A 115,343-nucleotide genomic window follows, 5' to 3' on the forward strand; every position below is an offset into this window, starting at 1 on the left:
TTCAAGAATAGAGATGGCATCCATACCACTCATTCCTTTTACGTTAGGTACTTTCTTGTATTTTTTTTGGGCTTCGGCATAGTACTTCTGATATGATTGCTCCAATTGTTCATCCTCTCCCTTCATCATTTCCACCTCATCGATCAAAGGATTGGTGGCATATACTTTTTGTGCCACGGATTTAAAAACCGGACCGGAAACATCGGCCCCGTAATACCCCACACTTTTATCGGGCTCATGAATGACTACGATACAGGAGTACTTAGGCTCCTCTGCCGGGAAATACCCCGCAAAGGTTGAGATATACTTTAGTTTGTCTGGATCCTTCGAAACATAATCCTTCTGTGCAGTACCTGTTTTTCCTGCCATTGAAAAATTCGGGGAGTACAACCTATGTCCCGTACCGTGTTTTTTCTCAACCACATCCTTCAACAACTGTTGCACTTTGGCCACTGTTTCCTTGGAACATATGGAAGGATTGATGACTTCCTTCTCAAATTTCACAACAGTCCTATTCCATTCCTTTACTTCTTTGATCAACCGTGGCTTCACCATTTCCCCATCATTGGCAATGGCATTATAAAACGTTAAGACCTGTAAGGGTGTCATTGAAATCTCATAACCATAGGCCATTTGCGCCAATGAAAGTCCAGACCACCCCTTATCACCTGGAGATCGCAACACCGGCTTACCCTCTCCTTTTATAGGCAGCCCCAACTCGGTCCCAATTCCCATATTAAGAAGATGATTTACATATTTTGAAGGGTTCTCCTTATATCCATTGTGAATGGTTTTCGCAAAGGCCGTATTCGAAGAAACCTCAAAAGCCTTGGCAATTGAAATTTTACCATAACCCCCATGTTTGGAATCCTTAACCCTATGATTATAGATTTTCCAATATCCCTTTTCGGTATCGACCACCGAACTGGTATCGATGACCTTATCGTCCAAAGCCGCGACCAAATTCATTAGTTTGAATGTAGACCCCGGTTCATGGGATTCCCCAATAGCATAATTCAATCTTTCGTAATACCTACCCTCTTGGGTTCTACCTAAATTGGAAATAGCCTTTACCTCACCTGTTTTGGTCTCCATGACTATCACGGTGCCGTGATCGGCCTTATAATGTTCCAGTTGCTTTAACAAGGCATGGTGGGCAATATCCTGTATATTGATATCAATGGTTGAAATAACGTCGTAGCCATCTTTTGGCTCAACGATATTATCCATACCTATGGGCTTCCATTGACCTTTGGCAATTTTTTGCTTTAAACGCTTACCCTCTACCCCTCTTAGGTATTGACCAAAAGCCCCCTCAAGACCCACTCGGGTATAATAGCCGTTTTCATCCTTGCGCTCATAGCCTACGCTACGTTCAGCAATTTTCCCTAAAGGGTGTTCCCTCACAGTTTTTTGTTCAACGATCAAGCCTCCCTTATAAGGTCCTTTGCGCAACAACGGAAAACCCTTCACATCCATATATTCTGAATAATCCAGATTACGCACCAGTAGGGTGTACCTGTTTTTATTGGCCTTGGCCTTACGCAAGAGTTGTTGGTAATGGGACGATGATTTTCCCGTTAGTTTTGCCAGTGCTTCGGAAAGAGGTTTCACATTTGCCTTAAAATCAGCATCACTAACCGTTACCGCATCAAAGCGAATGGTATATTTTGAAACTGAAGTAGCCAACAAACTACCATCGTCGGAATACAGATTACCACGGTTCGGGGCAATCGTAAACATTCGCTCTGTTCGTTTATGCGCCAGGTCCCTGTACTTATCGCCATGAACCAACTGAATACTCACCAACTTAAAGAGCACAGCACAAGCGAACAGGAAAAGAAATCCCGCCACAATGTATAATCTGTTCAATATGCTCTTTTCGGTAACTGCCATTACTCCTTAACTGATTTTACCTTTATTTTTTTTGGTGGTGTCTCTGAGGGAAACAACCCTTTACTTTCAACAATTTTGGTGATTGTGGATTCCAACTTTAAACGCTGCACATCCGAACGCAGATCTACAAATTCACTCCTGAGCTCCTTTACTTCCTCGTTCAAAGCCGCTATCTGATGTACTTTTCTATCGGCACTATGGGAACTTCCTATCATAACCGTAGCCAAAAACGAAATAAAAATTATAAACAACCAATGTTTAGGAGCGTCACCACTCACCAAAAACTTACCTCTGAGTACGTCTAAAATCCCTTTTTTCATTTATGTGTTCAAATACGTTCCGCTATTCTTAATTTTGCACTCCGTGCCCTGTTGTTCTTTACTATCTCTTCTTTCGATGGCACGATCAATCCTCCAACTTTTTTCAAGGGAACATCGATATTCCCATATAAATCCTTTTCAGGCTCACCCTCGAAAAGTCCAGCCCTTATAAATCGTTTCACCAAGCGATCCTCCAGGGAATGATAACTGATGACACTCAACCTTCCTCCCGGGACCAATAATTCGGGTACCTGCCCCAAAAACTCCTTGATCACCTCAATCTCCTGATTCACTTCTATACGAATCGCCTGATAGATCTGGGCCAGTATCTTATGTTCCTTATGTTTTGGCAAAAACCTTCCCAAAACCCCTTTTAATTGTGCCGAAGTCTTTATGGGTGCCTCCGCCCTACTTTCTATGATCCTATTGGCCATGGCATTTGCATTTCGCAAATCACCATATTGAAACAAGACCCTTCTTAAATCATCGTACTGATAACCATTGACCACATCATAGGCCGAAACAAGCCCCTTTTGGCTCATTCGCATATCCAGATCAGCATCGAACCGGGTAGAAAACCCTCGATCCGCCTTGTCGAACTGATGCGACGAAACCCCAAAATCAGCCAGGATACCATCTACTTTCCGAATGCCATAGAACTTTAAAAACTGTCTTATATACCTAAAATTCTCATTGATCAACACCAGCCTTTCGTCATCAATCTTATTCACCAAAGCCTCTTCATCCTGATCAAATGCAAGCAATTTCCCTTCAGGGCCAAGCCTTTCCAAAATCTCTCTGGAATGCCCACCTCCACCGTAGGTCACATCCACATAAACCCCGTTTTCCTTGATGGCCAAGCCATCAACAGATTCTTTTAGAAGTACAGGATTATGATACATCGGGAATATTTTCACCTAAACCACCCATTACATCCTCAGCCAAGACCTCAAATTCCTCATCGGTAATCTCAATGGCCTGCTCATAACTATCCTTATCCCATATTTCTATAATATCAACAGAAGGACTCAAGGCTATTTCCTTAACAATACCTGCAATTGACATTAAGTTTTTGGGAATCAACAACCTACCCGCATTATCAATCTCCACCTCTTTGACACCCGCCATAAAAATCCGGATGAAATCATTGTTCTTTTTTACAAAGCGATTCAGTTTTTTGATCTTAAGCATCATCTCATCCCATTGGGACATGGGCCAAAGTTCCAAACATGCACCGCTCACCGAACGCTTTAGGACGAAGCCATCCTTCAAAACAGGCAAAAGCCTATTTTTTAGGGCAGAAGGCAGCATTACCCTACCTTTGGCATCTGCTTTACAATAATATGCTTCGTTAAAATTTATCACGCTAAAGTGCTGGTTTCTCTATTTAAAACTCAAATATATAGAATTTATTACCACAATTTACCACTATTTACCACTTTGTTGATAAGTTCATGCCTTTTGAACCCACATATAATCGCACCTTACCCGATCAATAGTTGGCTCCAATAGAAAAAACAATCACGACTTTGTATGCAGATATGCACTAAATACTAAGGGAGCAATGAAGGCGTATTTTAAGGAATTGCCTATCTTTGTTCATTAAGACCAGAAGAATTCTTAATGGAAGAACAAATTATTACAGAGGGCAAATATCGATATATAGAGAAGGGAGAGGGAGTCCCCATTATTATTTTGCATGGTCTTATGGGAGGGTTGAGCAATTTCAGGGGCGTCTCTGAACATTTTCCCCCAAAAGGATACAAAGTATTGATTCCAGAACTCCCGATATACACCATGCCGTTGTTGAAGACCAACGTCAAAAGTTTTGCCAAATACCTAGAAAGATTCATTGAGTTCAAGGGATTAAAGGATGTCATTCTTTTAGGGAACTCCCTTGGTGGACATATTGGCTTACTGCACACCAAACTATATCCTGATATGGTAAAGGCCCTGGTCATTACCGGTAGTTCAGGCCTATATGAAAGCGCTATGGGCGATGGTTATCCAAAACGCGGGGATTACGAATTTATAAAGAAAAAAGCGCAGGACGTATTTTACGATCCGGCAGTAGCCACCAAAGAGATTGTTGACGAGGTTTTCGCAACGGTCAATGATAGGGTTAAACTGGTAAAGACATTGGCGATTGCCAAAAGTGCCATTAGACACAACATGTCCAAGGATTTACCCAAGATGAATACCCCGACATGCATAATTTGGGGAGAGAACGATTCCGTAACCCCTCCCAATGTCGCTAAGGAATTTCATGAACTGCTGCCCGACTCCGATCTTTTCTGGATCAAGAAATGCGGCCATGCCCCTATGATGGAACATCCCGACCAATTTAACGACATTCTCGATGCTTGGTTAGAGAAACGGAATTTCTAAACCCCATACCCCATGAAAATCAAGTCGGCCGACTTCGTTATGAGCAATTCAGATGTTGCGAAATGTCCGAATGAACCCCTACCCGAATATGCGTTCATTGGGAGGTCCAACGTTGGCAAGTCATCCTTGATCAATATGTTGACCGAACGCAAAAGTTTGGCCAAAACTTCCGGTAGGCCAGGAAAAACACAACTCATCAACCATTTTAAAATCAATGGGAATTGGTTTTTAGTTGATTTACCCGGATATGGCTATGCCCGTGTATCCAAAAGGGACAAAAAAACTTTTCAAAAATACATTACCGATTATTTTTTAAAGCGGGAACAATTGGTGAGTGCCTTTGTATTGGTTGATATTCGTCATTCACCCCAGAACATCGACATGGAGTTTATGGAATACTTGGGCGGGAATATGGTTCCTTTCAGTATTGTATTCACCAAAGCCGATAAATTGAAACCTGCGATTATTGAAAAAAACGTAGCCAACTATTTAAAAGAATTGACGGCTGGGGCTTGGGAAGAAGCCCCGAACCATTTTGTAACCTCATCCTCTAAAAACATCGGTCGTGATGAGCTCCTTATATACATCGACGAAATTAACGAACAGTACTTCAAGGAAACCAAATAACGGCCTTATATTCTAGCCGTAATCAAGTGCATTAATCCTTCGGGACTTTCTAGTTTATCCAATTCATCCTTCGAAACAAGAACCTCGAAGCCACCTTTTGAGCCAATCAATATCACAGGGAAATCGAACTTATACCCAAACTTCGATGCATATAATGCCTTAAATTCGTCTTTGTGCAGAAACTCCATTTGCAATGGGGAATTCTCCCTGAATTCCTTCCACGCCTTCTTTTCCGAGAATACCCCATAGGTAATATCGCAAAGATTACATGCATACGTATCCGGGCTGAAAATTTTATGGGCACTATCGAATATCTTATTGCGAATACCTGAATCCGCATTATAGATAAAAATCAATCTTTCTTGATCTGACACTCCCTTGTTTTTTGACTCCATAGGCTTATTGCTGTACCTTTTAGGTCTCTAAAAACCAAAAAAACTTACAGCCTAAAAAAATAGGAAGCCGACCGACCCAACAACAACATCCCCCTACGAAAAGACAACTTAGGTATTATCGCATTTCAAAGGGTTGCCCGGTACTTTCAAGGGCCGCAAACCAGAAACCACCTTCCATGTTGATTTTCTTCCTTGTGGTGGTAACCGCAGAAATAGGAAGGTAAACATATTGATTGTTCACCCTACCCACTACGAATTTTGTTTTACCAGCCATGGCACCATGCAAAGCATGATAGGCCAAACCACTACAAAATACACTATCCCCAGGGTTGGCAGGAGCACTTCTGATAATATAGCTAGGATCGATATATTTAATGGTCACCTCATAATCCAATTTCTTGAAGAAGGCTGAAATTTCACTTTTCAGTAAGAGCCCAATATCATCATGTTGCACATTTCCGGAAGCATCGGTAACTTTATCCTTCCCGTCCTTATTGAATAAATTCTGACCCGCACCTTCTGCCACAACGATAACCGCATGTTGTTTGGTGTCCAATCTTCTTTTGAGGGTTTCCAAAAAGCCATTCTCCCCTTCCAATTCAAAATGCATTTCGGGCACAAGAACAAAATTGACGACAGGCATTGAAATTGTCGCCGATGCAGCGATAAACCCACTGTCGCGCCCCATAAGTTTTACAATGGCGATACCATTGTAAGCACCTGTTGCCTCATTATGCGCATCCCTGATAATCGGGTTTGCCACATGATATGCGGTTTCAAAACCAAATGTCTTGTCTATGATACTGACATCATTGTCAATAGTCTTGGGAATACCGATGATTGAAATATTCAATCCCCGCTTGGCAATTTCCTCGCCAATGGCATTGGCACCTTTCAACGTACCGTCACCCCCAATGGCGAACAACATGTCTATTCCATTATCATATAGGGTGTCTACCATGGCACTTACGTCCTGACCCCCTCTTGAAGAACCCAAGATGGTTCCCCCGAACTGATGTATATCTTTTACGTATTCCGGAGTTAAATCAACAAAACCATGACCATAAGAAGGAATCAAACCTTCATAACCATAACGTACCCCTAGTATTTCCTTAACCTCATAAAAATAATGCAATCCCATAACCAAACTACGTATCACATTATTGATCCCAGGACACAAACCACCACAGGTAACGATGGCTGCTTTGGTTTTTTTAGTATTGAAGTATATTTTTTCCCTAGGACCTGCTTTCTCAAGAGCAACAGGCTCCTGTTCACCCTTGATACAATTATTGTGGTCATTTAAAGAGATGTATCGTAAAACCCTATCCTTATCGGTAACAAAGTTAAAGATATCATCACCCTTCCTTTTACTTAATCCCAAAGGCGATTCATATTGTGCTTCGCCTAAAACATCGATATCAAATTTCTCTACGTCTTCCATATTTCGATAGTTTATTGTTGTAACTAAAACAAGCTTCAAAAGTACTACAATTGCTTAAAATTCTCGCACTGAATCAAATCAATCTTATACTAAATTTTGCTTTTTTTTGAGGTTTTTGGGTATATAGGATATATATAACTAAAACGCATTAGCACAATACGACTACCCTTCCTAAATCCCCATTAGCCAAACGCTTTATTTGTTCAATTCCAGTTTTTCGGCAAAATATTCGCAAAAATCCTTCATGGTAGCCGTCATTTTTTCGTCCTGGGTGGCTTTCATAAAGCTATCGGACATGGACACCAGCGTTTGATGAAAAAAGACCTTCATCTCATCTACCGGCATATCTTTGGTCCAAAGATCGATTTTCAGGGATTCCTGATTCTTGCTATCCCAAACAGAAAGCATCATCGCCTTGGCCTCTTCATTGTCTATTCCGCCGTCCTCTGCGGACCACGTAAGCGTTTCGGGGACCCGATTCTCATCCAATCCCACTTTTAAACGTATCTCTGATGTATGTAATTTTGCCATTTATTTATTTGGTTTGTAATTGGATTTTTTAAATATATCCTCTGCAGGAAGGTTCATGAGTTGTTGCAAAGACACCTCGTTTTTATTCATAAAGGACCGCACAATCCGCCAACCTACATAACGACCCAATCGCCCTGGGGATTCATTATCCAACTCCAATCCGAATTTTGAAAAAGGCGCTGGATCCAAGAATCGCAAGGTTAATTTATTATCGGTACTATAGAGTAATTCCCGTTCAATGAAATGCCTCCACATAGGTTCTTCATTGGCCATTGCCCAAGCCAATTCATCTTCGGAATAATTGATCTTCTGCCCATCGGTTTGAAAAGGCATTATTTTATCCTTAAGGTACAAGATCTTACCGTAGTAGATCATACGATCTAAAAAAGTACGCCCTTGCAATCGAGGAACGATCTTCTGGGCATAAGCATTGGCTATATCACTAACGATATACTTCCGATCCATGCCAGCAGCGATATATTTCTGTATTCCGGTATAGTATCTATGATCCGCCCCCAAATAATTATCCAATCCTACCAACAAAAGAGTATCTGTCAAAATTATCCGGTTCTCATGATCAACGTCATTGGTCACCGTTATTATCTTAGGTGCGGAATACTTTGGAAAGTAATATTTTATATACTTAAAAAGCAATTCAATATCTGCAACCTCGTTTTCGAAATCACTGAATTCATCCATGACCTCGCCCCGCAATTCAATTTGAAGGGAATCCTGCAATTTTGCCACCCACACACTATCCGGTGCAGGAAAGAAATAAGGATATTCCTTTCTTAGTTTGGGAATATCGGATGGTGTCGCTTTTGCAAATTCGTTATCGAATCGTGAAACCTGGACAACCAAGGGTATTTTTTTTACTTCTGCCTCAATTTTATCCTCATTTTTACAACCCATGACGACAAACGTTAACAATACCAGTAAATAAAACGACTTTTTCATTTAATTGAAATTTTGATTTTTTCTTTTAACGAACAAAAAATGGTTTGTACCATTTCAAAGAAAGATCTTTTAAATTTTAATCTTAACCTGTAAGGCTTTATTTTTATCGGGCAAAGTTAGTTGTTTTAACCAAATAAAATATTTCATGAAAACCGAAAAAGTAATCGACCATATTGTTGACTGGCTTAAGGATTATGCAGACAAAGCCGGAATCAAAGGATTCATCATCGGTATATCAGGAGGAATAGACTCCGCGGTCACTTCTACACTTTGTGCCAAAACGGGGCTGGACCTGCTTTGTCTGGAGATGCCCATACACCAAGCCGAAAGTCAAGAAACCAGAGCTTCACACCACATAGATTGGCTAATTGGCAATTTTGAAAACGTAAAACGTCAGGCGGTTGACCTCACCCCTGTTTTCGATAGCCTTATTGCTGCACTACCAGCCGTGGAAAATGAAGAAGACCGTTTTATGTCACTCGCCAATACAAGGGCCAGGTTACGCATGGCCACTTTATACTATTTTGCCGCTTTAAACGGTTATTTGGTCGCCGGTACAGGAAATAAGGTCGAGGATTTTGGGGTTGGTTTCTATACCAAATATGGTGATGGCGGGGTAGACCTATCCCCTATTGCGGACCTTATGAAAACCGAAGTATATGATATCGCCCGTTTTTTGGGTGTCAACCAAGATATTGTAGTTGCACCGCCAACCGACGGACTTTGGGGGGATGACCGTACCGACGAAGATCAAATCGGGGCCTCTTACCCTGAATTGGAATGGGCCATGAAAATGAATGACGAAGGAAGGACTGTCTCTGAATTTTCTGACAGAAAAAAACAAGTCTTCAGTATTTTCAAAAGATTGAACGCAGCCAATCAACATAAAATGCAACCCATACCAGTTTGCACTATACCGAATGACCTGAAATAACCGATTAACTAAAAATCAAGCACATAAGACGAGTATAATGCATTGTTTCATTAAATAAATTGAAATTTGCCTATTAAATTAGAGAAATTACCACTACATTACGTGTCAGTATTTAAACACAACCAACTTGGTAAAATTTCTAGAAAAAATTTAACAAAATGATTAAAGTGCTAATTGCGGATAACCATCCTATTATTAGAATGGGTGTTAAACAAGTATTGAACAATGCAAGTGGATTTGAGGTTATAGATGATGTTTCAACTACTTCGGAGCTTTTTAACAAGCTTGAAACAACCTCCCCTGATGTGGTAATGTTAGAAATGGACATTCCTGAAATCAATGGTATCGCCACTTTAAGAAGGATGAAAAAAGAATATCCTGATGTAAAAGTATTAATGTACAGTGGACAATCTGAGGATGTTTATGCCCTCAGTACCATTAGGGCTGGTGCATTCGGCTACCTTTCCAAGGCTTCTGACGTAGACTACATCATTTCAGCCGTTAAGAAGGTCAGTGAAGGAAACATGTTCATCACCAATGAACTTGCACAACGTCTGGCTTTTGATGAAGGAACCCAAAAACCCCGTAGATTCTTTAGAAAATTATCTACAAGAGAGGTTGAGGTCCTTAAATTATTAGCGAGTGGAAAACGTAACAAGGATGTTGCCCTAGGACTTAATCTTAATGAAAAAACGGTAAGTACCTATAAAGCCCGACTAATGAAAAAATTGAATGTAGATAACATGGTCGACTTATTACAACAAGCCAAAGCATTGGAATTGTACTAGGTACTAACGGTTAAAATATGTAAGAAATCCCTGACTGACCGGTCGGGGCTTTTTTGTTTATTGGGACTACATTCAACCCATAGTCCGAAATCAGGAAAGGACCCTATTCAATTTTTTATTCAATAACTTGTTCAGTTGCAAATAGTTCATGATTTCCTCTAGGGTTTCCCTATTGTCTATCGTGCTATCCTCAGTACTATTTTGCAAAGCCTCCATTCTTTTTTTGATCAGATAACAACGCAGTGTCAAAATCGTCTCGCTAACCAATTGGGCTACCCCGATTTTCTTATCCTTGGGATAAATATCCTTACTTTCCCAATTATGTAGGGTGTACTTTTCCTCTTCCATTAAAATGGATGAGATCTCGGCGACCATTTCTTGATCCAAATCAGCAATAAACGTATTGATTGCGAAATCCTCCGTCCGGTTCAAAGCTTCAATCAACTGGTAATAAATATTTTTGAATTGTGGATTGGTCAACTCAATTTCGTCATCCTGAAGGTCTAAATATATTTTTTCAAAGACTTTGGATTCAAGTGATTCCGGTTCCAAAACCAAATCACCTTCCTCATTCTCCTTCAAGATCAAATCCTCAAATTTCTCTTGCCGATTGCCATAAAGCAACAACAACTCAATAATCTTACGTTCCAGTTCGTACTGTACATCGACCTTTTGGGGCAAAGGCTCGTTTTTGACGACATCGAATGCCTTATGTTCCTGCTTTACTTTTTTTGAGGCATCGGCAATATCCTTTTTACTGATCTGCGCCAGCGTATTGAACAAGACGGCCTCCGAAATGTTCATGATCTGTGCACATTCCTGTATATAGATCTCTTTTTGTATTCGATCTGGAATCTTGGATATACTATGTACAATATCCCTTACGGTATCTGCCCTTTTTATAGGGTCATTGGCCGTTTCCTTGACCAATAAGGAAGCCTTGAATTGGATAAAGTCCTTTGAATTCCCCTCAAGGTATTGGGTAATTTCCTCCAATTCGTTGTTCTTCGCAAAACTATCGGGGTCTTCCCCTTCCGGAAACGTACAAACCTTTACGTTCATGCCCTGCTCCAGAATCAAATCAATACCTCGGAGCGATGCCCGTAAGCCCGCCGCATCTCCATCGAACAGTACCGTTATATTCTTGGTCAACCGGTTAATAAGGCGAATCTGCTCAGGGGTTAGTGCTGTTCCACTGGAAGCCACAACATTGTGTATTCCCCTTTGATGGAACTGGACCACATCGGTATACCCCTCAACCAAATAACAGTTGTCCTCTTTAGCTATGGACTGTTTGGCATAATAGATCCCGTAGAGGACTTTACTCTTGTGGTAAATATCACTTTCTGGGGAATTTAGATATTTGGCAGCCCTTTTATCATTGGTCAAAATTCGACCCCCGAAACCCAACACCCTTCCACTCATGGAATGGATTGGGAACATGACCCTGCCTTTAAAACGATCGAATTTCTTAGGGCTATTCGGATTATTGGCATCCTCTTTTACAATGGTAAGTCCGGTTTTTTCAAGATATTTGAGCTTATACCCCTTGTCCAGGGCAGCATTGGTAAACCCATCCCATTGATCCAAACAATACCCTAAACCAAATTTCCTTATGGTCTCATCAGTAAAACCCCTTTCCTTAAAATAGGTAAGTCCAATAGCCTTTCCCAATTCCGACTCCCACAACATTTGGGCAAAATGGGCCTGGGCAAATTCAGAAACCAGATACATACTCTCACGTTCATTGGCCTCCTGCTTTTGTTCATCGGTACGCTCGGTCTCCTCTATCTCAATATTGTATTTTTTTGCCAAAAACTTAATTGCCTCCGGGTAGGTAAAATGCTCATGCTCCATAAGGAAGGCCACGACATTACCCCCTTTACCACTACTGAAATCCTTCCAGATTTGCTTTACCGGTGACACCATGAAACTCGGTGTCCGCTCATCGGAAAACGGACTTAGGCCCTTAAAATTGGAGCCTGACTTTTTCAATTGCACAAAATCACCGATAACCTCTTCCAAACGGGCGGTTTCATATACTTTATCTATGGTCGATTTTGAAATCATTGGTTTTATAAAATAGCCAATAAAAATAGTCAATTTTAGCTTATCTTAGCCCATCTATTCTAAGCAGATGATACTATTCTTTGGTACACGCCCCGGAAAGGAGAAAATACGAAAACTACACAACTTAAAATGTAGTTTTTGTGGACAGGTCAATACACTTACCGCATACATCCGATCGAATTACTTTCACCTATTTTGGATCAAGCTTTTTAAAATATCGACTAGTGAGGTGATTGAATGTTCCCATTGTAAACGAGTATATTACAAGGATGAGTTTACAGAAGCAATGAAAGAGGTTTTAAAACAGAAAGACCCCATAGCATAAAACACCCCCTAAAACGGAAACGAAAAACAGAAGAACCCTTGAAGCTTATGCCACAAGGGTTCTTTTTCATTAAAGATCGAACCGAAGGCCAAGGGAGATGTTATGCTGATCCACCAAGGCATCCTTAAAGATGGGATTAAGATCATATTTGGCATATAATAATACCCCTTCTACCCCAACATAAGCACTTAAACCGTATACAAGTTCATTGGTATTGTACCCTCTTTTAAGTTTATCCTTCACATGATCTCCATTGCGATTATATTTCAATTTTTGACGGGTTCCCAAATTAAACCCTCCATAAGCACCAATACCCAAACGGAATTGATTCCTTAAAGAATATCGAATGGTTTTATCTGTTTTATGAAGTTTAGAAGGACCAAATTCCAAATGGACCGGAAATACCAGATTATCCATTCTCAACTTGGATTTCTTTAATTCGTACTCAAATTCCTGTAATTCAACCTGACCATTTTCAGCAACAAAATATTGATTGTCTTTAGGCTTTAGCCCGTTGAACTGAAAAGAAAATCCATAATTCAATCGTACAAAATTGGTATTCTCAAAAATCCTGGTTCTCCAAGACCAGCCCATTTCAAAAAACCGGCTACCTCCAATCCTATAAGGTGAATCGTTTATCGACTGCCCATCGATCAGGGCATTGTTGAGACCAATTGCCAACACAAAATCAGAATAGGTTCGCCTATCATATTTCAATTCTTTTTTCTTTCGTCTTAGCTTCTCCCAATTAAAGGAAGACCCATCTCCCCTTGTCAGGTCCAATCTTATTGCCAAACCTGTATTCCCTGTACTATCAATGGTTTCAGCCTCTAGAACATCCCCATCATTTCGCTCCAATAGGAGAATTTCGTTATCCACGATCGCCATCCGGTTTTCTATATTCAAGGCTCTCTTTTTGGCTGCGGATTCCTTAAGTATCCTGGCTTCTTCATCGCTTATTTGATTTTTCTCGTATCGTTTGTTGATTTCCTCAACCTCAATTTTCAATGCTTCCTTTTCCTGTTTGCCAATCAGCTCTTTTTTGGCTTTTAGCATTTCAATCTTGTGTTGATAATCCCCATTTTCCTGAGCAGCGACTTTCTGAACTGCAAAAGCGGCAAACCACACTACTAAATAGATAATAATAACTCTCATACTGATTTTGATTTTTGGACCTTCCTCTCCTGCCCCCATGGATAGAGGGCAGGCTAAAGAAGATCGTTGATTGATTGATGAATATTAATTGTTACGATCGGCGACCGCTGTTCTTACTTTAAGGAATCCTGTTTTCAAGGATTCGAAAATCTGCTCCCTGAATGTTTGGTCGAGTTCATTTTCAACCTCATCCAACAATGCCATGGCATCGACCTTACCCCCTTTTTGAAAGATTTTATCGGCTAAGATTTCCCTTTGGGCCATCCGTAGCAAGGAATCTACCTCCGCATCCGTCACTTGAAGATCAGAACCTTCCAAAAGTCCAACCTGCGTTGCCAATTCCGCGATTTTCGCATCTATAAGTTCTTCGGTTTTTGTTTTTAATACATTCGAGTCTTCACCGACAACTTCTTCCTTTTCAACTAAGGCGAATTGGGTTTCATCGTTAATCCTTGTTTTTGGCGGGATTGCGACAAGGGTTTTTTCTTTTTGGATTACTTCCTTTTTTACCCCAACCAACTTATCATCTTCTTTTATCGGCACCATCAGATTCTCTTCCTTTTTAGGGACATTGATTTCCTGGGGCGTTTCAACAACTTGAATTTGTGTTTCCGAAGGTGTTTGGCTTCTTTTGAAATAAAGTGTTGACATGATCAATACCCCAATAAAAACGGCCGCTACACTATACCAGATAAATGTATTCTTTTTCTTGGGAGCAACTACTGGTAGTTGTTCCGACAAGGTATTCCACGCACTTTCTGAAGGGGTAATTTCCCTTTCTTTCAGATGCCTTTTTATGTGTTTTTCAAACTTATCGACTTCCATAACCTATAATATTTTGGTGTTGCAACTGCTCCTGCAACATTTTCCGCGCCTTGAACAACTGCGATTTTGAGGTGCTTTCCGTAATCTGTAAAAGCTCAGCGATTTCCTGATGTTTGTATCCTTCCACCACATAGAGCACAAAAACCATTTTATACCCTTCCGGCAAGGCATCGATAAGCATTTGGATATGCTCAACATCCATATCCGTGGAAATGGTATTGTTCCCAAGCTCGTTCCGCTCGTATAATTCGTCATCATACACCACAAACTGTTGCTTTCTTATATACGAAATACTTTCCCGTATCATGATCTTGCGAATCCACCCCTCAAAACTCCCTTTGAACCCGAAGGACCCCAAGTTTTTAAAAACCTTAAGAAAACCACCGATCATCACGTCTTCGGCAAAGTGCAGGTCCTTTACATATTGCCTACAGACCCCCAACATTTTCGGGGCGAACTTTTCATAAAGTCGCTTCTGCGCTTCCTGATGACCAGCAGCCGCTTTTTTTATGAGTTGTTTCTCGTTGTTATATATTGTAATGATCTTCAAAATGGTTTAATTGGCTTCTATAAAGATAGACGCAATACAAGGGAAGATAGTTGCCTGGAGAATGAAAAATAAAATTATTAAAACATAATTAACTATGTATAAGCTAATTGCAGTTTATTTTTTTCTGTCAACAACGTAGTTGACCATAAGTTCCAAGGAGTCCCGATAATTCGTTTGAGGATAGGTTAACAGTATATCCAATGCGAGTCGTTTAAATTCGTGCATTTTGTTTTCGGCATAATCCAATCCACCCTGGTCTTTTACGAATTGGATCACTTCCCTTACCCGCTTCTTATCACGATTGTGGTTTTTGACCGAATTGATCAGCCATTTTTTTTCAGACTTGGAACAGGTATTGAGTACATGGATCAAAGGCAGGGTCATTTTCTGTTCTTTGATATCAATGCCCGTGGGTTTCCCAATTTGCTGATTGCCATAATCAAAAAGGTCATCCTTGATCTGAAAGGCCATTCCACAATATTCCCCAAATTTTCTGAAAGTTTCCACTTCCTCGGAATCCGGCTTTACCGAACAGGCCCCCATACTGCAACAGGCGGCGATCAAGGTTGCCGTTTTTTGGCGTATGATATCGTAATACACATCCTCAACGATATCCAGTCTCCGTGCTTTCTCTATCTGCAACAATTCGCCCTCGCTCATTTCACGTACCGCTACCGAAATAATACGGAGTAGGTCAAAATCGCCATGGTCCAGGGACAACAACAACCCTTTTGAGAAAAGGTAATCCCCTACCAAGACCGCTATTTTGTTCTTCCATAAAGCATTTATAGAGAAAAATCCACGCCGTTTGTTACTTTCATCAACAACATCATCGTGTACCAGACTAGCGGTATGTATGAGCTCAATAATCGAGGCCCCGCGATACGTACGTTCATTGACCTCCCCATTATTCAACAATTTGGCCGTCAAGAAAACGAACATGGGACGCATTTGCTTCCCCTTGCGGTTTACGATGTAATAGGTGATTCGATTTAACAAGGCAACCTTTGAGGACATGGATTCACGGAACTTGTTTTCAAAAAGTTCCATTTCCAGGATAACAGGGTCTTTTATTTGAGATACTACTTTCAAGTAAATTTGCTTTATTGTCCCACTTGGTTAGGTGGTTAAATTTAGGGAAAATTAAAAGGATATGGCGCACGTTTTTGTGACAGGGACACTTTTAACAATAAGTACATCACAATCAATCTGTTACTGACCACAAAATTTTCGATCTTCTTTTGGCCTACGGGGTTACCCCCCTGTTGAATCCTTCCTCTAAATCTTATTTGCCAGTTGGCCACAGGCCGCATCAATATCCTTGCCACGGGAACGACGTACGGTAACGGTAATCCCTTTACGCTCGAGGGTTGCTACATACATCTCAATGGCCTTGTCGTTTGCTTGTTGAAATTGACCATCATCAATAGGGTTGTACTCTATCAAATTTACCTTTGAAGGGGCAAAACGACAGAATTGGACCAAGGCGTCCGCATCTTTTTGACTATCATTTATCCCTTTCCAGACTACATATTCATAGGTGATCCTGTTTTTGGTCTTGCTGTACCAATATTGTAAGGCTTCCCTAAGATCGGCCAAATTCATGGTCGCATTGAATGGCATTATCGAGGTGCGGATTTCATCTATGGCAGAATGTAAAGAAACGGCAAGATTGAATTTTACCTCCTCGTCAGCCATCTTCTTGATCATCTTGGGCACACCGGAAGTAGAAACAGTGATTCTTTTGGGTGACATCCCCAAACCTTCCGGGGAAGTTATCTTATCAATGGCCTTAAGCACGTTGTTGTAATTCATTAATGGCTCACCCATTCCCATAAACACAATATTGCTTAACGGTCGGTCAAAATATAAACGACTTTCATTATCTATGGCTACAACCTGGTCATAAATCTCATCAGGGTTTAAATTCCGCATACGCTTTAATCTGGATGTGGCGCAAAACTTACAATCCAAACTACACCCGACTTGACTCGATACACAGGCCGTAGTCCTGGATTTTGTGGGAATAAGTACTGACTCTACCACCAGATCATCATGTAAACGAACCGCATTTTTTATGGTACCGTCCGAGCTACGTTGTATTTGGTCTACCTTAATGTGGTTGATCACGAAATTGGAAGTCAAAAGATCACGGGTTTCTTTCGAAATATTGGTCATGACATCAAAGGTATGTGCCGATTTTTGCCATAACCATTCATAGACTTGATTACCCCGAAACGCCTTATCGCCATTATTGACGAAAAATTCGCGCAACTGGTCCAAGGTCAATGCCCTTATATCCTTCTTTTTTACTTTCTCTTCCATTTGATTAAGGTAGAAAATAGAAAATCCCACATTCAATATACATCGCAAAGTGGGATTTTACTATTCGGTATCTTTTTAATTTCCGCTACTGCGGAAGTGCTCTCCTGATTATAAAATCAACATGGCATCACCATAAGAATAAAACTTATAGCCTTCCATAATCGCTTCCTTATATGCCTTCTTCATTAAATCGTGACCAGCAAAAGCAGAAACCATCATCATCAATGTGGATTTTGGCAAGTGGAAATTGGTGATCATACAAGTCGCAATACTGAACTCATAGGGAGGAAAAATAAATTTGTTCGTCCAACCATTAAAGGTGTTGAGGGTATGTTCCGAAGAAACGGCACTTTCCAAACCACGCATGGCCGTAGTACCAACAGCACACACTTTTCTTTTATTGGTTTTTGCGGTATTCACTATTTCAGTTGCTTTTTCGTCGATGATCAGCTCTTCGCTATCCATTTTATGTTTGGAAAGATCTTCAACCTCTACCGGATTGAAAGTACCCAGACCAACATGCAAGGTAACCTCGGCAAAATCGATTCCCTTGATTTCCAATCGTTTCAAAAGGTGTTTGGAAAAATGGAGACCTGCTGTAGGTGCCGCAACGGCTCCTTCATGTTTTGCATAAATGGTTTGGTAACGGTCTTCATCCTCTGGCTCAACATCCCTTTTAATGTACTTTGGCAATGGGGTTTCACCCAATTCCCTAAGCTTTCTTCTAAAATCGGTGTAGGAACCATCATATAAAAAACGTAAAGTCCTTCCCCTAGAGGTAGTATTATCGATAACTTCCGCAACCAAACTCTCATCTTCCCCGAAATACAGTTTATTACCGATACGGATTTTACGTGCCGGATCGACCAAAACATCCCAAAGACGTTGTTCTTCGTTCAATTCCCTTAAAAGGAATACTTCAATACGCGCACCTGTTTTCTCCTTATTACCATATAATCTTGCAGGAAAAACCTTGGTATTGTTCAATACCATTACATCCCCTTCATCAAAATAATTAATAAGGTCCTTGAACATTTTATGCTCAATTTTCCCCGTTTCCCGGTGTATGACCATTAGTTTGGATTCGTCCCTGTTTTCAGAAGGATACTCGGCCAACAATTCTTTTGGAAGTTCAAAATTAAAATGTGATAATTTCATATAGTGTACGTATTGTTTTTTTTGGCAATTTTAGCGGCTGCAAATATACGACCTCGAAATAGGGGTTGTCAAGTAAAACGATGATTAAATGACAATTATAGTTCCCTAGCCTGAAAACCCAGTTTTTTAAGGTCTTTCCAAAAATCGGGATAGGATTTTGAAACCACTTCGGCATCATTGACCACAAAGGAGGTTTTTAGTGCCAATGGCGCAAAGGCCATTGCCATTCTATGGTCATTATAGGTATCTACAGCTACCTCCGATATTAAATCAAAGGAAGGCTGCAACAGGAGTGCCCTATCGGTAACCTCAACTTTAGCTCCAAATTTTGACAATTCGGCCTTCATGGCCTCTAACCTGTCGGTTTCCTTGATTTTCAGGGTATGCAACCCCGTCAACTCACAGCCCATACCCAATCCCAAACAGGTAACTGCGATCGTTTGGGCTATATCGGGTGCATTTGCCAAATCGCAGGTAAAGGATTTAAGCCTATGATTCCGTACTTTTTTCAAGACAATTGAATCCACCGTAAACGTTGTTTCAACCCCGAAGTCGGTATAAATCCCGGCGAGAACACGATCACCCTGCAAACTATCGTTCTTATAAGACCCCAACTGTATTTCGGAACCCACCTTACTTAAGGCGACAATACTGTAAAAATACGAGGCTGAACTCCAATCCGACTCCACAACCAATTCTATGGGATCTACTTGCTTCATTGGGGAGACTTTTATGGTATTCCCCTCAAATGAAGTTTGCACACCTATTTGGTTTAACAACCCTAAGGTCATTTTTATATAAGGAACGGAGGTTATCTTACCGATCAACTCCATTTCCAAACCATTTTCCAGGCTGGGGGCAATCAACAAAAGGGAAGAAATATATTGGCTGCTGATATCCGCAGGAAGACTCACCTTGCCCGCCGTCAATTTTTTACCCTGAATCCCAATCGGGGGATATCCTTCTTTTTCGAGGTATTCAATATCGGCACCAAGACTTCCCAAAGCATCGACCAAGATTTTCACCGGTCTTTCCTTCATTCGCTTGGAACCGGTCAAAACAATATTTTTGCCCTCTTGGGAAGCAAAATAACCGGTTAAAAAACGCATTGCGGTTCCTGCATGGTGTATATCGACCTCCCCCTTCTCTATAGCAAGTCCCTTTTGCATAACCTCAGCGTCGTCGGAATTGGAACGATTACGGATTGAAATATTCGGATATAAGGCCTGTAACAGCAAAGACCTGTTCGACTCACTCTTTGAACCTGTAATCTGGATACTGGATTTTACTATATTCCCTGACGGACCAATTAGGTGTAACTTCAAGTTGTATGGTTTTTTTATAGAAGCCTCAAATATACTATTATTTGAGTTTTTCGTTGTTTTGGTGCCTATCGTGGTCCCGCTTTGTCTTAATATCCATTTTTTTGTCAAAAGCAGCTTCCAAATCTATCCCCGTTTGGTTGGCCAAACACAGGACCACAAAAAGTACATCGGCCAACTCTTCCCCAAGATCCTTGTCCTTGTCCGATTCCTTTTCGCTCTGCTCGCCATACCGGCGGGCAATGATACGGGCCACCTCCCCTACTTCCTCTGTAAGTTGGGCCATATTGGTCAGTTCATTAAAATAACGAACACCATGCTCTTTGATCCAATTATCTACCTCCTGTTGTGCTTTCTGTATTCCCATTGCCTTCTTCTTTGGACAAAACTACTTTTTCTAACTGTTTTTCTATAATAGATTTATAATAATTCTTGAGAATGGTATAGTTTTTAGCTTGGACAATAGGTACATTCATTTGTTCTTCAACATATAATTGCACGGAATTCGCGTTGGCCCCCAACTTATAGATGAAACTTGCCTGTTTTTCAGGCATTACCAATCTAATGCCCTCGGGTATATAATCGACCTGATAACCTTCAGGGATATCTATTTTAATCATATACTTTTTTTTGACAGGATACGTGAAATCTATAGGATATACCCGTTTCTCCAACTTAAACGGATTTTCTTTCCTGGCAAACCATAATAGTGGGGAGAAATAGATCTTATCCCCTATAAACTCAACCAGGTCATCTCCATAAAAATGAAAATTCTCCATTACGGGTTTACCTATATTGAGTTTATCCTTAATCGAATATTCAGAAATCTCTATGCCATTATAATTTTCCTCCAACTTCCCTAGATAACTTTCTTCATCCAAGGCCTCGTAAGAATTCCTGAATATGTACGCCGCATAATCATCTTCCAAAACCCTTCTTAACGCTCCATTCAATTCACCCGTGTCCGATAATTCGGCATCGAGCATTATCATCTCATTGGCTCCAATTTTAGGCGATAGGGAGAATTCCTTTGAAGAACCATTTTCATCTACAGCACGACCTAACCAATTTAATGCCCTAGTGGGTAACAGGTTGGGTTTTGCAAATTTATTCGTAGCATCGAGAAGAACAATATTACCATTACTATCCAAGGAGGCCGCCACATAATTAAAACCTTCTAATGTAGGAAATAGGGGTATGCCATGGCTTCTAGTGCTGATCAAAATAGGATTGACCTTCAATCCAGCTGCGCGAAGCATTCCTACCAAAATCAAGTTGATATCCGCTATATTACCTGTCTTTGAATCATAAGCCTTTTTTACCCCTTCATCAGAAGTATAACCATAATTTCCATTCCAGTTCATTCTGTTTTTCACATATTGGTAAATGGCTATCATTTTATCTTCATCCGTTGTCTTGCCCTGAAGCACCGTATTCAGATCATCTTTGAAGTATCTAGACGTATTCAACTGTCCGCCAAAGGTTTCAAAATCATAAATCTTCTTGACAACTTTTTCCCAATCACTGGTGTAATTCTGAATGGTTGAATTTGGGAATTTGGTATACTGTAGTTCAAATTTGATTGAGCTTCTATAATTGTTGATATTGTTGACATAGGGTTCTTCCTTCAACGCCGGAACATTATTCATTCTAATCAAAGAAACATTTTCAAAGAAGTCAACCGAAGAACTTGAAATAGAGGTCCCCATGGCATTAAACCCTCCGCGTGAAGTCCTATTCGTCGATGTAAAACTTACACTTCCCGACCCTCTGGACTTTTGAATATCGAAAAACAAATACCCCTTGGTACGCTCATTAAATACAAAGTACTCAGGTATGGCCACTTCTATCACTTGTTGAACAATAGGAATATCATATTGCAATAGTATTTCATCGATATTGTAGCTAAATGGTGAAGAAATCCTATATTGATATTCGATAACACTTCCTTCCTTTAAATTGGGCATGGTAAACTTTTTGCGAAGCCTATATTTATTCACTTCCTCACTAAAGACATCCCTTTTATCCAATTTGGATTTAACAATCTTACCTTTCTCTAAATTATAGGTAACCGCCTTTATTGCCCCAAGTGACTCACGATCGGAACCTGACTGATAGAGGCTCTCCGAGATTGTGCCATATTCAAAGCCTTCCGCAGAGAATATTTTTATACGTTCGTAAACACTTTTATCCACACGAAAACCAACACCCTTGACGTAATTATATGTTATATCCACTTTCCGATAAGTGACCGCCGCCGATGCCGCCGGATCCCTTGCATATTCTTTTTGCTCCAGTTCCTCTTTGGTGATATCACCAAATTTTGGTTCCTGTGCAAAAATGTTCATTAAAAAAAGACCTGTAACTAATAAAATAAAATTGGTACGCATAATGTAATGTGCTTAATATTCAATCTTGCCTAATGTTCTTCACCAAAGCGACTCTTGACTTTTCCAACTTGGCTATATTTTTTCTAAACTCCCTATAATCATTATATTTATTAGGTGCATATAACCCAGACTTCAATGAAAATGTTCTTCTGTATTGCAAGGTTTCCCCATCGATCACTTTTACGGACATACTATAAGAGCCAAACTCTGAGGCTATTGTTGTAGCCTCAGGCATTGCTTCAACCTTGTAACCTTTCGGTATTTTCACATCATACACATCCGTATCTTCATATCCCCGGGAAATTTCAAAAGGTCTCTTACGTACACGGTACCTCTTAGGTATGTAGTCCGATCTATTAAAAGCATTCAACACGAAAATCATGCGTTCTTGACTTAGGGTACCATAACTTTTAGCGTTTAAAACCACATTTTCTTGGAAGGAAATCCCTTCTTTGTCATTCGTGAATTCGAATGAATCAATATTCAGGTTATTTATGGTACTCCAATAATTTTTATAGTGTTTTACGACATCCTCATTGGTTTCATCTTCCAAATAAAACCTTCTATCGTATTGCACGCCTTTTGTTTCTATTTTCACTTTGGCATTGATTGCCCCTTGGGAAGACAATGAATAGGATGCCGTTGTACTTTGTTTATTCTCTTCATTTAAATATGCGATAGTTTTCACAATTTCGCCACCCCCGGGTTTGACAACCAAAACATTCCTGTCGTCGGTAAAATCACCTATGAACCCAAAAGGTTGTACCTGCGACGTACAATCGATCCAATAATAATCATCTTGGTATGGTATGGCCAAAATCACATGGTTACCTTGTAGCACAGGAAAATCCTTATCAAAATCAAATTTCCCATTACCTGCATGAACGACTGTATAATAAGCCTCAACCCCTACTTCGTTCAGTAGGGCCTTAGTGTAATTTGACAAACCCTTGCAATCACCGTACTTCACTTTATCGACCTCGATGGCACTAATGGGTTGCCACCCCCCTATTCCAATTTGAACACTGATATAACGCGTATTCTCCTGAACATAGTTGTATATGATTTTCGCCCTTTCCAAAGTATCATCGACCCCCTTCACCAAATCCTGCACGATCCTTTTGGTCTCCATTGACAGTTCATCCCTGCCTTTTAACAAATGACCATCAATCCAGGCCCCTAAATCGTTCCAATCGGTCACATTTGCCTCAATTCCTTTTAAACTGAAGTTTTTCAACCTCACTTTCAATCTCGGTGCTATATCGGCAAAATTCGGACTTAGCTCTTCATGTTTAAAGGCTGGTATGTTTTCCGCCTCGTAAACAATCTTACCGGGTGCATTGGTTTTTTTGAAATCAAATCCAGCAAGGTTATACTCCTTGATATCAGGCGCTAAACTTGCATTGGAATAGTTAACCCCATAATAGCTTTTCTCAACACTAACCCCATATCCATAAATGAAATACCACGGGGGAAAAAAGCCCGTATCACTCGTTTCCACTTCGTAGTTGAACACCAATGTATATGGATATTGGATAGGGATATAGTTATAATACAATAATCTATCATCCCTATATAATGAAAAGCCATCCGCTGCACTTAAATCCTGAAAATCCTTCCTTTTAATCCGCTTTATTTCTTTTCCATTTTTATCATAAATGAAAGCTTCAATACTTTTTATTTTCTTCTCTTTATCATAATTCAATTGGGTATTGGAATAGCTATTCCCCATTTTATTCAAAACGGTCACAACCTGTTTTACATCGTAAACCATGGAATGGTTGGACAATACCTCGATTTTCATCTCATCCAAACGAACAACCGCATTCGCATCTTTGGTCAGAAGGGGATTGAGATTTACTGCTTGGTATGTTTTTTCTTGGGAAAAAATAGAAGTAAACGCCAAAAGGGCGCATAGTAGATAAGATAAGCGCATTAGTCAAGTATGGTTGAATTCCTATACCTCTAATTTAAATATTTTTCTTACATTTTTTAAGAAAAATTTAAGAAATTTACTACTCCCGTGATTTTGTATCGATTATGATGGTGACCGGTCCATCGTTCAATAAGTCCACTTTCATATCGGCCCCAAAGATACCTGTACCTACATCCTTTGCTATATCTATTTGAAACCTTTGTACGAACTTCTCGTATAAGGGAATGGCGATATCCGGCTTGGCCGCTTTTATGTAAGAAGGCCGATTCCCTTTTTTGGTTGAAGCTTGTAGGGTAAACTGGCTCACCACAATGGCATCCCCGCCTTGTTCGACCAATGATTTGTTCATGACTCCATCTTCATCATTGAAAATTCGAAGATTTGCGATTTTACGGGAAAGCCATGCTATGTCATTTTCGTCATCCCCATAGCCAACACCCAATAAAACAAGTAGTCCATTACCTATTTCGGAAATCGTTTCCCCTTCCACCGAAACACTTGCGCGCGAAACCCTTTGTATAACAGCCTTCATGACAACATCATTACCTTTTAGATTGAAATAAATTTACGGTTTCTCAAAAATATCGATTCTGTAGGTATCATCATCACCTGTTACCATTTGAACATAACTTTTATACCTGCTCCAGGCTACCTCATTATTTTCAAGGGCTTCCTTCACGGCACATTTAGGCTCATCCAAATGAAGGCAGTTATTGAATTTGCATCCACTTTTAAGTTTAAAAAACTCAGGGAAATAGTCACCGATTTCATCCCTTCCCATGTCGAAGATACCGAACCCCCTAATCCCAGGGGTATCGATGATCCTGGCATTAAAACTTAAATCGAACATTTCAGCGAAGGTTGTGGTATGCTGCCCCTGTAGGTGTTGTTCCGATATTTCGGCAGTCTTTATCTGTAACGTCGGCTCCAAAGCATTGATCAAAGTTGATTTGCCCACGCCGGAATTACCGGAGAACATACTGATCTTGCCGACCATTAAATCCCTTACCTTATCGACATTCTTACCTGTGGTAGCCGATATACCGATACAGGTATACCCGATTTCCCGATAGAGGGCAGCTAGATACTTAACCTCCAACAACTCATCCTCATCGTAGGAATCGATTTTATTAAAGAGTAGAACCGCAGGAATATGATAAGCTTCTGCCGTGACCAAGAAACGATCTATAAAGATGGTATAGGTCTTTGGATTTTTAAGGGTCACCAACAAAAACACCTGATCTAGGTTTGCCGCGATTATATGGGTCTGCTTGGAAAGTTTTACCGATTTTCTGACGATGTAATTTTTCCTATCCTCAATTTCGGTGATGATCCCGATGGTTTCCTCATCCGCATTTTCCACCTCAAAAACAACATGATCCCCTACCGCAACGGGATTGGTACTTTTTATTCCCTTAATACGGAATTTACCTTTTATACGACATTCATAAAAATCCCCGTCCACCGATTTTACGGTATACCAACTGCCTGTAGATTTATAAACAATGCCTCTCATTAATTAACAAATTCCCTTAATTTACAAAGTAACTGTTTTTATTAACATAAAATACTATAAATTTGGCGCAGTTCCATTAACACAAAATCAAAAAAACAAAGCAAAAATGAATTTAGTAAAGAAAACTTTTTACCTTTTATTATTTACCTTTTCGGGGGTATTGGTCGCTCAAGAAACAATTACCAACGAATCTGTTGTACAAATGATGGAACTCGGTTTCGATGATTATATGATCATTGACAAGATCAATACATCAGATGTAAAATTCGATGCCTCCATCGCCGCATTGGGCAATTTGAAAAAAGCCGGGGTTTCTTCTGAAGTCATTTCGCTGATTATGGATAAATCCAAACAAAACACCAAATCCAAAACAGGCATTTACTATTTGGCTGAAAATGGTGAGGATAAGTTGATCCACCCTAGTGTTTTCTCCGGTTCAAATTCAAATGCCGTAGCCCAAAAATTGGTATCTGGATTGATCAATTCAAAAAAGAAAGCACAATTACCCGGTATACATTCAAACAATGTTCTTAATACCAATTCACCTGAATTCACTTTTATATTTGACCCTAGTGTTACGGAAGTAGACAACATGCAAAACAACCAAGGCGGTGATACCGGTATTTTCAACTGGTGGTTTAGAATGGCCAGCAACCCCAATGAATTTGTCTTGGTGAAACTGACGGTTAAAGACAGAAAAAATCTAAGGGAAGTTATTACGGGTAAGGATAGTTGGATCACTAGTAGCAGTGGTATCGACCCTAAATACGCCCTTAACTTTTCAATGGAAGAGATAGAAGGAAATAAATTCAAAGTGACTCCAGATGCCCTAGAGCCCGGAGAGTATTGCTTTATTTACCAAGGACAAGTACCACAGGGAAGGGAAAACCAATCGGTTTTTGACTTTTCCGTTCAATAAAACTGCATTTAGAATGCGAACTGTTAAAAAACCTGGCCTTTTCGCCGGGTTTTTTTATTCCTTTTTATGATCTTTGGGTACCGCTATATACATGAAACACACATAACTTTAAACTATTATATCATGAAAAAAAACGTTTTACTTTTTTGCCTTCTAGTCTTAATGTCCTTTGGGTTAAGTGCCCAGGAATATACGGTAATCACTAGTGTAGAGTCTATAGTACCAAGTGGCTTGGGACGTTCGAGACTGATCAGCACCCTTGAAAAAAAGGATTATCAAGATTTCACCAGTGTGCAATCCGAGGAGGATAAGAGCCGTAATAAATCGAAAAGGGATGAGATTAGGGTAAAGAATTTCGAGGAGACGAAATTATTGAACTTTTTCAATATTGGGGGAATCCGTTTTCAGAATATTGCTGCAAATGATGCTGTAATCACCTCTAAAATCAATGCAATGGTTGCTGACGGATGGGAATTGGCATTTGTGACCAGTGCGGTTGAGAGTGATGGCGGAAAAGGGGATGGTCAGGGTATTTTCATTACCCGATACATTTTTAAACGATAAAAAAAAGCCGGTTTATAACCGGCTTTTTTTTGATTCAATCTTTTATATGAACCCTGCCACCGGCCAGGGTTTTTTTATTGATGTCCTTGGGGTTTCCATACACATAGACATCCCCACCTGCCCTTACGTTGATATCGACTTTTTCCGATGCATATACCTCAGCCTCACCTGCTGCGGTTATTTTCACCTCCGTATTGGATGTTTTAAGCTCACGCCCTTCAAAGACTCCTCCCGTATTCAATACAATCGATTGGTTTTCCGCTAAACCGGACAACTCAACGATACCTCCTGTTACGGCCCTGACCTCCAGATCGACAACATCCAATCCTGCCTTGATTTGGGCCCCTTCCTGTGAACGGATTTCAAGATGGTCTTGCTGAACCAATTCATTACAGACTATTTTGGCCCCTTCATTACCATCAATCACATCCAAATGTTTGTAAAAGACCTCGATAAAGGTATCCTCACCCGTAAATTTCTTGTCCAATTGCATTTTCAACTTCAGGGTACCATCCATATTCACCACCTTAATATCATAAACATTCTCGCCTTTGATGGTAATCCTATTTTCATCGGATTTTATGAGATTCACCTCTATTAGATCAAAAACCTTGATCTTATTGAAGTCTCCCACTTCTTTATCGATCATTCTTTGGGCCGATGCGGTTATGGAACTAATTACCGCCAAAAGGAATAGTATTTTTTTCATCGTTATTCTTTTAGATTTATCTAAAGATGTGATACCGCTGCCAGTGTTACAGTTTTCAAAAAAAAATCCCGATTTAAAATCGGGATTTTTTTTAACCTTGCATTATCTTCTCTTGATGATTGATGGATTCTTGGTGAATGGCTTTAAACATTCTCAGTATAAACTCCTCACTCAATCCTTTTGACTCCCCTTCCAAAATCATACTTCCCAAAATCGAGTTCCACCGATTACTTTGAAGGATGGCAACATTCTTTTGCTTCTTAAGGCTCCCTATTCCATCTGAAATCTTCATTCGTTTCCCAAGCATATCGATCAATTGGTTATCGATGATATCAATTTGCGTTCTAAGGTTACTCAGCTTGCTATTGAATTCCGCTTCCTCATCGGTTTCTTTACGTATACGTAAATCCTTCATGATCTGTACCAAGGCCTTTGGAGTCACTTGCTGCGCAGCATCACTCCATGCATTATCGGGATCGAAATGGGTCTCGACGATAAGTCCGTCAAAATTAAGATCCAATGCGGTTTGTGAAACATCAAAGATCATATCCCTATTACCTGTAATATGCGAAGGATCATTGATCAATGGCAAATCCGGGAATTTCGTCTGTAGTTCAATGGCCAACTGCCATTCAGGAATATTTCTATATTTGGATTTTTCATAGGTAGAAAAGCCCCTATGGATCACACCCAACTTTTTGATATTCTTACTATATAATCGTTCCACAGCCCCTAACCATAAAGACAAGTCTGGGTTGACTGGGTTTTTGACCAATACAATCTTATCAGTACCCTCAAGGGCATCTGCAATTTCCTGTACTATAAATGGACTTACCGTTGAACGTGCTCCAATCCATAATAAATCAATATCATGTTCCAAGGCCAATTCCACATGGGCTTTATTGGCAACCTCGGTAGCTGTCTTCAATCCTGTTTCTGCCTTTACCCGCTGTAACCACTTAAGACCCAATGCCCCAACACCCTCAAAGTTGCCAGGTCGTGTTCTTGGTTTCCAAATACCGGCCCTAAAGTAGTTTACGTCGGTATCCTTAAGTTCGTGGGCTATTTTCAAGACTTGCTCTTCGGTCTCTGCGCTACATGGTCCTGCAATTACCAAAGGATGATCTAGTCCCAAATCATCCAACCATGTTCTCATTTCTTTTGAATTCTCCATTTTTACTTTCCTCTTATTTGTTCAAAGGTATTCCTTTTAATATTTCCTTTATTTTATTCGTATTGTTCATTTCATCGTAAATGCCTTCATAATTATCATTGAGCAGCAATTGTTTAAAGGCTTCAAGATTCTCAATGTACTCTTCCAAACTCTCAACCACATTCTCCTTATTCTGCTCAAAAATGGGTGCCCACATCGCTGGTGAACTTTTCGCCAATCGCACGGTACTTTCAAATCCACTTCCCGCCATGTCAAAGATATCGCGTTCATTTCTTTCCTTATCGATTACAGTCTTACCTAACATAAAAGAACTGATGTGTGATAAATGTGATACATAGGCAATATGCTTATCATGTGCCTCAGGATTCATATATCTTATTCTCATGCCAAGCTCCTGAAAAAGTCCCAAGGCCTTTTCCTGTAATTTAAAAGCTGTTTTTTCAATCTCACAGATAATATTGGTCTTCCCTTGAAACAAATGATCGATAGCTGCGGAAGGACCTGAAAACTCAGTACCAGCAATAGGGTGGCAAGCTAAGAAATTTCTTCGTTTTGGATGATCCTCCAAAATTTTGCACAACGTCGCTTTTGTTGAACCCGCATCGAAAACCACGCAATCATCATCCACGTGATCCAATATCCTTGGCAGCTCGGTCAGCATTGCATTTACCGGGATACCCACTATCACAACGTCTGCCAAATGCAAATCATCAAAGTCCGCTATAACATCAATCAATTCAAGGGCCATTGCTTCCTCTAAATGGGAGGCATTGGCATCTATACCATGAATCTTGACTTCGGGGACCAGCCGTTTAATATCCTTGGCCATACTACCCCCGATCAAACCTACACCAATTACAAATACATTCATCTTAAAACCTTTCTAGTGCTTCTTTTATTTTTTCCTCTTTCACACAAAGTGAAAATCGAATATAACCCTCACCATTGCTTCCGAAAATCGTACCTGGAGCGATGAATATATTTTTTTCATACAGTACATTATCAATAAAATCCTCAGAATCGGAAGCACCATGTGGCAATTTTGCCCAAATGAACATCCCGACCGCATTTTTGTCATAGGTACAATTCAATTTATCAGCCAATTGCAACATCAACGCCTTCCTTTTTTGATATACCTTATCCAAAGCCCTATACCAATCCTCACTACTTTTTAAAGCTGCGATGGCTCCTTTTTGAATACCGTAGAACATGCCTGAGTCCATATTACTCTTTACCTTTAGAATGGCATTGATATGTTCGGCATTACCCAATACCATACCTACGCGCCAACCGGCCATATTAAAGGTCTTGCTTAAAGAATTCAATTCCAAGGCTACTTCCTTTGCCCCGTCGATAGCCAAAATACTTGAAGGCTCTTCATTAAGCACAAAACTATATGGATTGTCATTCACAAGAAGGATTCCATTGTCCTTTGCAAACTTGATCAATCGTTTCAATTGGTCTTGATTGCCCGAGGCCCCAGTGGGCATATGAGGATAACTGACCCACATTAATTTCACTTTGGACAGATCTTGTTGCTGTAAGGTCTCCAAATCGGGGAACCAACCATTTTCCGCATTAAGATCATACTGCTTGGGTACACCTCCGACCAATTTGGTAACCGAGGTATAGGTAGGATACCCTGGATTAGGTATTAAAACCTCATCACCAGCATTCAAAAAGGCCATACTAATATGCATGATTCCTTCCTTGGAACCCATAAGGGGCAATATCTCGGTGTTTGGATCTGCAATTACCTTGAATTTCGATGCATAAAAATCCGCAATCGCCTGGCGTAATGCCGGCAACCCCTGATAACTCTGATACTGATGCGCCCCTGCCTCTGTCACTGAATCCTTTATGGCCGTTAGAACATCCTCGGAGGGGGCTAGATCCGGACTGCCTATTCCCATGTTTATTATAGGTTTGCCCTCAGCGATCAACCCACGGACCTCCCTAAGTTTTTTAGAGAAGTAGTACTCCTCCACCGTTTGTAATCTATCCGCAGTACGAATCATATTCTAGCATTTTTATATTCCCCCAAAACCCTAAAGTCATCTGACATGATGTCTAAAAGCGCTTTGGCCTTTGCAAAATTATTATATTCATCGAAGGTCACATCAACAAAAAAAGCATATTTCCATGGGGTTTCAATAATGGGCAATGACTGTATCTTGGTTAAATTCATATTACAATCGCTCATCACATTCAACACTGTCGCGAGACTTCCTCTTTTATGATCGGTCACAAAACGGACCGAAGCCTTGTTTATTTCAGTTATAGGCCATTCCTTATTGGTGGTTTTTACAATAATAAATCGGGTCGAATTATTCTTTATCGTTTGAATATCCGAAGCTATGATTTCCAAATCATATAAATCGGCTGCCACTTTAGGGGCAATGGCCGCAACACCCTTTAAGTGATTATCATGAATTTGCTTGGCGGTCTCCGCGGTATCAACATCCTCGACCACTTTTATATGGGGATGTGTCTTTAAAAACTCACGACATTGCAGGAGGGCCATTGGATGGGACCTAACTTCATGGATATCCTCAATCGATTGTCCCTTCAGGGCCATAAGATTATGGTGGATGTTTAAATAATGCTCCCCTATTATATGTAATTTCTTATCATTAACAAGTGCGTAATTGGGGATGATTGACCCCGCAATCGAATTTTCAATTGCCATTATCCCTTTATCCGCTGTTGCATCAAGCAGGCAGTCCACCAAGCCATGAAAGGACATACACTCTACCAAATCAACCTCTTCCTTAAAACAATCCAGGGCCACCTGATGATGGTTAGACCCCTTGATTCCCTGTATGGCTATCTTTAAACCCATTTTTATCCGTTATAATAAAACTGATATTTTTCAACAAAAAAAGTCCCGTTTTTCACGGGACTTAATGTTATATTTAATGTTTGCAATACACTACAACAGTCCCATCTCCCTCTTATAAAAGAAGAAAAAATAAAAACCGTTAAAGAAATACTGCTTTGTCATTGTCTTGTAAATCTTCGACTAAGGTAATTATTAAATTTAAAAAACAAATTCAAAGTCATTCTTTTTTTGATTTTTTCTATAAAAACATATTTAATTGCATATTTTTCTTTAAAACAGCCTTTTTTATTGGGAATCAGCAAGGAAAATATCGACCGATGCATCCAAGACATCCTGAATTCGAGGGTTTGTACAATTCGTCAGAATGGAAAAAACCATTTGTTCATTAGGGTAAATAAAGAGATTGGAGTAACCACCCACGCCATTCCCTATATGACCAAAATAGGGTCTTCCCTTTTTATCCTCACTAACCTGCCAACCCAAACCATAATAGGTAGCCTTTCCATTTATCTTTTCAGTGGTAATAAATTGGGAAAATACAGCATCGTGCATAATCTCCTTCTTCAGATACGCCTGTCCGAACTTGGCTATATCATCGGAAGTTGACAAATAACCACCGCCAGCCAGTTTATAGGTGTTGTTTACAGGCATCGCTTTATAAAACCCTGATTTCCTTCTTGAATAGAAGGTAGCCAAATGGTCGTTATTGCCATCTGTCATTTCAATTGCCCCAGATTCGGAACCCTCGCCAAAAGTATGGGCTAACCCAAAAGGCTTCAGTACCTTTTCTTGAACATAGTCCCCAAAGGGTACCCCACTGGCTTCTTGCATGGCCAAAGAAACCAACACCCAATCATAACTATTGTAATGATAATCAGTACCTGGTTTGAAAAGCAGGTCGTCATTCTTGAATATCCGTAGGCTATCCTTTATGGAGAACGGTTCGTTCAAACCGTATTCCTTTCCTTTATACCCACGAATACCCGCTGTATGGCTTGCCAATTGTCGTATGGTAAAATCATATTCCTTCCTTGGAAAATAAGGAACATAGTCATATATCGAAGCATCCAAGTCAATAACCCCATCCTTAACCATTTGGACCAAGGCGGTCGCTGCAATATTCTTGGAAACACTGGCAATCCTGAAGATAGTTCGTTTCGGATCTACCTTTATCCGTTTTTCGACATCCGCATAACCATATCCTTTTTGAAATATAACCCCTCCTTTTTTTAGTACCGTGATGGCAAGCCCTGGGATCTTTTTTTCAATTATGAGGCCGTTGAGTAGGCCATCCACCCCTGATAATCCTTCCAAGGTACGATGTGGTTGCTTTTCACTTTTGGAAGTGAATAGGTCTTTCAGATATGTCATAAAGGATTTCAATACCGTACAATTTTTTATGCCCACTGATAAAGAATAGAGGGGCCCGATTACCCCTGTCCTAAAAAGACCGGGATTCTTTGTCGTTCATACACGTAGGTAGAAAAACAAATTCCTTTTAATTCAATCCTTAAAAATAAGCTTTCCGGTATACAATTCCTCAATATCGATGGTATCCGGTTGATTGTAACTAATGACATCACCAGTTCCCCTAATTATCCCGGAAATCGATTCTTGTGGATTTATTTGGATATCATTGGTTCCACGATGATTTAACCGTACCGCATTGGCCAATAGGTTTTCGGCTTCAATCCTTGAATCCCCAGCTGCGATATCGATGTACAAACTATTTGTAGTTCCTTTTAACTTGAAATAGGCAATACCATTGACCGTAATAGACAGACTATTGGTATTCAAATCCAAGTCAAATTCCCCATCCGTGGTTTCCGCTTCTGGATCGGTAAAACTCTCTGAATACAATTTAAGACTTTCATAACCAAGTACACCGTCACTTGTAATGGGCAACCCCGTACTACTTCTAATTTCGGTAAGGTTCGGTGCCGTTACATACACTTTGGTAACTCCGTAATCCCTAAAAAGATTACAGCCATTATCATTGCGCAGCAACAATCGGCCTTCCTGGACTTCTGCCGTAATATTCTTTTGCAAAAATTCACCGGTTTCAATCTCTACCTTTTGAACATCCCCCTGTTTTAAAACTAGTCCAACCTTTTCAAATACCGTTATTTTAGAGAAACTTGACACCTCTATTTCGGTTCTTACAATCTCCCCGGCATCCTTAAAACAATCCGGGGCATCCTCACTGTTGCATGAAAAAAGGAAAAATATGAAAACGACCATGAATCCCTTGAATGCCCCAAAGTATATCTTGTTATCTATGAACTTTGTTTTTTCCATTTCCAACATTACATCTTTTATAATCTAACCCCAATTCCAAATTCAACGGCTTCAGCCTTTGCCCCATGGGACTTTAGGGTTACCGCCCCGAATACCTTATTGCCAAAATAACGTTTCAAACCGACCCTATTGTACATTCGACCTTCAAAATCAAAAGGATAATATACATAGTAGCCCAATTGGGTTATGACCGACATTCTATTAATGAATAGTTCATGGCCTAAAAAGACCCCTACACGCTTATAGTCATCATCTGCCGATACCCCATTCTCTGGAAAGGCAATGGACTGAAAACGAATCAATTCCTTTAAAAAACGGGAAAAATAGATATCACCCCCTAATTGGATCGCACTTTTTCTTCCCAATCGTTTATCGGCATAGGCTGAGACAATATAAAAAGGGTATTGCCCCATATCTATAACATCGCTTTCATTCAATCCGGCCCGGAAAACCAAATTATATTTAATAGGTTCTATTATTTTTTCCTTTTCCCGTGTGGGTAAAAAGGCAATTTCCTCCCCTCCGTCCAAATCATAGGTCAAACCCGCATTCAGGGCAAAGGTATTGGTCGATGTGTTGGGAGCCCTAAAGTTCGCATTGGAATAATGGATCAACGTAACACCCGCTTTAAAGCCCAACCCTTTGAATATATTTTCCTTATGGTAATTCAACATTAAATACGTCGAACTCAACAAACGGGAACCATAGGCATTGTTCCGGAAGTTATCATACTTATCATATGGATTGGTATTGTACGCAATACCCTGCCCAATTCGGAACTGCATCAAACGTTTGAAAAAATAGAAATTGTAATGGGCATAAATTCCATAATTATCGCCCAAAGTACTATTGTTCATGTTCTGATAAATGAACGAGCCCCCGATATCAGGATAATTAAACGTTTCTTGCCAAGCCTCATCCCCGTAAGTTTTACGATTATAACTAACGATCAACCCGCCCGGATGATTCGATATCAAATGGGATATATCTGTATTATGAAGCAGTACCGAGCCATAGAACTGGTTTATGTCAATGGTATATTTCTTGATTTTTCCATTGCTTTGGGAAAAACCAATAGTACATACGAATATAAAAATGGGGAGTAACCTTAGGTTCATGAAGTGCAAAAGAAATTTTATGGTGCTTTAGGCACGGCGCGAAGTTAACACATTTGTTTTACACCTCGTAATCCCAACGGCCGTTGAATATATTTCAAAAAATCAAAACACCTCTTTTGCGATGGCATGGATATTATCCGATTTACCCATTGAATAGTAATGCAAAACCGGAACCCCATATTCCTTCAATTCTTTCGACTGTTGGATGGCCCATTCCACGCCCACTTGGCGAACCGACTTATTATCTGCACAGGCATCAACGGCATCGATTAAATTCTGGGGTAGGTCTATTCTAAAAACCTGGGGCAACAATTGCAGATGTCTTTTTACCGCAATCGGTTTTATCCCTGGAATAATCGGAACGGTAATCCCCATCTTCCTGGCGGCTTCGACAAATTGAAAGAACTTTTGATTATCGAAGAACATCTGCGTTACCACATAATCGGCACCTGCATCAACCTTCTCCTTTAATCGCTTTAGATCGGATTGTAAGGAGGGAGCTTCCAAATGCTTTTCAGGATACCCAGCCACGCCAATACAGAAATCCGCATGCTCATCCTTCTCGATAACTTCATGGAGGTATTTCCCGTGATTCAAATCATTGATCTGCCCCACCAAATCGACGGCAAAGGAATGTCCTCCTTTTGTGGGTTCAAAATATTTCTGTTCCCTTCGGGCATCACCTCTCAATGCCATCACATTCTCTATACCAAGATAATGGCAATCAATCAGCACATATTCGGTTTCTTCCTTGGTAAACCCTCCACATAGGATATGTGGAACCGTCTCCACCTGATATTTATGCTGTATCGAAGCGCAAATACCTACCGTACCTGGACGCATACGTGTCAATTTCTTATCCAAAAGTCCGTCACGATCAATATAGACATATTCTTCACGAGAGGTCGTAACATCTATAAATGGCGGTTTGAACTCCATCAAGGGGTCTATATTATCATATAATTCCTGTATGTTTCTTCCTTTTACAGGCGGAATCAATTCAAAGGAGAACAAAGTCTCTCCTTTGGCATTTTTTATGTGGTCCGTTATTTTCATATATGCTGAACTTGTTTCAGTATGTAATATTCATTTTGGGCGTTACCCTATTTATTTGAATTAATTGCCAGATTCCTGCTTTTTTTCTTTATACCTACAAGGTTTTTAAAACCTTGTAGGTATCTAACCTTGCAGGACCCAAACCTTACAGGGGCAAAAAATGCCGCTACCGACTGCCGTCCCAATCGCAGTCAACGGCCTTGAGGCATAACGATGCTCAATCCTCACTAATATTTGGGGACAACCATTTTTGGGCCTCCTCGATTGGCATTCCCTTTCGTTCGGCAAAATCCCTTACCTGATCCTCCTTTATTTTCCCTAATCCAAAATAGCGGGCCTCGGGATTTGCAAAATAGTACCCACTCACACTTGCAGCAGGCCACATGGCCAAGCTCTCGGTAAGTTCAACACCAATTTTTTCCTTAACCCCCAAAACCTGCCATAGGGTCAATTTTTCCAAATGGTCGGGACAGGCAGGATACCCCGGTGCCGGCCGTATACCTTTATAGCTTTCGTTTATCAATTCCTCATTACTCAATTCCTCATCCTTTGCATAGCCCCAATACTTCATACGAACCTCTTTATGCAAATACTCTGCAAAGGCCTCTGCCAACCGATCGGCCAAAGCCTTGATCATTATGGCGTTGTAATCATCATGGTCCTTTACAAATTCATCGGCCAATTCAGCCGTACCAAATCCTGTACTTACACAAAAACATCCGATATAATCCTCTATTCCTTCATCCTTGGGCGCAATAAAATCGGACAAGGCAAAATTAGGCACTCCTTCCCGCTTTTTCAATTGTTGCCGTAGTGTACGGAAAACAAATTTCTTATCCTCCCCCTCTATTTCAATATCATCCTCTTGGACAGTATTGGCCTTGAACAAACCAAAAACCGCTTTTGCTTTCAACAGTTTATTATGCAACACATCCTTCAACATATCCTGGGCATCAGAAAATAGTTCCTTGGCCTGCACACCGACTACCTCATCGGTTAAGATGGCCGGATACCTTCCGTGGAGCTCCCAACTTCTAAAAAAGGGTGTCCAATCTATAAAGGGCAATAGTTTACCAAGATCTAAGTCTTCGATAACCTGAATACCCATGGTTGTTGGCTTTACGATATTGGTGTTCTTCCAATCAATCTGGAATTTGTTCGCCCTTGCATCCGCTAATGACCGATACTCTTTATGTTTCGCTCGGTTCTTGAATTTGTCACGAAACGTTTCATAATCCAACTTTATCGATTGTTTATACGTATCGGAAGTTTCTTTTTGCAACAAATCGCCAACGACGGTCACTGCCCTGGAGGCATCGTTTACATGAACCACCGCATTCTGGTATTCGATATCTATTTTCACCGCGGTATGGGCCTTACTCGTGGTCGCCCCTCCTATCAGCAAGGGTACATTGAAATTCTGACGCTGCATTTCCTTGGCCAAAAATACCATCTCATCCAACGACGGGGTAATCAGACCACTTAAACCAATGATATCTACATTTTCCTTTTTAGCGGCCTCTATGATCTTTTCCGGGGGAACCATTACCCCAAGGTCAATGATCTCATAATTATTACAGGCCAAAACAACACTCACAATATTTTTTCCAATGTCGTGTACATCGCCCTTAACAGTTGCCATAAGGATTTTTCCTGCCGCACCCCCAGCAACCGCATCTGGATTGTTTTTTTTCTCCTCTTCAATATATGGCAAAAGATAGGCCACTGCTTTTTTCATCACCCGGGCCGATTTCACAACTTGTGGCAAGAACATTTTCCCGCTTCCAAACAGGTCACCTACTACATTCATACCTGTCATTAAATGTCCCTCAATAACCTCTATGGGTTTGTCGACACTTTTTCTGGCTGTTTCAACATCCTCAACGATATATTGGTCAATACCTTTTACCAAAGCACGGGTAATCCTATTCTGCAACGGTTCTTCCCGCCAGGATAGATCCACTTTGTTTTCTTTGGCTTTCCCGACTACCGATTCGGCAAAATCGAGCAATCGTTCTGTGGCATCATCCCTACGATCCAGGATTACATCCTCGACATGTTCCAATAAATCCTTTGGGATATCATCATAAACCTCCAACATCGTTGGGTTTACGATTCCCATATTCATCCCTGCTTTTATCGCATGGTACAGAAAAACCGAATGCATGGCCTCCCTAACAGGATTGTTTCCCCGAAAACTAAAGGAAACATTACTTATACCCCCACTGACACTACTGTAAGGCAAATTTTCCCGCACCCATTTCGTAGCCTCGATAAAGTCGATTGCATTCCGTCTATGTTCATCCATACCCGTCGCCACAGGAAATACATTCAAATCGAAAATAATATCCTCGGGAGCGAATTTCACTTCATTGACCAAAATGTCGTAGGACCGTTTGGTAATCTCGACCCTGCGTTCAAAAGTATCGGCCTGGCCTACCTCATCAAAAGCCATCACCACGACGGCAGCACCATAACGCCTGATCAGTTTGGCGTGCTGAACAAATTGTTCCTTACCTTCTTTAAGACTTATGGAGTTTACAACGGATTTTCCCTGAACGACCTGCAACCCTGCCTCGATAATCTCCCATTTGGAACTATCGATCATAATGGGTACCCGTGCAATATCGGGTTCTGCCATTAAAAGATTCAGGTACTTTACCATTGCCTCTTTGCCTTCAATCAGGCCATCATCCATATTGATATCGATGACCTGGGCACCTCCCTCAACCTGATGACGGGCAACGTCAAGGGCTTCCTCAAATTTCTCTTCTTTGATAAGTCGAAGGAATTTCCTTGATCCAGCCACATTGGTCCGTTCCCCTACATTAATAAAATTGCTTTCAGGAGTAACTATCAGGGGTTCAAGACCACTAAGTTTAAGGCATCTGTTCCCTTGATGATTGCCGACCCTTGATTGTATGTTGGCCTCTTCATTTATCATCGAATATTGTTTTTATACTAATTGATAAATCCATTTTGCGATTTATTACTCTTTACCACTTTTCCCATGAGGGATTTATACCTTCCTTTTTCAAAGGATATTGGTCTATTTGGAAATATAGGGACTCCCTTTTAGCGTCCCTATCCAAACACCCCCCAAACCTCAACTATATACTGCCGACCTTTCTCGGTTTATAATCCTTCACCAATGCTGCCATGGCTGAAATATGTTCAGGGGTTGTTCCACAACAACCACCCACAATATTCACCAAACCCTTTTCCATATATTCCCTAATTTGGGCTGCCATCTGCCCTGCAGTCTCATCGTATTCCCCAAAGGCATTTGGCAAACCTGCATTGGGGTGGGCAGACACGGCAAAATCGGTTTTTGCCGCCAAGACTTCTAAATGTGGCACCAATTGACTTGCACCCAAGGCACAATTAAAACCTACCGAAAGTATCGGAATATGTGATATTGAAATCAAGAATGCCTCTGCGGTTTGTCCGGATAGGGTTCTCCCCGAGGCATCGGTAATCGTACCGCTCACCATCACTGGAATATCAAGATTCCGTTCTTCTTTCACCTCTTCAATGGCAAAAAGTGCTGCCTTGGCATTTAAGGTATCAAAAATAGTCTCGACAAGCAACAAATCAACACCACCGTCTACCAAAGCCTCTATTTGCTGTTTGTAGGCCAATCGCAAATCATTGAAGGAAACAGCCCTATACCCTGGGTCGTTCACATCTGGGGACATACTTGCTGTTTTATTGGTAGGACCTATACTACCCGCAACAAACCTAGGTTTATCGGGTTCTTTGGCCGTGAACTCGTCAGCCACTTTCCGTGCAATTTTGGCTGCTTCATAGTTAAGTTCATGTACCAGATCCTCCATATGGTAATCGGCCATGGCTATGGTTGTACAGGAAAAGGTGTTGGTCTCGATAATATCGGCACCAGCCTCAAGGTATTTTGCATGAATGGCGGCAATGGCCTCTGGTTGCGTCAAGGATAAAAGATCATTATTACCCTGTAACGGACTAGGCCAATCCTTGAATCGTTCCCCGCGAAAATCGGCCTCGGTGAATTTATAACGTTGTAGCATGGTACCCATGGCACCATCTAAAATCAAAATTCGCTCCTTTAATATTTTTCTTATGTCTCTCATGCATTCTATTTGCAAAAAATATACTGTATTATTTTCATCTTTAATTGCGTTAGGTACTTCGACTGCGATTGGACCTATTCTTCACAGTGGCATCTTTTTGGAATCCTACAAGATTCCAGGAATCTCATAGGTATTACAAAAAAACACATTGCAAAGCCTGGCCATTTACAGGTATGAAAATGGTAACGCACTACTTTTATTTATCGATCAAGGAAAGGTGTAAGACAGATGTCTTTTTCAGGGTTATCTTTCACGCCTTAGCTGTGATAGAATGTAGCACCTTCTTACCCCGTTATGCAGTGGGGAAAGGGTTGCCAAGGTTTCATTGGGTCTAGTCCCTCCGCCTTTCTTGATAACTTTATCAACATAGTAAAGAACTCGTTGCAAATAAACGGTACTGATTGTTCAAAAACAAGGAATAACCTTAGTTTTAGGTTATTACTCGTCAATTTTTTCCTTTGTGGGCAAAAGGCTTTTGGTTACTTCATTCATTTTTTCAACCTTCTGTTCAAAGTTCCCCTTTAAGGTCTTCCTAAAAGCATTTAAATTAAGAACCATTTGATTTATATCCTCAGGAATGACTTCCTCGAAAAACTGACGTAGCCTTTTTGCGGTCGTCGGTGATTTACCATTGGTTGAAATAGCGATCTTGACATTACCTTTTGTTACAATCCCTCCCATATAAAAATCGCAATAAGGAGGATTATCGGCTACATTGACCAATTTATCAAGTGCACGGCAATCTTCATATACCTGCACATTAACCTCAGGTTTATCTGTGGTCGCTATGACCATGTGTTTACCCTTAAGATACATTTTTTCATACACGTCGGTAATCAACTGCACATTATACTTTTGGGCCAACTCCAAAGTGCCTTTGCCGTATTCCGGGGAAACCATCATAACATTGGCATCCGGACTTGATTTCGTCAGGAAAGTGAGCTTTTCCTCAGCTACATTACCGCCACCTACAATAAGAATGGACAGATTAGAAGTCTTGAGAAAAATTGGGTATAGATTATTTCTTTCCTTCATAGCCTAATGGTAAACAGACCCTCAAGGGCCTAAAGTCCTTTGATGTCTAATTTATGATGTTGAACCTTTTTACTCGGATATTCAGGGAGATCGTTTTGCGAATGGTTCTTTTGCAATTCCATAATACGTTCCCGATGTTTTACCACATCGCCAATAATAATTATGGCCGGGTTTTTCAATTCCTGTTTTGCTACTTCTTTTTGAATTGTCGTTATGGTACCAACCCCTACTTTTTCATTCTCCCGTGTACCGTTTTGAATAATGGCAATGGGTGTATCGTCTTTGCCTTCTTGTTTGAAAAGATCTACAATAGCCCCTAATTTACTCATACCCATAAGGATGACGACGGTAGCATTGGACTTAGCTGCCAAATGGACATCGGTAGATAATTTATGCTCTTTGGTTGTTCCTGTAATCACCCAAAAACTCTCGGAAGAACCTCTTTTGGTTACAGGGATATGCTGGGAAGCAGGTACGGACACCGAGGATGAAACCCCAGGAACCATAGCCACTTCAATGCCTTGGGCAGCGGCATACTCCATTTCTTCGGCACCCCGTCCAAACACAAAGGGGTCACCACCTTTTAACCGGACCACATGACCATGGCTAAATGCCCTGCTTACAATAAGTTCATTGATTTGATCCTGCTCATAGGCATAACAACCTCTTCGCTTGCCTACAAAAATATGTTCCGCATTGGGTGCATATTCCAATAGTGTATCATCTACCAAGGCATCGTACAGAATCACATTGGCGCTTGCCAAGGTCTTAACCCCCTTTATGGTTATTAAGTCGACATCACCGGGACCGGCACCGACTACCGTAAGTTTAGGTTGCTTAAACATTTGACAAATCCAATTTTCTATATGTTTCAACACTCTCCATAAAGTCCTGTGCTTCCTTTAAATAGCTTTTTGCAAAATCCTCGGTAGGCTCGTTCGATTTTATTTGAAGTACCATTTCGGAGAAACCACCCTCGACCTGTATTCGATTGGATTGAACGAAAATCTCATCAAAATCCTTGATGATACTGATATGGGTATTCGTTTTCGTATTCTCGGAAGTCAACAAAGCTTTAGCCGCATTGACCATTGCCGTATATGAATGATATATACTAGCGGCCCATTTTCCCTCATGGATTGATGAGATCGCATTGACGATTTTTTCATCGCTTTCGTACAACAAGGTAGCCACAAGATCAATGACCACTCCGGCACACTCCCCGATACCAATGGCTTTTTGGTATTTTTCTTCTGATCCCCAGTCAATATAATCGCTTGGTGTTATCGTATCCAAATCACCTAAAGGCTTCAATAGGTCATAGAAATAGGATTTTCCTTTTTCAGCATAATACGTAACATAGGAAGCCCCTTTTCCATTGGCTTCAAAATCATTCAATATCAACCGTAGCGCCTCAGGTCCCCGCTTACTGGGCACTTTAAGTACCTTATCGGCAAACGCACCATTTCCGTCACCTAAGTTACCTCCACCCAATAAAATCTGTAAAGCAGGGGCAACCAATTTGTCCTTGGTTTTTATAGACATTCCCTGAAAACCTATATTGGCCATATTATGCTGACCACAAGCATTCATACAACCACTTATTTTGATGAGCACATCGGGGTTGTTTATATATTGGGGATATTCAGCCTTGATGACCCGTTCCAATTCCCTGGCAATACCCGTACTACTTGCAATACCCAAGTTACAGGTATCCGTTCCTGGACAAGAAGTGATATCACCAGCTTTGTTATACCCCATATGGGCAAAACCTAATTTTAAGAGTTCGGTATAAAAGAAGGGCACCAATTCTTCCTTGACATAGGGAATCAAAATATTCTGACGCAGGGACAAACGTAATTCCCCAGCGGCGTATTTCTCAACCAATGTTGCCAACAAACGAGCTTTATCCGTATAGAAATCACCCAATAGTACTTTAATACCTATCGCAACATATCCTTCCTGTTTTTGGGGTACCAAACTTGTTGATTTCCAAGCTTCAAAGGCTTCCTTGTCTGTAATTTCAACGTTTGGGATATTAACAACATTCGCAATATCGACCTTTGGATAAGCCTCCGCATCGATAGGATAGCTTTTTATAGGTATTGCTTTTTGTTCTTCTTCAACCAATTGCTTAAACCCATCCAGACCAACATCCTTCAACAAGAATTTCAATCTTGCCCTAGACCTGCTCTTACGTTCACCATAACGGTCGAATACCCGAACAACACCTTCCATCAATGGAATGATTTTGTCTGCCGATAAAAATGGAAACAACAAATCGGCATGTCGTGGTTGTGACCCCAAACCACCTGCTAGCATTACCTTAAATCCACGTACCCCATTTTCCAATTTGGCAATAAAGCCCAAATCGTGCATATAGGACAATCCTGTATCCGCATCACTGGCGGAAAAGGATACTTTGAACTTCCTACCCATCTCCTGGCTAATGGGGTTTCGTAAAAAATACTCAAAAAGAGCATGCGCATAGGGTGAAACATCAAAGGGCTCGTCAACATCGATTCCAGCGGTTTCACTAGCGGTCACATTACGTACCGTGTTACCACAGGCCTCCCTCAAGGTTATGTCATCTTTTTCCAATTGGGCCCAAAGTTCAGGTGTCCTATCCAAATCCACATAATGTATTTGGATATCCTGTCTTGTGGTTATATGCAATCTCCCCGTAGAGTATTCATCAGAAACATCACAGATTCGCCTTAGCTGGTTTGAGGTCACCTTACCGTAGGGTAATTTAATGCGAATCATCTGTACACCAAACTGGCGTTGCCCGTATATGCCACGCGCCAAACGAAGACTTCGGAATTTTTCCTCATCCAATTCCCCCCCTTTAAACTGACGGATCTTGGCATCCAATTCGATGATATCCTTTTCTACTATCGGATTTTCTATTTCTGTTCTAAAACTTCGCATATTCTTTTCTTGAAAAATCTTGGATTAATGTTTCACTAAAATTATTATTCTATTATACCTATAGTTTTAATAGGTAATTATTGCCGCAAACCAAGGCGTAAACCCTGGTCATTTATCGATCAATTCAGGAAATCAATTGATAAACCCTGCGCCTACCGTATTATTCGATTGTGTATCTATTAAAATAAAGGAACCATTTGTTCTATGGTCCTTAAAGGCATCGAAGAAAATGGGTTTGTTCAATTTAAAGGACACTTTGGCGATATCATTGATCTTAAGGGAATCGACCCCTTCATCAATACCAGAATAATCCGGATTGATTTTATGATGAATGTTATCCACTTTGGCCAAGACCTTATTTACTCCATGTTGTATGATGTATTTACCACCTGCGTTCAGGTTTTTCGAATCCATCCAAGAAATAGTGGCCGTAAACTGCTTATCTATCTTTGGCATATCACCAACCTTGACCAACATATCTCCCCGACTTACATTAATTTCGTCTTCCAGGGTTATGGTTACCGACGAGCGTCTCGATGCGGTTTGGTATTTTTTATCGTGAAAATAGATTTCCTTGATTCTGGATTTGGTTTGGGAAGGCAAGGCCACAACCTCATCCCCCACACTCAATTCACCTCCATATACTTTGCCTGCGAACCCTCTGAAATCATGGAATTCGTCGGTTTTTGGTCGAATAACATATTGCACAGGAAATCTAGGTGTACCCGCATTGAATACATCCTTCCTATCCAATTGCTCTAAATGATCCAACAATGTTTGTCCTTTATACCAAGGCAATTTATCCGTCTTATAAACCACATTGTCCCCCTTAAGGGCACTTACTGGGATAAAGGTGATATTTTGCTCCTGGTAATCACGCTTATCCATTAAGGCCTCAAAATCCTTTTTGATGGCGTTATAGGTTTCCTCGGAATAGTCGACCAAATCCATTTTATTGATGGCCACGATAACATTTTTAATCCGCAACAGGTTATTGATAAAAAAATGACGGTTGGTCTGTTCGATAACGCCTTTTCTTGCATCGATCAAAATAATGGCCGCCTGGGATGTTGAAGCTCCCGTAACCATATTCCTGGTATACTCCACATGGCCTGGGGTATCCGCAATGATATAACTCTTTTTGGGTGTTGAAAAATAGATATGGGCCACATCGATGGTAATCCCCTGTTCCCGTTCAGCTACAAGTCCGTCTGTGGCCAAGGAGAAATCCAGGTAATCATACCCTTTTTGTTTACTGGTTTTTTCAATGGCTTCCAACTTATCAGTGGTCAATGACTTGGTATCATACAAAATTCTACCTATCAAGGTGCTTTTACCATCATCCACACTACCTGCCGTTGCAATTTTTAGTACTTCCATCCTGTTTAACTGTTAGCCTTTGACTATTTACCGCCGGCTATTTTTAATTGATTATTTTGCACTCAAGGCCTATTGCCAAAAGTTGAATTTTCATTGGACAATTCTAGAAATATCCTTGTTGTTTTCTTTTTTCCATAGCTGCCTCTGACCGCTTATCATCTATTCGCGCCCCTCTTTCAGAGATGGTAGACTCACGAATCTCCTGAACGACACTCGCTATATCCGAAGCTTCTGAGAAAACCGCTGCCGTACAGCTCATATCACCCACTGTCCTAAAACGCACAAGTTCTTCCAATACCTCTTCATCCTCTTCTTGGTATACGTAGTCAGAATGTGACCAAATCATCCCATCCCTTAAGAAAACCTTTCTCTTATGGGCGAAATAGATTGATGGAATTTCGATGTTCTCTTTTTCGATATAAGACCACACATCCAATTCTGTCCAGTTACTGATCGGAAAAACACGTACATTTTGACCTAGGTCGATTTGCCCATTCAACATATCGAATAATTCGGGCCTTTGGTTTTTCTCATCCCATTGACCAAAATCGTCCCTTACTGAAAAAATACGCTCTTTGGCCCTAGCCTTTTCCTCATCACGTCTTGCCCCTCCAATACAGGCATCGAACTTGAATTCCTCGATTGCATCCAAAAGGGTGGTCGTCTGTAAGGCATTTCTACTGGAATATCTTCCGGTCTCTTCCTTTACCTTTCCTTGGTCTATGGAATCCTGTACATTACGTACAATCAACTCCAAACCGAGCTCTTTCACCAACCTATCGCGAAATTCGATGGTTTCGGGAAAATTATGCCCCGTATCAATATGCATTAACGGAAAAGGAATCTTTGCAGGGTAGAATGCTTTTTGTGCCAATCGTACCAAGGTTATGGAATCCTTACCGCCAGAAAACAATAGAACAGGTTTTTCAAACTGTGCCGCCACTTCACGAATAATGTAAATAGCTTCGTTCTCCAGTGGGTTAATGTGTGATGTATCTTTAATCAATGCCATGCTTTTACGCTTTTATATGCTTCATTAAATGTGCAATCCACACTCCCGGTTCTCAAGCACCTTGGTGGGATCAAAATATTTATGTTCATTCGGTAGGTTTCTTTCCCCCAAATACGTATCCAATTGTTCGTCTGTCCAGTGATAGAATGGACTAACTTTCAAAACCCCATCCCTACTAAGACTAAAAATATCCAAAGTATCCCTGAGGGCCGTCTGACCTTTCCTTAAATTGGTAAACCAAACATCAGGTTTTATCTCGGCCATGGCCCTTTTAAAAGGCTCCAATTTTACCTGTTCGGTAAATTCCGCATGCCTTGGGTCATCGATGCCTGGAATACCCATAACCACATCGCGATGTGCAGCGGTTTGCCTGGGGACATATAATTTTATGTTCAAATCCAAAGTACCAATCAATTCCTCTGCATGGGCATAGGTCTGGGGGGTATTGTACCCCGTATCGCACCATACCACAGGTACATCCTTCCGCACTTGGGTCACCGCATTGAGAATAGCGACCTCGTAGGGTCTGAAATTCGTGGTGACCACGGCATTTTTGGAATGTCCAATGGCCCATGAAATTATTTCCTCAGGTTGGGCTTCCTTAAATTGGATATTGTATTCTTTGATATTCTCCTCGGTAAAATCCATTGTTCAAATTTTTAAGATCGGTAGTCTACTTTTTTCCCCAAGTAACCATATTCCATGCCCTTTCGTGAAAAAAGTAAAGAATCATCTTGGTCACAAAATCGATTGAGGCTATAGAAGCCGCTATGGCGATTTTACCCGTTAAGAGGTAAGATATCAATAACGTATCCAACGTCCCAACCACTCTCCAACTCAACGCTTTTGCGATACTGCGAACTGGACTTTCTGATTTTTTGTCGGTATCAAAATCACTCTTGGCCGTTTTTTTATTTAAAATCAATTGGTCTGCAATCATGAAGTTTATATTTATTATCCTATCGATTTGATAGAGTATGCAAATTTAGAATTATATATGAAAAACGCATATTAAAAATAAATAAATATTAGATTTACCCTATTGATTTAGTAGATTATTAATTTTTAAGTCAATTTTCAATAGAATTATCGATCAATAATTACAATCATTGACGAATCTTTTAAAAAATTTGGAAATTGATGTATTCCCCTGAAGTGATGGGGTTTACTTGATTAAATCAGCCAAGGTATTATGGCGGTATACGGTCAATGCACTATCCCTAACCTGAAGCATTAATTTATGTACGGCACAACTGGCCTCATCCGGACAATCCTCACATTTCTCATAAAAATTAAGACTCACACAAGGCACCAAAGCTATGGGACCTTCAAGAATACGCATTACATCGGTCATTAATATATCCTTGGGATCCTTAATGAGATAATACCCGCCTCCCTTGCCTTTTTTAGAGCCCAAAAGCCCTGATTTTCTAAGGGTCAAAAGGATACTTTCGAGAAATTTCTGGGAAATATTTTCATGCTTGGCTATTTCAGCGATCTGAACCGGCTGCCGATCTTCCAATGAAGCCAGGAAGCTCAAAGCCTTTAAACCATATTTTGTTTTCTTGGAAAGCATTTAGCGAATATATGCAAAATCTTAGATTCATTTTGCCTATAACAACAAAACTAATCCAAGGCTTGTGCAATATCCTGAATTATGTCCGAAATGTTCTCGAGACCGACTGAAATCCGAACCGAACCATCACTAATGCCCACCGCTTTCCTTTCCTCTTTGGAAAGTTTACTATGTGTTGTAGATGCAGGATGGGTGACGATACTTCTGGTATCCCCCAAGTTGGCCGATAGCGACAACAATTGGATTGAATCGAAGAACTTACGCCCCTCTTCCAATCCGCCCTTGACTTCAAAAGCAACGACACAACCCCCGGCTTTCATCTGCTTTTTGGCTATTTCATATTTCGGGTGTGATTTTAAAAATGGATACTTAACCCAATTTACCTTTTCATGTTGTTCTAAAAATTCAGCCAACTTCAAGGCATTCTCGCAATGCCGATCAACCCTAATCGCCAAGGTCTCCAGACTTTTAGACAAGATCCAGGCGTTGAATGGTGACAATGCCGGTCCTGTTATCCTGGAAAAACGATAGATCTTATCAATCAGTTCCGCATTACCAACAGTGATGCCTGCCAGTACCCTCCCTTGACCATCCATTAATTTGGTTCCCGAATGGATGACCAAATCGGCCCCAAACTTAATCGGTTGCTGTAAATAAGGCGATGCAAAACAATTATCAATAATAAGAATTAAATTGTGCTTTTTGGCAATCTTGCCGAGCTCCTCCAAATCCAAAACATCAACACCTGGGTTGGTCGGGGTTTCAGCATATAGGATTTTGGTTTGGGGTGTCACCATATCGTCAATGGTATGCAACTCATCAACCTGAAAATAACTATGCGAAATATTCCAATTGGGGAAAAAATTCATGAACAGGCTATGTGTGGACCCAAAAATACTTCGTGCCGAAACAATATGGTCACCACTACGCAAAAGGGCCCCTAAGGTTGAAAACACGGCTGCCATGCCCGATGCAAAAGCAAAACCATCCTCAGCACCTTCCATCTTACATACCTTTTCCACGAATTCAGAGGAATTCGGATTGGAATAACGGGAATAAATGTTCCTGTCTTTTTCCTCAGCAAAGGAAGCACGCATATCCTCTGCATCCTCAAACACAAAACTTGAGGTTAAATATAAGGGTGATGAATGCTCCAAATATTGGGAGCGCTCCATCTGTGTTCTGATGGCTTCTGTTTCGAATTTGTGTTTCTTTTCCATAACTATCCTTTTTCCGCAATTCGTAAAATATCCCCGAAGACACCCCTGGCAGTAACTGCCGCGCCTGCACCGGCCCCCTGTATGACCAAAGGATGTTCCCCATAGGATTCCGTGTAAATCTCAATAATGGAATCGGAACCCTTTACCTGCCCTAAGGCACTTTCTTTTGGTACCGATATCAATTTCACTTCCAAAGTCCCTTTTTCCTTGGTTAAATCACCATGCAAATCACCGACATATCGCAAAACATGATTCGGTTTTTGGTTTTTCTTCAATACATTAAAGGTATCGTTGAGCACATCCAAATTGCCCAAAAACCCGTCAACAGATTCATTCCGCAAATTTTCAGGAATCAAATTTTGAATCTGTATATCAGAAAATTCATTGCTTAGGTCCAGCTCACGGGCAAGGATCAAAAGTTTACGCCCCACATCATTACCCGAAAGGTCCTCCCTGGGATCCGGTTCGGTAAAACCTTTGTCCATGGCATCCTTCAGAATGTTCGAGAAAGGGGCATCCACTTCCGAAAACGTATTGAATATATAACTCAATGAACCCGAAAACACACCCTTGATACGCGTGATGTTCTCACCCGAAAGATGCAACAGCTTTATCGTATCTATCAATGGTAATCCGGCACCTACATTGGTCTCGTATAAATATTGTTTTTGTTTTTTATCCAATTCCTCACGTAGTAATTGGTAATAATCAAAACCAAGGGTATTGGCTATTTTATTGGATGACACCAAATCGAATCCGTTTTCAACAAAATCGAAATAATTAGCCACAAAATCCTCACTGGCCGTATTATCGACAGCAATCAAGTTTTCAAGGTGGTTCTTTTTGGCATAATCAAAAATATCCTTTATATGATAGGCGACACCATCCTCCTCAATGGCCGTACGCCAATTCTTTGGTATTCCTTTTTGGTTAAGGAGGACTTTTCTTGAATTTGCCACCGCAAAGACATTCAAATCGATTCCTTTTCTTTTTTCGATCGTCTTGGAAGATTTCAGGATCTGATCCACCAAGGTTCCCCCTACATTTCCATGACCAAAAACAACAACGTTCACCTTCTTACTGATTCCGAAAATCTGTCCGTGCATAACATTCAATGCCTTATGCAGGTCGGACTTCCTAACGACCAAACTCACATTCTTACCCGTAACCGTATTATTAAAAAGCAAGGGTACTATCTGGTTCTTTATCAAGGAATTGTACGGTTTGTGGAACGTACTCAAATCCTGGCCCACAATGGATATCACTGACACATCGTTGACCACGGTTATCTGATTGATATCCTTGGATTCAAAGTCATGTGCAAACTCACGTTGCAAGGCCTTCTTGGCCCTTTGTGCCTTATCGGCATTGACCACCAAACCAATACCGCGTTCCGAAGAGCCTTGGGAAACAATACTTACACTTATATTATTATCCCCAAGTGATCTGAATATCCGGGCATCTACACCTACCTTACCCAATAACCCCCTACCTTCAAGATTGATCAAGGCGACATTCTCTATGACCGATAATGATTTTATACCTTCCTTGTTCGACTTCGCACTTATCAGTGTTCCCTCATTATCACTATTGAAGGTATTCAATATTCGCAAGGGAATATTCTTCTCGATCAATGGAATAATGGTCTTGGCATGTAATATGGTTGCCCCGAAATTAGCCATCTCATTGGCTTCACTATACGACAGTTCCGAAATTCGTTTGGCTTCGGACACATAATCGGGATTCGCCGTAAAAATACCATCAACATGGGTATAGTTCTGAAGCTCCTCGGCGTCCAAATAATTGGCTATCATTGCCGCAGAATAGTTGCTTCCATTTCTACCCAACGTGGTTGTTTCACCTTCCAGGGTAGAAGCGATGAACCCCGTTATCACGGGAACGGTATCATGACTTAATTTGGAAAATTCCCTTAATACGTTTTCCTTGGATATGGCCTCTATGACATGTGCATCACCAAAAGTATTATCGGTCTTGATCAATTTTCGGGAATCCATCAATGTAGCCTTGATCCCTTTACCAATCAATAGTTTGGTGATCAATTTAGCGGAAATAACCTCTCCATAGGCCAAGACTTGATCCCTTATTTTAGGACTGTAATCCCCCAAAAGCGATACCCCTTCGAACAATTTAAACAATCCTTCATATTCCTCTGCAAGGTTGACATTCTTAAAAGTATGGGTCTGATATTTTTCGAAAGCCGTAAAATCCTTGGAATAATCCTCTCCCCGGGCTGCCTTTTCAAGCATGGTCTCCAATTGATCCGTCGCTTTCTCACGTGCCGAAAGCACAACAGCTATATTTTCACCATTACCCACCTTATTGCCGATAATGTCCAACACATAACCCAAACCCTCTCCATTACTCAATGATTTACCTCCGAACTTCAATATTTTGATGCGATCGGACTTTCCGTTCGTATTGAAAATCCCATTGAGAAGTTTTTGCATTTGTTCAAACTCGATCAAAAAAGCATCATGCCCATGTAACGACTGAACTTCACCATAGGTAACATTACTTTTGGCCTGTGCCAATTGTTTGAAGGTTTCCTTATTCTCCTTGGCTGTAAAGAACAGATCTGAATCGACCCCGATAATATGGATATTGGTATTGCTGTTTTGAAGATCAACAAAGGCAGTTTCCCCAGTACGGGTAATATCGATCGTCTTCAGTAATTGGTTCATCAACTTATAAGCCGAAACCTGAAAACGGTCCTTCAGTTTTTCTCCATGGTGCATCAACCAACTTTCCACATTAAAAACCTGCAACTCCTCATTGGTACTTCTCTTAAACCGTTCCTTGAACGACTCTGGCGTTCTATAACACAACATGGCGTGCATACGGGCATCATGAACGGGTTGCTTGGAATTGACCAAGAACTGTTCCTGAATCTGACAATTTGCAATGAGCCAGTCGGTAGATTTCCAATCTGAGGCAACCGGGATCAAATGCGTGGTCAAATTAGGGTTCAGGGCAGCCATTTCCCAAGCAATACCACCACCCAACGAACCTCCCAACAAAGCAAAGAGTTTATCTATTTTCAATGCTTTTAGTCCCCATAAAAAAATCCGGGCAATATCACCTGCCACAAAATCCTTATAGTTTTCAATAACAAAACCGTCATAACCATTTCCGGGTATATTGAATGCTATTATGGTATACTTATCGGTATCAATACATTTGCCTTCCCCAATAAGGGCAGACCACCAACCTTCTGGTCCCGTGACATTGGAATTCCCAGTAAGAGCATGATTGACCAATACGATAGGCGCCTCATGAAGGGGTCTACCAAAAAGCTGATAGGAAAGTGAAATATCTTGGGATACGCCACTTAGGGTTGTGAATTCTTTTATTTCTAATTGATGTAGCATTCTTAAAGTTCTGTATTATTCTGAACACTCCCTAACCAAAACGGATAAAAAATGTACTAAATTTAAGCTAAAACCGATTACTTGATTGTTTCAAAAGCCTGCTCTAAATCCGCCTTAAGATCTTCCAGATCTTCTAGGCCGACCGATAGACGAATCAAATCCTGACCAACACCTGCTGCATCTTGTTGCTCTGCCGTCAATTGTTGGTGTGTTGTACTTGCTGGATGGATGATCAATGATTTTGTATCCCCAATATTCGCCAATAAAGAGAATATCTTGGTTGCATCGGTAACTTTTTTGGCCGCTTCAAATCCGCCTTTAAGACCGAATGTCACCACCCCACTTTGTCCTTTTGGCAAATATTCCTGCGCCAGATCGTAGTACTTACTACTTTTTAAACCTGGGTAATTCACCCATTCCACTTCATCCCTTCTTTCCAACCAAGTGGCCAAGGCCAAGGCATTTGAACTGTGTTGTTTTATACGTACCGATAATGTCTCCAAACCTTGGATTATCTGGAAGGCGTTAAACGGACTTAGCGCACCACCAAAATCACGCAATCCCTCCAAGATCAATTTAAAGGTAAATGCTGCGGCGCCCAATGCCTCGCTATAGACCAAACCGTGATAACCAGCGGAAGGCTCAGTAAATTCAGGGAATTTTCCATTTGTCCAATCAAAAGTACCTGCATCGATTACGGCTCCGCCCAATGAAGTACCTTGCCCCCCAATATATTTCGTAAGTGAATGGATCACAAGGTTTGCCCCATGTTCAATTGGGTTCAACAAGGCTGGTGAAGCCACTGTATTATCAACGATGAAAGGTACTTGTGCCGTTTTGGCCTGTGCTGAGATTGCCTTTAAATCCAAGACATCCAATTTTGGATTCCCTAAGGATTCCACAAAAATGGCCCGCGTATTGTCCTGTACCGCTTTTCCGAAATTTTCGGGATCGGAAGCATCAACGAACGTAGTGGTAATGCCCAATCTTGGCAAGGTAACATTCAATAGGTTAAAAGTACCCCCATATAAACTGCTCGAAGCCACAATATGATCACCTGCTTTTAAAAGCGTCAATAAACTTGTGGAAATCGCAGAGGCCCCCGAAGCAAAAACCACAGCCCCGACACCACCTTCAATGGCTGCCAATCTATTCTGTAAAATTTCATTGGTGGGGTTGTTCAACCGTGTGTAGATAAAACCCAGTTCAGCCAACGAAAACAAGTTAGCCGCGTGATCCGTATTATCGAATACATATGATGAGGTTTGATAAATAGGTACCGCACGTGTCCCTCCTGTTTTGGTTGTGTCGTGACCGGCATGTAATGCGTTTGTAGAAAATTTTTGATTACCCATGATTTTAATTTGTTTATGTTGTTAATAAAATAAATCAAAACACTAGTCCCCTAATCGCGATTAGCAACTAGGAATAATCAAAAAGTTAAAAAGAAAGAGACAATTACAAAAATGTAATTCGTTTCGTTATCTATTCTTGCCTAAATTAAAGGATACTGAAGACATTCAGCCTCAAGATAGAATTTAGCACCTTCTTTGCACAGGAGGCAAAGGGTTGCTAAGGCTTCACAGGGTCTATTCCCTCCACCTTTCTTGATAACAATTCAATATGTGTTTGAACTTTTGAACGGCAAATATAAGGCCGTGCGTTTGTTTTTTCCTAATCTTTTTTTAAAAAATCACATTTTAAATGCCTTCTTCACAGCATCTACCATATCCAATTTTTCCCAAGTGAACAATTCCACTTCCTTTTCAATCCTACCATTGTAGGGAGATTCAAAAATTTTAGTAATCACTTTAGGTTCCTTACCCATATGTCCGTAAGCAGCGGTTTCCAAATAAATGGGATTACGCAATTTCAATCGTTCCTCAATGGCAAAGGGACGCATATCGAACAATTGTGAAACAACTTTTGCGATTTCACCATCTGAATATGAAATCTTCGAAGTGCCATATGTATTCACAAAAATCGAAGTAGGCTCTACCACGCCAATAGCATAGCTAACCTGAACCAAAATCTCATCGGCCACTCCGGCCGCCACCAAATTCTTGGCTATATGACGGGCCGCATAGGCTGCGCTTCGGTCTACCTTACTAGGGTCTTTACCACTAAAGGCACCACCACCATGTGCGCCTTTGCCCCCATAGGTATCCACAATGATCTTTCTTCCCGTAAGTCCGGTATCACCATGTGGTCCACCGATTACAAATTTTCCCGTGGGATTGATGTGGTATTTTATTTGATCATCGAACAATGCCTGGTCACTCTCGGGCAATTGTCCAATTACCCTAGGCATCAAAATTGAAATAATATCTTCCTTGATTTTCGCCAGCATTTTATCATCGTCGGCATCGAATGCATCATGTTGTGTGGAAACAACGACAGTATCTATACGTTGCGGCACATTATCGTCTGAATATTCAATCGTAACCTGAGCTTTGGCATCCGGTCTTAGATATGAAATTTCAGTCCCTTCCCTCCTTATGGCCGCAAGGGTTTGTAAAATCCTATGAGAAATATCCAACGCCAAAGGCATGTAATTCTCCGTTTCTTTCGTAGCATAACCAAACATCATTCCTTGGTCACCGGCACCTTGTTCTTCCTTTGCCCCACGGTCAACACCTTGATTAATATCCTGGGACTGTTCATGGATCAAGGAAATAACCCCACATGAATCACCACTAAATTGATATTCCCCTTTGGTATACCCGATCTTATTAACAACATCCCTCGCGATATTCTGGACATCCAAATAAGTACCACTTTTCACCTCCCCGGCCAGGATGACCTGTCCCGTGGTGACCATGGTCTCACAAGCTACTTTACTTTCAGGGTCAAAAGCTAAAAAACTATCCAATAATGCATCACTGATTTGATCGGCCACCTTGTCCGGATGCCCTTCACTAACAGATTCTGAGGTAAATAAATATGCCATTTTTTCAAAAATAAATAGGAGGAAATAAAAAAAAGATTGCGAAAAGGGCGAATATGCTGAATGAAATCAGCTATCACTGCTTTAGCATTTTTACAATACCGAACTTGTTCAGTATCCAGTTCCCTTAAGAACTAGGCCCTAACGTGAATTTAAGGCTACGAGGTTGCAATCAGTCAAATCTTTCCTCTTAAGATTGGGGACAAAAGTATAAAAAATGTTTTTCTTATATAAGATAAACCGATTGTAATTTATCAAACATTTTTTTAATGATTTTAATGTGATTGTTTCTAAGGGCCTGTCTGGATAATATATCAAACTTCATTGTAAAATATCCCCCAACTTCAAAAAACAAGACCCATTGACACTATAACGATTCTATGCCCCGACTTCGTAAACCATTAGTTTTCCACGCCCCAGATCCATACGTAAATACACACTACGATTCAAGAAACATAGCTTGTTAAGCTATTGAAGCCCTCCTCCTTTTTAGCTTGAGAATTGCCCCCGTGATAAGTGCGGGAATGCCCATAAGAACGGAAACCTTCAATAATGGCAGTACGTAAACCATCCAACCCATTGGAATTTTATCCGCGTTTTCACCATTCTGTACATCCGAACCGATTCTAAAAGAGTCGGCCCATGCACTATAGCCAAAACCCCAAATTACCAGTGATAGCATGATACTTATACCAACAATGACCATTAGTTGGCGAGCATCCTTTTTTACAATGGTACCGACTTCAGACACATGGTGAAAATCCGATTTGAATTTAAGTTTTCCAAGCGCCCCTACTATCCACCTCCAATGCAAAGCGATATGAACCCCCAACATAGCCATAAAAAGGGTAGCGCTAACGTTATGGATTACCGACCAAAACCCATCCGGCGTAAAATGAATCCCGAAAATAGGCAATGCAGCTTCCGATATTACAATACCGGACACAGTTACCACAAGCATAAAAAAGTACAGTAGCCAGTTAAAAAAATAATCAAACACCGTTTTTTTGAACTGCCTCCCCATTAGTTTTTTAGAGTTCGCAGCTATCCAATTCCAATTGATTATCAGGTGTAACAAAAACGGCATAATCAGAATGAAACTTGCCCACTCATGAATTGAAATCCCCGTTGTTTGGGGGATTAACACCATTACCATAAGCGTGAACAGGAGAATATCCACATACACCCTTACTTTTGATGTTTTCTTTTTGCCCTGAACTTTGACCATTTCTTGTTTATTTGTTCTTTTGTTGTGTTTCATGCAACCAATACTTACCGCTAAATGTTGTGCCGTTTACGCTATGACCGAGGTTATACCATTCTAAATATCATACTTTATCGTAAATAAAACGTACCTCGGTTGCACATAATACGATTGTGTGGAAAAATAAAGCTCATTGGTGCTATCCCTATTGAGCGTAGTGGTGTTTAAAAGGTTCGTGCCCTTGATACCAAATTCCCACTTACTGTCTTTCTCTTGGTATGTTAAATCGGATTCCAAAAAACTATACTTATTACCAATCGTACCCTCTTTGTCAGTATAGTTGTAATAATCGTAGTCAAGCGTTACAATAAAGCTCTTCAAAAATGCTGCGTCAAACCGGGCATAGGGCCTTTTTGTAAAATAGGTTGTTTCCCGCCCACCGTTGTCATAATTGTTCACGCTATAGCGATACCCTACTTCAAGATTGGGTGCATTTTTGAAATTGGTAGATAATGCCCCCCTATAATTTTGGGTAAAGGAATTCGAAGTAAGCTTTGCATTATCGACCAAGTTATTGGTAGTAGACCAAGACATACTACCCCTCACAGAGCCCTTTATTTTTCCAAAAGTACGCTCGTACCTGCCATTCGCCGAAAATGACTCATCTTCAAAGTTGGAATTGATTGTAGTACTGATCCGGTTGATCCCCACAATCTCAGCACTACTTTTTAGGGCATCGATTCTTTTCGTATAGGTGACATTACCGAAAATATTGGTGAAATTGAACATATTGAAACTGAAAAAATTCAGCGAGAGATTATGGTTAAGGGCACTTTCCAAATCCCTATTTCCCTGATAAGCCGAATTGTAATTATTGAGCACATACCCTTGTGCAAATTTATTGACATCGGTAAAGGAACGTGTCACCCGATAATTAAACCTCAGGTTTTCCGACTTTTTCAGTTGTGCATTAATATATACATCAGGCAACAAGGATGTTAGGTCGTCTTTTACCACATTCCCCAACTGATCGTTCTTTACATTGAATTGATGCAGGGTAACCCCAGGATTAAAGGTGAAAATTCCTGATATCACTTTATAATGAAAACCCAAATACAGATCAGAGACATTGAAGTCCACATCATTCACATAATCAAGACCCTCCATATCCAATGTATTCCCCCCATCCAAAATCTGGAAAATCCCCGAATTGAAATTCTGATGGCTTTGGGTAGTACCCAAGGTAAAGTTCAAATTACTTTTAGTCCCCAACACATAATAATAATCGACTTTGGCATCCACCTTATTGGTAACTACATTCTTGACTTGATTTATATTATAAACATCCTGGTTTTCGTCTACGGGAAAAACATCGACAAAGGCAAACTCGTTACGTATTGCCTCATAGAATGGATCCTCATCTTGATACAAATGTTGGGCTTCAACGGCAAAAATATTCTTGTCGTCCAAAGTATAATACAGGTTAAGGTTCTGGTTTACCGCTAAGGGTTTCTGCCTTTTAACTTCAGAAATCTCATCGGTGATATCGGATATGGAAAGCACATCCACAACCTCATGATCGTCGGATTGCTTTAAGAGTGCATCATAATCTATCTGGAGGTCAGCATTGGGCTTGTACCTTGCACTCAATTTGGCCAATCCCAGATGAACGGTCTGATCGGTATTCGTGGTTGCATTCTCAATATCATTACTGGCGATATAGGTTGTGCTTCTTATTGACTTCATCAGGGTACCTGTATAGGAATAAATCCCAAACCCACTCAAATCCAATGACTTCGTCGGGGCATAACTGAAATTTACGGCCGCAAACTTGGTATCTATATCGTTTGCCCTATTGTTCTGCCCTGTGGAAAGCCCCAGTCCGTCAGAACCAACATCTATCGAACTTCCGCCCCTGGCGTTTATATTCCTGAAGCCACCCGTAAATTTTCGATAATCATTACGGGTAAAGGGGACTTCGCCCAAATTGTTCAAATCGGTTATTATATTGATGCTATAATCAGGACTGTAATAAAACAGTTTAGGGTGTGCCAGGTATCTGTTATCCGGTCCGTAACCCGCCGTGAGTTCCCCAAACCAAAATTTCTTTTTACCTTCTTTCAACCGAATATTCAGCGCTACATTATCATCGTCATTCGTTAGGCCCTTCATTTGGGACACCTCATTATAATTTTTCAGTACCTCAACCTTACTTAGGGCGTTGGCAGGAATATTCTCAACGGCAATTTTGGAATCCCCATCGAAAAAATCCTTTCCTTCTACCATTACCTTGGTTACGGTCTTTCCTTCAACCTCTATTTGCCCATCATCATCGATTTCAATCCCTGGTAAATTCTCCAGCACATCCTTTAACTTTTTTTCAGTACCCGAAACAAAGGAATCGGTATCATAAACAATCGTATCGCCTTTTACGGATACCGGCATTTCATAGGTTACCTCCACCTCATCCAACTGGGCGGCCTGTTCTTGCATTACGATATCCTTTACGGCATCAACATCACCAGCGGTAATGGTAAAGGATTCGGTCTTCAGCCCTAAATAACTTACTTTGACCGTATACTGATTCGCCGTTTTTAATTTCAACTTATACTGTCCGGCGTGATTCGTGATTCCGTAGGATTCAAGACCTTTTGTCTCTGTATTGATAGCTATCACATTCGCCATATCAACACCGGTTCCTGTACTATCCTTAACGGTACCTGTTAATGCTATTTCCTGTGCCGAACCCAAAAAACCCAAGACTAAGAATACTATAAGCGGTAAAACCTTTTTCATTTTAACATTTTTTCAAGAAAGAACTATCAGATAATACTAAAGGTCAATTTTAGAATCTAGCACCGCCGCGTCCACCACCTCGACCACCTCGGAAATTCTCGCGCATCTCTTTCATTTTTTCGCGGGAGATCTCATCGTATTCCGCTTGGGTTACCTTCTTCCCTTTCTTCGGGGCCTTAATTTCGATTTTCTCTTTAGGGTTCAAAGTGATTTTGGAACAAACAATAGTGGTCACATCGTCGCTAACGGCCAAAATAAGCCCTGGTAACCCCCAATAATCCGCTGGTCCTTGATTTATGGGTATTTCCGGTGTATACCACGCTACAATTTCGACCTCCTTCTCTATGAATTCCTCCACTTTTTTTTCTTTCGTGCCTTCCCCATCCTTTCCATCCGTATTTCTTCTTCGGAATAAGGCCTGCATATTGGGTCGTTTTACCGTCTTTACCGCTACGGCCTTATAGGCTGTATATTTCCCTATTTGTTTGGTGTCACTTTCCAGTTTCCAATCCAATTTCTCAAGATCGTCCTCTATCAGGAATATCTTTCCGAAAAGCTCGTTCTTGATCAAGTACCTTCCATCCTCGATATTCTTATACAGGTCACCACCTGCACTTCCCATAGCCCTAAAACCCCTGCCCCTGCCACTGTTACCACCAGGTTGCTCCAATTTTTCATCCTCCTCATATAATGATTCCTTCGCATTGAACACAAGTTCATACGTTTTCTCATTGGCCTTCTTCATACGTTCCATGATTTCCTTCTTTCGGTCTTCCGGAATTTGTCTATTTCCAAAATCCATGTTCACCTGCGTTTTACTCTCGTAGGTGGCTTTCCCTTGAAAATCCTGCGAAAAACCACTATACATGGTGAAAAACATGAATAATACCGTTAACATTTTACTTTTCATCTATCGGACTTTTGATTTAAAAATTGAACCCTTGATTTTTGGCGAATTCCAAAATCCTATTGATCATAAATAGGTTATTGATTGAATAATATACCTTTGGACTATATCGAATGCAATAGGTTTAATGGGTGGTTGAAAATAATTAAAATGCCACTTGTACATTTTTTTCCCGATATTGATATAAAGGTTTTTACTTCCTGTAGTTATCTTGTATATTGTACCCTCCATTAAACTCAGATGAAAAAACACTAATCACAAATCAGAATACCTTATGCATATTGCCGTTGCAGGAAACATTGGCGCCGGAAAGACCACATTGACAAGACTTCTGGCAAAACACTTCAAGTGGGAAGCCCATTTTGAAGACGTTGTTGACAACCCTTATCTGGACGATTTTTATAACCAGATGGAACGATGGAGTTTTAATCTTCAGATTTATTTCCTAAACCATCGATACCGCCAAGTCCTTAGTTTTAGGGAAAGTGGCAAAGACATTATTCAGGACAGGACCATTTATGAGGATGCTTATATATTCGCTCCCAACCTACATGCGATGGGCTTGATGACCAATAGGGACTTTAAGAACTATTCGAGTCTTTTCGAATTAATGGAGAGCCTCGTGCAACCGCCAGATCTTCTTATCTATTTGAGAAGTACCATCCCCAATTTGGTAAAGCAGATCCATAAACGGGGGCGTGACTATGAGAACACGATTTCAATTGATTACCTAAGTCGATTGAACGAACGCTATGAAGCTTGGATCTATGGTTATGAAAAAGGAAAACTACTGATTATCGATGTGGATAACCTGGATTTTGTTGACAACCCAGAAGATCTCGGGGAGATCTTAAACAGGATAGACGCTGAGATCAACGGTTTATTCTAAAAACCACCCCGTATGACAAATTGCCTACTTGCCAGTACATCGACAATATTCGGAGGAAACTATTTAGATTATTTGTTTGATGCCTTGGGTGAATTGTACCAAGACACCGAAGAGGTTCTATTCATCCCTTTTGCAAGACCGGGTGGTATTTCCCATGATGCCTATAGCAAATTAGCCGCTACGGCATTTCAACAGATAGGCAAAAAATTAGTAGGCCTCCACACTTTTGACGAACCTAAAGCCGCCCTACAATCGGCAAAGGGCATCTTTACCGGGGGCGGCAATTCCTTTGTACTCGTCAATAGCCTTTACCACCTTGACGTTATGGACACCCTTAGGCAGGTGATTTTGAACGGGACACCTTATTTAGGCACTAGCGCCGGTAGTAATATTGCCGGGCCCACTATCAAGACCACCAATGATATGCCCATAGTCTACCCTCCTAGTTACGACACCCTGGCTATCATTCCAATGAACATCAATCCGCATTATCTTGACCCCGACCCTAACTCAACCCATAAAGGGGAAACACGGGAAACACGTATCAAGGAATTCCACGAATTCAATACCACACCCGTTATAGGTCTTCGGGAAGGAAGTTGGATTCGCGTGCAAAACAAGAAAACAACACTCCATGGAGGCCAACTTAGCGCCCGCATATTCGAGAAAGGAAAGGATGCCTATGAAATACCCGCAGGTGCCTCGCTGGATTTTTTTAAAAACCAATAATTTTTCATTGTTTTAACCCCGTTATTCCGCAATGGGATTATACCAGCCTTTCCCAAAAGGCCATTTTACACACTGAACGTTACCTTTCACTCATTACGGATTCCAAATAAATAGGTTAAACCGTAGCTTCATTCAAACATTCAACAAGCCTAAAAACACCTATATCAATTCCGGATACCGATATAGGGGACTTGTAAACAATTGTATAACCTTGCCTTTCCCAAGAATGGCCAAAACTTTTGAATGATGAAACCAAAAAAGCACCCTAAAAGGGATTTAAACAAAAACAGCGGACTTTATTTTGTAATCGGATTGATCCTTGTAATGGCCTGTACGTACATGGCCTTTGAGTGGAAAACCTATGACCGACCAAATTATTATGGTGAAGCCATAAACATGCCCGATGACCCCCTAGAAGAATTACCACCCATAATTACCCTTGACGTACCACCACCGCCTCCAGAACCAGTCATACCTGATGTCATAGAGATTGTCATAAATGAAGATCCAATTATCGAAACGGTTGTCGCATCTTCGGAAAGTAATCCTGATAAGGAAATCCTGGAAGTAAAGGACATTGATGTTATCGATGACCCCGTAGACATGCCACCCGTACCCTTTTCGGTCATAGAAGAGGTTCCGGTTTTCCCTGGTTGTGAAAAGGCAGTCGATAAAAGGGCCTGCTTTCAAGATCAAATGAACAGGCATATTCGAAAAAATTTCAGGTATCCCGAAATTCCCTTGGAAATGGGCATACAAGGCAAGGTGTATATGCAGTTTATGATTGAAACCGATGGAAGCATTGGACATATTCAAAAGCGCGGACCGGACAAACACTTAGAGGCCGAAGCCACCCGCATAATCAAGCTGCTTCCCAAAATGCAGCCTGGAAAGCAACGAGGCACTCCGGTCAAAGTTCCATTTAGCATCCCCATTAACTTTAAACTTCAATAATCAAAAACCACAAAGGGTTCACTGATTTGCATAAAAAAGCCCTGACCGTTTGGTCAGGGCTTTAAAATTATTTGAATGTCCCTAAAAAAGTTTTATTCTTTCCCAACAACTTCCCCTATAACCTCCTCATCGACAACATCTGCTTTAGAAGCCTTACCCTTGAAGGTTTCGACTTTAGCCATCACGTCTTTCTCCGATCCTGAAAAAACCGCTTCTTCAACCGTTTTTTCACCATTATCAGTTGTAGTGGTCGTTACAGTTGCCGTCATTGTAGCATCATCATTCTTTGTCATTTCAACCCTAACCTCTTTTTGAACTTCCTGGGCCACCAATTCGGTAACAACTTTTTGTTCGTTATAAGCCGTTAAAGTATCCGGTGTCAATGCAATACTTGGTGCGATTACCAAAGCTACCACTGACATTAATTTCAATAGGATATTCAATGAAGGACCTGATGTATCCTTGAAGGGATCACCAACGGTATCACCTACTACGGCTGCCTTATGGGCATCAGTACCTTTTCTTCCATCCGATTCGATCATCTTTTTGGCGTTATCCCATGCACCACCTGCATTTGATTGGAAAATTGCCATCAGCACGCCACAGGTTGTTACCCCTGCAAGTAGTCCGCCCAACATTTCCGCTCCTCCAATAAAACCAACGGCAACTGGAACCGCTATTGCCAATAAACCTGGCAATACCATTTCCCTAATTGATGCTTGGGTGGAAATGGCCACACATTTATCATATTCGGCCAACCCATCCGCTTCATCAAAAATCGCCCTTTGTTCAGGCGTTGCTTTTGTCATATCGGAATCTACAGCCCGCATAACTTCCAAGGCAGCTTTCAATTGTGGGATATCCCTGAATTGACGTCTAACTTCCTCAATCATGGCCATGGCTGCACGCCCAACCGCATTCATCGATAAGGCAGAAAATACAAATGGCAGCATTCCTCCCACTAAAAGTCCAGCCATTATGGTTGGTTTGGAGACATCAATAGAATCTATTTTTGCAACTTTCATAAAAGCGGCAAACAAGGCCAGAGCCGTCAAAGCTGCGGAGGCTATTGCAAAACCTTTACCAATGGCTGCAGTTGTATTACCTACGGCATCCAACTTATCTGTACGCTCACGAACTTCACTGGGCAATTCTGCCATTTCGGCAATACCACCTGCATTATCGGAAATTGGTCCGTACGCATCCACTGCCAATTGGATTCCAGTATTTGCCAACATTCCAACAGCGGCAATGGCTATACCATATAAGCCTGCAAAATGATGTGATATCAAAATAGCGGCAGCGATCAATAATATAGGAATCATAGTTGACATCATACCAACCCCTAATCCGGCAATAATATTCGTTGCCGCCCCAGTCTCAGATTGACGAACAATCGAGGTTACCGGTTTTGTTCCTGTTCCTGTATAGTACTCCGTGATTTTCCCAACACCCAAACCAGCAATTAAACCGGCCAAGGTGGCCCAGAAAATACCCATGGCACCACTAGGTAGTCCTTCAACTGTTTCAGGAATCATTGCCGTAATGATAAAATAAGATGCAACAACCATTAAACCGGCAGAACCAAATTCACCAATATTCAAAGCCGTTTGTGGATTTCCACCATCCTTAACCTTTACGAAGAATGTTCCGATGATTGACATTATAATACCCACGGCCGCTAAGACCAAAGGCAGATAAACGGCCCCTAAACCAGCAAAATCCGGAGTGATGATAAAAGCCCCCAACACCATGGTACCGATGATAGACCCTACATAAGACTCAAATAAATCGGCTCCCATACCGGCAACATCACCAACATTGTCACCGACATTATCGGCAATAGTGGCAGGGTTCAATGGGTGGTCCTCAGGAATACCCGCTTCAACCTTACCCACCAAGTCAGCACCGACATCAGCTGCTTTTGTATAAATACCACCACCAACTCTCGCAAACAAGGCTATGGATGATGCACCCAAGGAGAATCCTGATAGCACATTCAGTACCAATGACAAGTTATCCGCACCTGGCCAAATATTTTGGTAGATCATAAAAAGACCGCTCAGCCCCAAAACACCAAGTCCGACAACACCAAGTCCCATTACGGCACCACCGGCAAAAGCAACCTCTAGGGCCTTACCCAATGAGTTTCTAGCTGCCTGTGTTGTTCTTACGTTTGCTTTGGTAGCCACCTTCATTCCGATAAACCCAGCCAAGGCAGAACAAATAGCCCCAACTATAAAGGAAACAGCAACCATACCATGTGACCCTACCTCATTATTTCCTTTAAAGTAAAGAAGAATCGCCACGGCAATGACGAAAATTGCCAGTATTTTATATTCCGCTTTTAAAAATGACATTGCCCCATCGGCAATATTCTTGGCAATTCTTGCCATTTTTGCGTCACCAACTTCTTGTTTTGAAACCCACATGTTTTTAATAAACACGAATATTAGAGCCAAGACACCGAAGGCTGGCAAGAACTTTACGATTAATTCCATTGTTTTTATAGTTATTTAGTTTTTTTTAATGCCAGCTAAAGTAGTGAAATCAAATAGATAAAAAAAGTGGCTTTTCAATATTGAAAAGCCACTTTTTAACCTTTAAACTGAGATTTAAATAGTGAATGTGCGTTTTTTCTTGTGTTCGCTTTTATCGTAACGCTCTAGACATTCATGATATATCCTGATGGCTTCTTTGGAATCGCCCCAACCACCTACATCAACTTTTTTCTCTTCGAGGTCTTTATATACCTGAAAAAAATGTTCTATTTCTTTTAATCTATGTGGATTTACATCCGAAATATCATTTCTCTTACTCCAAATAGGATCCGAAATCGGTACGCAGATGATTTTCTCATCCGGACCTTTCTCATCGGTCATATGAAAAACCCCAATAGGCTTTACCTCTACCACTACCATGGGAAAGGTTGGCTCAGTACACAAGACCAAAACATCCAAGGGATCCTTATCCAACGCCAAGGTTTCAGGTATAAAACCATAATCACCAGGATACATCATCGACGAAAACAAGGTTCGGTCAAACCGTATTTTATGTAAAGTAAAATCGTATTCGTATTTATTTCTACTTCCCTTGGGTATTTCAATAAGTACATCAAAGGTAAGTCCTGCTTTTTTACTCATATTCTAGTTTTTTTCGATTACAAAGATATTGAAAAGATTGAATTAACATTTCTTCAATCCCTGAAATACCTTAAAAGTGGAAACCAAATTCCCCAGTTACACTAAATCGTCTTGCGTCGGGGTTTTCAAGGTAATTTCCCCTGAAATTAAAATCTATCCTAAAAAATTTCAGAATATTACCAACACCTACGGAGTATTCATAATAGATTTTCTTATTTGGGGCTTGCAACGGAATGTTCGTCGGGGCACTTAAGTCCATATTCCCTTGGGACAACTCACCCCAAACACCCCTTAACCCCACAAACTCCCTTAAATTCAATTTTCGGATCAGTGGTATCCTTGAAAATATTCGGCCATTAAAATTATGTTCAAAATGAACTGCGGTATACGTGTCTGTGACAAATTCATAAAAATCAAGATTGGGGAATGTGTTATAAATGGTAAACAAGGTCTGGTTCCCAGGTACAACGTTCAATAGACTTAAAGGCACCTCCCCAAAGGTCTTGCCCACCTCTACGGTACTTAAAAGCCGACCAAACCCACCCAATTGCCATGGTTGGCTGTACGAAAACTGCAACTTGCTATAATTGAAATCACTTTCTAGAAAACCTTCAAACCCATGGATGTAATTCAATAACAAGGTACTGTAGGTGTCATTGATATTTCTTCGCTCAACACCATAACCAATGGTTCTTCTCCCTGGGGTATATACCACCATGGTATTTACATCGAACTGTTTTACCTCGGATGAAATGCCCGTGGGCGACCCTGGATCGATATAATCCAAGTTAAACGCATCCGGCAAGGCCGAACTCAAGGTTCTTAACGAACTCCCTACACGCACCCTAAAATTCGTAATTGGTTCAATCTCCAAATTGAAGGTACTCAGGTTAATATTGGTCAGTCGATCATTAGAACCTACGGTAAGCACTGAGGAAGACGCTATACTCCTACCAAGCACGTCATTGGTTGACGTAAGACTAAGACCCAATTGCTCCACATCGCGCCGATTACCCCCTGATATGATCAAACGACTTTTTTTATCGAGCAGCCATTTTGCGGAAAATCCATGTTTTACCTTTTTATCCATAAAACCATAGGCCATATAGCCTTCTAAACGCCATGGATCATTTTGACCGAAATAGGTCCTTGCCCCACCTCGAAGTCGAACACCTTCTGCATCATTATAACCGAATACACTGTAGACATCCCCGAGATCGACATTCCATTTATCAATCTCTACATAGCCTGACCCCAAAATACTGACGATATTATAGAACGATTTAAACTTGGGGACGGTTTTTAAGGTATCCAATAATTGGTACACTCCTTTTTCATCCTTATTCAGTGCCTCGAGCCGATTATTCTGCCAAAAAGTACTGTCCCTATTCAAGACCAAGGGATTGAAATCATTACTCTTTGTCCTATAGAATTCCCGGGGCTTGGCCCTATCGAATTGATAATCATCATAAACGGTCGTACGCTTGCCATACACCCCTTTGGATTCCTCCTTTTTCTTTAAACTGAAATCGGTCAACATATAATCCCTTTGCAAGAGAAAGACCGAATCATTGACGACCTCGAAATCCTGTTCTATATAAATTTCCTTAACCCAGTTGATATTCGCACTTTTGGTCACTTCAAGATTTATATTCTTGATGGCATAAGTCGAATCGTTCACCCAAAAGTCGCCCTTAAAGGTCAATTCATTCTTACGTCGGGGATAATAGGTGATATTGTAGCACCACTTATTATCTATGAAGGCACTGTCGCGCAACACATAGTTATAGGTATCGATACCCGTTTTTGAGAGTGGACTGGTAAAACTCTTGTCGAAGAATTTCAGGTAATTATCATAAACATCATAATCCTGGTAAAGGTCCTCTACAAACGCTATGATAGCTTGATTGTTCTCAAAACCGGAGTTTTTGTTCCCCAAAACATCCTCCTTCTCAACAGCAATGGTATTGTCGCCATACACTTTTGAAAACGTCTCATTTAGGAATATTGGCAGATAGGTTTTACCCGTAATCCGTGAAGTATCCAAATCCTGGAACACAAATTCCAGTCCTTTAAAGATCTTCTTTTTCATTAAAGCGCTATCGATCGTATTTAAATCAAACTCTACCTTTTCATATTTATCATACTGGTATTGTTTGAATTTACGAAGACCATTTACCCGTTTTTTAGCCCAGATTTTTCTCAGGATATCTATTGCCGGATTATTCTTTTTGGGTTGTTTGCCCCCAAAAACAACTACCTCCCCCAATTGTTGGCTCGACTCCAACAACTCAATACGCATTTTGTAGTTTACTTTTGCGGGAAGTGTGATTTCCTTAGTTTCAAATCCCATAAAGGAAACCACTAGGATTTCATAGGTGGAATCCGACTCCAAATAAAAATTACCGTTCTCATCGGTTATTGTCCCCTCGGTGGAGTTCTTAAAAAGAATATCGGCAAAGGGGATTGGCTCGCCCATTTCATCAACCACTATACCCCCAACCTTTGTTTGGGCTAAAGCCACCACAGTAAAAAACAGAAAGAAGGGCAGAAGAAATTTATTCATTTATATGGTATTCAAGACAACTTTATGATACGGTAAAGTATAACTAAAAAAGCTTCGCCAACACTTGGTCGGAGAAGCTAAATTTCCTTTACAATTTTATACCCCTTATTTGTATAACACTTTCTTAACCGCCTTGATAACATCTTCATGGTTCGGCAGCCATTCAGCCAATAAAACCGGTGAATATGGTGCTGGGGTGTCAGCAGTATTTATTTTTTGGATAGGGGCATCCAAATAATCAAATGCATTATTCTGTACATGGAAACCAATTTCAGTAGCAACGTTGCCAAAAGGCCAAGCTTCCTCTAAAATGACCAAACGATTCGTTTTCTTCACGGAATTCAAAATGGCTTCATAATCCAATGGTTTAACCGTACGTAAATCGATGATCTCACAACTGATTCCTTCTTTAGCCAATTCATCAGCAGCTTTATCGGCCTCCTTGATGATTTTTCCAAATGAAACAATAGTCACGTCTGAACCTTCCCTTCTAATATCCGCTACCCCTAAAGGAATTGTATATTCCCCTTCAGGCACTTCGCCCTTATCACCATACATCTGCTCAGACTCCATGAAAATAACAGGATCATTATCGCGTATCGCGGATTTCAATAATCCTTTGGCATCGGCTGGATTGGATGGTACAACCACCTTTAATCCCGGACAATTTGCAAACCAACTTTCAAACGCCTGGGAATGCGTAGCCCCTAATTGACCCGCAGAACCTGTCGGCCCTCGAAAAACGATTGGACAACTAAACTGCCCTCCGGACATTTGCCTGATTTTTGCGGCATTGTTTACTATTTGATCTATACCAACCAATGCAAAGTTGAAGGTCATAAATTCAATAATCGGCCTATTCCCTGTCAATGTAGAACCCACACCAACACCTGCGAAGCCCAATTCAGAAATCGGCGTATCGATCACACGCTCAGGACCAAATTCGTCCAACATCCCTTTTGAAGCCTTATATGCGCCGTTGTACTCTGCAACTTCCTCGCCCATTAGATAAATGGCCTCGTCTCTTCTCATTTCCTCTGACATGGCCTCTGCTATGGCTTGCCTAAACTGTAATGTCTTCATTTAATACTTATATTAATGGTTATCCACTTCGGACAAAAATGAAAGCAAAAATAGCAAATTATATATCAAATTTCGGGCTGATGGAATTAAAAAAATGACAAATTTTACTATGCATGCATAGTATTTTCAAAAAAGATTACCTATCTTAGCTCAATTCTTTTAAAGACCTGAAAATATTACGTTTATGAAGATATTAGTTTGTATAAGCAATGTACCCGACACGACATCAAAGATTAATTTCACTGATGGCAATACCAAATTTGACACTAACGGCGTACAATTTGTGATAAATCCAAATGACGAGTTTGGACTCACCCGCGCCATGTGGTTCAAAGAGAAACAAGGCGCGACCGTACATGTAGCATCCGTAGGAGGCTCGAGTGCAGAACCCACAATACGAAAAGCACTTGCCATAGGTGCCGATGAGGCTATTCGTGTGGATGCGGAACCCACAGACGGATATTTTGTCGCCCAACAATTGGCAGCAGTAGTAAAAAACGGCGGTTATGATTTGATTATTGCCGGAAGGGAATCCATCGACTATAACGGGGGCATGGTCCCTGGTATGTTAGCCACCCTTTTAGACATGAACTTCGTGAACACCTGTATCAATATAGAGGTTGAAGGAAATAACGTTAAGGCGATGCGCGAGATTGATGGTGGAAAAGAAAAAATAGAGACCACCTTGCCCGTGGTCATCGGAGGACAGAAAGGTCTGGTAGAAGAAAGTGATTTACGCATACCCAATATGAGAGGCATCATGATGGCCAGAAAAAAGACCCTGAATGTTATTGCCCCAATTGATGCGATTGCCGCTACCACGGATATAAAATTTGAACAACCAGCCCCCAAGGGAGCTGTAAAATTGGTTGATGCCGATAATGTGGGGGAATTGGTAAACCTTTTACATAACGAGGCCAAGGTAATTTAAGCCTTGTATCCCAATTGTTTTAAAAGTTTCCCAACCCTTAATTCAACAATACATTCCTGCATCATATCCAGGATCATAATTTAAAGAAAACCATATGTCAGTTTTAGTCTATACAGAATCAGAAAACGGTAAATTCAAAAAAAATGCCTTTGAAGCCGCCTCCTATGCCAGTGAGGTTGCCCAACAAATGGGAACCACGGCAACGGCCATCTCCATCAATGCCAACGAAAACGAAAGTCTTGGCAATTACGGCATTGCCAAAGTATTGAATGTCTCGAATGACAAATTGAGCACCTTCAATGCCAAGGCATACGCCAACATCATTGCTGAAGCGGCAAAGAATGAGGGCGCCAAGGTCATCGTAGTCAGTTCGAGTTCTGACACAAAATTCCTTGCCCCGATATTGGCCACCAATTTAGAGGCCGGAATGGTTTCCAATGTGGTTGCGGCACCGGAAAGCACAAGTCCGTTCATCGTAAAACGCACTGTTTTCAGCAATAAGGGATTTGCCCACACCCAAATCAATACTGAAATAAAATTGATAGCAGTATCAAACAACGCCTTTGGCTTGGTGGAAAACACGACTTCAACGACGGTTGAGGATTTTTCCCCTACCGTAAGTGACACTGACTTCTCAACAAAATCAACAGAAATCGACAAGGTCGTCGGCAAAGCAACCATAGCGGATGCCGATATCGTCGTTTCTGGTGGCCGAGGACTCAAAGGCCCTGAAAACTGGGGAATGATAGAGGAATTGGCAGATGTTCTCGGTGCGGCCACCGCCTGTTCGAAACCCGTATCGGACATGGGCTGGAGACCCCATAGCGAACACGTAGGACAAACGGGTAAGCCTGTTGCAAGCAATCTTTACATTGCCATAGGTATTTCCGGGGCCATTCAACATTTGGCCGGTGTAAGTGCCTCAAAAACCAAAGTGGTCATCAATACCGATCCTGAAGCCCCATTTTTTAAGGCAGCCGATTACGGAATTGTAGGTGATGCCTTTGAAGTGGTACCTAAACTCATCGAAAAATTAAAGGAATTTAAAGCCCAAAACGCTTAATTTTTGTTAATTTGCGCCTCTGAGGGGCTGTTCAATTGATTGGCCATGCCTTTTTATTTGAACAGCCCTTTGTGGTTTATTATATCCTATGAGTTTAGTACGATTGAAAATTAAGGGAATTTCCTATAGCCAAACCCAAAATGGTGCCTATGCCCTTATATTGAACGAAGTGGACGGTGATCGCAAACTTCCTATTGTCATTGGAGCATTTGAGGCACAATCGATTGCCATTGCCCTTGAGAAGGAAATAAAACCGCCGCGACCATTGACGCATGATCTTTTTAAGAATTTTGCGGATCGTTTCGATATTGTGATAAAGCAGGTCATCATCCATAAATTGGTTGACGGGGTCTTTTACTCCAGCATTATTTGTGAAAGGGATAAGATCGAGGAAATCATCGACGCAAGGACCAGCGATGCAATTGCTTTGGCCCTTCGTTTCAATGCACCGATATTTACATACAAGACCATTCTTGATAAAGCCGGTATATTCTTGAAATTCACCTCCAAGGAGAGCGAAAAGGAAGAAAATGACGACAGTATCATGGTCGATGAAATATTACAGGAAGGGGAAACCGTAGAGATTGACCAAGGGGCATCCGATGCCTTTACCGAATTGACGATTGACGAATTGAACAAAGAATTGGAAAAAGCCGTTGCCAACGAAGACTACGAAAAAGCGGCAAAATTAAGGGATGAAATCTCCAAACGCAACTAAACTAAAAGCGCATTCTGACTATGAAAACTAATTATTTGGTGCTTGTTTTAGTTTTTTTACTATCCTTTACTTCCATTGCCCAAACAACAGCCGTACAAGACACCTTGTCCGCTGTTACCGAATCGGTTATTTCGACCCCGACGGACATGGCCCAAACCGAACATATTATTCCCAATGGGGGATTTTCAATCAATAGTTTATGGAGGGGTATTTTAGGGATGTTATCCCTTATCTTGATTTCATTTCTTTTTAGCGCGAATAGAAAAGCCATAAATTGGAGAACCGTAGGTATCGGACTAGGCATCCAAGTATTGTTGGCCATTGGAATACTACAAGTGACCTTCATTCGTAGGATTTTTGAATTTTTAGGAATGATCTTCAATGAATTATTGAATTTCACCTTGGCAGGAAGTCAATTCGTATTAGGGAACCTCCTCAATCTCGAAAACCCGAACATCGGTTATATATTTGCTTTTCAAATACTACCGACAATCATCTTTTTTTCCGCATTGACTTCGGTCTTGTTCTATTTGGGAATCATTCAAAAAATAGTCAAAGGACTGGCTTGGCTATTGACAAAATCCTTGGGCATCTCAGGTCCGGAAAGTCTTTCTGTTGCAGGTAACATATTCTTGGGACAGACCGAATCACCCCTTATGATCAAGGCCTATCTGGAAAAAATGAACAAGTCAGAAATCCTGTTGGTCATGATTGGCGGTATGGCCACCGTCGCTGGTGGTGTATTGGCAGCCTACATAGGATTTCTGGGAGGAAACGACCAACAGTTACGACTGGAATTCGCAAGACACCTGATTGCCGCCTCAGTAATGGCAGCTCCCGGGGCCATTGTCATTTCAAAAATACTTTACCCACAAACCGAACCCGTCAATACCGACGTCTCCGTCTCCTCGGAAAAAATAGGGGCCAACATCCTCGATGCCATTGCCAATGGAACAACAGAAGGGTTAAAACTCGCTGTTAATGTAGGTGCCATGCTCTTGGTTTTCGTAGCCTTTATCGCAATGATAAACGGTATATTGGGATGGACAGGTGATATTACATCACTCAATGATTGGCTTGCCGCCAATACATCCTACCAACAATTTTCTTTGGAGTCTATTTTAGGGACCATCTTTGCCCCGTTGATGTGGTTAACAGGTGTGCAAACCGAGGATATAATGCCAATGGGCCAATTATTGGGTATTAAGTTGGCAGCCAGCGAATTCGTAGGATACATTCAATTGGCTGAACTTAAGGATGTTGCCAGTGCAACACACTTAACCTATAACAAATCGGTGATCATGGCAACCTATATGTTATGCGGGTTTGCCAATTTCGCTTCGATAGGCATACAGATCGGAGGTATCGGATCATTAGCCCCTGGGCAACGAAAAACGCTTTCAGAATTCGGTATGCGCGCTGTACTTGGTGGATCTATCGCTTCTTTGCTCTCAGCCACCATTGCCGGAATGATTTTAGGGTAAGTCCCTTGTCGTTGATAAAATTTCATAAGAATAATCAAGAGCTCCGAAAAATCGATTGCCATTTCATTATTTTTATCCCATAAATTGGAATGATAACCTTTGAAAGCCCACGAGTGGGACAGCACTTTATATGAAACAATACCACGATTTATTAAAACAGGTTTTGGAAAACGGTAGCCAAAAAGGCGATCGTACAGGTACAGGGACCCTAAGTATCTTTGGACATCAGATGCGATTTGACCTCAGTCAGGGATTCCCTATGGTAACGACCAAAAAATTACACTTAAAGTCCATTATATATGAACTCCTATGGTTTCTTAAAGGAGACACCAATATTGCCTATCTACAAGAAAACGGGGTACGCATATGGAATGAATGGGCCGATGATAATGGGGACCTAGGTCCCGTATACGGTCACCAATGGCGTAATTGGAACAGTGAGGAAATTGACCAGATCAAAGAGGTGGTACAAAGCTTGAAACAAAACCCGAACAGCAGAAGAATGTTGGTATCGGCCTGGAATCCCAGTGTGCTTCCCGATACATCAAAATCCTTTGCCGAAAATGTGGCCAACGGAAAGGCGGCGCTCCCTCCTTGCCATGCCTTCTTTCAATTTTACGTGGCTGATGGTAAGTTGTCGTGCCAATTGTACCAACGTAGTGCGGATATTTTCTTAGGTGTTCCTTTCAATATCGCCTCCTACGCATTATTTACCTTGATGATGGCTCAAGTCTGTGGATATCAACCCGGGGAATTCATCCACACTTTTGGGGATGCCCATATCTACAATAACCATATGGAACAGGTTGAACTGCAATTAAGCCGTGAACCTCGGCCATTGCCTAAAATGGTCATTAATCCTGAAGTCAAGGATATCTTCGATTTTAAATTTGAAGATTTTACGCTCACGGATTACCATCCGCATCCACATATAAAAGGAGCCGTAGCAATATAGACCAATATTCGATAGGGTTAAGAATAGATTTTATACTGTCATTGGTTAACCGGTTTTTATAGGAATTTTATAAAGGTAAGTTATACACATTTACCTCGACCTATTTATAAATCCTAGTTAACTCCTATAATCAATGGCAGCACTTAATCCCGATTTCTCAAAATTAAAGGCCCTTTTCATCAATTGTACCTTGAAAAAATCCCCTCAAAAAAGTCATACCCGTGGACTTATGGAGGTTTCCATGAACATCATGAAGTCGGAAAACGTAGCAGTAGAGGTTCTACGACTTGTTGATTATGACGTACCTGTTGGTGTGCAGCCCGACATGACAACGGAAGGGGCGGAAAAGGATGATTGGCCCGAAATCTATAAAAAAGTATCGGATAGCCATATATTAATTATAGGCACACCCATTTGGTTAGGTGAACGATCTTCAATCGCCTCCAAGCTCATTGAACGATTATATGCGATGAGTGCCATGCAAAATGAAAAGGGACAATATAGTTACTATGGAAAAGTGGGAGGTTGCATTATAACCGGTAATGAAGATGGGGTGAAACATTGCGCCATGGGCTTACTATATGCCCTTCAGCATTTGGGATATTCGATTCCCCCGCAAGCGGACTCCGGTTGGATTGGGGAAGTTGGTCCCGGACCCAGTTACCTCGATGAGGAGTCCAACGCCCGGAATAATGACTTTACCAATCGCAATACCACGTTCATGACCTATAACCTACTGCATTTGGCCCAATTACTCCAAGAAAACAACGGATATCCCGCCTATGGCAACTCCCGGGCTTCATGGGATGATGGCAATCGCTGGAAATTTGGGAATCCCGAGTATCGTTAATAATGAATCCTAATAAAAAAAATCAACCCACCTAGGGATAATGTTATATTTATGGATGTTTCTTTTGAATTCATCAATAAATGACATTATTTTAAAGAAAGCCATTAAAAATTGTTTATGAGTACGCCCGATTCCCTATTGCATTTTTTTCTTGACACACGAAAACATACCGAGGCCATTTGTCAACCCTTGGAGATTGAGGATTATGTAGTTCAGCCCGTGGCCGATGTCTCTCCCCCGAAATGGCATTTGGGTCATAGTACCTGGTTTTTCGAAGAGTTTATTTTAAAACCACACATCACAGGTTATAAAGTATTCGATAATGATTTTTCGTTCGTTTTCAATAGTTATTACGAATCCGTTGGCGAACATGTCATGCGCTCGGACCGCGGCAACCTATCGAGACCTTCCGTAGAGAAAGTATATGATTATAGAGCCTACGTGACCAAGGCAATTAACGACGTCATCGAGAAAAAAAAGGACAACTACCTCTACGACCTTATCGAAATGGGCATACATCATGAAAAACAGCATCAAGAATTATTGCTTACCGATATTAAATATATACTCGGAAACAACCCACTTCTCCCCCTATATTCAAAAAACCTCAAGGAACACCAAGAAGAAACCCATGACCAAGAATGGATTCCCATTGCCGAGGGTATTTATGGTATCGGACATGATTCGGAAAACTTCAGTTACGACAATGAACTAGGAAGACACAAGGTTTATTTGAATGCTTGTGAAATATCCAACAAATTGGTCACCAACCAAGAGTTTATCGAGTTCATTCAAGATAAAGGCTACCAGAATTTTGAACTTTGGCATGCCGAAGGATGGGATTGGGTAAACAAAAACAACATAAAAGCCCCCTTATACTGGCACGAGATCAAAGGGGAGTGGTTTCATTATACACTCAATGGGTTAGAGAAAATATCCACCAATACCCCCATAACACACATCTCCTATTTTGAAGCTTTTGCCTTTGCCCAATGGAAAGGTTACAGGCTTCCTACCGAATTCGAATGGGAAACGGCACAACACGGTTTTTCATGGGGACAACGCTGGGAATGGACCGAAAGTGCCTACCTGCCCTATCCCAATTATAAAAAAGCCGCGGGTGCCTTGGGGGAATACAATGGCAAATTCATGGTGAACCAAAAAGTACTCAGGGGAGGATCAGTGGCTACCCCCATAAAACATACAAGACCCACGTATCGCAATTTCTTTCCCACCCATACAAGATGGCAATATAACGGTATACGATTAGCCAGATAATTACGCATAAATCCCATGAACAGAAAAACCAATATAGTCTTGCCAACCGAATTTGAAAAAGAGGTATACGAGGGTCTCACCGATTCCCCAAAACATTTATCATCAAAATATATTTATGATAGCTATGGGGATAAGTTATTTCAGGAAATTATGGATATGCCCGAGTACTATCTTACCAACGCCGAACATCAAATTTTCAATTCACATAAAGAGGAAATCTCAAACCTGTTCCAAAGCGGGAATGATAAGTTCAAGTTGATTGAATTGGGTGCTGGCGACGGCAGGAAAACCAAAATATTATTGGAACATCTAACAAGCAACAACGTAAATTTCAAATATCAACCCATTGATATCAGCCACAGTGTACTTGCCCAACTGGAAGCCTCGATACGCAGGGAAATTCCGGAGGTGTGCATTGAACCTTTACAGGGAACTTATTTTGAAATATTAAATAGGATAAACATTGAAAACGGAACCAAAAAGATAATCCTATTCTTGGGTTCCAACATTGGAAACCTTACACACGAACTGGCCATTGGTTTTCTAAATCACGTACGCGATTTTATGCATGACGATGATTTATTGTTTGTCGGGTTTGATCAAAAAAAGAACCCTGAGACGGTCTTGAAGGCATACAATGATCCTGCGGGGATCACCTCCGATTTCAATAAAAACATATTGGCACGTATCAATAGGGAATTGGATGCCGATATTGACCTTGATCAATTTTTACATTGGGAAGTGTATGACCCTGAATCGGGAACGGCCAAAAGTTATTTGGTTTCCAAAAAAGAACAATCCGTTACCATCAAAAAATTAGGCCTAACAATCAACTTTAACGCGTGGGAGACCATTCATACCGAAATCTCCCAAAAATATGACGACCAGACAGTGCAGTGGCTCGCGGAAGCATCAGGTTTTCAAATTGAAAAAAAATTCGTGGACACCAAAGGATATTATAAAAATTATGTCTTTGCCATAAAAAATGAACTCAGATCCAATCATCCATAAATGTAAATTATGGATATAATATACGCCCAAGCACGTAAATATAATTATGTATGGTAAGCTGTGACAAATCTTGTCAATATAAAAAACAAAACCCTAGAAAATGAAAGCAATCTGGAACAAAACCGTAATAGCGGAAAGCAACAATACCAGAGTTTTGGAAAACAACCATTATTTCCCTGCCGATAGTATAAAAGACCAATATTTTAAACCAAGTGGCACACACACTACCTGCCCTTGGAAAGGTGAAGCTTCTTAGTACACCTTGGATGTAAATGGACAAAGAAATGAAGATGCGGCGTGGTATTACCCCGAGGTTAGTGATCTTGCCAAAGGCATAAAAGGAAGGATCTCCTTTTGGAAAGGTGTACAGATTGAAAGATAATAGAAAAGGCCCGAAAGTTTTTACCTTCGGGCCTTCTTCTTCTTAATTTTCTTTTTCTATTCTAAAGCTCTAGAACCGCATTTTCAGTCCCGGCATACTCATTCCATTGGTAACGATCAGCTTCCGCTTCGTTCACATAATCCCCATCGACCAAATATCTAAACTCATAGGTATTTTCTTTGGGGAGATCAAACGTACCCTTAAAGGTTCCGTTTTTCAATTTTTTCAAAGTACTTCCTTTAGGGTTCCAATTGTTGAAATCACCAACAACGGCTACTTTCTTGGCATCCTCAGCAGGTACTGTAAAAGTCACTTTACATATTGGCTTACTTTTCAAATATTTTTTTGCAATTCCCATAACGTGAACAATTTAAATTCAGTACAAAATTAAAGCATTAAATCCCTCATTCCCAATGATTAATACCATTTTTATGATTTTCTTAATATAAGCACCCCATTTAAGTTGGCTTCACAAAAAGCCATCACCCTAATTGTCATCTAGGTAAAACCTAGACCCGCTCTTTAATGATTTCAACAATACGCTCAATGTCATCTATTGTATTATAAAAATGGAAACTGAATCGAATCCCTATTCCTCTTTGGGAGCATAGCACCTTATTGTCGGTTAAATGCTGAAACAACCCATCATCACCTTTTATATTGAAGATAGTACTGTGTTCCTTACGCGATACCACTGCATCCTCCAATAACCCCAAAGCTGAAAATTCTTTTTTACCTTTATCGGAAAGTACTTTCAATTGCTGGGTTATTTCCTGTTTCCCGATTGCGGTCATAAAACCAAGTGCCTGTTTTAGCGTTCCGAAATTCAAGGTATCCAAATGTCCTGGCTCAAAATGTTTGGCAAATCGAATTTTATATTGATTGTACTGATTTGCCCCTGCCGCATTAAAACCAATGGTTTCAACCCTTGAAAACTCCTTAACCCGATCTTTAAACAGGAAAAACCCGTTTCCATAACCCGATAAAAGCCATTTATAGGAGCTTGCACCTAACACATCAATGGCCGATGAAGCAAAATCAAATTCAGAAGTACCACAAAATTGGGTGCCATCGGCGATGATAAACAGGTCTGGGAAATCTTTTTTCAATCGAGAAAGAAAACCGACATCGACCTTAATCCCATTTACCCATTGAACGAGGCTTAAGGCTAGAATAGCTATTTGGCCAGCTTCGATCTTACTGCGGATATTTTCTTCCAAATCCACATCGATCTTGCAATACGAAATAGGAAAGCCCCGATTTTCAAAAGACCAATTGACCGAAGGATAATCATTCTCGAGGAGCAATACCTTCAAATTTTTATCCATTCCTTCCAAAAGCATATTAAGACCCAAGGAAAAATTTTGCACCAATGCCACATTTTCTACGTCACAACCAAAAAAGGTCCCAACTGCTGCCCGGGTTTCCCCAATGGTATTGGCATTTGCCATTCTAAACATACTGGCTCCATTAAGAAAATCAATATCGTGCTGTCTGCGCCATTCGATCACGCTTTCGTGTATAAGTCCCGATGAGGCGGTATTCGCATATATATATTCCCCAAATATGGGGAAACCCTCCTTAAAATTCTTCATAACCTTAAATTCCATTGTATACCAAATGCTTTATCTTTGTGATTAAAGATAGCTATTCGTATGTTTAACAAAGGTAAAAAGCAGACGGAATTGGATTTGGAGCAACATGACCTGCTCGAATCTGCCCAAACACGTATAAAACAAAAAAAACGGTTGTATGTACACTTTGTCATTTTCTTGATTGGCAGTGTCTTCCTCGTTTTAATCAATAAGATCCTGAAATTCGGGGTTGAATATGATTGGTTTATTTGGGCTATTACCTTTTGGGCCTTTTTATTCGTAATCCATACTTTCAATGTTTTCGTTACCCAAAAATTCATGGGCAAGGATTGGGAAAGACAACAGCGCGAAAAACTGGTATTGAAACAGAAGCAAAAAATAGCTGAATTGCAAAAAGAAATTGAAACGGACTTTCCGCTTTCCAAAATCAACAAAAAGGACATCAATCGAGAATAGCGCCCAAAGGCATTATTAAACTGCCCTTGCAAAATAGTTTATATACCACCAACATATTGATCGGCCCACTTTTTGTACCTTACCCACTGAATTTATTAAATAAGATTTATCGTGCAAAACATTACCATGATAGCCGCCGTTGGCGAAAACAATGCATTGGGAAAAGACAATGACCTTCTTTGGCACCTTCCGGATGACTTTAAGCGCTTTAAACAGTTGACAACGGGGCATTTCATCATCATGGGGAGAAAGACTTTCGAAAGCTTCCCCAAGCCCCTTCCCAATAGAACCCATATTATAATCACAAGGGATAAAAACTACACTGTAGTCCACGAGGATTGTATTGTGGCGCATTCATTGGAGGATGCCATAAAACTCACCGATGGTGATGACCATCCTTTTATTATTGGGGGTGGGGAAATTTACAGACAAGGGGAGCAATTTGCCCAACAATTGGAAATCACAAAGGTGCATTCACATTTTGATGCCGATACCTTCTTTCCTGAGATAGATGAAACCATTTGGCAATTGACAAGTTCCGTACATCATCCAAAGGACGAAAAACACCAATATGATTTTACCTATTTAACCTTTTGCAGGAAATAATGGTTTAGAAATCCTGATATGTTATTCTTAAGGAAGCTCCTCCATCCGTAAAAAAACCTTTTAGTATTTCAACATCGGCATTTGTAATAAAGTGATGCGTTCCCAAATTGATGGAATTGGAGAGCAATTCATTTTTTTCCAATATTGCCTTGGTTTGCCGTGCCACCGCTTCCCCCGAATCAATGATTTGTACATGGGCAGGCAATATTTCTTTTAATAAGGGGATTAAATAGGGATAATGGGTACACCCCAACACCAAATAATCGATTCCGGCCGTGACCATCGGATGAAGATATGTTTCCAACAAGGCCTTTGTTTCGGGCGAGTTTGCCTTACCGCTTTCGATCAAGGGGACCAAACCTGTTCCTACTTGTTCATAAATGCGTATTCCTTCGGCAAGATTCCCGACCGTACTATGAAAAAGAAGACTTGACAAGGTACCCTTAGTAGCCAATACCCCCACTTTTTTGGATTTTGATTGTAATGCCGCCGGTTTTATGGCGGGTTCTATGCCTATAAATGGCACTTGGTATTGCGTGCGCAAATAGTCTATGGCATTGGTCGTTGCCGTATTGCAGGCCACCACGATGAGCTTACAACCCTTGCCCAACAAAAACTCCGTATTCTTTATCGACAATTGGACGATTTCCTCTTTCGTCCGTTCCCCGTATGGGGCATTCTTACTATCGGCCAGATAAATGGTGTCTTCATGGGGAAGCAACGCATTGATTTCCTTCCATATGGATGTACCACCCACACCAGAATCAAAAACACCAATGGGATGATTATCCATATTATATTGGAATAAATTTATTCGATAACTTTGGTTATAGGCCTGCCTATATTCCCACTGGGAAATGCAATTCCCAATAGCGCCGATATGGTCGGGGCTACATCCGAAATCTCGGTTCGCTCAGTAGTACTCCCTTTCGTAATGCCACGACCATAAAAAAGCAATGGAACATGGGTGTCGTAAATCTGAGGGGAACCGTGGGTAGAACCGGTGATGGGATAATTTATGGTACCAGGCTTCAAGACGATCAGAATATCCCCTGAACGTTTTAAATTGTAGCCGTTCTGCAAAATAAAAGGAACACCTTGCGTATAATCATTCTCCCACATTTGTTGGCCCGTGTAGACCCTATCGATATCCTTATAGGTCATTAGTTCCCTTGCAATCTCTTCCTCTACATCCCCCAATTTCAAATCGAGGTTTTTGATAATGCTGTGATCAAGGAACATTTGATTGTTGGAACTATTGTTCACTATATCCGTAGTGCCGTATTTATATTTCAGGAATTCACTGAATTTTGTTTTTAGGTCTTCCCCTTCCATATAACCTGCAGGAATATGATGATCCCTTAAATAGGCCGGCACATTTATTGCCGCATGGTCCGCGGTCAAAAAAAGCGTATAGTTGTTTTCACCTACTTTCTTATCCAAGGCTTTGAACAATCTGGCCAAATCCCTGTCCAATCTCAGGTAAGTATCCTGAATCTCTTTCGAATTGACGCCAAATTTATGACCGACATAATCCGTACTTGAGAAGCTCACCGCCAAAAAGTCGGTTATCGCATCGGCTCCCAAATTCTCACCATCCAATGCGGCGATGGCAAAATCCGTGGTAATACTGTTACCATACGGTGTTGCCTTGATCATATCGAACCCTCCATTGGCATCCCACAAACTGGGCAGGTCATGGGGAAAGGTCGGTGCTACCTCTCCTTCAAACAACCCTTCATATTTGTTATTGTCAGAACCACTCTCCAAATAAGTGTTTATGTCCTTTAAGGCTGTCCATGGTTTTTTATAACCCTCAGCCACATTGGAGGCATTGAAGTCATTGACCCATTTCGGTAACACATCCATATAGAACGAACTTGTTATCCAATTACCTTCATTATTTCCATAAAACCAAAAAGCCCCATTGGCCGTATGTCCCCCAGGCAGAACAGCTCCCCTATCCTTTAAGGCAATGGCAATGGTCTTGCCACGCATTTGTGTATGTAAGCGTAATTGGTCGGTTACAGTGGTCACCATCATTCTATGGGGAGACATTTTACCTGCATCCGAACTTGTTCCAACAGAGTTATAGGCATCATCCGCTGCACAGTAAACTGATTTATCCAATTCTTTGTCGTACCAATCATTGGCTATAATACCGTGAGAAGCAGGCGTTGTACCCGTATAAACCGAGGTGTGTCCTGGACCCGTATATGTAGGTGCATAATTGAAATGATTGTTCTTACAATTAAACCCATCATTGATCAGTCTTTTAAAGCCATCATCTCCATATTGATCCCAAAATCGGGTAAGGTAATCGTAGCGCATTTGATCCACCACTATACCTACAACCAACTTGGGTGTAACACGCAAATGATCTGAATTTTCAACTTTGTCCCCTTTTTTTGACTTTTTTTGACCCACTGAGTCAAACGGATTGAAGATAAGTGCGACGAGGACCAAAAGGAGGGAAAATCTATTCTTGTACATTGTTTAAAAAAAATATTGGTGACACAAAAATATATAAATAAAGCCTTAAAAGATTAAATGAACGTTAAAAGACATTCATAATTCCTATTTTTACAATCACAAGCTTATCCCATTCTATGAATTACCTAGCATCAATCGGCAGTTATGCAATAATGATCAAAGAGGTTTTTAGGAAACCTACGAAATGGCGCATAATGAAGTCTTTGATTCTCAAAGAAATAGATGAACTTATTTATGGTTCATTGGGCATTTTAATATTCATTTCCTTTTTTATTGGTGGTGTTGTTGCCATACAAACGGCATTGAACATTACCAGCGAACTCATTCCTAAAAATTTGGTAGGTTTTGCTACCCGTCAATCTATTATTTTGGAATTCGCACCAACTTTCTGCTCGATTATCATGGCAGGTAAAGTAGGTTCCTATATTACAAGTAGTATTGGCACCATGAGGGTCACCGAACAGATCGATGCTTTGGAGGTCATGGGCGTAAACGCCTTGAATTACTTGGTATTCCCGAAGATCATCGCGCTGCTCCTTTACCCTTTCATCATAGCCATCGCAATGTATGTCGGTATTTTTGGTGGATGGACTGCCGGTGTTTTAGGAGGTTTTAGTACGAGTGCTGACTTTATTGAAGGGGTACAGTTGGATTTTATACCATTTCACGTTACCTATGCTTTTATTAAAACTTTGATATTCGCCTTTGTTTTGGCGACCATTCCTTCCTATCATGGTTTTTATATGAAAGGCGGGGCACTCGAAGTTGGTAAGGCTGCCACGACTTCCTTTGTATGGACGAGTGTGGTCATCATTATATTGAATTATATTCTAACACAACTCCTATTGGGCCAATGATCGAAGTAAAGGACATATACAAATCTTTTGATGGCACCCAAATATTAAAGGGTATCAGCACTGTTTTTGACAAGGGAAAGACCAACTTGATCATTGGACAAAGTGGTTCGGGAAAAACCGTATTCCTGAAATGCCTTTTGGGACTTTTCAATCCGGACAAGGGATCTATAAGCCTTGATGGTAAGATTTACCCACAACTGTCACCACGTGAACAACGCGGCCTTAGACAGGACATGGGGATGGTATTCCAAGGAAGCGCCCTTTTCGACTCAATGACCGTAGAAGGCAATGTTATGTTTCCCCTAGAGATGTTCACCAATAAATCCCGATCAGAAATGCAGGATCGTGCCGATTTTGTTCTAAAAAGGGTGAATCTCGGAGATGCCCATAAGAAATATCCATCTGAAATATCGGGCGGAATGCAAAAACGGGTAGCTATTGCCAGGGCCATCGTCATGAATCCCAAATATCTCTTCTGCGACGAACCCAATTCCGGATTAGACCCAAAAACAGCCATTGTAATCGATAACCTCATTCATGAAATAACGTTGGAATACGACATAACCACGGTCATAAATACCCACGACATGAACTCGGTCATGGAGATTGGCGAAAAAATCATCTTCCTGAAAAACGGTATCAAGGAATGGGAAGGCACTAAAGAAGACATCTTCAAAACGGACAATGAGGCTGTGACCAATTTTGTATACTCCTCGGAATTGTTCAAAAAGGTACGCCAAATGTATATCGAAGAGCGTAATTAGTCTTGAACTATCTCTTTCAACTGAATGGTACTATCCTTTAATCTTAGCTTTAACCAAGCGTGTAATTTTTTAGTATCCTCATCGGTCTGAAACGGTTTGGCATCCTTTTTCCATTTTACCTCAAAGATGGGAATGGTGTCTATCTTATTGAAATCGGTTTGGATCGTAGGCGAAAAACCAAGCGATTCCAAATTCGTATAATTGGTTTTGGCCTCAATACTCACATCAGCAAAGGGAATGGACAGTCGGGCCAGTTTCCCCAGCTCCCCCTCCAACAACTTAATGCGGGAATCTTTATCCGCTAACTCCGTTTTCTGGGTCTCATATAGTTGATCTACGTATTTGAGTTGGTCCAATTGCTCATTTTTCGCCCCTTGGATAATATGTAGCTCCGTATTTTTCAACCTATCAAAACTACCCTCATCCTCCTTTTGTTTGTTCCAAGTAGCAATAACATTATCGGGTATGGTCTCATTACCCATAAATACCAATTCTATATATGGATTTTCCCCGTTATTAAATTCGATATCCGTAAAGTCGTCCATAAATCTCCCGGAACCTTCAAACTGATACGGTGCTATTTTCTCTTCAACAAAACGTTGTGCCTGCTTTCGAAAAAGGGATTCCTGAAGTGCATCCCAAAAAGTAATACCTGCAGGGATCATTACCAAGATCGCAAAAAGGGAAGCCACCCTACCGATAAGCCTTCGCTTTTTGGAATTCACATAACGCACCATTGGAAAACGCAGCAGTTTCAATACCAAAAAGGTTGCCAAGGCAATAAAAATGGTATTGATACTGAACAAATACATGGCTCCTGTTGCATAATCATAATTGCCGATGGCCAAGCCAAAACCTACTGTACACAAGGGAGGCATTAAAGCGGTCGCAATAGCAACACCAAAGATAACCGAGGCTATTGTGCCTTTCTTAGCCCTGGCAATAACAAGGGCAAGTCCACCAAAAAAGGCAATCAACACATCCCGTATATCGGGAGCCGTCCGTGCCAAAAGTTCTGATGATTCATCACGCAATGGGAATATGGCAAAAAACAAATAGGCCGTCAAAACACTCAGTACGACCATAACGGTAAAATTCTTTAAAGACCTACGCAGGGTATCCACATCATTTACGGCCAATGAAAGTCCGATACCCAAGATTGGCCCCATTAGGGGAGAAATCAACATGGCTCCAATAACAACAGCTGTTGAATTGGCATTAAGTCCAATCGATGCGATGAAAATGGAACAGATCAAAATCCATGAGGTGTGGCCTTTAAAGGGAATATCGGCTATAATGGCCTCCTTCGTTGCCTCTTGATCGGTGTTACTACGAATATCCAAAAGTTCAGAAAGGAACTTTTTGGTACTACCCAATAAACCTTGAATATCCTTTTTTACCTCCTCGCCGCTATCGGTTTGATTTGGTGGACTATTTTTTTCTTCGTTGAGATTTTCATCCATAATTAAGCATACTTATCGCCAAACTTTTCTTTTACCTTTATCAACACTTGTTTTATATCCTGTTCTTTCGATTTTGGATAAATCAATAGCACTTCCTCCTTGTCCACTATAATGTAATCCTCGATCCCGTCGACCACTACAATTTTGCCCTTAGGGGAACGAATCATGTTACCGTGGGCATCTTGGCTCAATACCTGACTGTTGACAACGGCATTGTTGTCAATATCCTTATCCAACTTGTCGTATAAAGAACCCCAAGTTCCCAGATCGTTCCAATCAAAGGTAGCCGGTCGAACATAAATCGACTTGGATTGTTCTAATATAGCATAATCTATTGAAATATTTTCAGCTTTAGGATAGTTGCCTTTTATGAATTCCTTTTCATTCGGAGTATTATAATCAGCCATCCCTGAATTGAATAATGCATATTGCACTGGCTGATATTTTTGAAAAGCCTTCACTATACTATTGACACTCCACATGAATATGCCCGCATTCCATAGGAAATTTCCTTGTGCCATAAACTCTTTGGCCGTTTCGTAATCCGGTTTTTCCCTGAATTGATGAACCTTTTTAAGATTGGAAGTATTCGTTTTCTCAAATTCTATATACCCAAACCCCGTATTGGGGAAAGTGGGCACAATACCCAAGGTACAGAGTACGTCCTCTTTTTCACACTTATCAAAACATTCAACAACATCCTTTTCAAAAGCATTCTCATCCTCGATCCAATGGTCACTGGGTGCCACGATCATAACTCCGTTCGGATTCATTTTTTGGATCTTCATCGCCGCATATAAAATACAGGGTGCGGTATTACGCATTGCAGGCTCCAAAACAACCTGTTCCTGTTTTACCATGGGTAATTGCTCCAATACCAAGTTATTATATCGCTCGTTGGTCAAGATCAATATATTCTCTGTCGGGACAAATTTGTTTAAACGTTGAAAAGTCTTTTGAATCAGGGTTTGTCCAGCACCCAGCATATCATGGAACTGCTTAGGGTTTTCTGTGGTACTGATCGGCCAAAAACGGGAACCTACCCCTCCTGCCATTAAAACTGCATAATAATTCTTATTCATGATTCAATCCTTTATTAATTCCACTTCGGCATTGGGTTGAAACAAATAAACCTTTCCCGTTGCCACTTCAACACATTCATAGCGTTTGACCCGTTTATTTCCTTTTTTAAAAAGTTTACCATTATATATACGGAAAATACTGCCCAAAGGTAATTCAAAAACGTACGTTTTGTTAGGATGTTGTGGATCGTATTGTTTTAAGGCCAACGACAAGATAGCATCGGTATCACTACTTGCCTTAGGGTTCTTGAAATGTCTCGCTAAAACGGGAAGAAGCTTTGATGGGAAAACCTCGGGCCTGATAAAGGGCAGCATGAGGTATTGAAAAGTTTTCTTCCACTCCAATCCATGGGGTTTTATATTCCTCCCATATTGTTCAAAAGCGGCTAAATGCGCTATTTCATGTACCAATGTTATCAAAAAACGATACTTGTTCAAGGATGCATTGATGGTAATCTGATGCAACCCATTGGGCAATCGTCGATAATCCCCATGACGCGTAACCCGGTTGTTTACAATCTTAAGATTGACCCCAGAGGTTTTTATAAGTTCTAAACATGGCGCTACCGCCCTTTCGGGCAAATACTTTAGAAGAATATCATCCATTACCACAAAAATAGGATTTTTAGGGCTTTGTTGATATTGCAAAAAGACATTCACCAAAATATAGTACTTTGGTCTGTTTCAAAATACGTATTAAAATGCCCAAACCTGTTTATCGCGTTTATGTCATCGAATTATCAAAAAGGGTTTTTACCGAAAACGCTAGGTTTAGAGCCGCCAACCCCCAATTCAATGGAGTGTTGCAATGCCTTTATGTAGGTATGACCAGCAAAACCCCGAAAGAACGTTTTGAACAACACAAAACAGGATATAGGAATAAAAAAGGTTATAAACTTTCTTCCAATATCGTTGAAAAATACGGCATGTATCTTCGACCTAGCCTTTACAATCATCTAGCTCCCCTAAACTCTAGGGGAGAGGCCCTAAAACTGGAGGGGAACCTTGCCCTAGAACTGCGCAGAAAACGTTATGCGGTATGGTATAATTAGCTGAATTACAACGACATTCATTTTGTTTTCTTATGTCGATACAGTAAATTTAAAGCTGCATTATCAAAACGCACTAACTAAAACAACCACTATGAAAAAAAACATGGGACCTTCGGATAGGATGGTCCGGTTAATTATTGCGATAATAATTACCACTCTCTACGTTGCGAATATCATTTCTGGAACTGCCGGACTTGTTCTTTTGGCACTGGCGGGCATTTTCCTCTTTACTAGTTTCATCAGTTTCTGCCCTATCTACGGACCTTTTGGACTTTATACCTGCAAAAAGGAAGAAGAGTAAACAACAAAAAGGTTGCTACCTCGGTAGCAACCTTTTTTTACTAGAATCCATACGAAGCACCATTTCATATGCTACCCCGCATTGATATTATGCCTAGGGCGTACTATTACTTACCTGTAACATCTTACCATTGAACATTTCATGTCCGTTCAAAGCAAAATCCTTAATATATCTGGCCATTTCCATTGCCGTAACCGGAGCTTTGTACCCAGGAAAGGCTTCTTCCAGCATTTCCGTCTGTACCGCCCCTAAGGCCAAAACATTGAAAGACGGACCTGTTTCCTTGAATTCCTCGGCCCATAGTTCGGTCAAGGTAATCACAGCACCTTTACTTGAACTGTATGCTGACAACCCTGGGAATTTCATACTGCCTTGCACCCCTCCCATGGAGCTTATGGTCACTACATGTCCATTTTTGGGCATTTTAGGCACGACCAACTTGGTAAGGTTGGCAACCCCAAAAACATTTACTTGGTACACCGCTTCAAATTCAGAAGATCCGGTTTCCAAAAAAGGTTTATTCAGTAATCTACCCGCATTATTGATCAAGACATCCACCGTTTTCCAGTGGGAGTCCAAATAAGCCCCAACCTTTTTCAAATCCCTATCCTTAGTAATATCAAAAGGAAATGAATCTATATTTTTATGTTTCAATCGGGAAATTGATTCCTCATATCGGGACAAGGCCAATACACTATGCCCTTCGTTGGCGAAAAGCTGTGCCATTTCAAAACCTATACCCCTACTCGTACCGGTAACGATTATGTTTGCCATTAGTTATATTTTATTTCCTGTTCGGTTGCATTGGCTATACCTGCTACAACAGGAATGAATGTGTTAATTAAAGTAGCCATATGATCAAAATCCATTTCAGAAACCTCATCACCTACTTTATGATAATGGTCGAAATTAGTGAAATCAAAGGTTGAAAACGTCTGGGAAGGCACATTGAATTCCTTATGGAAAGGAAAGTTATCCGAACGCATGAACAGATTAAATTCCTTGGCGGAAGGCAGAAAGCCGACAATATTACCCTGGGCATACGTGTTACAGACCTCAGCCATGTTAGATTCCCCATATCCTGTTACATAGGCCAAATAATCCTTATCCACCATGGGTACCCCTACCATTTCAAAATTCAACATCGTATAAAGATTGAAATCATTCTCCTTTAATCGCTTGGCCAAATGTCTCGACCCCCACAATCCTTTTTCCTCTGCAGTGAAGAAAGCAAAAACCAAACTGCGTTTATTTGTCTTAGCTTGGGCGAAATAACGAAGCATTTCCAATACCGTGGTGGTTCCCGAAGCATTATCATTGGCGCCATTTGCTATGGCATCTCCGTTAACGGGTGTTGATGTCCCGATATGGTCATAATGTGCCCCTATCAAAATAAACTCATCCTTCAGGTCAGGATCGGTTCCTTCCAAAACCCCAACGATATTATACATCGGCTTATCAGAATTATCAAGGGTATCGCGAAAGGTCCCAAAGAAGGGCTGTATGCCATTCCTACTAAAAACACCTTCAATATATTGTGCGGCCTTTTCAATACCAGGACTACCCGCATCCCTTCCGTTCAATTCGTCCGATGCCAAAAAACCCATAATCTTCCCAACGCTATCGCTATTCGTGAATACGAGACCAGGAACAGCGATATTAGACGCTACGACACTTCCTTTGACACCGGAGGGGCCACTTGGAACCCCCGAATCCCCATTAGATTTTGATTGTGTGGCACCGCAACCAAAAAGCAGCAGTACAAAAACAAATTGAATGATTTTTTTCATGGAACACGGATTATGATTCTTAAAGATAAAAAAACATCCGCCATTGGCGGATGCTATATTCTTGTAAAATTTTGAAATGTTCAACTACGCGAGCATCGTCACAGGATTTTCAAGGTAAGCCCTTAAAGTCTGTAAGAATTGTGCCCCTGTAGCACCATCAACCGTTCTATGGTCACATGCCAAGGAAAGTGTCATCGTATTACCAACTACAATCTGTCCATTCTTAACGACTGGTTTTTCAACAATTGCCCCTACGGACAAAATCGCTGAATTGGGCTGATTGATAATGGAGGTGAATTCCAAAATCCCGAACATTCCCAAATTGGAAACGGTAAAGGTACTTCCATCCATTTCGGCTGGCGTCAATTTTTTGTTTCTAGCCCTTCCTGCAAGATCTTTGACCGCTGCACCTATTTGTGTTAGGTTCATTTGATCGGTGAACTTAAGTACTGGCACTACCAAACCATCTTCAACGGCAACGGCAACACCCACATGAATATGGTGGTTATACTTTGTAGTATCCCCTTTCCAGGACGTATTCACTTGAGGATGTTTCTTAAGCGCCATGGCACATGCCTTTACCACCATATCATTGAAGGACACCTTGGTATCTGGCAAATTGTTGATCTGTGCACGGGAAGCCTTTGCATTATCCATATCAACCTCAATGGTCAAATAGTAATGAGGAGCCGTGAATTTAGATTCGGACAATCTTTTTGCAATGGTCTTACGCATTTGCGAATTCTTGACCTCTTCTGAACTTTCCTCCCCTACAGGCAAAGCTACTGGAGCTATTGCTGAGGATGCGGAAGTTGTTTCCTGGGAAGTGGTGGCTGGTTTTGCGGCCTGTTGGACAGGTACGAAATTCTCTATATCTTTCCTTACGATTCTACCGTGATCACCTGTACCCTTAACATCTTTTAAATCAATGCCTTTTTCTTTGGCGATTTTCTTGGCCAATGGAGAAGCAAAAATCCGTTGCCCATCATTGACAGACTCTGCAACAGCTTCTTGACTTGGTTCAGCTGCTTTTTCTTCTTTCACTTCTTCTTTTGCAACCTCATTGGATTTACCGGCAGCAGGTTTTGCGTTCAACACAGCATCAACATCGGTGCCTTCTGGCCCAATTATCGCAAGAACGGCATCTACTGGAGATGACTCTCCTTCTTGAAGACCAATATATAACAAGGTTCCTGAGTAAAACGACTCAAATTCCATGGTGGCCTTATCGGTTTCGATTTCGGCAAGAATATCACCTTCCTCAACCTTATCGCCAACTTTCTTCAACCAGGAAGCGACAGTACCTTCTTCCATGGTATCACTAAGACGTGGCATTTTCACGATTTCGACACCTTCTGGAATATCCGCTGAACCTGAACCACTAGAACTACTAGCGACAGGTGCCTCTGCAGTATTTTCGGCAACAGGGTCCACTTTCGCCCCATTAGAGGCATCAGCAGCTCCATTGATCAAACCTGAAATATCCTCACCCTCTTCACCTACGATAGCCAAAAGCGAGTCAACCGGAGCTCCTTCGCCTTCAGGAATACCTATATATAATAAGGTACCCTCATGAAAAGACTCAAATTCCATAGTTGCCTTATCTGTCTCTATCTCCGCTAGAATATCTCCTTCTTCAACTTTATCACCAACTTGTTTAAGCCATTTTGCCACGGTACCTTCCTCCATGGTATCACTCAAACGAGGCATATTAATCACTTCTGCCATTTAAATATTATTTATGTTGTACAAATGGGTAATCCTCTTGATCGTAGACCACGTCATATAATTGATTCACTGGTGGGTAGTCGGATTCCTCAGCAAATTTCTCACATTCAGAGACCCTTTTTTTAACCTCCTTATCAATTTCCTTCAACTCTTCTACCGTTGCATATTTCTTATCCAAGATCACTTCCTTAACCTGTGAAATCGGGTCAATTTTCTTATACTCCTCTACCTCATCCTTGGTTCTATAATGCTGGGCATCCGACATGGAATGACCTCTATATCGATAGGTCTTCATTTCCAAGAAAGTAGGTCCACCACCACTTCGGGCACGTTCAATGGCCTTACTCATTTCCTTGGCCACTGTAACTGGATCCATGCCATCAACCGGTCCACAGGGCATTTCATAACCCAATCCCAATTTCCATATATCGGTGGAATGCGACGTTCTCGCAACCGAGGTTCCCATGGCATAGCCGTTGTTCTCACAAACGAAAACCACAGGCAATTGCCAAAGCATGGCCAAATTGAAACTTTCATGGAGCGAGCCTTGGCGTACCGCGCCATCACCCATATAACACAAGGTGACTGAATCCCTTTTGAAATACTTATCGGCAAATGCCAGACCAGCGCCCAAAGGAATCTGGCCTCCTACGATACCATGTCCACCATAAAAGCGATGTTCTTTTGAAAAAATGTGCATGGAACCTCCCATACCTTTGGAAGTACCGGTGACCTTACCATAAAGCTCAGCCATCACCTTCTTTGGGTCAACCCCCATTCCTATTGGTTGAACGTGGTTCCTATATGCGGTCAACATTCTATCCTTCGTTAAATCCATGGCATGCAATGCACCAGCTAAAACAGCTTCTTGACCATTGTACAAATGAAGGAATCCCCTAACTTTTTGCTGTATGTATACGGCTGCCAATTTGTCCTCGAACTTCCTCCAGAACAACATATCTTCGTACCACTTCAGATAAGTTTCTTTGGTGATTTTTTCCATTAATCGTAATTTAGTTAAAAGTTATTATTTCATGAAGCCACTAAAAACAGACTTTACGGCCTCTAAAAACAGCGGAACAAAAATACACATATTAATCAATCGGTAAAAAAATAAAGATAAAAGCTTGTCATAAAAATTCACGGTTATCGATCATAATAACAAAACCGGTCGATAAAATGATATTTGAAACCAGACAACGCCTGCTTTTTCGATTTATAAATAGGTGTTATTAAAACCTAAGGGAAGAATATCGGACAAAGAATTGCATTTAATAACCTCTCCCTTTTCCCCCATCATAAGTATGGAAATAGGTTCTTTTTGCCTGAACTCATATTCTGAAATAGCTTGCCGACAATTACCACAAGGTGCTGCTGGAGAGTCAACCATATGATTTTCAGACATCGCCGTAATGGCAATCGATTTAATTGCAATCCCTGGATATTTGGCCCCAGCTTGAAATACGGCCACCCGCTCCGCACATAAACCGGATGGGTATGAGGCATTTTCCTGATTATTCCCAATGACCACAACATCATTCTGCAACAATACAGCGGCTCCGACATTGAATTTGGAATATGGTGCGTAGGCATTTTTTCTTGCCTCAATAGCCGACTGCAACAGCTTTTTGTCCTCAGGGCCCAATTCATCCATAGTCTCAAAAACCTGTAGCTCAAAGGATATCGTTTTTTTTCTCATGTCATAAAAACATTTCGTGTAGGCCTAAATTAACAAAACCTGCCCAAAGGCAGGTTTTTGTTCCAAGATATATTTTTTATTTAGTCATTATAAAACTCCTCACCCAAACTAAAGGTCAAGGAAAAACGAAGGGTATTCTCCAACGGATTCTTGACTTGGGAAGTAGAGAACAAATAGGAAAGGTCAATCTGGGCGGCCTTGAATTTAAATCCGGCACCCATGGTAAAGAATTTTCTTGATCCTTTTTCCTCGCTCTCATTAAAGTATCCGGCGCGGACCATAAAAGCATCCTGATAGGCATATTCTGCACCCAAAGCCCAGGTAAACTCTTTCAATTCCTCACTAAAACCATCCGGGGCATCACCGAAGGACTTAAAAACACCGTTTAAAAATCCGATTTGTTGATACTCCTCATTATCGGTTGCATCGATAACGCCATCCTCATTGAAATCCTTGGGAGTCGGCACCAATAACTTGTTGAATTCAGAGGTTATTCCGATGGTATTATCTTGATCCAGAATAAAATCGAACCCAGCACCGAATTTCAAATTCGTCGGCAGGAAGTTTTCCTGCCCCCCTTCATCATAGGACATCTTTCCCCCAAGATTGGATATGTTGAAACCGGCCCTCCATCTACCATCGAAATTATCATAGGCAATTTCCCTTGAACGATAAAACCCCGCAATATCAACAGCAAATGTGCTGGCGGCCTGCGAATCTTCGCTTCCATTTTGTGGCAATTTCAAGTTTGACCGTATAAATCTACCACCAACGGCCATAGAAAAGGTTGGACTCAACTTTAATGAGTATGACCCGTCCAAGGCCAGTTCATTCGGTTTGGCCAAAGTTCCTGGATCGTTCGCAAATTGGCGAAGTTCTATTTCACCTAACGTGAAATAGCGCAGACTAAGTGCGAAAGCGCTTTGCTCATCTATTTTATTGTAGAAACTCGCATTTAACAGCGATATATCTGTGATCAAACTTTCCAAATAGGGCGTATAACTTACCCCAATACCCATTTTTCTTTCAGCAAAAGCAAACTTTGCCGGATTCCATTGTTGCGAAAAAGCATCTGTAGAAGTTGCCACACCCATATCCCCCATACCGGCAGATCTGGCATCGGCCGCAATGGTCAGGAAAGGGACGGCAGTGGTTATAACCCTATCCTCCTGGGCCGAAATTTGCACAGCAAAGGCCAACAATATCAATAATGGAAATTTCTTCATCAGCATTGGTCTTATTTTCAATATGAATAAAAGTATTAGTAATTCCCCCAAAAAAAACTAGGACTATTGTATTGGTAAACGGAGTTTTTAAAAATATCTTATACCGTTCATCGAAAATATTCAAATCATGGATGTCACATTTGGCAAGATTTTACTTTTTGCCAAGACAATTCCATCCTTTTTAACCTTTATACCTTATATATAGTATCCCTAGCACGCAAAAGAAATGTTCAAATCCATACTATAATGGCAATTACGCCGTTATATTTTTTGTATACACGCTTTTTGCATCATTTAAAATGGCAAACACGGAAATAATTTTTCAGTGACAAAATATTATGACCAAAACATCGTTTAATATGCCGAAAGTGACACCAAATTAAATCAGAATAAGAATTTCAAACTACGTAAAAGGTAGTTTAAATATTTGAACTCAAGTCCTAATTATGAAAAAACAGTTTATCAAAATTGTACTTTCTTGTGCAGTAATAGCGGGAGGTTGCACTGTTACAAGTTGTAGCAAAAAATCCTCATCTTCCAAAAATGTATCAAGAGCTACAGGTTGGAAAATCAATGCCAAGGAAGGTGGTTTCCAATACAACACAGACTTTAAAGAGCAAGAGACTGCTCCCGGTCTTGTTTTCGTGGAAGGTGGCACGTTCACCAAAGGTAAAGTGCAAGATGATGTTATGCACGACTGGAACAACTCAGCTACCTCCCAGCATGTACAGTCTTTTTACATGGATGAAACCGAGGTTACCAACGTAATGTACTTGGAATATTTGGATTATCTAAAGAGTGTATATCCTCCAGAAAATCCAAAATATGCGAATATTTATAAAGGTGCCTTGCCCGATACCTTGGTATGGAGAAACCGTTTGGGATTCAATGAAACCATGACCAATAATTACCTAAGGCATCCTGCTTATGCAGAATACCCTGTAGTTGGCGTTAACTGGATCCAAGCCACACAGTTTGCCGAATGGAGGACCGATCGTGTAAATGAGGTGATGCTGGAAAGGGAAGGTTATTTGGCCAAAGACGCTAAATACCAGGCCGCCACTGGTGAAGTTGCAGGTACATTCAGTACCGAAGCCTACCTTAACAGACCAGAATCTGTCTATAACGGACAAATAGATTCCCTTCAAGGGAAAATGAAAAAGGACAGCGTTAACACCTACGCCAAAAGAAGTTCGGGTATCATCATGCCGGAATACCGATTGCCTACGGAGACTGAGTGGGAATATGCCGCCCAGGCCCAAGTTGGTTCTAGGGAATACAATAACTATAGAGGTAGAAAAAAATACCCATGGGACGGTGATTACACCAGAAACGGTCAACGTGTTGGTCGAGGTGACCAATTAGCAAACTTTAAACAAGGAAAAGGTGACTATGGCGGAATTGCAGGTTGGTCCGATGACGGCGCTGATATTACAGCACAGGTAATGTCCTACAAGCCCAATGACCTTGGTCTTTATGACATGGCCGGTAATGTTGCCGAATGGGTAGCTGATGTTTACCGACCTATTGTGGATGACGAAATCAGTGACTTCAACTACTATAGAGGTAACATATATATGAAAACTGCCATCGGAGAAGATGGTAAAGTTAATATCTTGAGAGACTCCGTGGTATATGACACACTTCCTAATGGTAAAGTCGTAGCGGTAAATCTTCCAGGTGAGATAAAAATGGTACCTGTCGATGAAGAAGAAACCTATTTGAGAACTAATTTCTCTGCTAGTGACAATAGAGGATATAGGGACGGCGAACCAAGTTCTTCAAGATTCTTCGACAGATTCAGTGATGAAGAAGATAGTGAGAATACCAAAAAAATGTACGATTCCCCTAACCACAAAGTAGAAAGGGATTCTTTAGGAAACTTGATTCGCCAGTATGACCACTCTAACAACAGAACTACATTGATCAATGATGAAGTGAGGGTATATAAAGGTGGTTCATGGAAGGATAGGGCTTATTGGTTGGATCCCGCTCAACGTAGATACCTACCACAATATATGGCCACAGACTACATCGGATTCCGTTGTGCAATGTCTAGGGTAGGCTCGAAATCAAAAACAAAGAACAAAACGGTAAGAGGTAAAAAAGCCAAATAGTCTTACTGAAGTTATATAAAAAGCCCTGACCATTTCGTCAGGGCTTTTTTTTATCTTTGACTTATGAGTATAAGCGCACTTCATCAGATTTTTCAGCAGTTTCCCACTATTTGTACCGACACTCGAAAAATCACTGACAATTGTATCTTTTTTGCCTTAAAGGGCGACAACTTCAATGGCAACGACTATGCCGAGTCAGCTTTGCGGGAAGGAGCCGCCTATGCGGTAGTCGATGACAAAAAATATGCCGGCTTCGATAAGGTGTTTTTAGTTGATGATGTTTTGGAAACCCTTCAAGGGTTGGCCAAATACCACAGAAACCACCGTGCCGCCAAAATCATTGCCCTAACGGGTAGTAATGGCAAAACAACCACCAAGGAACTGATCTTTTCCGTCCTTTCCCAAAAATATAAAACAGTGGCCACTGTTGGCAACCTCAACAACCATATCGGTGTTCCCCTTACCCTATTATCGATAAAGGAAGATACCGAGATTGCCATTGTTGAAATGGGTGCCAACCACTTGAAGGAAATCGAATTCCTGTGTAGCATTGCATTGCCCGATTTCGGCTACATCACAAATTTCGGAAAAGCCCATTTGGAAGGTTTTGGAGGTGTTGAAGGCGTTATTAAAGGCAAGAGCGAACTCTATGAATTTATAACGACCCACAACGGGATTGCTTTCTTAAATGCGGATGACCCTATTCAATTGGAAAAATTGGGAACCTATATTCACAAATATGGTTTTACACAGAACAAAAAAGATTATTACAAAATTGAATTCCTAAAGGCCGACCCTTGTGTTTCCCTACAGGTTGAAGACACCTGCATTCAATCCCATCTAATAGGAAGTTACAACTTTACAAATTGTTGTGCGGCCATCGTCATGGGCAAATATTTCAACATTCCCCTAGATGTCATCAAACAGGCCATCGAAAGCTATGTACCCCAGAATAACCGATCTCAGATTATTGATAAAGATGGCCGGCAAATCATCCTTGACGCCTACAATGCAAATCCATCGAGTATGAAAGTTGCCTTGGAAAATTTCAGTAAGCTAGAAGGGAGTCCAAAAATGGCTTTTTTGGGTGACATGTTCGAATTGGGGGAATCGGCTGCAACGGAACATCAGATCATCGCTGATTTATCGTCACAGCTCAATATTGATAAGGTGTTTTTATTGGGGGAGAATTTTAGCATGACCGACAGTTCGTTTACAAAATTCAAGAACTATGATGACTTTAAATCACGTTTCATGGATTTAGGGTTAACCAAAAACGGCAAAATCCTAATCAAAGGTTCTAGGGGCATGGCCTTGGAACGCCTGCTCGACTTGCTCTAGTTTATTTCGGATGATGTAAAGGAAAGAAGTGGGATATACTGGATTCGAACCAGTGACCTCTGCCCTGTCAAGGCAGCGCTCTAAACCAACTGAGCTAATATCCCAATAAAATTTCAGGGCGCTAAGGTATGACTAATTTTTTATTCCCAAAACTTACCTATCAAGAATGATCGGTTTATTCCCAAATATTTTTATGCCTTCCTCAAATTTGCAAGGAAACCGATAAATCCAATATTTCAATCTACGCAAATAACTTTTGGGTATACGCATCTTTTCACTGCACACTTTTAACCCCATCATCAAACTGGGCATAACCCAATTATTTATTTTCCGATTTTATACTATCCATTTCCTTTCTGAATCTTAGGATCATAAGGCTATCAAATTGTTGCTCAATACTATCACGCATAAACCTCCAGTTTGATGGCGTCATTTTCAAATTATAATCCCTGATTTTATTGAAACGGGCAATATTGAAACGATTCGAGCGCCAGGCGGCCTCCGTACTCTCTTTATGTTTAAGGTCCTGAAGATATATCCCTATACAAAAACCTAGCACAACAACAACCAACACAACGATCCAAAATCTTGAATTTGTCTTCATAACATCCTTGGTAATTTAGGGCATTGCATGGCAAGGTATAAATACAGAAATCCATTACAATAGATTATTAAAGTTAAAGCATTGCCGCATAACGACAAAACATATCCGCCCATCTTTATAAAATACGGACGAAAACCCTGTTTGGGTTTCCTACTTTCTTAAAAAGTACTTCCTATCTTCGGGGTTGGTTTTTTTATCAATCATTTTATATTCAAAAAAAGCGCCCCTAATCAATCGATCCATTACAAACCTGCTTTTAATGCCATACCATGACCATTTTCAATCGCGGTATACTTTTATATGATTTAAACTACCGAGACTATAAATCGATAATTACCCCCAAATGGCGATTTGCAAATACCTTGAAAATAATTGTTTATGATTTCAAAATGACCTATCCCCCCCTTACAAACCCACAATCATTATGTGTACGATAACATTTTTTATGTGTGTACGTACACATTTTTCATTGCAATCCTTTGAAAATAGAAATCCAACCACTACTTTAGCAATAACAATCACCGGATAACCTTCCGAAAAAGTCAATAAATGAGGCCATCGATTAAAATTAAACACAGAATAATCTACCAATGCCTCAAACTATGCCTTTCTGAAATAAATAGACACTATCGATAAAATACGTTGGTTATAACTGAATAAAAGTCGGTCCTCAAGGTAAAAAACAAACATATGGATTCAAGAAGAACCTTTATAAAAAAATCAGCATTGGCCGGCATAGGTCTATCACTCGCTCCAGGGTTCACTTATGGTAATTGGAAAACAAGTGACAAACTAAAAATCGGAATGATCGGCGTAGGCCTTCGTGGCACAAGCCATCTTAAAAATCTTTTACTAAGAAAGGATATAGAGATAACGGCCATATGCGATATAGACGCTGACAGAATAGATTTAGCCTCTAAATTAATTTCTGAAGCCGGGTACAAAAAACCCCAATCATTTGGAAAAAATGATTTGGATTACCGAAACCTTCTGGAGTTGACTACTGTTGATGCAGTGGTTATCGCCACACCGTGGCTTTGGCATACCCGAATGGCAAAAGATGCCTTAAGAGCTGGTAAATACACCGGTTTGGAAGTGTCTGCAGCAAACACCTTGGAAGAATGCTGGGACCTTGTAGAGACCCATGAAGAGACTGGCTCTCACCTAATGCTTCTCGAAAATGTAAACTATCGCAGGGATATTCTTGCCGTATTGAATATGGTAAAACAGAATGTGTTCGGTGAACTCGTTCACTTCAGATGTGGCTACCAACATGACCTGCGTGATGTAAAATTCAACAATGGAAAACAACCTCATGGTGGTGGGGTTGAATTTGGACCAAAAGCTATTTCAGAAGCAAAATGGCGTACAAACCATTCCGTAAAAAGAAATGCAGATGTCTATCCTACCCACGGTGTAGGCCCCATTGCAGCCATGTGCGACATTAATAGAGGCAATCGCTTTGTGTCGATAACCTCAAATGCCACTAAAAGCATTGGATTGCACAATTACATTGTAAAGAACGGCGGTGAAGACCATCCGAATGCCAAAGTGAAATTTAAACAAGGGGATGTCATTACATCAACTATAGAAACAGCTAAAGGTGAAACCATAATCGTAACCCATGATTGCAACTTGCCCCGCCCCTATTCCTTAGGATTTAGGGTTCAGGGAGCCAATGGTCTTTGGGAAGTGGATGGAGACCGAATCTATATTGAAGGGCAATCAGAACCCCACACTTGGGACAAGGCCGATTCTTGGCTGAAAAAGTATGATCATCCTTTATGGCAGAAATATGGGGATTATGCTCAAAATTCTGGTCATGGTGGAATGGATTTCTTTGTGATCAACGCATTTGTAGAATCTGCGAAAAACAATATCGCCCCTCCAATAGACGCTTATGATGCGGCTGCATGGAGTGCCATAACACCCCTATCGGAAATCTCAATTGAAAACAATGGAGAACCACAGGATTTTCCAGATTTTACACGAGGAAACTGGATGAAGAGAAAATCATATGATTGGATAAAGGACGACTTTTAATAGCTTAGGACACAAAGGACAATATAAAATGTGTTTAAATTTTCATTAAACGACGATCTATAGGACATATGACAAACATCCTATATGGTGAATTTTATATAACTGTCAGCTAGTCAAGGAAATTCCTATAGGTATAAGGGGTGAATGTAGTGGCGTCGAGCATAGCTTCCCAATATAAAAACACCAATGCCATTGAATTTCTAGCATTCACTGAAGAAAGTTCGTTTGTTACCATTGAATTATAAGTTGATTATAGTATTAGTTTATTGAGTTAGTTTATTGAGTTAGTTTGTTGAGTTAGTTTATTGAGTTAGTTTGTTGAGTTAATTTGTTGAGTTAATTTGTTGAGTGGGTTCATTGGTTTGTTTTCAATGGGCACGATGCCTTGGATGACAATTGGAAACGATTGTCGCCAAGGCATTCTTTTTATACCATAAAATAGGTCCAATGAAAACATAGCCCTTTATCGAACGACAACAGGGGTCATGAGCATAGTACGCTTAGGGATATGGAACTTCTGGCATTCCATTGTGAAGAAAATTGGTCGAGTCCCTTTAAACTATTATCAACCGGAAATTGTTTTATCCTTTTAGTTCCTCTAATATGGACATGGATTTAAAAAAATATTTAATCTTGCTATACATTAAGTGTCATTGACATGAATGTTACTGTTCAAGAACTATCCCATAAAATAGATTTTCCAACAATAGTCGAAGGACTACTTAATGGTATTGGTCAAAATATCGGTCTTATCATGAAGCACCCTACCCACTGGACAGGTTTCCTATCTTTATCAAATTACTATGTGAATCCATATTATTATTGTTTTTGGGTTATCCTTACACCAGAATTAACATCAACCGCATAGGCATCTTTCGCAACTGTGTTCATTATCGCCTTTATTATTCTGGGCTCTCCTTCCCGTGCCATGACCCCGATACTGTTTTCCTTATTGGTTGATTTTACTTGCTCGATCACTTCTTTTTATTTACATGGATTGGGTGTTATAGTAAGAACGACCCAGAATTACAGTACAATACACAAAAAAGCGTGTACGAACATACCCAATCAATGTTAACGTACACATCTTTTGGTTTCTTTTTTGGATATATTTGTAATACGATGAAGAAAAAGATAACCATCAAGGATATTGCCCGGGTGGCAAATGTTTCTATAGGAACAGTTGATCGGGTCATTCATAAAAGGGGAAAAGTTTCCGAAACTGCCTTGCAGCAGGTGAATGATGCTCTAAAAGAATTGGACTACAAGCCTAATCCCCTAGCGCGAACCCTTAGAAACAATGTTGTTTATAAAATAAACATCCTCATACCTGACCCCAACAAGGATCCTTATTGGGTTCCTTGCGAACAGGGAATTAATGCCGTTATTGAAGAGTATGAGGCTTTTGATATTGAAATTTCAGTACTTCTTTTTGACCCCTCTAAACCAGAATCATTCTCCCAAATCGGCAACGATTTGGTCGAGAAAGGATCGGATGCCCTATTATTTGTGCCTTTATTCGAAAAAGAGAGTGTTCTTCTACTGGAAAAACTCAACAAAAAGGATATACTGACGGGAACTTTCAATAGCCTTCCCAGAAATCATGTGGACCACCATGTAGGCCATGATCTTTTCTTGAGCGGTAGGGTTGCCGCCAAACTCGTTTCCGATGTTATCCAACCTTCTTCAAGAATCGGAATAATACACATCAATGAAGCCGTAAATAATGCAATTCACATGCGCCAAAAAGAAAAAGGCTTTAGGACTTATTTCAAGGACCATTATGCCGATCATGATGTACTTACCAAAAAGATAAACACGAGTAATGTTACCGAGGCACTACGAGATTTCATAGCGGAGGAAAAAGTGGACATTTTTTTCGTGACTACCTCTAAAACATATGAAGTCGCACTTGCCTTAAAACAACTGAATAAAAAAGCAACTGTTGTAGGCTATGATCTCTTACCCGAAAATGTTGCGTGTTTACAAAATGGTGAAATTCAATTTCTAATACATCAGGCACCTAAGCTACAAGCATCCCTTTCACTCAAAAACCTTGTAGAAAAACTGTTGTTCAATAAAGAGTTTCCCAAAAAACAATTATTACCCATAGAAATCATCAACTCGGAAAATATAAAGAGCTACCTCTAACAATAACCCTCCTTAATGGCCTGCCCCTAACCCACAATCCGCTGGAATCAGTTTATAATATTTTTTTGATGTGATTCAACATTTCCCCATACATCAACCATGACCCGAAAAGCTTGGATGCGTGCTTTTAACACCCTCTTTACCCCCACAGAATACAACACCTTTTAGTAAGCAATAAATACCAAATCGCTGTTCCTTCATAATCAGCTTCAAATAAGTCAATTTCTTATTATTTTTAAATTAAAATCCATTAATATTGAATTTTAAAGGTCATAAATTGATGATTTTATAATTTTAACTTCCGTAATCCAAAAATTTACGAAAACCCTTTCGAAAATACCCATACACCAAACTATTTACCACTACTTATTGATTTACAGTATTTTACATAAGTTAATTAACCCGAGACCTAGATTCTAAAGACAACGACATTACCAATGGGTATGTTAAAAATGGAAGAGTTCATTATTATAAGAATAATTTTGAAGGAATGAATTTCAAAAATTACCGAATTGCATTCGGTTAATACTAGAACTATCATGGGAGCAGCCTACAAATTGGAACAACAGTTACTACAGAACCGAATCAGCTACAACATGCTGCCCCTACAAATAAAATATTTTCCAAATTCCAACCATCACAACGTATAAATCAAATAATATATTCCATTTAACCACATTAAAATCAAGTTTATGAAATTTTTTATAGATACCGCGAACCTAGACCAAATAAAGGAAGCCCAAGCATTGGGAGTTTTGGACGGAGTAACAACAAACCCTTCATTAATGGCCAAAGAAGGCATTACCGGGAAGGCCAACATACTAAAGCACTATGAGGCTATCTGCGATTGTGTCGATGGCGATGTATCGGCAGAGGTAATTTCAACCGATTTCGATGGAATGATTAAAGAAGGGGAAGAGTTGGCTGCCCTAAACCCTCAAATTGTGGTCAAATTACCCATGATTGCCGATGGTGTGAAAGCCTGTAAATATTTCTCGGACAAAGGCATTAGAACCAATGTTACCTTGGTGTTTTCTGCAGGACAGGCTCTACTTGCCGCAAAGGCAGGTGCCACCTATGTATCCCCATTTTTGGGAAGATTGGACGATATTTCTACCGATGGTCTTAATCTTATTGCTGAAATAAGACAGATATATGACAACTATGATTTCGATACCCAAATATTGGCTGCCTCCATCAGACACACCATGCATGTGATCAACTGCGCGAAAATTGGTTCCGATGTAATGACGGGGCCCCTTTCGTCAATTGAAGGTTTGCTTAAACACCCCTTGACCGATTCTGGTTTGGCCAAGTTTCTTGAGGATGCAAAATCGTTTGATTTGTAGATACACTAGCCAAAAAGCATCCATATAAATACATATCAAATCCAAAAGAACCATCCGCTTTGCAACCAATGTAATGGAACGTGTTCTTTTGGATTTGACACTACTATGATTTCCCGTATTAGGCCATACACAAGATCCCGATTCTACGTAAATGATGTCCAGACCGAATGGACTTTAAATGTACCTTCCTTTTCAAAGTCCTAGGACAACATTCGAATGAACGTAATACCACAATCCGTAAAATACGAACACATACTTCTATGCGTAGGAAGTAACCAGGCCTAAATCCCCATTGGAAAGATATAAGATCCTACTTGACCATTTCGTGAAAATGGGGCAAAAGATCCATGCCTTTTGCAAATTCATATCCAGTTATAATCAGGAAAACATCAAAAAAAACTATCGGGAATTTCATATCGGATGGGTCTTCTGAACGAGTAAATAAAAAATACTGGCCTAAAAGCCCATTAAAAAGGGAAATGCAACAAATGTATTACAGTTTGCTTCAATAATAACACCCCCAAAATTATAGTCAAAATACCTTTAGAAATTCAAAACGACACCCTAGGTTAATTGTTCGTTATGCTTAGTTTTTTTGCTTTACAAAATTAAATGACCCGACTAAAATAATTTTCTATTATGACCATGACATATAAAATTCGCGTACTTCTAATCGTTTTCGTTTTAAGCTTAAGTGCTTGCCAAACCAACAATAAGGATTCAAAGAAAGACACCTCCAAAGAAGAGGTCTCTTTAAAGGAACATTTCAAAGGAAGCTTTTTGATAGGGGCCGCAATCAACGATAGCCATATTGACAGATCGGATTCGCTTGGTATTCAACTCCTGAAAAAAGAGTTTAATTCCATAACCCCTGAAAATATAATGAAATGGATGTATGTCCATCCTGAAAAGGACTCTTATTTCTTTGACACTACAGACAAATATGTAGCCCTCGGCCAAGAGAATGGGATGTATATCGTAGGTCATAATTTGGTTTGGCACAGTCAGTTGGCGGATTGGGTCAACCCTATTAAGGATAGTCTTGAAATGGCTTCTGTATTAAAGGAACATATTAACACCATTGCCAGCAGATACAAAGGAAAAATCGATGCTTGGGACGTTGTAAATGAAGCCTTGAATGAGGACGGAACCTTGAGGGAATCCGTTTTTTCCAATACAATGGGCGATGGCTTCCTGGAACTGGCCTTTAAGGAAGCTGCCAAAGCCGATCCGGATGCAACACTTATATATAACGACTATAATCTTTGGAAACCCGAAAAAAGGGACGGGGTAGTTCGTTTGGTGAAAAAATTACAGGATAATGGCGCCAAAATCGATGAAGTCGGTATACAGGCACATTGGAGTTTGGAAGGCCCTTCCATCGAAGATATTGAAAATAGCATCATTGCATTTTCAGAGCTTGGGGTCAAGATTTCGTTCACTGAATTGGATGTCACGGTCTTGCCCAATCCTTGGGAGTTGGACGGGGCTGCCGTTAATCAAAATTATGACGAATTTGAAGGAGATCCCAAAATGAACCCCTATCCTAACGGATTACCGGATTCCGTTAAACTAAAACTCAGTAAACGATACCAAGATATTTTCAATCTTTTCACAAAACATAAAGAGAAAATAAGCCGGGTTACCTTCTGGGGCGTTCAAGACGGACAGTCATGGCTTAATAATTGGCCCATAAACGGCCGTACAAACTATCCGTTGTTTTTTGATAGAAATTATCAACCCAAGAAAGTGTACACGGATATTATCAGCGCTAAAAACAACTAATTGTTTATATCATATACGACCTACTAAATGGAAGATTTAAGTAATGAAAAATTATCGATAAAAGAAAAAATAGGGTATTCCTTAGGTGACCTTGCGGCCAATCTGGTATTTCAAACCTTAGTTACCTACCTATCTTACTTTTACACCGATATTTATGGGTTAAAACCAGAGCACGCAGCCATGGTAACCCTCGTTGTCGGCCTAATCGCGGCATTTGCCTTTAACCCGATCGTTGGTGCCCTGGCCGATAGGACCAACTCTAAATGGGGGAAATTTAGACCGTGGATATTATGGACGGCCATTCCTCTGGGAATTGCCTCCTTACTCGCCTTTAGCACACCGAATTTCGATTACCAGGGCAAGGTGATTTATGCCGTTGCCACCTATTCCCTATTGCTGTTACTCTATGCTTCCAACAATTTACCGTACTCCGCATTAAGCGGTGTGATAACCGGTAACATGAAAGAACGAAATAGCATTTCGGCCTATAGATTCGTTGCCGTTATGTTCGCGCAGTTCTTTGTACAGGTATTTATGTACGATTTGATCTTAAAAGCCGGGGGTGGTGACAAAGCCATGGGCATGGAAAAGGTCATGACATTCTTGGCCGTAATCGGTACGGTTATGCTTCTGATCACCTTCTTTACCACCAAGGAAAGGGTAATCCCCAAAATTGAACAACAATCGAGCTTAAAGGAAGATTTAGGCGATCTATTCAAAAACAGGCCTTGGATCATTATGCTGGTCACCACTACCTTGGTGTTTGTAACCCTGGCCCTTAAAGGTGGCGCCTATGTCTATTACTTTGAAAACTATGTAGACAATACCCAATTAGAATTGTTTTTAGATCCTTTAAGACCCTATTTACCCACTTTTGAAAACGAAACATCCTTTGGTTTGGGCATCTTCAACGGAGGGGGTATTCTCTTCGGTTTGATAGGTATTATGTTATCAAAAAAGTTCGCCGATAAATACGGTAAAAGAACCGTTTTTTCGACCACGCTGTTCATCTCCACTCTTTTTATTATCCTTTTCTACTTTTATCCTCCAAAATCCATTGAATTAATATTCGGGACTCAAATTTTACATGGATTCTTCTATGGTATATGTACCCCTATTTTATGGACCATGATCGCCGATGTTGCCGATTACTCCGAATGGAAGAACAACAGAAGGGCCACCGCTATCATATTTTCCGCAATGATGGTAGGTCTCAAAGGGGGGTTGAGTATCGGAAGTTCACTTTTAGCCTGGATACTAAGTCTCTATGATTATGTTCCGAACAACACGACCATTGGGCAGGAGGAACATACCATAAACGGAATAAAAATGTTGGTCAGTATTTATCCGGCCATTCCTTTTTTAATCGCTATCGGTCTAATGACATTTTATGAAATAAACAAGAAAATGGAATTAAGGATTGAAGCTGATCTACGCGAAAGAAGAAACCAATAATTCAATAATATAAGTATGCCAGAAGAGAGTATTGAACATATAGATTTTGAAGCGCTTAATAAAAAAGCCATTTCAAAGCCGTTGGTAAAACATATGTATACCGCGGATCCTTCCGCACATGTTTTTGAGGGAAAAATATACATTTATCCTTCCCATGACATCGATGCAGGTATCCCATTCAATGACAACGGCGACCATTTTGCCATGGAAGACTACCATGTTATTTCCATGGATACGGTTGAAAGCGAGGCCATAGACAATGGGGAGGCCTTACATGTAAAAGACGTCCCTTGGGCCGAAAGGCAAATGTGGGCTCCGGATGCAGCCCATAAAGACGGAAAATACTATTTGTTTTTTCCGGCGAGGAACAAGTCAGGTCTATTCCAAATCGGGGTAGCCATATCCGATTCCCCCACAGGCCCCTTTAAAGCGGAACCCTTGCCTATAGAGGGCAGTTATAGCATTGACCCTGCTGTTTTTGAGGATGAGGATGGCAGCTATTACATGTACTTTGGTGGAATTTGGGGCGGACAGCTTCAAAAATATCGAAATAACGTCTATGATGAAGCGAATGAGCTACCTAAACACTCCGAAGCGGCCCTATTACCAATAGTCGCTAAAATGACCGACGATCTATTAGGCTTCGCTGAAGAACCAAAGGGTATTCACATCGTAGACGAAAATGGGGATTTATTGTTGGAAGGGGACAATGAAAGACGGTTTTTTGAAGCCTCATGGCTTCACAAGTACAACGGAAAATACTATTTTTCCTACTCCACCGGTGACACCCATTTTATTTGCTATGCCATAGGGGACAACCCATACGGACCATTTACCTATACCGGCAAAATATTGGAACCTGTTGTCGGATGGACATCCCACCACTCTATTTGCGAAGTAGCCGGCAAATGGTATTTGTTCTACCACGATTCTAGCTTATCCAAAGGAATAACCCATTTAAGATCGGTTAAGCTTGCAGAAATAACACATCATACAGACGGTACGATAAGTACCCTAAAGCCATATTTGGATTAGTTTAATTTGGAATGGGAAAAGGAGTATTAAATAACTTAATACTCCTTTTTTTTGAATTGTACCACTACAACAGAATCCCTAAAAAAGCCTTTAAAACGCTAATTCATATCTTCATCTACGACCCTTAACCATTCGTATGTGGCCTTATTTGCACTCTCCTTCCCTAAAGAAGTAGTATACATAGCATAATAACAGCCCACAAAACCACCTGCTGTCTTAGTGCTTAAAAACGTAGCATCGACCTTTTCGGCGATAGGGCTCCAATTTTTGGTATCGCTTGAAAAATAAAAGTGATAAAACCCATTGTCCGCCATAATCTTGAGATATACTTTTTCATAATCTATTTTTATAGTGTTCATCGTTTCAAGATCACTTCCATTTGACTTTAATAATTGAATGACATTTTCCCCATCTTGATACGATTTGCACAAATAATAGAAGTGTTCCGCATTTTGGAAGACGACCAAACCAGCCTTCTCATTCGTTCTCGTGGTCCCAAAATCCATGGCTGTGGCGACTTCACCCTTCAAATGGGATTGCCTAACCCCAATAAAACTTGGATTCTCCTTATTGGAACAAGTTTCGGGCCGAGTCCTCAATGTTATCCCTTCGCTACCCATAGCATACCATTTAGTTATGGGAGTTCGTAAAAAATTATATTTGAAGTTCAATTCTTCCCCTGTGAAATCATCAAAAAACAATGAATCCCTCTTAATTTGGGTCACCTCTTTTGGAACTTTGATCTCATATCTTTTTTTGACCACTTCGCCCTGTAGATCAAAAACAGGCCAGTTATCTTTCCAAACAACCGGGGCCATGAACGTTTCCCGCCCCGTATTAAAGTGGTTTCCCGAATAAGGTCGGCATCCTAAGAAGACACCCCACCAATCCCCAAACCCATCTTCGAAAATATCGGCATGACCGGTTGAGGTCACTGCATTTTCCCTATCCTCAGGTAAATGACGCTGGGTCAATATTGGGTTTTGGGCATAGCTTTCATACGGTCCGGTTACCGATTGACTCCTAAACACCACTTCTGAGTGGTCCTCGGCAGTACCACCCTCGGCAGCCATTAAATAATAATAACCATTTTTCTTATAGATATGCGGACCTTCTATCCAAACAGGTTTTTTCTTAATATCGGTACCTCCATTTATTAAGATCATGGGTTCCCCAATCACCTTCAATCCCTTGATGTCAAATTCCACCATTTTAATCGTTCTATGTCCGTCGTACAAAGGGGTCTTTTCGGGAGCATCACTATTGTATACAATATAGGAACGGCCATCCCCATTAAAAAACAGGGAAGGGTCTATTCCTTCCACTTCAGGAATCCAAACAGGATCCGACCAAGGACCTGATGGATCGGTAGCGGTAACCACAAAATTATTCTTTCCACCAACAATGGTGCATGTAATATAATACACCCCATTGGCATAGCGTATGGCAGGGGCAAAAACACCTTGGGAAACCTCTAGTCCACTTAAATTCAATTGTTCTGGCCTATCGAGTACATTACCGATCTGTTCCCAATTGACTAAATCATCACTTTTGAAAATAGGGATTCCAGGAAAATAGGCAAAGGTTGAATTTACCAGATAATAAGAACCCGCTACCTTACAAATACTGGGGTCTGGATAAAAACCCGCCAGAATAGGGTTTTCGTATGTTCCTACATCAAACAATTGCCCAGTAGGTTGTTCTTTCTTAAGGGAACAACTTGTGATGATAAGGCTAAGTACAAACATTAAAACAAGTGATTTCTTCATAACTTATAATTTTTCTTTTAATCCTTCCAAAAATCCAAAATAAGCGGGTTTGGGCTGCAGGTCCCCGTCATAGATCGTTGGCCAATCCTTGAGATTGAAAAAAGGATTGATCCAGGTATCCCTATCGGTAAAATCCCAAAAGGTAATCCCGAATTGTTGTTCTTTTGGAACAATGGTACGATACATGCGAACAAGGTTCCTGTATTTATCCGCTTGGGCCAATTTCATTTCCCCAGTCAATTCCTTGTACACCTGAACACCCCCATTTCTGGTATCATCATGGGTATTGAAAATAATATCCACTTCGGAAAGATGAATCTGCAACCCCGTTTCAGAAGCCTTTTTTAGCGCGTTTGCTATGACCTCATCAGGGATATCCATTCGTATATGCATTTGAAAACCTATTCCGGAAATGGGGACTCCCTTATTCCTCAAACTTTGTATTACATCGAGGGTGGCTTTCAATTTTACCGTATCCCTTTCGATATTGAAATCGTTATAAAAAAGAATGGCATCGGGATCTGCCTCATGTGCGTAGGTAAAAGCCTTGGCTATGTAATCCTCACCCATGGAGTTGTACCAAATAGTTTCGCGCATGGCACCCCCTGCGGATTCCAATCCTTCATTGACAACATCCCAAGCCTTTACTTTTCCTTTATACCGTCCCACATAAGTTTCAATGTATTCTTTCATAAACCCCCCAAGCCATGTACTATCGGCCAATGCCTTTTCTTCTACCCATTTGGGTGTGGAACTATGCCAAATTAAATTATGCCCAAACAATCGTTGATTATGTTTTTGGGCATAATCAAGTATACTATCGATTCTACCCCAATAATAGGCCCCTTCCTGGGGAAGGACCCTATTCATTTTCATATCACTGGCGGAAGTGATACTATTAAAATTCCTTGTCTCCAATGCCTGTAGTTCAGCATCCTTTGTCAATGTTTCGATTCGGATGGCCGTTCCTATGGGAAAATCGGCGTAGTCCTTCAAACCGGAATCCATATCCTGGCTTAAAAGACCCTCTGAAAAAAAAGATATGGCCATAATTGCAAAAATATACCTGTAATTGAAATACTTGTTTTCCATGATTGAAATTGATAAAAAAAGCCTAAATAATTAAATTTAGGCTTTTCCAATGTTTATGTGATATTCATTTTAAAGCTTACTGTAAACCTTCCACATACCCTTGATAAGCCTGCTTTTTGTTATAATTTTCATCGAACAACAAAGGCCAATCAGGATTTCCCCAGAAGTCGATCAACCAAGATTCATTGTCCCTTAGTCCCCAAACGGTCAATGCAAACTTATTGTCCAGGGGAATGGCATTGTAGATCTGCACTACTTCCTTATACTTCGCCTTTTGGGCAGTTGCCCTCTCGTTGGTCAATGTTGTTTGATCCCCATCGGGATTCGCCCTTATATCCAACTCGGAAAAATGGAGTTTCAATCCCCTACTGACCGTAGCATCCGCAACACTTTGGATATCTGCCGCGGAAGGACCGTTATAGGAAATATGCATTTGGGCACCCACACCATCGATGAGGTTTCCTAAATCATCAACCAAATCAAATATGGCTGCGCGTTTGCTTGAACTCGCGGCAATGTTATAGTCATTGTAAAACAAGAGAACATCCGGATCAGCATCCCTAGCCCATTGAAAACACTTTCTAATGTAGTCATCACCCATTTTATCCTTGAAAACAGAGCTTCTAAGTGGATTACCCGAACCGTCGTCTATAGCTTCGTTTACAACATCCCATGAACGTACTTTTCCTTTATAACGGGTTACTACTGTGGTAATATAATCTTGCACCATGGCCTCGAACTCCGCGTCGGATCCTAAAAAATCAGTAACCCAATCCGGGGTCGCATTATGCCAAATAAGGGCATGCCCATGAACATTCATGTCATTTGCCTGCGCAAAATTTACGATAGCATCCGCAGCGGAAAAATCATAGTTCCCTTCCGATGGATACATGACGTTCATTTTCATCTCATATTCCGATGTTAGATTGTTAAATTCCTGTTTCAACAAATCCGTATATTGATTATCACCACTAACCCATGAAGAACGAGTGATCATACCGACGGAAAAAGTTGTCGCCAACCCTTTAAGTCCTTCACCGGAAACCGAACCACAAATACCATTGGGGCAAATACCATTTTCATCAACGATGATTTTTTTGCTTTCCTCGGTCTTTCCAGCCTTATTGGTTACAGTCAATTTAATAGTATATTCTCCGGGATTGGCATAGGTTACCTCTTCCAATCCTGCAGCATCATTTACTGTTCCGTTGCCTAATCCGAAATCCCATACACTTGTAAAGTCGGTCTCCCCCACTGAAGTATTATTCAGGAACAAGACATGGGCATCGGTTTCCGAAATCGTATATTCAAAAGAGGCCTGGACCTTATTAACGGGGATTATAGGCTCTGGCTCTGGTTCATATCCGTCGGAGGAACAGGAAAATACCGTTAATACGACTGATAGTAACAGAAATAAGTGATTTACTTTCATAATAATATGTTTCATATTTCCCTGTTTTTTCTTTTAGTTTTTTACAACCTTAATGTTATCGATAACGAAACTACCACCGGTAGCCCCCATATCCATTGCTATTAAGGTAGTGGCCGAATTCGCGGTAAAACTCCATGAATATTGTTGCCAATCTTCGGTTACCGTATAATCGCCTGCGTATTGTTCCCCGCCAACCCCTGGGTTCGTAGAATAACGCATAACAACAGGATCACCTTTTGCCCAAAGTGAAACGGTATATTCCTGACCATCCTCGGTAGGGAATGCATCACTAACAAATTGTGTGTCCCAAGGGTTTCCGTCTGCAGGGTTATTGACTCTCATCGCCCTAGACCCACTGAGTACCTCCGTTACCTCTGCAATTACCCTATCTCCACCGTTGTATTTGTTCCAGTTGGTAAAATCGTCACCATCACCTTCCTCAAGGCCACCGTTCAACAACTCACTATCGTTGGAAGGTAAGTCCAAGGCACTCGTACCTTTCACCATTTCTACGGCATCAATAATAAAATTACCTGAGGTAGCTCCCATATCCAAAGCGATTAAGGTTGTTTCGGAATTGGCTGTGAATGTAAAGGAATATTGACCCCAATCTTCGGTTATTGTATAATCACCGGCATATTGATCACCCCCAACACCTGGATTCGTTGAAAATCGTATCACCGATGGGTCTCCTTTCGCCCAAAGGGAAACGGTATAATCCGCACCATTCTCAGTCGCGATACCATCAGTAACGAATTGGGTATCCCAAGGATTTCCATCTGCTGGATTCATCACTTTAGCGGCCCTATAGCCCACCAAAACCTCTACAGTTTCTGAGGTAATCCTATCGCTTCCATTGTTTTTGTTCCAATTGGTGAATTCATTATCATCGCCATCAACAAAATAGGCGTTCTGTATAAGGTTTTCCGGATTGGTCAAAAATCGTACATCTGTTGGTGGTGGCAGAACGACTGTCAAACTTTG

General features: G+C 40.8%; 103 protein-coding genes, 1 tRNA gene, 1 pseudogene and 2 riboswitches (2 of these 107 cut by a window edge). Of the genes and pseudogenes, 33 read left to right on the forward strand and 72 right to left on the reverse strand.

All coding sequences use genetic code 11. The features are described 5' to 3' along the window. The 4 genes in view from LX92_RS15495 to LX92_RS15510 are tightly spaced (at most 8 nt apart) and all read right to left on the reverse strand, a layout consistent with a single transcriptional unit that may run on beyond the window. On the reverse strand, nt 1-1,896 hold the 5' portion of the coding sequence (locus tag LX92_RS15495; protein WP_109652575.1) for a penicillin-binding protein. 111 nt of this gene lie to the left of the window's left edge; only the first 1,896 of its 2,007 coding nucleotides appear in the window; it begins with the start codon at nt 1,894-1,896; its stop codon lies off the left edge, out of view. Then, nucleotides 1,896-2,216 carry an FtsL-like putative cell division protein gene (locus tag LX92_RS15500; RefSeq protein WP_109652578.1) on the reverse strand — a complete coding sequence of 107 codons (321 nt, stop codon included), beginning with the start codon at nt 2,214-2,216 and terminating at the stop codon, nt 1,896-1,898. The genes LX92_RS15495 and LX92_RS15500 overlap by 1 nt, the downstream gene beginning before the upstream one ends. Nucleotides 2,217-2,224: 8 nt before the next feature. Beyond that, nucleotides 2,225-3,118: a 16S rRNA (cytosine(1402)-N(4))-methyltransferase RsmH gene (gene rsmH / locus LX92_RS15505; RefSeq protein ID WP_109652581.1), complete on the reverse strand. Its 894-nt coding sequence runs from the start codon at nt 3,116-3,118 to the stop codon at nt 2,225-2,227. Beyond that, a complete protein-coding gene (locus tag LX92_RS15510) occupies nt 3,108-3,581 on the reverse strand; it encodes a division/cell wall cluster transcriptional repressor MraZ (protein WP_170117870.1) in 474 nt (157 codons plus the stop codon). Before LX92_RS15510 ends, rsmH begins: the two co-directional genes overlap by 11 nt. A 258-nt stretch (nt 3,582-3,839) precedes the next feature. Between LX92_RS15510 and LX92_RS15515 the strand changes: the two genes are divergently transcribed. Together LX92_RS15515 and yihA are read left to right on the forward strand one after the other, a co-directional pair. Continuing rightward, nucleotides 3,840-4,604 (forward strand): alpha/beta fold hydrolase, encoded by a 765-nt coding sequence (locus tag LX92_RS15515; protein ID WP_109652584.1) that lies wholly within the window; start codon nt 3,840-3,842, stop codon nt 4,602-4,604. A gap of 12 nt (nt 4,605-4,616) precedes the next feature. Then, nucleotides 4,617-5,231 carry a ribosome biogenesis GTP-binding protein YihA/YsxC gene (gene yihA, locus LX92_RS15520; RefSeq protein WP_109652587.1) on the forward strand — a complete coding sequence of 205 codons (615 nt, stop codon included), beginning with the start codon at nt 4,617-4,619 and terminating at the stop codon, nt 5,229-5,231. A gap of 5 nt (nt 5,232-5,236) precedes the next feature. Here yihA and LX92_RS15525 read toward each other — a convergent pair whose 3' ends face one another. The 4 genes from LX92_RS15525 to gldB all read right to left on the reverse strand — a co-directional run bounded on the left by LX92_RS15525 (nt 5,237) and on the right by gldB (nt 8,558). Beyond that, nucleotides 5,237-5,605: a GTPase gene (locus LX92_RS15525; RefSeq protein ID WP_244915938.1), complete on the reverse strand. Its 369-nt coding sequence runs from the start codon at nt 5,603-5,605 to the stop codon at nt 5,237-5,239. 136 nt (nt 5,606-5,741) lie between these two features. Further along, on the reverse strand, nt 5,742-7,070 hold the full coding sequence (locus LX92_RS15530; protein ID WP_109652592.1) for an ATP-dependent 6-phosphofructokinase: 1,329 nt from the start codon (nt 7,068-7,070) through the stop codon (nt 5,742-5,744). 195 nt (nt 7,071-7,265) lie between these two features. Beyond that, nucleotides 7,266-7,601, reverse strand: coding sequence for a gliding motility protein GldC (gene gldC, locus LX92_RS15535; RefSeq protein WP_109652596.1), 336 nt, complete (start codon nt 7,599-7,601; stop codon nt 7,266-7,268). After that, a complete protein-coding gene (gldB, locus tag LX92_RS15540) occupies nt 7,602-8,558 on the reverse strand; it encodes a gliding motility lipoprotein GldB (protein ID WP_109652600.1) in 957 nt (318 codons plus the stop codon). It lies immediately after the preceding gene. A gap of 145 nt (nt 8,559-8,703) precedes the next feature. Here gldB and nadE point away from each other — a divergent pair, with 145 nt between their 5' ends. Next, nucleotides 8,704-9,492: an NAD(+) synthase gene (gene nadE, locus LX92_RS15545; RefSeq protein WP_109652602.1), complete on the forward strand. Its 789-nt coding sequence runs from the start codon at nt 8,704-8,706 to the stop codon at nt 9,490-9,492. A gap of 158 nt (nt 9,493-9,650) precedes the next feature. Further along, nucleotides 9,651-10,280: a response regulator gene (locus LX92_RS15550; protein WP_109652605.1), complete on the forward strand. Its 630-nt coding sequence runs from the start codon at nt 9,651-9,653 to the stop codon at nt 10,278-10,280. Between the two features lie 90 nt (nt 10,281-10,370). Here the strand turns inward: LX92_RS15550 and dnaG are convergent, their stop codons facing one another. Then, nucleotides 10,371-12,350: a DNA primase gene (dnaG, locus tag LX92_RS15555; protein WP_109652608.1), complete on the reverse strand. Its 1,980-nt coding sequence runs from the start codon at nt 12,348-12,350 to the stop codon at nt 10,371-10,373. A 67-nt stretch (nt 12,351-12,417) separates the two neighbouring features. On the opposite strand from dnaG, the gene LX92_RS15560 reads away from it, so the two are divergent. Next, complete coding sequence (locus LX92_RS15560) at nt 12,418-12,675, forward strand: zinc-ribbon domain-containing protein (protein WP_109652611.1); 258 nt, start codon at nt 12,418-12,420, stop codon at nt 12,673-12,675. A gap of 69 nt (nt 12,676-12,744) precedes the next feature. Here LX92_RS15560 and LX92_RS15565 read toward each other — a convergent pair whose 3' ends face one another. From LX92_RS15565 to rsgA, 12 genes are all read right to left on the reverse strand, one after another. Next, nucleotides 12,745-13,830, reverse strand: coding sequence for a porin family protein (locus LX92_RS15565; protein WP_109652888.1), 1,086 nt, complete (start codon nt 13,828-13,830; stop codon nt 12,745-12,747). Between the two features lie 84 nt (nt 13,831-13,914). After that, entirely contained in the window at nt 13,915-14,655 is a 741-nt protein-coding gene (locus tag LX92_RS15570; protein ID WP_109652614.1) for a hypothetical protein, read from the reverse strand. Next, a complete protein-coding gene (locus LX92_RS15575) occupies nt 14,642-15,205 on the reverse strand; it encodes an RNA polymerase sigma factor (protein ID WP_109652617.1) in 564 nt (187 codons plus the stop codon). Before LX92_RS15575 ends, LX92_RS15570 begins: the two co-directional genes overlap by 14 nt. Nucleotides 15,206-15,319: 114 nt before the next feature. Beyond that, complete coding sequence (locus tag LX92_RS15580; protein ID WP_109652621.1) at nt 15,320-16,297, reverse strand: polyprenyl synthetase family protein; 978 nt, start codon at nt 16,295-16,297, stop codon at nt 15,320-15,322. Between the two features lie 186 nt (nt 16,298-16,483). Continuing rightward, nucleotides 16,484-17,530, reverse strand: coding sequence for a 23S rRNA (adenine(2503)-C(2))-methyltransferase RlmN (gene rlmN, locus LX92_RS15585; RefSeq protein WP_109652624.1), 1,047 nt, complete (start codon nt 17,528-17,530; stop codon nt 16,484-16,486). A gap of 108 nt (nt 17,531-17,638) precedes the next feature. Beyond that, complete coding sequence (gene queA, locus LX92_RS15590) at nt 17,639-18,688, reverse strand: tRNA preQ1(34) S-adenosylmethionine ribosyltransferase-isomerase QueA (RefSeq protein ID WP_109652627.1); 1,050 nt, start codon at nt 18,686-18,688, stop codon at nt 17,639-17,641. 95 nt (nt 18,689-18,783) lie between these two features. Beyond that, a complete protein-coding gene (locus tag LX92_RS15595) occupies nt 18,784-20,013 on the reverse strand; it encodes a 3-phosphoshikimate 1-carboxyvinyltransferase (RefSeq protein WP_109652630.1) in 1,230 nt (409 codons plus the stop codon). 37 nt (nt 20,014-20,050) lie between these two features. Beyond that, entirely contained in the window at nt 20,051-20,377 is a 327-nt protein-coding gene (locus tag LX92_RS15600; protein WP_109652633.1) for a nucleotide pyrophosphohydrolase, read from the reverse strand. Then, nucleotides 20,343-22,358: a DUF3857 domain-containing protein gene (locus tag LX92_RS15605; RefSeq protein WP_170117871.1), complete on the reverse strand. Its 2,016-nt coding sequence runs from the start codon at nt 22,356-22,358 to the stop codon at nt 20,343-20,345. Before LX92_RS15605 ends, LX92_RS15600 begins: the two co-directional genes overlap by 35 nt. 61 nt (nt 22,359-22,419) lie before the next feature. Beyond that, a complete protein-coding gene (locus LX92_RS15610) occupies nt 22,420-24,336 on the reverse strand; it encodes a DUF3857 domain-containing protein (RefSeq protein WP_109652639.1) in 1,917 nt (638 codons plus the stop codon). 79 nt (nt 24,337-24,415) lie between these two features. Continuing rightward, nucleotides 24,416-24,868 carry a D-aminoacyl-tRNA deacylase gene (gene dtd / locus LX92_RS15615; RefSeq protein WP_109652642.1) on the reverse strand — a complete coding sequence of 151 codons (453 nt, stop codon included), beginning with the start codon at nt 24,866-24,868 and terminating at the stop codon, nt 24,416-24,418. 33 nt (nt 24,869-24,901) lie between these two features. Further along, a complete protein-coding gene (rsgA, locus tag LX92_RS15620) occupies nt 24,902-25,852 on the reverse strand; it encodes a ribosome small subunit-dependent GTPase A (RefSeq protein ID WP_109652644.1) in 951 nt (316 codons plus the stop codon). A 106-nt stretch (nt 25,853-25,958) separates the two neighbouring features. Here rsgA and LX92_RS15625 point away from each other — a divergent pair, with 106 nt between their 5' ends. After that, nucleotides 25,959-26,771 carry a hypothetical protein gene (locus tag LX92_RS15625; RefSeq protein WP_109652647.1) on the forward strand — a complete coding sequence of 271 codons (813 nt, stop codon included), beginning with the start codon at nt 25,959-25,961 and terminating at the stop codon, nt 26,769-26,771. Nucleotides 26,772-26,894: 123 nt separating this feature from the next. Beyond that, nucleotides 26,895-27,335 carry a hypothetical protein gene (locus LX92_RS15630; RefSeq protein WP_109652890.1) on the forward strand — a complete coding sequence of 147 codons (441 nt, stop codon included), beginning with the start codon at nt 26,895-26,897 and terminating at the stop codon, nt 27,333-27,335. A gap of 34 nt (nt 27,336-27,369) precedes the next feature. On the opposite strand, the gene LX92_RS15635 is transcribed toward LX92_RS15630, so the two are convergent. The 26 genes from LX92_RS15635 to LX92_RS15760 form a co-directional block, all read right to left on the reverse strand. Beyond that, nucleotides 27,370-28,044, reverse strand: a complete 675-nt coding sequence (locus LX92_RS15635; RefSeq protein ID WP_109652649.1) for a head GIN domain-containing protein — start codon at nt 28,042-28,044, stop codon at nt 27,370-27,372. 91 nt (nt 28,045-28,135) lie between these two features. After that, nucleotides 28,136-29,218, reverse strand: coding sequence for a bifunctional 3-deoxy-7-phosphoheptulonate synthase/chorismate mutase type II (locus LX92_RS15640; protein WP_109652652.1), 1,083 nt, complete (start codon nt 29,216-29,218; stop codon nt 28,136-28,138). 13 nt (nt 29,219-29,231) lie between these two features. Continuing rightward, nucleotides 29,232-30,089, reverse strand: coding sequence for a prephenate dehydrogenase (locus LX92_RS15645; RefSeq protein ID WP_109652655.1), 858 nt, complete (start codon nt 30,087-30,089; stop codon nt 29,232-29,234). Between the two features lies 1 nt (nt 30,090). Further along, entirely contained in the window at nt 30,091-31,236 is a 1,146-nt protein-coding gene (locus tag LX92_RS15650; RefSeq protein WP_109652658.1) for a pyridoxal phosphate-dependent aminotransferase, read from the reverse strand. Continuing rightward, the gene (locus tag LX92_RS15655) at nt 31,233-32,060 is read right to left on the reverse strand and encodes a prephenate dehydratase (protein ID WP_109652661.1); all 828 of its coding nucleotides are present in this window, start codon (nt 32,058-32,060) and stop codon (nt 31,233-31,235) included. The genes LX92_RS15650 and LX92_RS15655 overlap by 4 nt, the downstream gene beginning before the upstream one ends. A gap of 285 nt (nt 32,061-32,345) precedes the next feature. Then, a complete protein-coding gene (locus tag LX92_RS15660) occupies nt 32,346-33,431 on the reverse strand; it encodes a serine hydrolase domain-containing protein (protein ID WP_109652664.1) in 1,086 nt (361 codons plus the stop codon). A gap of 132 nt (nt 33,432-33,563) precedes the next feature. Continuing rightward, entirely contained in the window at nt 33,564-34,358 is a 795-nt protein-coding gene (locus tag LX92_RS15665; protein ID WP_223308389.1) for a head GIN domain-containing protein, read from the reverse strand. 17 nt (nt 34,359-34,375) lie between these two features. After that, nucleotides 34,376-35,476 (reverse strand): acyloxyacyl hydrolase, encoded by a 1,101-nt coding sequence (locus tag LX92_RS15670; RefSeq protein ID WP_109652667.1) that lies wholly within the window; start codon nt 35,474-35,476, stop codon nt 34,376-34,378. Nucleotides 35,477-35,578: 102 nt separating this feature from the next. Then, the gene (gene metF / locus LX92_RS15675) at nt 35,579-36,532 is read right to left on the reverse strand and encodes a methylenetetrahydrofolate reductase [NAD(P)H] (protein ID WP_109652670.1); all 954 of its coding nucleotides are present in this window, start codon (nt 36,530-36,532) and stop codon (nt 35,579-35,581) included. A 217-nt stretch (nt 36,533-36,749) separates the two neighbouring features. Then, complete coding sequence (gene metH / locus LX92_RS15680; protein ID WP_109652673.1) at nt 36,750-39,476, reverse strand: methionine synthase; 2,727 nt, start codon at nt 39,474-39,476, stop codon at nt 36,750-36,752. Nucleotides 39,477-39,642: 166 nt separating this feature from the next. Then, complete coding sequence (locus LX92_RS15685) at nt 39,643-40,641, reverse strand: homocysteine S-methyltransferase family protein (RefSeq protein ID WP_109652676.1); 999 nt, start codon at nt 40,639-40,641, stop codon at nt 39,643-39,645. Between the two features lie 240 nt (nt 40,642-40,881). After that, a riboswitch (SAM riboswitch) is annotated at nt 40,882-41,000 on the reverse strand. 79 nt (nt 41,001-41,079) lie between these two features. Next, a complete protein-coding gene (locus LX92_RS15690; RefSeq protein ID WP_109652680.1) occupies nt 41,080-41,676 on the reverse strand; it encodes a precorrin-2 dehydrogenase/sirohydrochlorin ferrochelatase family protein in 597 nt (198 codons plus the stop codon). Between the two features lie 29 nt (nt 41,677-41,705). Beyond that, a complete protein-coding gene (cobA, locus tag LX92_RS15695) occupies nt 41,706-42,521 on the reverse strand; it encodes a uroporphyrinogen-III C-methyltransferase (RefSeq protein WP_109652683.1) in 816 nt (271 codons plus the stop codon). Beyond that, the gene (locus tag LX92_RS15700; protein ID WP_109652686.1) at nt 42,514-44,607 is read right to left on the reverse strand and encodes a HEPN domain-containing protein; all 2,094 of its coding nucleotides are present in this window, start codon (nt 44,605-44,607) and stop codon (nt 42,514-42,516) included. The genes cobA and LX92_RS15700 overlap by 8 nt, the downstream gene beginning before the upstream one ends. Before the next feature lie 132 nt (nt 44,608-44,739). Continuing rightward, entirely contained in the window at nt 44,740-45,987 is a 1,248-nt protein-coding gene (locus LX92_RS15705; protein ID WP_109652690.1) for a sulfate adenylyltransferase subunit 1, read from the reverse strand. Nucleotides 45,988-46,090: 103 nt separating this feature from the next. Continuing rightward, nucleotides 46,091-46,999, reverse strand: a complete 909-nt coding sequence (gene cysD, locus LX92_RS15710) for a sulfate adenylyltransferase subunit CysD (RefSeq protein WP_109652693.1) — start codon at nt 46,997-46,999, stop codon at nt 46,091-46,093. A gap of 24 nt (nt 47,000-47,023) precedes the next feature. After that, complete coding sequence (locus tag LX92_RS15715) at nt 47,024-47,647, reverse strand: phosphoadenosine phosphosulfate reductase domain-containing protein (protein ID WP_109652696.1); 624 nt, start codon at nt 47,645-47,647, stop codon at nt 47,024-47,026. Between the two features lie 25 nt (nt 47,648-47,672). Next, nucleotides 47,673-47,939: a DUF2061 domain-containing protein gene (locus tag LX92_RS15720; RefSeq protein ID WP_109652699.1), complete on the reverse strand. Its 267-nt coding sequence runs from the start codon at nt 47,937-47,939 to the stop codon at nt 47,673-47,675. Between the two features lie 225 nt (nt 47,940-48,164). Further along, complete coding sequence (locus LX92_RS15725; RefSeq protein ID WP_109652702.1) at nt 48,165-48,575, reverse strand: RrF2 family transcriptional regulator; 411 nt, start codon at nt 48,573-48,575, stop codon at nt 48,165-48,167. Between the two features lie 50 nt (nt 48,576-48,625). Further along, nucleotides 48,626-49,795, reverse strand: a complete 1,170-nt coding sequence (locus tag LX92_RS15730; protein WP_109652706.1) for a trans-sulfuration enzyme family protein — start codon at nt 49,793-49,795, stop codon at nt 48,626-48,628. Nucleotides 49,796-49,797: 2 nt separating this feature from the next. Then, a complete protein-coding gene (thrA, locus tag LX92_RS15735; RefSeq protein ID WP_109652709.1) occupies nt 49,798-53,184 on the reverse strand; it encodes a bifunctional aspartate kinase/homoserine dehydrogenase I in 3,387 nt (1,128 codons plus the stop codon). A 77-nt stretch (nt 53,185-53,261) separates the two neighbouring features. Further along, complete coding sequence (locus LX92_RS15740; RefSeq protein ID WP_109652712.1) at nt 53,262-54,539, reverse strand: O-acetylhomoserine aminocarboxypropyltransferase/cysteine synthase family protein; 1,278 nt, start codon at nt 54,537-54,539, stop codon at nt 53,262-53,264. A gap of 123 nt (nt 54,540-54,662) precedes the next feature. Then, a riboswitch (SAM riboswitch) is annotated at nt 54,663-54,801 on the reverse strand. A 76-nt stretch (nt 54,802-54,877) separates the two neighbouring features. After that, the gene (gene metK, locus LX92_RS15745) at nt 54,878-56,134 is read right to left on the reverse strand and encodes a methionine adenosyltransferase (RefSeq protein ID WP_109652715.1); all 1,257 of its coding nucleotides are present in this window, start codon (nt 56,132-56,134) and stop codon (nt 54,878-54,880) included. A 460-nt stretch (nt 56,135-56,594) separates the two neighbouring features. After that, a complete protein-coding gene (locus LX92_RS15750) occupies nt 56,595-57,359 on the reverse strand; it encodes a DUF4405 domain-containing protein (RefSeq protein WP_170117872.1) in 765 nt (254 codons plus the stop codon). Between the two features lie 93 nt (nt 57,360-57,452). Then, nucleotides 57,453-60,131: a carboxypeptidase regulatory-like domain-containing protein gene (locus LX92_RS15755; protein WP_109652723.1), complete on the reverse strand. Its 2,679-nt coding sequence runs from the start codon at nt 60,129-60,131 to the stop codon at nt 57,453-57,455. A gap of 49 nt (nt 60,132-60,180) precedes the next feature. Further along, a complete protein-coding gene (locus LX92_RS15760) occupies nt 60,181-61,041 on the reverse strand; it encodes a GLPGLI family protein (protein ID WP_109652726.1) in 861 nt (286 codons plus the stop codon). A gap of 271 nt (nt 61,042-61,312) precedes the next feature. Here LX92_RS15760 and LX92_RS15765 point away from each other — a divergent pair, with 271 nt between their 5' ends. The 3 genes from LX92_RS15765 to LX92_RS15775 all read left to right on the forward strand — a co-directional run bounded on the left by LX92_RS15765 (nt 61,313) and on the right by LX92_RS15775 (nt 63,610). Beyond that, entirely contained in the window at nt 61,313-61,927 is a 615-nt protein-coding gene (locus LX92_RS15765) for a deoxynucleoside kinase (RefSeq protein ID WP_109652729.1), read from the forward strand. Nucleotides 61,928-61,939: 12 nt separating this feature from the next. Then, nucleotides 61,940-62,656: a dipeptidase PepE gene (gene pepE / locus LX92_RS15770; protein ID WP_109652732.1), complete on the forward strand. Its 717-nt coding sequence runs from the start codon at nt 61,940-61,942 to the stop codon at nt 62,654-62,656. A gap of 243 nt (nt 62,657-62,899) precedes the next feature. Further along, nucleotides 62,900-63,610, forward strand: coding sequence for an energy transducer TonB (locus tag LX92_RS15775; protein ID WP_317047071.1), 711 nt, complete (start codon nt 62,900-62,902; stop codon nt 63,608-63,610). 92 nt (nt 63,611-63,702) lie between these two features. Here LX92_RS15775 and LX92_RS15780 read toward each other — a convergent pair whose 3' ends face one another. From LX92_RS15780 to LX92_RS15795, 4 genes are all read right to left on the reverse strand, one after another. Continuing rightward, complete coding sequence (locus tag LX92_RS15780) at nt 63,703-66,111, reverse strand: sodium-translocating pyrophosphatase (RefSeq protein ID WP_211315885.1); 2,409 nt, start codon at nt 66,109-66,111, stop codon at nt 63,703-63,705. Between the two features lie 114 nt (nt 66,112-66,225). Then, a complete protein-coding gene (locus LX92_RS15785; RefSeq protein WP_109652738.1) occupies nt 66,226-66,753 on the reverse strand; it encodes an inorganic diphosphatase in 528 nt (175 codons plus the stop codon). Nucleotides 66,754-66,823: 70 nt separating this feature from the next. Continuing rightward, nucleotides 66,824-69,319, reverse strand: coding sequence for a DUF5686 family protein (locus tag LX92_RS15790; protein WP_109652741.1), 2,496 nt, complete (start codon nt 69,317-69,319; stop codon nt 66,824-66,826). A 105-nt stretch (nt 69,320-69,424) separates the two neighbouring features. After that, the gene (locus tag LX92_RS15795) at nt 69,425-70,402 is read right to left on the reverse strand and encodes a pyruvate dehydrogenase complex E1 component subunit beta (protein WP_109652744.1); all 978 of its coding nucleotides are present in this window, start codon (nt 70,400-70,402) and stop codon (nt 69,425-69,427) included. Between the two features lie 184 nt (nt 70,403-70,586). Between LX92_RS15795 and LX92_RS15800 the strand changes: the two genes are divergently transcribed. From LX92_RS15800 to LX92_RS15840, 9 genes and pseudogenes are all read left to right on the forward strand, one after another. After that, entirely contained in the window at nt 70,587-71,333 is a 747-nt protein-coding gene (locus LX92_RS15800; RefSeq protein ID WP_109652747.1) for an electron transfer flavoprotein subunit beta/FixA family protein, read from the forward strand. Nucleotides 71,334-71,427: 94 nt separating this feature from the next. Further along, nucleotides 71,428-72,396 (forward strand): electron transfer flavoprotein subunit alpha/FixB family protein, encoded by a 969-nt coding sequence (locus LX92_RS15805; protein ID WP_109652749.1) that lies wholly within the window; start codon nt 71,428-71,430, stop codon nt 72,394-72,396. Between the two features lie 88 nt (nt 72,397-72,484). Then, on the forward strand, nt 72,485-73,114 hold the full coding sequence (locus LX92_RS15810) for a bifunctional nuclease family protein (RefSeq protein WP_109652752.1): 630 nt from the start codon (nt 72,485-72,487) through the stop codon (nt 73,112-73,114). A gap of 146 nt (nt 73,115-73,260) precedes the next feature. Further along, entirely contained in the window at nt 73,261-74,598 is a 1,338-nt protein-coding gene (locus tag LX92_RS15815) for a NupC/NupG family nucleoside CNT transporter (protein WP_394340349.1), read from the forward strand. A gap of 130 nt (nt 74,599-74,728) precedes the next feature. Next, the gene (locus tag LX92_RS15820; protein ID WP_109652758.1) at nt 74,729-75,553 is read left to right on the forward strand and encodes a thymidylate synthase; all 825 of its coding nucleotides are present in this window, start codon (nt 74,729-74,731) and stop codon (nt 75,551-75,553) included. A gap of 133 nt (nt 75,554-75,686) precedes the next feature. Then, entirely contained in the window at nt 75,687-76,403 is a 717-nt protein-coding gene (locus tag LX92_RS15825) for a flavodoxin family protein (protein ID WP_109652761.1), read from the forward strand. A 117-nt stretch (nt 76,404-76,520) separates the two neighbouring features. Further along, nucleotides 76,521-77,681 (forward strand): ergothioneine biosynthesis protein EgtB, encoded by a 1,161-nt coding sequence (egtB, locus tag LX92_RS15830; protein ID WP_109652764.1) that lies wholly within the window; start codon nt 76,521-76,523, stop codon nt 77,679-77,681. A gap of 15 nt (nt 77,682-77,696) precedes the next feature. Further along, entirely contained in the window at nt 77,697-78,692 is a 996-nt protein-coding gene (gene egtD, locus LX92_RS15835) for an L-histidine N(alpha)-methyltransferase (RefSeq protein WP_109652767.1), read from the forward strand. A gap of 100 nt (nt 78,693-78,792) precedes the next feature. Then, nucleotides 78,793-79,074 (forward strand): annotated as a pseudogene (locus tag LX92_RS15840) (DUF427 domain-containing protein). Between the two features lie 61 nt (nt 79,075-79,135). On the opposite strand, the gene LX92_RS15845 reads toward LX92_RS15840, so the two are convergent. Together LX92_RS15845 and LX92_RS15850 are read right to left on the reverse strand one after the other, a co-directional pair. Beyond that, entirely contained in the window at nt 79,136-79,432 is a 297-nt protein-coding gene (locus tag LX92_RS15845) for an isoamylase early set domain-containing protein (RefSeq protein WP_109652770.1), read from the reverse strand. A gap of 151 nt (nt 79,433-79,583) precedes the next feature. Further along, nucleotides 79,584-80,669, reverse strand: a complete 1,086-nt coding sequence (locus LX92_RS15850; protein WP_109652894.1) for an aminotransferase class V-fold PLP-dependent enzyme — start codon at nt 80,667-80,669, stop codon at nt 79,584-79,586. Nucleotides 80,670-80,729: 60 nt separating this feature from the next. Between LX92_RS15850 and LX92_RS15855 the strand changes: the two genes are divergently transcribed. Beyond that, nucleotides 80,730-81,125: a 2TM domain-containing protein gene (locus tag LX92_RS15855; RefSeq protein ID WP_109652772.1), complete on the forward strand. Its 396-nt coding sequence runs from the start codon at nt 80,730-80,732 to the stop codon at nt 81,123-81,125. A 111-nt stretch (nt 81,126-81,236) separates the two neighbouring features. After that, nucleotides 81,237-81,731, forward strand: a complete 495-nt coding sequence (locus tag LX92_RS15860) for a dihydrofolate reductase (RefSeq protein ID WP_244915939.1) — start codon at nt 81,237-81,239, stop codon at nt 81,729-81,731. 4 nt (nt 81,732-81,735) lie between these two features. On the opposite strand, the gene murI is transcribed toward LX92_RS15860, so the two are convergent. Then, the gene (gene murI / locus LX92_RS15865) at nt 81,736-82,524 is read right to left on the reverse strand and encodes a glutamate racemase (protein WP_109652777.1); all 789 of its coding nucleotides are present in this window, start codon (nt 82,522-82,524) and stop codon (nt 81,736-81,738) included. Nucleotides 82,525-82,541: 17 nt separating this feature from the next. Then, nucleotides 82,542-84,224, reverse strand: coding sequence for an alkaline phosphatase PafA (gene pafA, locus LX92_RS15870; protein WP_109652779.1), 1,683 nt, complete (start codon nt 84,222-84,224; stop codon nt 82,542-82,544). Between the two features lie 116 nt (nt 84,225-84,340). Here pafA and LX92_RS15875 point away from each other — a divergent pair, with 116 nt between their 5' ends. Together LX92_RS15875 and LX92_RS15880 are read left to right on the forward strand one after the other, a co-directional pair. Next, a complete protein-coding gene (locus tag LX92_RS15875; RefSeq protein ID WP_109652781.1) occupies nt 84,341-85,081 on the forward strand; it encodes an MlaE family ABC transporter permease in 741 nt (246 codons plus the stop codon). Then, nucleotides 85,078-85,845 (forward strand): ABC transporter ATP-binding protein, encoded by a 768-nt coding sequence (locus LX92_RS15880; protein ID WP_109652783.1) that lies wholly within the window; start codon nt 85,078-85,080, stop codon nt 85,843-85,845. The genes LX92_RS15875 and LX92_RS15880 overlap by 4 nt, the downstream gene beginning before the upstream one ends. Here the strand turns inward: LX92_RS15880 and LX92_RS15885 are convergent. Genes LX92_RS15885 through LX92_RS15895 form a run of 3 tightly spaced genes read right to left on the reverse strand, consistent with a single transcriptional unit; the run spans nt 85,842 to nt 88,996 of the window. After that, entirely contained in the window at nt 85,842-87,308 is a 1,467-nt protein-coding gene (locus LX92_RS15885) for a DUF389 domain-containing protein (protein ID WP_109652785.1), read from the reverse strand. The two genes, LX92_RS15880 and LX92_RS15885, sit on opposite strands and share 4 nt — an antisense overlap. Nucleotides 87,309-87,310: 2 nt before the next feature. Beyond that, nucleotides 87,311-88,390, reverse strand: coding sequence for a mannose-1-phosphate guanylyltransferase (locus LX92_RS15890; protein ID WP_109652787.1), 1,080 nt, complete (start codon nt 88,388-88,390; stop codon nt 87,311-87,313). A gap of 3 nt (nt 88,391-88,393) precedes the next feature. Continuing rightward, nucleotides 88,394-88,996, reverse strand: a complete 603-nt coding sequence (locus tag LX92_RS15895) for a SprT-like domain-containing protein (protein WP_109652896.1) — start codon at nt 88,994-88,996, stop codon at nt 88,394-88,396. A gap of 95 nt (nt 88,997-89,091) precedes the next feature. On the opposite strand from LX92_RS15895, the gene LX92_RS15900 reads away from it, so the two are divergent. Both LX92_RS15900 and LX92_RS15905 read left to right on the forward strand, forming a co-directional pair. Next, a complete protein-coding gene (locus tag LX92_RS15900; RefSeq protein ID WP_109652789.1) occupies nt 89,092-89,442 on the forward strand; it encodes a ribose-5-phosphate isomerase in 351 nt (116 codons plus the stop codon). Nucleotides 89,443-89,533: 91 nt separating this feature from the next. Then, complete coding sequence (locus LX92_RS15905; protein ID WP_109652791.1) at nt 89,534-89,743, forward strand: YgaP family membrane protein; 210 nt, start codon at nt 89,534-89,536, stop codon at nt 89,741-89,743. Between the two features lie 93 nt (nt 89,744-89,836). Here the strand turns inward: LX92_RS15905 and LX92_RS15910 are convergent, their stop codons facing one another. The 6 genes from LX92_RS15910 to porV all read right to left on the reverse strand — a co-directional run bounded on the left by LX92_RS15910 (nt 89,837) and on the right by porV (nt 96,186). Then, a complete protein-coding gene (locus LX92_RS15910; protein WP_109652793.1) occupies nt 89,837-90,517 on the reverse strand; it encodes an SDR family NAD(P)-dependent oxidoreductase in 681 nt (226 codons plus the stop codon). Next, entirely contained in the window at nt 90,517-91,533 is a 1,017-nt protein-coding gene (locus LX92_RS15915) for a M28 family metallopeptidase (RefSeq protein ID WP_109652795.1), read from the reverse strand. Before LX92_RS15915 ends, LX92_RS15910 begins: the two co-directional genes overlap by 1 nt. An 84-nt stretch (nt 91,534-91,617) precedes the next feature. Next, a complete protein-coding gene (locus LX92_RS15920) occupies nt 91,618-93,261 on the reverse strand; it encodes a pyruvate dehydrogenase complex dihydrolipoamide acetyltransferase (protein WP_109652797.1) in 1,644 nt (547 codons plus the stop codon). 7 nt (nt 93,262-93,268) lie between these two features. Then, the gene (gene pdhA, locus LX92_RS15925; protein WP_109652799.1) at nt 93,269-94,264 is read right to left on the reverse strand and encodes a pyruvate dehydrogenase (acetyl-transferring) E1 component subunit alpha; all 996 of its coding nucleotides are present in this window, start codon (nt 94,262-94,264) and stop codon (nt 93,269-93,271) included. Nucleotides 94,265-94,477: 213 nt separating this feature from the next. Beyond that, nucleotides 94,478-94,960: a cytidine deaminase gene (gene cdd / locus LX92_RS15930; RefSeq protein ID WP_109652801.1), complete on the reverse strand. Its 483-nt coding sequence runs from the start codon at nt 94,958-94,960 to the stop codon at nt 94,478-94,480. Between the two features lie 80 nt (nt 94,961-95,040). After that, nucleotides 95,041-96,186: a type IX secretion system outer membrane channel protein PorV gene (porV, locus tag LX92_RS15935; protein WP_109652803.1), complete on the reverse strand. Its 1,146-nt coding sequence runs from the start codon at nt 96,184-96,186 to the stop codon at nt 95,041-95,043. Between the two features lie 446 nt (nt 96,187-96,632). Here porV and gldJ point away from each other — a divergent pair, with 446 nt between their 5' ends. Both gldJ and LX92_RS15945 read left to right on the forward strand, forming a co-directional pair. Further along, nucleotides 96,633-98,303, forward strand: a complete 1,671-nt coding sequence (gldJ, locus tag LX92_RS15940; protein ID WP_109652804.1) for a gliding motility lipoprotein GldJ — start codon at nt 96,633-96,635, stop codon at nt 98,301-98,303. Nucleotides 98,304-98,366: 63 nt separating this feature from the next. After that, entirely contained in the window at nt 98,367-99,644 is a 1,278-nt protein-coding gene (locus LX92_RS15945) for a UDP-N-acetylmuramoyl-tripeptide--D-alanyl-D-alanine ligase (protein ID WP_109652806.1), read from the forward strand. A gap of 29 nt (nt 99,645-99,673) precedes the next feature. Here the strand turns inward: LX92_RS15945 and LX92_RS15950 are convergent. Then, a tRNA-Val gene (locus tag LX92_RS15950) sits at nt 99,674-99,748 on the reverse strand. 215 nt (nt 99,749-99,963) lie between these two features. After that, entirely contained in the window at nt 99,964-100,248 is a 285-nt protein-coding gene (locus LX92_RS15955; RefSeq protein ID WP_109652808.1) for a hypothetical protein, read from the reverse strand. Nucleotides 100,249-100,938: 690 nt separating this feature from the next. Here LX92_RS15955 and LX92_RS15960 point away from each other — a divergent pair. Beyond that, entirely contained in the window at nt 100,939-102,291 is a 1,353-nt protein-coding gene (locus LX92_RS15960; protein WP_109652810.1) for a Gfo/Idh/MocA family protein, read from the forward strand. A gap of 109 nt (nt 102,292-102,400) precedes the next feature. On the opposite strand, the gene LX92_RS22930 is transcribed toward LX92_RS15960, so the two are convergent. Together LX92_RS22930 and LX92_RS22485 are read right to left on the reverse strand one after the other, a co-directional pair. Further along, nucleotides 102,401-102,526, reverse strand: coding sequence for a hypothetical protein (locus LX92_RS22930; protein WP_262509853.1), 126 nt, complete (start codon nt 102,524-102,526; stop codon nt 102,401-102,403). A 584-nt stretch (nt 102,527-103,110) separates the two neighbouring features. After that, on the reverse strand, nt 103,111-103,269 hold the full coding sequence (locus LX92_RS22485; protein ID WP_170117873.1) for a hypothetical protein: 159 nt from the start codon (nt 103,267-103,269) through the stop codon (nt 103,111-103,113). A 144-nt stretch (nt 103,270-103,413) separates the two neighbouring features. Between LX92_RS22485 and LX92_RS15965 the strand changes: the two genes are divergently transcribed. The 5 genes from LX92_RS15965 (at nt 103,414) to LX92_RS15985 (ending at nt 110,066) form a co-directional block, all read left to right on the forward strand. Further along, a complete protein-coding gene (locus LX92_RS15965) occupies nt 103,414-104,442 on the forward strand; it encodes a substrate-binding domain-containing protein (protein WP_170117874.1) in 1,029 nt (342 codons plus the stop codon). 692 nt (nt 104,443-105,134) lie between these two features. Continuing rightward, nucleotides 105,135-105,791: a fructose-6-phosphate aldolase gene (fsa, locus tag LX92_RS15970; protein ID WP_109652814.1), complete on the forward strand. Its 657-nt coding sequence runs from the start codon at nt 105,135-105,137 to the stop codon at nt 105,789-105,791. A 639-nt stretch (nt 105,792-106,430) separates the two neighbouring features. Then, entirely contained in the window at nt 106,431-107,576 is a 1,146-nt protein-coding gene (locus LX92_RS15975; protein ID WP_223308390.1) for an endo-1,4-beta-xylanase, read from the forward strand. 27 nt (nt 107,577-107,603) lie between these two features. Next, complete coding sequence (locus tag LX92_RS15980; protein ID WP_109652816.1) at nt 107,604-109,031, forward strand: MFS transporter; 1,428 nt, start codon at nt 107,604-107,606, stop codon at nt 109,029-109,031. 15 nt (nt 109,032-109,046) lie between these two features. After that, entirely contained in the window at nt 109,047-110,066 is a 1,020-nt protein-coding gene (locus LX92_RS15985; RefSeq protein WP_109652818.1) for a glycoside hydrolase family 43 protein, read from the forward strand. 98 nt (nt 110,067-110,164) lie between these two features. Here LX92_RS15985 and LX92_RS15990 read toward each other — a convergent pair whose 3' ends face one another. The 4 genes from LX92_RS15990 to LX92_RS16005 all read right to left on the reverse strand — a co-directional run. Continuing rightward, nucleotides 110,165-111,835, reverse strand: coding sequence for a glycoside hydrolase family 43 protein (locus LX92_RS15990; protein WP_109652820.1), 1,671 nt, complete (start codon nt 111,833-111,835; stop codon nt 110,165-110,167). Nucleotides 111,836-111,838: 3 nt separating this feature from the next. After that, on the reverse strand, nt 111,839-112,927 hold the full coding sequence (locus LX92_RS15995; protein ID WP_109652823.1) for an endo-1,4-beta-xylanase: 1,089 nt from the start codon (nt 112,925-112,927) through the stop codon (nt 111,839-111,841). Nucleotides 112,928-113,003: 76 nt separating this feature from the next. Then, nucleotides 113,004-114,374 carry an endo-1,4-beta-xylanase gene (locus LX92_RS16000; RefSeq protein ID WP_109652825.1) on the reverse strand — a complete coding sequence of 457 codons (1,371 nt, stop codon included), beginning with the start codon at nt 114,372-114,374 and terminating at the stop codon, nt 113,004-113,006. An 18-nt stretch (nt 114,375-114,392) separates the two neighbouring features. Further along, nucleotides 114,393-115,343, reverse strand: partial view of a carbohydrate binding domain-containing protein gene (locus LX92_RS16005; RefSeq protein ID WP_109652827.1) — the 3' portion only. 315 nt of this gene lie beyond the right edge of the window; 951 of the gene's 1,266 nt are visible here — the last part of the coding sequence; its start codon lies off the right edge, out of view; it ends in the stop codon at nt 114,393-114,395.

The sequence above is a fragment of the Maribacter polysiphoniae genome (assembly GCF_003148665.1).
Lineage (GTDB): Bacteria > Bacteroidota > Bacteroidia > Flavobacteriales > Flavobacteriaceae > Maribacter_A > Maribacter_A polysiphoniae.

Excerpts from the sequence above, each read along its gene's own strand:
- LX92_RS15890 (WP_109652787.1), bottom strand. The coding sequence starts at position 88,390 with ATGAATAAGAATTATTATGCAGTTTTAATGGCAGGAGGGGTAGGTTCC.
- LX92_RS15790 (WP_109652741.1), bottom strand. The coding sequence starts at position 69,319 with ATGAATAAATTTCTTCTGCCCTTCTTTCTGTTTTTTACTGTGGTGGCT.
- LX92_RS15705 (WP_109652690.1), bottom strand. The coding sequence starts at position 45,987 with ATGGAAGTACTAAAAATTGCAACGGCAGGTAGTGTGGATGATGGTAAA.
- LX92_RS15785 (WP_109652738.1), bottom strand. The coding sequence starts at position 66,753 with ATGAGTAAAAAAGCAGGACTTACCTTTGATGTACTTATTGAAATACCC.
- LX92_RS15760 (WP_109652726.1), bottom strand. The coding sequence starts at position 61,041 with ATGAAAAGTAAAATGTTAACGGTATTATTCATGTTTTTCACCATGTAT.
- rsgA (WP_109652644.1), bottom strand. The coding sequence starts at position 25,852 with ATGAGAGGCATTGTTTATAAATCTACAGGCAGTTGGTATACCGTAAAA.
- LX92_RS15990 (WP_109652820.1), bottom strand. The coding sequence starts at position 111,835 with ATGAAGAAATCACTTGTTTTAATGTTTGTACTTAGCCTTATCATCACA.
- LX92_RS16000 (WP_109652825.1), bottom strand. The coding sequence starts at position 114,374 with ATGAAACATATTATTATGAAAGTAAATCACTTATTTCTGTTACTATCA.
- LX92_RS15955 (WP_109652808.1), bottom strand. The coding sequence starts at position 100,248 with ATGAAGACAAATTCAAGATTTTGGATCGTTGTGTTGGTTGTTGTTGTG.
- LX92_RS15815 (WP_394340349.1), top strand. The coding sequence starts at position 73,261 with ATGGCCCAAACCGAACATATTATTCCCAATGGGGGATTTTCAATCAAT.
- thrA (WP_109652709.1), bottom strand. The coding sequence starts at position 53,184 with ATGCTACATCAATTAGAAATAAAAGAATTCACAACCCTAAGTGGCGTA.
- cobA (WP_109652683.1), bottom strand. The coding sequence starts at position 42,521 with ATGTTTAAGCAACCTAAACTTACGGTAGTCGGTGCCGGTCCCGGTGAT.
- egtD (WP_109652767.1), top strand. The coding sequence starts at position 77,697 with ATGAACAGAAAAACCAATATAGTCTTGCCAACCGAATTTGAAAAAGAG.
- LX92_RS15810 (WP_109652752.1), top strand. The coding sequence starts at position 72,485 with ATGAGTTTAGTACGATTGAAAATTAAGGGAATTTCCTATAGCCAAACC.
- egtB (WP_109652764.1), top strand. The coding sequence starts at position 76,521 with ATGAGTACGCCCGATTCCCTATTGCATTTTTTTCTTGACACACGAAAA.
- LX92_RS15740 (WP_109652712.1), bottom strand. The coding sequence starts at position 54,539 with ATGGGTAATCAAAAATTTTCTACAAACGCATTACATGCCGGTCACGAC.
- LX92_RS15980 (WP_109652816.1), top strand. The coding sequence starts at position 107,604 with ATGGAAGATTTAAGTAATGAAAAATTATCGATAAAAGAAAAAATAGGG.
- pdhA (WP_109652799.1), bottom strand. The coding sequence starts at position 94,264 with ATGGAAAAAATCACCAAAGAAACTTATCTGAAGTGGTACGAAGATATG.
- LX92_RS15500 (WP_109652578.1), bottom strand. The coding sequence starts at position 2,216 with ATGAAAAAAGGGATTTTAGACGTACTCAGAGGTAAGTTTTTGGTGAGT.
- LX92_RS15855 (WP_109652772.1), top strand. The coding sequence starts at position 80,730 with ATGTTTAACAAAGGTAAAAAGCAGACGGAATTGGATTTGGAGCAACAT.
- LX92_RS15685 (WP_109652676.1), bottom strand. The coding sequence starts at position 40,641 with ATGAGAGACATAAGAAAAATATTAAAGGAGCGAATTTTGATTTTAGAT.
- LX92_RS15725 (WP_109652702.1), bottom strand. The coding sequence starts at position 48,575 with ATGCTTTCCAAGAAAACAAAATATGGTTTAAAGGCTTTGAGCTTCCTG.
- LX92_RS15665 (WP_223308389.1), bottom strand. The coding sequence starts at position 34,358 with ATGGAAAAAACAAAGTTCATAGATAACAAGATATACTTTGGGGCATTC.
- pafA (WP_109652779.1), bottom strand. The coding sequence starts at position 84,224 with ATGTACAAGAATAGATTTTCCCTCCTTTTGGTCCTCGTCGCACTTATC.
- LX92_RS22930 (WP_262509853.1), bottom strand. The coding sequence starts at position 102,526 with ATGGTAACAAACGAACTTTCTTCAGTGAATGCTAGAAATTCAATGGCA.
- LX92_RS15920 (WP_109652797.1), bottom strand. The coding sequence starts at position 93,261 with ATGGCAGAAGTGATTAATATGCCTCGTTTGAGTGATACCATGGAGGAA.
- LX92_RS15515 (WP_109652584.1), top strand. The coding sequence starts at position 3,840 with ATGGAAGAACAAATTATTACAGAGGGCAAATATCGATATATAGAGAAG.
- LX92_RS15730 (WP_109652706.1), bottom strand. The coding sequence starts at position 49,795 with ATGGAAAAGAAACACAAATTCGAAACAGAAGCCATCAGAACACAGATG.
- murI (WP_109652777.1), bottom strand. The coding sequence starts at position 82,524 with ATGGATAATCATCCCATTGGTGTTTTTGATTCTGGTGTGGGTGGTACA.
- LX92_RS15600 (WP_109652633.1), bottom strand. The coding sequence starts at position 20,377 with ATGGGAATACAGAAAGCACAACAGGAGGTAGATAATTGGATCAAAGAG.
- cdd (WP_109652801.1), bottom strand. The coding sequence starts at position 94,960 with ATGAGAAAAAAAACGATATCCTTTGAGCTACAGGTTTTTGAGACTATG.
- LX92_RS15570 (WP_109652614.1), bottom strand. The coding sequence starts at position 14,655 with ATGGAAGTCGATAAGTTTGAAAAACACATAAAAAGGCATCTGAAAGAA.
- LX92_RS15985 (WP_109652818.1), top strand. The coding sequence starts at position 109,047 with ATGCCAGAAGAGAGTATTGAACATATAGATTTTGAAGCGCTTAATAAA.
- LX92_RS15850 (WP_109652894.1), bottom strand. The coding sequence starts at position 80,669 with ATGAAGAATTTTAAGGAGGGTTTCCCCATATTTGGGGAATATATATAT.
- LX92_RS15780 (WP_211315885.1), bottom strand. The coding sequence starts at position 66,111 with ATGGAATTAATCGTAAAGTTCTTGCCAGCCTTCGGTGTCTTGGCTCTA.
- gldC (WP_109652596.1), bottom strand. The coding sequence starts at position 7,601 with ATGGCAAAATTACATACATCAGAGATACGTTTAAAAGTGGGATTGGAT.
- LX92_RS15550 (WP_109652605.1), top strand. The coding sequence starts at position 9,651 with ATGATTAAAGTGCTAATTGCGGATAACCATCCTATTATTAGAATGGGT.
- LX92_RS15565 (WP_109652888.1), bottom strand. The coding sequence starts at position 13,830 with ATGAGAGTTATTATTATCTATTTAGTAGTGTGGTTTGCCGCTTTTGCA.
- metF (WP_109652670.1), bottom strand. The coding sequence starts at position 36,532 with ATGAAAATAACGGACCACATAAAAAATGCCAAAGGAGAGACTTTGTTC.
- LX92_RS15915 (WP_109652795.1), bottom strand. The coding sequence starts at position 91,533 with ATGAAAAAAATCATTCAATTTGTTTTTGTACTGCTGCTTTTTGGTTGC.
- gldJ (WP_109652804.1), top strand. The coding sequence starts at position 96,633 with ATGAAAAAACAGTTTATCAAAATTGTACTTTCTTGTGCAGTAATAGCG.
- LX92_RS15905 (WP_109652791.1), top strand. The coding sequence starts at position 89,534 with ATGAAAAAAAACATGGGACCTTCGGATAGGATGGTCCGGTTAATTATT.
- LX92_RS15530 (WP_109652592.1), bottom strand. The coding sequence starts at position 7,070 with ATGGAAGACGTAGAGAAATTTGATATCGATGTTTTAGGCGAAGCACAA.
- LX92_RS15720 (WP_109652699.1), bottom strand. The coding sequence starts at position 47,939 with ATGATTGCAGACCAATTGATTTTAAATAAAAAAACGGCCAAGAGTGAT.
- LX92_RS15690 (WP_109652680.1), bottom strand. The coding sequence starts at position 41,676 with ATGAAGGAAAGAAATAATCTATACCCAATTTTTCTCAAGACTTCTAAT.
- LX92_RS15655 (WP_109652661.1), bottom strand. The coding sequence starts at position 32,060 with ATGGGTTTAAAGATAGCCATACAGGGAATCAAGGGGTCTAACCATCAT.
- porV (WP_109652803.1), bottom strand. The coding sequence starts at position 96,186 with ATGAAGAAATTTCCATTATTGATATTGTTGGCCTTTGCTGTGCAAATT.
- queA (WP_109652627.1), bottom strand. The coding sequence starts at position 18,688 with ATGAAATTATCACATTTTAATTTTGAACTTCCAAAAGAATTGTTGGCC.
- LX92_RS15975 (WP_223308390.1), top strand. The coding sequence starts at position 106,431 with ATGACCATGACATATAAAATTCGCGTACTTCTAATCGTTTTCGTTTTA.
- LX92_RS15610 (WP_109652639.1), bottom strand. The coding sequence starts at position 24,336 with ATGCGCTTATCTTATCTACTATGCGCCCTTTTGGCGTTTACTTCTATT.
- metH (WP_109652673.1), bottom strand. The coding sequence starts at position 39,476 with ATGATAAATGAAGAGGCCAACATACAATCAAGGGTCGGCAATCATCAA.
- LX92_RS15560 (WP_109652611.1), top strand. The coding sequence starts at position 12,418 with ATGATACTATTCTTTGGTACACGCCCCGGAAAGGAGAAAATACGAAAA.
- LX92_RS15900 (WP_109652789.1), top strand. The coding sequence starts at position 89,092 with ATGCCCAAACCTGTTTATCGCGTTTATGTCATCGAATTATCAAAAAGG.
- cysD (WP_109652693.1), bottom strand. The coding sequence starts at position 46,999 with ATGGCATTGATTAAAGATACATCACACATTAACCCACTGGAGAACGAA.
- nadE (WP_109652602.1), top strand. The coding sequence starts at position 8,704 with ATGAAAACCGAAAAAGTAATCGACCATATTGTTGACTGGCTTAAGGAT.
- LX92_RS15605 (WP_170117871.1), bottom strand. The coding sequence starts at position 22,358 with ATGAACATTTTTGCACAGGAACCAAAATTTGGTGATATCACCAAAGAG.
- LX92_RS15805 (WP_109652749.1), top strand. The coding sequence starts at position 71,428 with ATGTCAGTTTTAGTCTATACAGAATCAGAAAACGGTAAATTCAAAAAA.
- LX92_RS15960 (WP_109652810.1), top strand. The coding sequence starts at position 100,939 with ATGGATTCAAGAAGAACCTTTATAAAAAAATCAGCATTGGCCGGCATA.
- LX92_RS15635 (WP_109652649.1), bottom strand. The coding sequence starts at position 28,044 with ATGAAAAAAATACTATTCCTTTTGGCGGTAATTAGTTCCATAACCGCA.
- gldB (WP_109652600.1), bottom strand. The coding sequence starts at position 8,558 with ATGAAAAAGTCGTTTTATTTACTGGTATTGTTAACGTTTGTCGTCATG.
- LX92_RS15650 (WP_109652658.1), bottom strand. The coding sequence starts at position 31,236 with ATGATTCGTACTGCGGATAGATTACAAACGGTGGAGGAGTACTACTTC.
- LX92_RS15750 (WP_170117872.1), bottom strand. The coding sequence starts at position 57,359 with ATGGTCAAAGTTCAGGGCAAAAAGAAAACATCAAAAGTAAGGGTGTAT.
- LX92_RS15800 (WP_109652747.1), top strand. The coding sequence starts at position 70,587 with ATGAAGATATTAGTTTGTATAAGCAATGTACCCGACACGACATCAAAG.
- LX92_RS15795 (WP_109652744.1), bottom strand. The coding sequence starts at position 70,402 with ATGAAGACATTACAGTTTAGGCAAGCCATAGCAGAGGCCATGTCAGAG.
- LX92_RS15965 (WP_170117874.1), top strand. The coding sequence starts at position 103,414 with ATGAAGAAAAAGATAACCATCAAGGATATTGCCCGGGTGGCAAATGTT.
- LX92_RS15700 (WP_109652686.1), bottom strand. The coding sequence starts at position 44,607 with ATGCGAAGTTTTAGAACAGAAATAGAAAATCCGATAGTAGAAAAGGAT.
- dnaG (WP_109652608.1), bottom strand. The coding sequence starts at position 12,350 with ATGATTTCAAAATCGACCATAGATAAAGTATATGAAACCGCCCGTTTG.
- rsmH (WP_109652581.1), bottom strand. The coding sequence starts at position 3,118 with ATGTATCATAATCCTGTACTTCTAAAAGAATCTGTTGATGGCTTGGCC.
- LX92_RS15825 (WP_109652761.1), top strand. The coding sequence starts at position 75,687 with ATGGCAGCACTTAATCCCGATTTCTCAAAATTAAAGGCCCTTTTCATC.
- LX92_RS15820 (WP_109652758.1), top strand. The coding sequence starts at position 74,729 with ATGAAACAATACCACGATTTATTAAAACAGGTTTTGGAAAACGGTAGC.
- LX92_RS15625 (WP_109652647.1), top strand. The coding sequence starts at position 25,959 with ATGAATTTAGTAAAGAAAACTTTTTACCTTTTATTATTTACCTTTTCG.
- fsa (WP_109652814.1), top strand. The coding sequence starts at position 105,135 with ATGAAATTTTTTATAGATACCGCGAACCTAGACCAAATAAAGGAAGCC.
- LX92_RS15660 (WP_109652664.1), bottom strand. The coding sequence starts at position 33,431 with ATGACATATCTGAAAGACCTATTCACTTCCAAAAGTGAAAAGCAACCA.
- LX92_RS15715 (WP_109652696.1), bottom strand. The coding sequence starts at position 47,647 with ATGGATTTTACCGAGGAGAATATCAAAGAATACAATATCCAATTTAAG.
- LX92_RS15755 (WP_109652723.1), bottom strand. The coding sequence starts at position 60,131 with ATGAAAAAGGTTTTACCGCTTATAGTATTCTTAGTCTTGGGTTTTTTG.
- LX92_RS15775 (WP_317047071.1), top strand. The coding sequence starts at position 62,900 with ATGATGAAACCAAAAAAGCACCCTAAAAGGGATTTAAACAAAAACAGC.
- LX92_RS15880 (WP_109652783.1), top strand. The coding sequence starts at position 85,078 with ATGATCGAAGTAAAGGACATATACAAATCTTTTGATGGCACCCAAATA.
- LX92_RS15845 (WP_109652770.1), bottom strand. The coding sequence starts at position 79,432 with ATGGGAATTGCAAAAAAATATTTGAAAAGTAAGCCAATATGTAAAGTG.
- LX92_RS15885 (WP_109652785.1), bottom strand. The coding sequence starts at position 87,308 with ATGGATGAAAATCTCAACGAAGAAAAAAATAGTCCACCAAATCAAACC.
- LX92_RS15765 (WP_109652729.1), top strand. The coding sequence starts at position 61,313 with ATGCATATTGCCGTTGCAGGAAACATTGGCGCCGGAAAGACCACATTG.
- dtd (WP_109652642.1), bottom strand. The coding sequence starts at position 24,868 with ATGAAGGCTGTTATACAAAGGGTTTCGCGCGCAAGTGTTTCGGTGGAA.
- yihA (WP_109652587.1), top strand. The coding sequence starts at position 4,617 with ATGAAAATCAAGTCGGCCGACTTCGTTATGAGCAATTCAGATGTTGCG.
- metK (WP_109652715.1), bottom strand. The coding sequence starts at position 56,134 with ATGGCATATTTATTTACCTCAGAATCTGTTAGTGAAGGGCATCCGGAC.
- LX92_RS15945 (WP_109652806.1), top strand. The coding sequence starts at position 98,367 with ATGAGTATAAGCGCACTTCATCAGATTTTTCAGCAGTTTCCCACTATT.
- LX92_RS15895 (WP_109652896.1), bottom strand. The coding sequence starts at position 88,996 with ATGGATGATATTCTTCTAAAGTATTTGCCCGAAAGGGCGGTAGCGCCA.
- LX92_RS15910 (WP_109652793.1), bottom strand. The coding sequence starts at position 90,517 with ATGGCAAACATAATCGTTACCGGTACGAGTAGGGGTATAGGTTTTGAA.
- LX92_RS15640 (WP_109652652.1), bottom strand. The coding sequence starts at position 29,218 with ATGGAGAATTCAAAAGAAATGAGAACATGGTTGGATGATTTGGGACTA.
- rlmN (WP_109652624.1), bottom strand. The coding sequence starts at position 17,530 with ATGGAAGAGAAAGTAAAAAAGAAGGATATAAGGGCATTGACCTTGGAC.
- pepE (WP_109652732.1), top strand. The coding sequence starts at position 61,940 with ATGACAAATTGCCTACTTGCCAGTACATCGACAATATTCGGAGGAAAC.
- LX92_RS15630 (WP_109652890.1), top strand. The coding sequence starts at position 26,895 with ATGAAAAAAAACGTTTTACTTTTTTGCCTTCTAGTCTTAATGTCCTTT.
- LX92_RS15875 (WP_109652781.1), top strand. The coding sequence starts at position 84,341 with ATGAATTACCTAGCATCAATCGGCAGTTATGCAATAATGATCAAAGAG.
- LX92_RS15645 (WP_109652655.1), bottom strand. The coding sequence starts at position 30,089 with ATGAATGTATTTGTAATTGGTGTAGGTTTGATCGGGGGTAGTATGGCC.
- LX92_RS15995 (WP_109652823.1), bottom strand. The coding sequence starts at position 112,927 with ATGGAAAACAAGTATTTCAATTACAGGTATATTTTTGCAATTATGGCC.
- LX92_RS15670 (WP_109652667.1), bottom strand. The coding sequence starts at position 35,476 with ATGAACCTAAGGTTACTCCCCATTTTTATATTCGTATGTACTATTGGT.